General features: G+C 64.1%; 105 protein-coding genes, 1 tRNA gene and 1 riboswitch (1 of these 107 cut by a window edge). Of the genes, 56 read left to right on the top strand and 50 right to left on the bottom strand.

The features are described from left to right. Positions 1-105, bottom strand: partial view of a cold-shock protein gene (locus EJ069_RS06160; protein WP_126064639.1) — the 5' end (the start) only. Its footprint begins 489 nt before the window's first position; the window shows 105 of its 594 coding nt (coding positions 1-105); it begins with the start codon at positions 103-105; the stop codon falls past the left edge of the window. A 261-nt stretch (positions 106-366) separates the two neighbouring features. Between EJ069_RS06160 and gloA the strand changes: the two genes are divergently transcribed. Further along, complete coding sequence (gene gloA, locus EJ069_RS06155) at positions 367-807, top strand: lactoylglutathione lyase (RefSeq protein ID WP_095818488.1); 441 nt, start codon at positions 367-369, stop codon at positions 805-807. A gap of 124 nt (positions 808-931) precedes the next feature. Further along, complete coding sequence (locus EJ069_RS06150; protein ID WP_126060548.1) at positions 932-1,219, top strand: DUF2218 domain-containing protein; 288 nt, start codon at positions 932-934, stop codon at positions 1,217-1,219. A 10-nt stretch (positions 1,220-1,229) separates the two neighbouring features. Here the strand turns inward: EJ069_RS06150 and EJ069_RS06145 are convergent, their stop codons facing one another. Both EJ069_RS06145 and ilvA read right to left on the bottom strand, forming a co-directional pair. After that, a complete protein-coding gene (locus EJ069_RS06145; protein WP_126060547.1) occupies positions 1,230-1,790 on the bottom strand; it encodes a DUF1697 domain-containing protein in 561 nt (186 codons plus the stop codon). Further along, positions 1,787-3,043 (bottom strand): threonine ammonia-lyase IlvA, encoded by a 1,257-nt coding sequence (gene ilvA, locus EJ069_RS06140; protein ID WP_126064638.1) that lies wholly within the window; start codon positions 3,041-3,043, stop codon positions 1,787-1,789. Before ilvA ends, EJ069_RS06145 begins: the two co-directional genes overlap by 4 nt. A gap of 231 nt (positions 3,044-3,274) precedes the next feature. Between ilvA and EJ069_RS06135 the strand changes: the two genes are divergently transcribed. After that, positions 3,275-4,351 (top strand): alpha/beta hydrolase, encoded by a 1,077-nt coding sequence (locus EJ069_RS06135; protein WP_042644419.1) that lies wholly within the window; start codon positions 3,275-3,277, stop codon positions 4,349-4,351. Between the two features lie 105 nt (positions 4,352-4,456). Beyond that, a complete protein-coding gene (locus EJ069_RS06130) occupies positions 4,457-5,620 on the top strand; it encodes an alpha/beta hydrolase (RefSeq protein ID WP_126060546.1) in 1,164 nt (387 codons plus the stop codon). A 6-nt stretch (positions 5,621-5,626) separates the two neighbouring features. Here EJ069_RS06130 and ade read toward each other — a convergent pair whose 3' ends face one another. Next, a complete protein-coding gene (ade, locus tag EJ069_RS06125) occupies positions 5,627-7,441 on the bottom strand; it encodes an adenine deaminase (RefSeq protein ID WP_126064637.1) in 1,815 nt (604 codons plus the stop codon). A gap of 162 nt (positions 7,442-7,603) precedes the next feature. On the opposite strand from ade, the gene EJ069_RS06120 reads away from it, so the two are divergent. Beyond that, positions 7,604-8,260: an outer membrane protein gene (locus EJ069_RS06120; RefSeq protein WP_126060545.1), complete on the top strand. Its 657-nt coding sequence runs from the start codon at positions 7,604-7,606 to the stop codon at positions 8,258-8,260. A 263-nt stretch (positions 8,261-8,523) separates the two neighbouring features. Here EJ069_RS06120 and EJ069_RS06115 read toward each other — a convergent pair whose 3' ends face one another. Continuing rightward, positions 8,524-8,751 carry a hypothetical protein gene (locus tag EJ069_RS06115; protein WP_126060544.1) on the bottom strand — a complete coding sequence of 76 codons (228 nt, stop codon included), beginning with the start codon at positions 8,749-8,751 and terminating at the stop codon, positions 8,524-8,526. A gap of 189 nt (positions 8,752-8,940) precedes the next feature. Between EJ069_RS06115 and EJ069_RS06110 the strand changes: the two genes are divergently transcribed. Together EJ069_RS06110 and EJ069_RS06105 are read left to right on the top strand one after the other, a co-directional pair. Beyond that, positions 8,941-9,026 (top strand) — tRNA-Leu (locus EJ069_RS06110). Between the two features lie 54 nt (positions 9,027-9,080). Further along, positions 9,081-10,814, top strand: a complete 1,734-nt coding sequence (locus EJ069_RS06105; RefSeq protein ID WP_126060543.1) for a hypothetical protein — start codon at positions 9,081-9,083, stop codon at positions 10,812-10,814. A gap of 192 nt (positions 10,815-11,006) precedes the next feature. Here the strand turns inward: EJ069_RS06105 and EJ069_RS06100 are convergent, their stop codons facing one another. Next, positions 11,007-11,585 carry an NUDIX domain-containing protein gene (locus tag EJ069_RS06100; RefSeq protein ID WP_126060542.1) on the bottom strand — a complete coding sequence of 193 codons (579 nt, stop codon included), beginning with the start codon at positions 11,583-11,585 and terminating at the stop codon, positions 11,007-11,009. Between the two features lie 152 nt (positions 11,586-11,737). Here EJ069_RS06100 and EJ069_RS06095 point away from each other — a divergent pair, with 152 nt between their 5' ends. The 3 genes from EJ069_RS06095 to EJ069_RS06085 all read left to right on the top strand — a co-directional run bounded on the left by EJ069_RS06095 (position 11,738) and on the right by EJ069_RS06085 (position 13,644). Continuing rightward, positions 11,738-12,841, top strand: a complete 1,104-nt coding sequence (locus EJ069_RS06095; protein ID WP_126060541.1) for an NADH:flavin oxidoreductase/NADH oxidase — start codon at positions 11,738-11,740, stop codon at positions 12,839-12,841. A 168-nt stretch (positions 12,842-13,009) separates the two neighbouring features. Next, the gene (locus tag EJ069_RS06090) at positions 13,010-13,288 is read left to right on the top strand and encodes a DUF982 domain-containing protein (protein ID WP_126060540.1); all 279 of its coding nucleotides are present in this window, start codon (positions 13,010-13,012) and stop codon (positions 13,286-13,288) included. A 116-nt stretch (positions 13,289-13,404) separates the two neighbouring features. After that, on the top strand, positions 13,405-13,644 hold the full coding sequence (locus tag EJ069_RS06085) for a DUF2188 domain-containing protein (protein WP_042644408.1): 240 nt from the start codon (positions 13,405-13,407) through the stop codon (positions 13,642-13,644). Between the two features lie 192 nt (positions 13,645-13,836). Here EJ069_RS06085 and EJ069_RS06080 read toward each other — a convergent pair whose 3' ends face one another. Both EJ069_RS06080 and EJ069_RS06075 read right to left on the bottom strand, forming a co-directional pair. Next, positions 13,837-14,112 carry a hypothetical protein gene (locus tag EJ069_RS06080; RefSeq protein ID WP_126060539.1) on the bottom strand — a complete coding sequence of 92 codons (276 nt, stop codon included), beginning with the start codon at positions 14,110-14,112 and terminating at the stop codon, positions 13,837-13,839. Positions 14,113-14,395: 283 nt separating this feature from the next. Beyond that, positions 14,396-15,370 (bottom strand): alpha/beta fold hydrolase, encoded by a 975-nt coding sequence (locus EJ069_RS06075; RefSeq protein ID WP_126060538.1) that lies wholly within the window; start codon positions 15,368-15,370, stop codon positions 14,396-14,398. A 128-nt stretch (positions 15,371-15,498) separates the two neighbouring features. Between EJ069_RS06075 and EJ069_RS06070 the strand changes: the two genes are divergently transcribed. The 4 genes from EJ069_RS06070 (at position 15,499) to EJ069_RS06055 (ending at position 18,547) form a co-directional block, all read left to right on the top strand. Next, positions 15,499-16,239, top strand: a complete 741-nt coding sequence (locus EJ069_RS06070; protein WP_126060537.1) for a competence/damage-inducible protein A — start codon at positions 15,499-15,501, stop codon at positions 16,237-16,239. An 84-nt stretch (positions 16,240-16,323) separates the two neighbouring features. Beyond that, complete coding sequence (locus tag EJ069_RS06065; protein WP_126060536.1) at positions 16,324-17,157, top strand: universal stress protein; 834 nt, start codon at positions 16,324-16,326, stop codon at positions 17,155-17,157. Between the two features lie 204 nt (positions 17,158-17,361). Beyond that, positions 17,362-17,862, top strand: coding sequence for a xanthine phosphoribosyltransferase (gene gpt, locus EJ069_RS06060; protein ID WP_126060535.1), 501 nt, complete (start codon positions 17,362-17,364; stop codon positions 17,860-17,862). A gap of 196 nt (positions 17,863-18,058) precedes the next feature. Then, positions 18,059-18,547 (top strand): NUDIX hydrolase, encoded by a 489-nt coding sequence (locus EJ069_RS06055; RefSeq protein WP_126060534.1) that lies wholly within the window; start codon positions 18,059-18,061, stop codon positions 18,545-18,547. A 3-nt stretch (positions 18,548-18,550) separates the two neighbouring features. On the opposite strand, the gene EJ069_RS06050 is transcribed toward EJ069_RS06055, so the two are convergent. From EJ069_RS06050 to EJ069_RS06030, 5 genes are all read right to left on the bottom strand, one after another. After that, a complete protein-coding gene (locus tag EJ069_RS06050; RefSeq protein ID WP_245456446.1) occupies positions 18,551-19,534 on the bottom strand; it encodes a hypothetical protein in 984 nt (327 codons plus the stop codon). Between the two features lie 520 nt (positions 19,535-20,054). Beyond that, positions 20,055-21,860: an ABC transporter ATP-binding protein gene (locus EJ069_RS06045; RefSeq protein ID WP_126060532.1), complete on the bottom strand. Its 1,806-nt coding sequence runs from the start codon at positions 21,858-21,860 to the stop codon at positions 20,055-20,057. Positions 21,861-22,263: 403 nt separating this feature from the next. After that, positions 22,264-22,701, bottom strand: coding sequence for a GNAT family N-acetyltransferase (locus tag EJ069_RS06040; protein ID WP_126060531.1), 438 nt, complete (start codon positions 22,699-22,701; stop codon positions 22,264-22,266). A gap of 29 nt (positions 22,702-22,730) precedes the next feature. Continuing rightward, positions 22,731-24,443, bottom strand: a complete 1,713-nt coding sequence (locus tag EJ069_RS06035) for an NAD+ synthase (protein ID WP_126060530.1) — start codon at positions 24,441-24,443, stop codon at positions 22,731-22,733. A 122-nt stretch (positions 24,444-24,565) separates the two neighbouring features. After that, the gene (locus EJ069_RS06030) at positions 24,566-25,279 is read right to left on the bottom strand and encodes a DNA-3-methyladenine glycosylase I (protein WP_126060529.1); all 714 of its coding nucleotides are present in this window, start codon (positions 25,277-25,279) and stop codon (positions 24,566-24,568) included. Positions 25,280-25,370: 91 nt separating this feature from the next. Here EJ069_RS06030 and EJ069_RS06025 point away from each other — a divergent pair, with 91 nt between their 5' ends. Together EJ069_RS06025 and EJ069_RS06020 are read left to right on the top strand one after the other, a co-directional pair. Continuing rightward, positions 25,371-25,934: a DUF1003 domain-containing protein gene (locus tag EJ069_RS06025; protein ID WP_126060528.1), complete on the top strand. Its 564-nt coding sequence runs from the start codon at positions 25,371-25,373 to the stop codon at positions 25,932-25,934. Beyond that, positions 25,931-26,530, top strand: coding sequence for a DedA family protein (locus EJ069_RS06020; RefSeq protein ID WP_126060527.1), 600 nt, complete (start codon positions 25,931-25,933; stop codon positions 26,528-26,530). The genes EJ069_RS06025 and EJ069_RS06020 overlap by 4 nt, the downstream gene beginning before the upstream one ends. A 10-nt stretch (positions 26,531-26,540) precedes the next feature. Here the strand turns inward: EJ069_RS06020 and EJ069_RS06015 are convergent, their stop codons facing one another. Both EJ069_RS06015 and EJ069_RS06010 read right to left on the bottom strand, forming a co-directional pair. Further along, positions 26,541-26,900, bottom strand: coding sequence for a diacylglycerol kinase (locus EJ069_RS06015; RefSeq protein WP_126060526.1), 360 nt, complete (start codon positions 26,898-26,900; stop codon positions 26,541-26,543). A gap of 77 nt (positions 26,901-26,977) precedes the next feature. After that, entirely contained in the window at positions 26,978-27,397 is a 420-nt protein-coding gene (locus EJ069_RS06010; protein ID WP_126060525.1) for a GFA family protein, read from the bottom strand. A 320-nt stretch (positions 27,398-27,717) separates the two neighbouring features. On the opposite strand from EJ069_RS06010, the gene EJ069_RS06005 reads away from it, so the two are divergent. The 3 genes from EJ069_RS06005 to EJ069_RS05995 all read left to right on the top strand — a co-directional run bounded on the left by EJ069_RS06005 (position 27,718) and on the right by EJ069_RS05995 (position 29,956). After that, a complete protein-coding gene (locus EJ069_RS06005) occupies positions 27,718-28,788 on the top strand; it encodes a GGDEF domain-containing protein (protein WP_126064636.1) in 1,071 nt (356 codons plus the stop codon). Between the two features lie 63 nt (positions 28,789-28,851). Beyond that, positions 28,852-29,229, top strand: a complete 378-nt coding sequence (locus tag EJ069_RS06000; protein WP_126060524.1) for an antitoxin Xre/MbcA/ParS toxin-binding domain-containing protein — start codon at positions 28,852-28,854, stop codon at positions 29,227-29,229. Continuing rightward, a complete protein-coding gene (locus tag EJ069_RS05995) occupies positions 29,189-29,956 on the top strand; it encodes an RES family NAD+ phosphorylase (protein ID WP_126060523.1) in 768 nt (255 codons plus the stop codon). The genes EJ069_RS06000 and EJ069_RS05995 overlap by 41 nt, the downstream gene beginning before the upstream one ends. 43 nt (positions 29,957-29,999) lie before the next feature. On the opposite strand, the gene EJ069_RS05990 is transcribed toward EJ069_RS05995, so the two are convergent. Further along, positions 30,000-30,704, bottom strand: a complete 705-nt coding sequence (locus tag EJ069_RS05990; RefSeq protein ID WP_126060522.1) for a hypothetical protein — start codon at positions 30,702-30,704, stop codon at positions 30,000-30,002. Positions 30,705-31,052: 348 nt separating this feature from the next. On the opposite strand from EJ069_RS05990, the gene EJ069_RS05985 reads away from it, so the two are divergent. Beyond that, a complete protein-coding gene (locus EJ069_RS05985) occupies positions 31,053-32,486 on the top strand; it encodes a glycosyltransferase family 39 protein (protein ID WP_245456445.1) in 1,434 nt (477 codons plus the stop codon). Positions 32,487-32,568: 82 nt separating this feature from the next. On the opposite strand, the gene EJ069_RS05980 is transcribed toward EJ069_RS05985, so the two are convergent. The 3 genes from EJ069_RS05980 to EJ069_RS05970 form a co-directional block, all read right to left on the bottom strand. Then, the gene (locus EJ069_RS05980) at positions 32,569-33,942 is read right to left on the bottom strand and encodes a 3-deoxy-7-phosphoheptulonate synthase class II (RefSeq protein WP_126060520.1); all 1,374 of its coding nucleotides are present in this window, start codon (positions 33,940-33,942) and stop codon (positions 32,569-32,571) included. Between the two features lie 135 nt (positions 33,943-34,077). After that, positions 34,078-37,575, bottom strand: coding sequence for a transcription-repair coupling factor (gene mfd, locus EJ069_RS05975; RefSeq protein ID WP_126060519.1), 3,498 nt, complete (start codon positions 37,573-37,575; stop codon positions 34,078-34,080). Positions 37,576-37,582: 7 nt separating this feature from the next. Then, on the bottom strand, positions 37,583-37,870 hold the full coding sequence (locus EJ069_RS05970; protein ID WP_126060518.1) for a succinate dehydrogenase assembly factor 2: 288 nt from the start codon (positions 37,868-37,870) through the stop codon (positions 37,583-37,585). 92 nt (positions 37,871-37,962) lie between these two features. Between EJ069_RS05970 and recG the strand changes: the two genes are divergently transcribed. Continuing rightward, complete coding sequence (gene recG / locus EJ069_RS05965) at positions 37,963-40,071, top strand: ATP-dependent DNA helicase RecG (RefSeq protein WP_126060517.1); 2,109 nt, start codon at positions 37,963-37,965, stop codon at positions 40,069-40,071. Here the strand turns inward: recG and EJ069_RS05960 are convergent. The 3 genes from EJ069_RS05960 to glmU form a co-directional block, all read right to left on the bottom strand. Continuing rightward, positions 40,023-40,775, bottom strand: a complete 753-nt coding sequence (locus EJ069_RS05960; protein WP_126060516.1) for a DUF502 domain-containing protein — start codon at positions 40,773-40,775, stop codon at positions 40,023-40,025. The two genes, recG and EJ069_RS05960, sit on opposite strands and share 49 nt — an antisense overlap. A gap of 108 nt (positions 40,776-40,883) precedes the next feature. After that, positions 40,884-42,707 (bottom strand): glutamine--fructose-6-phosphate transaminase (isomerizing), encoded by a 1,824-nt coding sequence (gene glmS, locus EJ069_RS05955; protein WP_126060515.1) that lies wholly within the window; start codon positions 42,705-42,707, stop codon positions 40,884-40,886. A 236-nt stretch (positions 42,708-42,943) separates the two neighbouring features. Beyond that, on the bottom strand, positions 42,944-44,314 hold the full coding sequence (glmU, locus tag EJ069_RS05950; RefSeq protein ID WP_126060514.1) for a bifunctional UDP-N-acetylglucosamine diphosphorylase/glucosamine-1-phosphate N-acetyltransferase GlmU: 1,371 nt from the start codon (positions 44,312-44,314) through the stop codon (positions 42,944-42,946). 358 nt (positions 44,315-44,672) lie between these two features. Here glmU and EJ069_RS05945 point away from each other — a divergent pair, with 358 nt between their 5' ends. Beyond that, a complete protein-coding gene (locus EJ069_RS05945; RefSeq protein WP_245456444.1) occupies positions 44,673-46,484 on the top strand; it encodes an adenylate/guanylate cyclase domain-containing protein in 1,812 nt (603 codons plus the stop codon). A 24-nt stretch (positions 46,485-46,508) separates the two neighbouring features. Here EJ069_RS05945 and EJ069_RS05940 read toward each other — a convergent pair whose 3' ends face one another. After that, positions 46,509-47,255, bottom strand: coding sequence for a cytochrome c biogenesis CcdA family protein (locus EJ069_RS05940; protein WP_126060513.1), 747 nt, complete (start codon positions 47,253-47,255; stop codon positions 46,509-46,511). 165 nt (positions 47,256-47,420) lie between these two features. Between EJ069_RS05940 and EJ069_RS05935 the strand changes: the two genes are divergently transcribed. The 8 genes from EJ069_RS05935 to rpmG all read left to right on the top strand — a co-directional run bounded on the left by EJ069_RS05935 (position 47,421) and on the right by rpmG (position 56,406). Beyond that, complete coding sequence (locus tag EJ069_RS05935) at positions 47,421-47,798, top strand: hypothetical protein (RefSeq protein WP_126060512.1); 378 nt, start codon at positions 47,421-47,423, stop codon at positions 47,796-47,798. Between the two features lie 278 nt (positions 47,799-48,076). Further along, positions 48,077-50,644 (top strand): type I DNA topoisomerase, encoded by a 2,568-nt coding sequence (gene topA, locus EJ069_RS05930; RefSeq protein ID WP_126060511.1) that lies wholly within the window; start codon positions 48,077-48,079, stop codon positions 50,642-50,644. 6 nt (positions 50,645-50,650) lie between these two features. Continuing rightward, on the top strand, positions 50,651-52,957 hold the full coding sequence (rnr, locus tag EJ069_RS05925; protein WP_126060510.1) for a ribonuclease R: 2,307 nt from the start codon (positions 50,651-50,653) through the stop codon (positions 52,955-52,957). Next, positions 52,957-53,403: a DUF983 domain-containing protein gene (locus EJ069_RS05920; RefSeq protein ID WP_126060509.1), complete on the top strand. Its 447-nt coding sequence runs from the start codon at positions 52,957-52,959 to the stop codon at positions 53,401-53,403. Before rnr ends, EJ069_RS05920 begins: the two co-directional genes overlap by 1 nt. Positions 53,404-53,491: 88 nt before the next feature. Beyond that, positions 53,492-54,232: an NUDIX hydrolase gene (locus EJ069_RS05915; protein ID WP_126060508.1), complete on the top strand. Its 741-nt coding sequence runs from the start codon at positions 53,492-53,494 to the stop codon at positions 54,230-54,232. 20 nt (positions 54,233-54,252) lie between these two features. After that, positions 54,253-55,428, top strand: a complete 1,176-nt coding sequence (locus tag EJ069_RS05910; protein ID WP_126060507.1) for an MFS transporter — start codon at positions 54,253-54,255, stop codon at positions 55,426-55,428. 195 nt (positions 55,429-55,623) lie between these two features. Continuing rightward, on the top strand, positions 55,624-56,082 hold the full coding sequence (locus EJ069_RS05905; protein WP_126060506.1) for a hypothetical protein: 459 nt from the start codon (positions 55,624-55,626) through the stop codon (positions 56,080-56,082). A gap of 156 nt (positions 56,083-56,238) precedes the next feature. Then, positions 56,239-56,406: a 50S ribosomal protein L33 gene (gene rpmG, locus EJ069_RS05900; RefSeq protein WP_006201775.1), complete on the top strand. Its 168-nt coding sequence runs from the start codon at positions 56,239-56,241 to the stop codon at positions 56,404-56,406. A 602-nt stretch (positions 56,407-57,008) separates the two neighbouring features. Here rpmG and EJ069_RS05890 read toward each other — a convergent pair. Then, positions 57,009-58,382: a PleD family two-component system response regulator gene (locus tag EJ069_RS05890; protein ID WP_126060505.1), complete on the bottom strand. Its 1,374-nt coding sequence runs from the start codon at positions 58,380-58,382 to the stop codon at positions 57,009-57,011. A gap of 33 nt (positions 58,383-58,415) precedes the next feature. Continuing rightward, positions 58,416-58,787: a response regulator gene (locus EJ069_RS05885; RefSeq protein WP_027166515.1), complete on the bottom strand. Its 372-nt coding sequence runs from the start codon at positions 58,785-58,787 to the stop codon at positions 58,416-58,418. A gap of 236 nt (positions 58,788-59,023) precedes the next feature. On the opposite strand from EJ069_RS05885, the gene EJ069_RS05880 reads away from it, so the two are divergent. Both EJ069_RS05880 and EJ069_RS05875 read left to right on the top strand, forming a co-directional pair. Next, positions 59,024-59,323: a DUF3572 domain-containing protein gene (locus EJ069_RS05880; RefSeq protein WP_112127631.1), complete on the top strand. Its 300-nt coding sequence runs from the start codon at positions 59,024-59,026 to the stop codon at positions 59,321-59,323. Next, complete coding sequence (locus EJ069_RS05875; protein WP_126060504.1) at positions 59,320-59,973, top strand: hypothetical protein; 654 nt, start codon at positions 59,320-59,322, stop codon at positions 59,971-59,973. The genes EJ069_RS05880 and EJ069_RS05875 overlap by 4 nt, the downstream gene beginning before the upstream one ends. 112 nt (positions 59,974-60,085) lie before the next feature. Here the strand turns inward: EJ069_RS05875 and EJ069_RS05870 are convergent, their stop codons facing one another. Both EJ069_RS05870 and EJ069_RS05865 read right to left on the bottom strand, forming a co-directional pair. Beyond that, positions 60,086-61,666: a hypothetical protein gene (locus tag EJ069_RS05870; protein ID WP_126060503.1), complete on the bottom strand. Its 1,581-nt coding sequence runs from the start codon at positions 61,664-61,666 to the stop codon at positions 60,086-60,088. 101 nt (positions 61,667-61,767) lie between these two features. Next, complete coding sequence (locus EJ069_RS05865) at positions 61,768-62,343, bottom strand: GNAT family N-acetyltransferase (RefSeq protein WP_126060502.1); 576 nt, start codon at positions 62,341-62,343, stop codon at positions 61,768-61,770. Between the two features lie 65 nt (positions 62,344-62,408). Between EJ069_RS05865 and EJ069_RS05860 the strand changes: the two genes are divergently transcribed. Beyond that, positions 62,409-63,737, top strand: a complete 1,329-nt coding sequence (locus EJ069_RS05860) for a DNA polymerase IV (protein WP_126060501.1) — start codon at positions 62,409-62,411, stop codon at positions 63,735-63,737. Positions 63,738-63,827: 90 nt separating this feature from the next. Here the strand turns inward: EJ069_RS05860 and EJ069_RS05855 are convergent, their stop codons facing one another. Next, positions 63,828-64,331 carry a hypothetical protein gene (locus EJ069_RS05855; RefSeq protein WP_126060500.1) on the bottom strand — a complete coding sequence of 168 codons (504 nt, stop codon included), beginning with the start codon at positions 64,329-64,331 and terminating at the stop codon, positions 63,828-63,830. A gap of 215 nt (positions 64,332-64,546) precedes the next feature. Between EJ069_RS05855 and EJ069_RS05850 the strand changes: the two genes are divergently transcribed. Then, entirely contained in the window at positions 64,547-65,434 is an 888-nt protein-coding gene (locus EJ069_RS05850; RefSeq protein WP_126060499.1) for a DMT family transporter, read from the top strand. Between the two features lies 1 nt (position 65,435). Here EJ069_RS05850 and dnaE read toward each other — a convergent pair whose 3' ends face one another. Continuing rightward, the gene (dnaE, locus tag EJ069_RS05845; protein ID WP_126060498.1) at positions 65,436-68,963 is read right to left on the bottom strand and encodes a DNA polymerase III subunit alpha; all 3,528 of its coding nucleotides are present in this window, start codon (positions 68,961-68,963) and stop codon (positions 65,436-65,438) included. A gap of 119 nt (positions 68,964-69,082) precedes the next feature. Further along, positions 69,083-71,095, bottom strand: coding sequence for an acetyl/propionyl/methylcrotonyl-CoA carboxylase subunit alpha (locus EJ069_RS05840; RefSeq protein WP_126060497.1), 2,013 nt, complete (start codon positions 71,093-71,095; stop codon positions 69,083-69,085). 249 nt (positions 71,096-71,344) lie between these two features. Between EJ069_RS05840 and EJ069_RS05835 the strand changes: the two genes are divergently transcribed. From EJ069_RS05835 to EJ069_RS05805, 7 genes are all read left to right on the top strand, one after another. Beyond that, complete coding sequence (locus EJ069_RS05835; RefSeq protein WP_126060496.1) at positions 71,345-72,472, top strand: S-(hydroxymethyl)glutathione dehydrogenase/class III alcohol dehydrogenase; 1,128 nt, start codon at positions 71,345-71,347, stop codon at positions 72,470-72,472. 66 nt (positions 72,473-72,538) lie between these two features. Further along, positions 72,539-73,108, top strand: a complete 570-nt coding sequence (gene gfa / locus EJ069_RS05830) for an S-(hydroxymethyl)glutathione synthase (protein ID WP_126060495.1) — start codon at positions 72,539-72,541, stop codon at positions 73,106-73,108. Between the two features lie 64 nt (positions 73,109-73,172). Next, entirely contained in the window at positions 73,173-73,640 is a 468-nt protein-coding gene (locus EJ069_RS05825) for a YaiI/YqxD family protein (RefSeq protein ID WP_126060494.1), read from the top strand. 25 nt (positions 73,641-73,665) lie between these two features. Beyond that, on the top strand, positions 73,666-74,337 hold the full coding sequence (locus EJ069_RS05820; protein WP_126060493.1) for a DUF1345 domain-containing protein: 672 nt from the start codon (positions 73,666-73,668) through the stop codon (positions 74,335-74,337). A gap of 98 nt (positions 74,338-74,435) precedes the next feature. Beyond that, on the top strand, positions 74,436-75,308 hold the full coding sequence (locus tag EJ069_RS05815; RefSeq protein WP_126060492.1) for a cytochrome b/b6 domain-containing protein: 873 nt from the start codon (positions 74,436-74,438) through the stop codon (positions 75,306-75,308). Position 75,309: 1 nt separating this feature from the next. Next, positions 75,310-76,101: a molybdopterin-binding protein gene (locus tag EJ069_RS05810; RefSeq protein ID WP_126060491.1), complete on the top strand. Its 792-nt coding sequence runs from the start codon at positions 75,310-75,312 to the stop codon at positions 76,099-76,101. After that, on the top strand, positions 76,101-76,589 hold the full coding sequence (locus EJ069_RS05805) for a GNAT family N-acetyltransferase (RefSeq protein WP_126060490.1): 489 nt from the start codon (positions 76,101-76,103) through the stop codon (positions 76,587-76,589). Before EJ069_RS05810 ends, EJ069_RS05805 begins: the two co-directional genes overlap by 1 nt. On the opposite strand, the gene EJ069_RS05800 is transcribed toward EJ069_RS05805, so the two are convergent. Beyond that, on the bottom strand, positions 76,528-77,532 hold the full coding sequence (locus EJ069_RS05800; RefSeq protein WP_126060489.1) for a hypothetical protein: 1,005 nt from the start codon (positions 77,530-77,532) through the stop codon (positions 76,528-76,530). The genes EJ069_RS05805 and EJ069_RS05800 overlap by 62 nt on opposite strands. A gap of 232 nt (positions 77,533-77,764) precedes the next feature. Continuing rightward, positions 77,765-77,851, top strand: a riboswitch (glycine riboswitch). Positions 77,852-78,001: 150 nt separating this feature from the next. On the opposite strand from EJ069_RS05800, the gene gcvT reads away from it, so the two are divergent. Genes gcvT through gcvP form a run of 3 tightly spaced genes read left to right on the top strand, consistent with a single transcriptional unit; the run spans position 78,002 to position 82,299 of the window. Then, on the top strand, positions 78,002-79,099 hold the full coding sequence (gene gcvT / locus EJ069_RS05795) for a glycine cleavage system aminomethyltransferase GcvT (protein ID WP_126060488.1): 1,098 nt from the start codon (positions 78,002-78,004) through the stop codon (positions 79,097-79,099). Between the two features lie 7 nt (positions 79,100-79,106). Next, complete coding sequence (gene gcvH, locus EJ069_RS05790) at positions 79,107-79,475, top strand: glycine cleavage system protein GcvH (RefSeq protein ID WP_126060487.1); 369 nt, start codon at positions 79,107-79,109, stop codon at positions 79,473-79,475. A gap of 16 nt (positions 79,476-79,491) precedes the next feature. Beyond that, a complete protein-coding gene (gene gcvP / locus EJ069_RS05785; protein WP_126060486.1) occupies positions 79,492-82,299 on the top strand; it encodes an aminomethyl-transferring glycine dehydrogenase in 2,808 nt (935 codons plus the stop codon). A 104-nt stretch (positions 82,300-82,403) separates the two neighbouring features. Here the strand turns inward: gcvP and EJ069_RS05780 are convergent, their stop codons facing one another. The 8 genes from EJ069_RS05780 to cpaB all read right to left on the bottom strand — a co-directional run bounded on the left by EJ069_RS05780 (position 82,404) and on the right by cpaB (position 90,263). Then, complete coding sequence (locus tag EJ069_RS05780) at positions 82,404-82,877, bottom strand: hypothetical protein (RefSeq protein WP_042644230.1); 474 nt, start codon at positions 82,875-82,877, stop codon at positions 82,404-82,406. A 139-nt stretch (positions 82,878-83,016) separates the two neighbouring features. After that, complete coding sequence (locus EJ069_RS05775; RefSeq protein WP_126060485.1) at positions 83,017-83,982, bottom strand: type II secretion system F family protein; 966 nt, start codon at positions 83,980-83,982, stop codon at positions 83,017-83,019. A 1-nt stretch (position 83,983) separates the two neighbouring features. Continuing rightward, positions 83,984-84,949 carry a type II secretion system F family protein gene (locus tag EJ069_RS05770; RefSeq protein WP_126060484.1) on the bottom strand — a complete coding sequence of 322 codons (966 nt, stop codon included), beginning with the start codon at positions 84,947-84,949 and terminating at the stop codon, positions 83,984-83,986. Between the two features lie 4 nt (positions 84,950-84,953). Then, positions 84,954-86,375 (bottom strand): CpaF family protein, encoded by a 1,422-nt coding sequence (locus tag EJ069_RS05765; RefSeq protein WP_126060483.1) that lies wholly within the window; start codon positions 86,373-86,375, stop codon positions 84,954-84,956. Further along, a complete protein-coding gene (locus EJ069_RS05760; protein ID WP_126060482.1) occupies positions 86,372-87,586 on the bottom strand; it encodes a response regulator/pilus assembly protein in 1,215 nt (404 codons plus the stop codon). The genes EJ069_RS05765 and EJ069_RS05760 overlap by 4 nt, the downstream gene beginning before the upstream one ends. Before the next feature lie 13 nt (positions 87,587-87,599). Continuing rightward, positions 87,600-87,872: a hypothetical protein gene (locus EJ069_RS05755; RefSeq protein WP_126060481.1), complete on the bottom strand. Its 273-nt coding sequence runs from the start codon at positions 87,870-87,872 to the stop codon at positions 87,600-87,602. 4 nt (positions 87,873-87,876) lie between these two features. Next, a complete protein-coding gene (locus tag EJ069_RS05750; protein ID WP_245456624.1) occupies positions 87,877-89,241 on the bottom strand; it encodes a type II and III secretion system protein family protein in 1,365 nt (454 codons plus the stop codon). A 101-nt stretch (positions 89,242-89,342) separates the two neighbouring features. Further along, positions 89,343-90,263 (bottom strand): Flp pilus assembly protein CpaB, encoded by a 921-nt coding sequence (gene cpaB, locus EJ069_RS05745; protein WP_126060479.1) that lies wholly within the window; start codon positions 90,261-90,263, stop codon positions 89,343-89,345. A gap of 255 nt (positions 90,264-90,518) precedes the next feature. Between cpaB and parE the strand changes: the two genes are divergently transcribed. The 3 genes from parE to EJ069_RS05730 all read left to right on the top strand — a co-directional run bounded on the left by parE (position 90,519) and on the right by EJ069_RS05730 (position 95,214). Continuing rightward, entirely contained in the window at positions 90,519-92,573 is a 2,055-nt protein-coding gene (gene parE / locus EJ069_RS05740; protein ID WP_126060478.1) for a DNA topoisomerase IV subunit B, read from the top strand. A 40-nt stretch (positions 92,574-92,613) separates the two neighbouring features. Continuing rightward, positions 92,614-94,695, top strand: a complete 2,082-nt coding sequence (locus tag EJ069_RS05735) for an FUSC family protein (RefSeq protein ID WP_126060477.1) — start codon at positions 92,614-92,616, stop codon at positions 94,693-94,695. Between the two features lie 81 nt (positions 94,696-94,776). Further along, the gene (locus EJ069_RS05730) at positions 94,777-95,214 is read left to right on the top strand and encodes a VOC family protein (RefSeq protein ID WP_126060476.1); all 438 of its coding nucleotides are present in this window, start codon (positions 94,777-94,779) and stop codon (positions 95,212-95,214) included. 13 nt (positions 95,215-95,227) lie between these two features. Here EJ069_RS05730 and EJ069_RS05725 read toward each other — a convergent pair whose 3' ends face one another. Continuing rightward, positions 95,228-96,349 carry a DUF2336 domain-containing protein gene (locus EJ069_RS05725; protein ID WP_126060475.1) on the bottom strand — a complete coding sequence of 374 codons (1,122 nt, stop codon included), beginning with the start codon at positions 96,347-96,349 and terminating at the stop codon, positions 95,228-95,230. A gap of 151 nt (positions 96,350-96,500) precedes the next feature. Here EJ069_RS05725 and EJ069_RS05720 point away from each other — a divergent pair, with 151 nt between their 5' ends. Beyond that, positions 96,501-96,953 carry a MaoC family dehydratase gene (locus tag EJ069_RS05720; protein ID WP_126060474.1) on the top strand — a complete coding sequence of 151 codons (453 nt, stop codon included), beginning with the start codon at positions 96,501-96,503 and terminating at the stop codon, positions 96,951-96,953. Next, positions 96,953-97,828, top strand: coding sequence for a CoA ester lyase (locus EJ069_RS05715; RefSeq protein ID WP_126060473.1), 876 nt, complete (start codon positions 96,953-96,955; stop codon positions 97,826-97,828). Before EJ069_RS05720 ends, EJ069_RS05715 begins: the two co-directional genes overlap by 1 nt. Before the next feature lie 2 nt (positions 97,829-97,830). Here the strand turns inward: EJ069_RS05715 and EJ069_RS05710 are convergent, their stop codons facing one another. After that, positions 97,831-98,505 carry an isoprenylcysteine carboxylmethyltransferase family protein gene (locus EJ069_RS05710; RefSeq protein ID WP_126060472.1) on the bottom strand — a complete coding sequence of 225 codons (675 nt, stop codon included), beginning with the start codon at positions 98,503-98,505 and terminating at the stop codon, positions 97,831-97,833. A 137-nt stretch (positions 98,506-98,642) separates the two neighbouring features. Here EJ069_RS05710 and EJ069_RS05705 point away from each other — a divergent pair, with 137 nt between their 5' ends. Next, complete coding sequence (locus EJ069_RS05705) at positions 98,643-99,371, top strand: TetR/AcrR family transcriptional regulator (RefSeq protein ID WP_126060471.1); 729 nt, start codon at positions 98,643-98,645, stop codon at positions 99,369-99,371. 139 nt (positions 99,372-99,510) lie between these two features. Here EJ069_RS05705 and EJ069_RS05700 read toward each other — a convergent pair whose 3' ends face one another. Next, positions 99,511-100,095, bottom strand: coding sequence for a nitroreductase (locus EJ069_RS05700; protein ID WP_126060470.1), 585 nt, complete (start codon positions 100,093-100,095; stop codon positions 99,511-99,513). 171 nt (positions 100,096-100,266) lie between these two features. Between EJ069_RS05700 and EJ069_RS05695 the strand changes: the two genes are divergently transcribed. Beyond that, positions 100,267-101,232 (top strand): hypothetical protein, encoded by a 966-nt coding sequence (locus EJ069_RS05695; RefSeq protein WP_126060469.1) that lies wholly within the window; start codon positions 100,267-100,269, stop codon positions 101,230-101,232. A 13-nt stretch (positions 101,233-101,245) separates the two neighbouring features. Here the strand turns inward: EJ069_RS05695 and EJ069_RS05690 are convergent, their stop codons facing one another. Both EJ069_RS05690 and thrS read right to left on the bottom strand, forming a co-directional pair. Next, the gene (locus EJ069_RS05690) at positions 101,246-102,187 is read right to left on the bottom strand and encodes a lysophospholipid acyltransferase family protein (protein WP_126060468.1); all 942 of its coding nucleotides are present in this window, start codon (positions 102,185-102,187) and stop codon (positions 101,246-101,248) included. 83 nt (positions 102,188-102,270) lie between these two features. Then, positions 102,271-104,247 (bottom strand): threonine--tRNA ligase, encoded by a 1,977-nt coding sequence (gene thrS / locus EJ069_RS05685; protein ID WP_126060467.1) that lies wholly within the window; start codon positions 104,245-104,247, stop codon positions 102,271-102,273. A 226-nt stretch (positions 104,248-104,473) separates the two neighbouring features. On the opposite strand from thrS, the gene EJ069_RS05680 reads away from it, so the two are divergent. After that, a complete protein-coding gene (locus EJ069_RS05680; protein WP_126060466.1) occupies positions 104,474-105,307 on the top strand; it encodes an SAM-dependent methyltransferase in 834 nt (277 codons plus the stop codon). Positions 105,308-105,313: 6 nt separating this feature from the next. Here the strand turns inward: EJ069_RS05680 and blaOXA are convergent, their stop codons facing one another. The 3 genes from blaOXA to EJ069_RS32645 form a co-directional block, all read right to left on the bottom strand. Next, the gene (blaOXA, locus tag EJ069_RS05675) at positions 105,314-106,126 is read right to left on the bottom strand and encodes a class D beta-lactamase (RefSeq protein ID WP_126060465.1); all 813 of its coding nucleotides are present in this window, start codon (positions 106,124-106,126) and stop codon (positions 105,314-105,316) included. Positions 106,127-106,271: 145 nt separating this feature from the next. Continuing rightward, on the bottom strand, positions 106,272-106,640 hold the full coding sequence (gene yidD, locus EJ069_RS05670) for a membrane protein insertion efficiency factor YidD (protein WP_126060464.1): 369 nt from the start codon (positions 106,638-106,640) through the stop codon (positions 106,272-106,274). A gap of 61 nt (positions 106,641-106,701) precedes the next feature. Beyond that, entirely contained in the window at positions 106,702-106,860 is a 159-nt protein-coding gene (locus EJ069_RS32645; protein WP_189476188.1) for a hypothetical protein, read from the bottom strand. Positions 106,861-106,951: 91 nt separating this feature from the next. Here EJ069_RS32645 and EJ069_RS05665 point away from each other — a divergent pair, with 91 nt between their 5' ends. Then, the gene (locus EJ069_RS05665) at positions 106,952-107,857 is read left to right on the top strand and encodes a LysR substrate-binding domain-containing protein (RefSeq protein ID WP_126060463.1); all 906 of its coding nucleotides are present in this window, start codon (positions 106,952-106,954) and stop codon (positions 107,855-107,857) included. An 8-nt stretch (positions 107,858-107,865) separates the two neighbouring features. On the opposite strand, the gene EJ069_RS05660 is transcribed toward EJ069_RS05665, so the two are convergent. Then, a complete protein-coding gene (locus tag EJ069_RS05660; protein ID WP_126060462.1) occupies positions 107,866-108,312 on the bottom strand; it encodes an iron-sulfur cluster assembly scaffold protein in 447 nt (148 codons plus the stop codon). A 236-nt stretch (positions 108,313-108,548) separates the two neighbouring features. Here EJ069_RS05660 and folE point away from each other — a divergent pair, with 236 nt between their 5' ends. From folE to EJ069_RS05645, 3 genes are all read left to right on the top strand, one after another. Then, positions 108,549-109,181, top strand: a complete 633-nt coding sequence (gene folE / locus EJ069_RS05655; RefSeq protein WP_040981569.1) for a GTP cyclohydrolase I FolE — start codon at positions 108,549-108,551, stop codon at positions 109,179-109,181. Between the two features lie 40 nt (positions 109,182-109,221). After that, a complete protein-coding gene (gene hisI / locus EJ069_RS05650; protein ID WP_126060461.1) occupies positions 109,222-109,680 on the top strand; it encodes a phosphoribosyl-AMP cyclohydrolase in 459 nt (152 codons plus the stop codon). An 84-nt stretch (positions 109,681-109,764) separates the two neighbouring features. After that, a complete protein-coding gene (locus EJ069_RS05645) occupies positions 109,765-110,730 on the top strand; it encodes a patatin family protein (RefSeq protein ID WP_126064634.1) in 966 nt (321 codons plus the stop codon). 12 nt (positions 110,731-110,742) lie between these two features. On the opposite strand, the gene recJ is transcribed toward EJ069_RS05645, so the two are convergent. Together recJ and glpX are read right to left on the bottom strand one after the other, a co-directional pair. Next, positions 110,743-112,527, bottom strand: coding sequence for a single-stranded-DNA-specific exonuclease RecJ (recJ, locus tag EJ069_RS05640; protein WP_126060460.1), 1,785 nt, complete (start codon positions 112,525-112,527; stop codon positions 110,743-110,745). Between the two features lie 139 nt (positions 112,528-112,666). Beyond that, positions 112,667-113,650, bottom strand: a complete 984-nt coding sequence (gene glpX / locus EJ069_RS05635; protein WP_126060459.1) for a class II fructose-bisphosphatase — start codon at positions 113,648-113,650, stop codon at positions 112,667-112,669. Positions 113,651-113,668 lie beyond the last annotated feature (18 nt).

The following is a 113,668-nucleotide window of genomic DNA, read 5'->3' as shown; positions in this document are numbered from 1 at the left end:
AGCCCCGGCGATTTCGACAAGCTCGGCGGAGTCGCCGCCATTGTCCCGCTTCAAGGCGTCGTCAAGGCTGCCGTCCCGCCTCGTGAAAGAGGCTTTTTCCCCCATAAGAATGCCCCCTTTTTCAAATCGAACTGCAACTGATTCTTGCCGAGAGATTAACACTGCGGCTTCCGGGGTGTGCAAGGGCTGACGTGCCTTTTTTCACCGTTCACCACCGGAAAGGCTGAATTGTTGTTTGCCGGCGCTTCCCGGAGACGAATGGCGAGGCCCTAAAATCGATCCCGCCGCCGCTATTGTCGGACGATTGCCCTTTCGCCGGGTGGCCCCTATGGTGCCTCACAACCCCAACAAGCCTAGGAAGCCGCCATGCGCTATCTGCACACAATGGTCCGCGTCGCCGATATCGACCAGTCGCTCGATTTCTACTGCAACAAGCTCGGCCTGAAGGAGGTCCGCCGCTACGAAAACGAGCAGGGCCGCTACACGCTGATCTTCCTTGCCGCGCCGGAAGATGAGCAGAGCGGCATCAACGAGAAGGCGCCGCTGGTCGAGCTGACCTACAATTGGGACCCGGAGGACTACAAGGGCGGCCGCAATTTCGGCCACCTCGCCTATGAGGTCGACGACATCTACGCCACCTGCCAGAAGCTGATGGACAGCGGCGTGACCATCAACCGTCCGCCGCGCGACGGCAACATGGCCTTCATCCGCTCGCCTGACGGCATCTCGATCGAGCTCCTGCAGAAAGGCCCGGCCAAGGCAAAGGCCGAACCTTGGGCGTCGATGGCGAACACGGGCGTCTGGTAAAACCCGGCGAACCCGCGCCGATTTGCCTGGACGCCGCTGGCGTTTGGCCAGATACCGCCTATCTACCGGGAATTGGCGCCAGCCTCATCCAGGCCGGCGTTTCTTCATCCGCCAGGAGAATTTCATGCTGACCAGCCGCGCCGATGTCGCCACCGAACATGCCAGCCGCTATCTGCAGCAGCTCTGCAAGCACTGGTCGCACAAATTCCCGGTTGAGTTCGACCCGCGGCATGGCGCTATCCAGCTCTCGATCGGCCGCACCGTCATGGACGCCGACGATCAGGCGCTGCACATCGCGCTCGCTGCCGACGACGAAGCTTCGCTGGAGCGACTGGAGAGCGTGGTCGCCGACCATATCAAGCGCTTCGCCTTCCGCGAGGAATTGAGCGTCGACTGGCAAAAGGCTGCCTGACAATCGGCGATCAGCCGTCGGCCTTGCCGGCCATTTCGAGCAACGCCAGCACGCTGCGCCAGTTTCGCGCCGTGCCCGGCACCTTCAAGGTGCGCGGGATCAGATTGGCGAACACCGATTTGCCGAGCCCGTCCGGCGCGTGAAGGTAAAGCACGTCGCCCTTGATCTCGAACCGTTCGGGGCCGGTGCATTTGTCCGCGAGGCGCTGCGTCTCCTCGGCCGTCGGCTCGCGCTCCAGCGCATAGGCATGCAGCTTGGTCGGTTCCCCCGATATCTCGGGATAGGGATTGTCCTTCACCAGCCGCTCGAACCAGCCGGCATCGCGCACCATGATGCGCGAATTGAAATCCCATTTCTTCTCGAAGGCCGCCTCGATCTCCTTGGTGAGCGCCGCCGCATCGCCTTTCTTCGCCCGGAACACGACGTTGCCGCTCTGCACATAGGTCGCGACATCGGTGAAGCCGAGGCCCTCGAAGAAGGCTTTGAGCTCCGCCATCTTGACGATGCGGTTGCCACCGACATTGATGCCGGAAAACAACGCGAAGAAGACCGTGCCTCGCTTTGCGCTCATATGATGAAGCCCGCCAGCGTCTCGTTGTCTGTGATATCCTGATACTGCACGCCCTCGGCGTCGAAGTTAGCCTTCAGCAGGTCGAAATTGCGCCGGTCCTTGGTCTCGATGCCGATCAGCACCGAGCCGAAATTGCGCGCCGACTTCTTCAGATATTCGAAGCGGGCGATGTCGTCGTCGGGACCGAGCATTTCGAGGAAATCGCGCAATGCACCCGGCCGCTGCGGAAAGCGGATGATGAAATACTTCTTCAGCCCCTCGAAGCGCAACGCCCGTTCCTTCACGTCGGGCAGCCGCTCGAAGTCGAAATTGCCGCCGGATACGACCGCGACGATGGTCTTGCCCCTGATCTCCTTGCGTGAAAAATCCTTGAGCGCGTCGATAGCCAGCGCGCCGGCCGGCTCCAGCACCACGCCCTCGACGTTGAGCATCTCGATCATGGTGGCGCAGAGCCGGTTCTCCGGAACCAGCCGCACGGCGTCGGCGGTGAAGTCCTTGAGGTGGCGCAGCGGCTCGCGGCCGATCTCGGCCACCGCGGCGCCGTCAACGAAATTGTCGACCTTGGCGAGCTTCACCCGCTTGCCGCTGGCAAGGCTTTCACGCAGGCTCGGCGCGCCGGCAGGTTCGCAGAACACGAAACGCGGGTCGCGATGCTGGTCGGCGAAATAGTGGGTCACGCCGGCGGCAAGGCCGCCGCCGCCCACCGGCAGCATGACGATGTCGGGCACGCGCCCGCCCGGCGTCTGCGCCGCGATTTCGTAGGCCACGGTGGCCTGGCCCTCGATGATGTCCTTGTGGTCGAAGGGCGGCACCATATGCGCGGCGGCGCTTTCGGTGAATTCGAAGGCGGCGCGGTAGCAATCGTCGAAGAAGTCGCCGATCAGCCTGATCTCGACGAAATCGCCGCCGAACAGCCGCGTCTTGTCGATCTTCTGCTGCGGCGTCGTCACCGGCATGAACACGACGCCCTTCTTGCCGAAATGGCGGCAGACAAAGGCAAAGCCCTGCGCATGGTTGCCGGCCGAGGCGCAGACGAACAGCTCCGCATTGTTGCCGGCGGCAAGCGCCTTGCGGAAGAAGTTGAAGGCGCCCCTGATCTTGTAGGAACGCACCGGCGTCAGATCCTCGCGCTTCAAAAGGACGCGAGCGCCGGTCTTCTTCGACAGATAGTCGTTCTCCTGGAGCGGCGTTTCCGGAAAGATTTCGCGGATCGCCTCGGCGGCCACGGCGACGCGGGCGGAAAAGCTGTTCACTACAAGTCCCTCATTTTCGATCTCGCCGGCACGCGCCAGCACCCTGCCGGTGCCCGCAACCTTCCTGCCGCCCTTTTGGCTTTCGCGCAACACCACGATGGTGCTCGCCCGTCGCTGAGCCAAATTCCGCTGGACACGACTTACTTTAGCCGCACTTCGGCTGTCCGGGAGATTTCCGCGGAGGTGGACGGCCAATCGCGGCCAAAGTGGAATTGCAGCGGAAGTGTCGACGTGCGGTTGAAGACGATTTTCATCATTGCCCTTGCGCTGCTGACGGCAGGCTGCGCGGGTCCCCAGACGCAGGAAATCCTGGGCAGCGTGGTCGTGCCGACCCAGGCGACCGAGATCGCGGGCAACCATTCGATCTTCATTGCCACCACGCGCAAGCGGTCCGACGATCCCAACAAGGTCTTCGACGGCGAACGCTCCGCGACGCTCAACTACGCCCGCGTCAACGTCACCGTTCCGCCGGTTCACCAGACCGGCCAGATCGAGCGCCGCTCGCGCGGCAAGTCGGACGATCCGACCAAGTATTTCATGGCCTCGGAAGTCGTCGGCTACGACACGCAGCCCAAATTCACCAGCGCCCTCAACGCCGACATCGACGCCCGCGGCGGACGTGTGATGGTCTTTGTCCATGGCTACAACACCGGCTTCGACGACGCCGTCTACAGGCTGACCCAGATCGTCCATGATTCTGGTTATCCCGGCACGCCGGTGCTGTTCTCCTGGGCGTCAGGGGCCAAGACCACCGATTATGTCTATGACAAGGAAAGTGCCGCCGCCGCCCGGGACCAGTTGGAAGTGACGCTCAGGATGCTGGCGCAGACCGGCGCCCGGCGTATCGACATCGTCGCCCATTCGATGGGAACCTGGGTGACGATGGAGACACTGCGCCAGCTCGCCATCACCGGCGACCGCGATCTGAGTGGCAAGCTGGGCGACGTGGTGCTCGCCTCGCCCGATATCGATGTGGACGTGTTCAAGAGCCAGATGCGGCGCTACGGCAAGCCGGACAAGCCCTTCATCCTGCTCCTGTCGGATGACGACCGGGCGCTCAGGCTCTCCAGCCTGATTGCCGGCTCGCGGCCGCGCGTCGGTGACTATCGGGACGCCGCCGACCTCGCCTCCTATGGCGTCACGGTGGTCGACCTTTCCAAGATGAAGGGCAGCGACAGTTTCAATCACACCAAATTCGCCGACAATCCGATGATGGTGCAAATGATCGGCCAGCGGCTGCGCGAGGACGACGGCTTTGCCAGCGACCGGGACGTGACGGACCGCATCCGCCAGCTCGCCAGCCAGTAACGCGATTGCGCGGCATCGCCTTGCATTCACTTTAGAACTGGACCCGGCCGGCTTCTGGCTTTATCGGAATAGTCGGAGAGGTTTGCCGCCCTTGGGGGATCCCGGGTGATCTTGCGTGTTAGGATCGTGCTTGGCCTTGCGTTTGCGCTCGCCGTCAGCGGCTGCGCCGGCCAGAGCGCGCATGACCTTCTCAACCGCAAGCCCGTCACCGCGCCAGCGTCCGACATTGCCGCCACGCATGAGATCTTCGTCGCCACCACCCGCCAGCAGGCGACCAAGGATCCGCGGCAGGTCTTCGACGGCGACAGGTCGCTGACCACCAGCTACGCCCGTGTCGATGTCACGGTTCCAAAGATCCATGAGGTCGGCGCGATCGAGCGCGCCAAAGGATCGGCCGACAGCAACCCGGCCAAGCAGTTCACCGCCACCGACGTCGTCCACTATGCAGACGCCGCGCAATTCGCCAAGGCGGTCGGCGCCAACATCGCCACAAGTGGCGACCGCGCCCTGGTTTTCGTGCACGGCTTCAACAACGGCTTCGACGACGGTGTCTATCGCCTGACGCAGATCGCGCATGACACGAACTATCCCGGCACACCAGTGCTGTTTTCCTGGGCGTCGAGCGGCAAGACGACCGGCTATATCTATGACAAGGACAGCTCCACCGCCGCGCGCGACGATCTCGAGGCTACGCTGAGGATGCTTGCCAAGACACATGTGAAGAGCATCGACATCATCGCCCATTCGATGGGAACCTGGCTGACGATGGAGGCGCTGCGCCAGCTCGCCATCACCGGAGATCGCGATCTCAACGGCAAGCTCGGCTATGTCGTTCTGGCGTCGCCTGACATCGACGTCGACGTCTTCAAGAAGCAGATGATCCGCTACGGCAAGCCCGACAAGCCCTTCGCCATCCTGCTTTCAGGCGACGACCGAGCGCTGAAGCTGTCGAGCTTCATCTCCGGCGACAAGCCGCGCGTCGGCGACTACGGCAATGCGGCCGATCTCGCGAGTTACGGCGTGGTTGTTGCGGATCTGACCAATACCAAAGGCGGCGACCGTTTGAACCATGCCAAATTCGCCGATAACCCGATCCTGGTGCAATTGCTTGGCGACCGGCTGCGCACGCCGGCGGCCCTGCGCGCGGGCGAACCTCAGGGCGCCGGGTTGGACAATATCGGCCAAGGCCTCGGCAAAGCCGTGGGATCGGTGGCCGAAGTGGTCATAACCACACCATTCAAGGTGCTGACCATCGCCACAGGCGGATGACCTGCTTTAGATAAAAAGATCGACCTTCTGGAAGGTCGTCACGTCGACAAGACCGACATCCGATATCCTGAGCTCCGGGATAACCACCAGCGCCAGCAGCGAGTGCTGCATATAGGCGTTGTTGAGCGAGCAGCCGACCTTGCGCATGGCCTCTGTCAATTGCTCGGCTTTCGCCGCGACGATCTCGGCGCGTTCGTCGGACATCAGGCCGGCGATCGGCATCTCGACCAGCGCCAGTTCCTTGCCCTTGGAATAGAGCACCACGCCTCCCCCAACCTCGCCCAGCCGGTTGACGGCCAAAGCCATGTCTTGCTTGTTGGTGCCGACGACGATGATGTGGTGCGCGTCATGCGCCACGCTCGACGCCATCGCGCAGTCTTCCACATAGCCGAAGCCGAAGACGAAGGCATTGGTGATGCCGCCCGTGCCGCGATGGCGCTCGACGAGGGCGATCTGGCAAATGTCGTTGCGCCGATCCATGGCGACCAACCCGTCCTCGACGGGCAGGTCGGCCTCCAGCGCCCGCGTCGGCGCCTGGTTCTCGATCACCCCGATCACCCGCGCCCGCACCTCGTTGGCGCCCTGCGGCGCAGAAATGTCGAAATCCTTCGCCGCGAGCTTCCTGCCGAGCTTGACCGTGTTCTTCGCCGATTGCGGATAGTCATAGGCGGGGATGTCGATCTCGAGCTTGCCGGCCTTCGCCAGCCTGACGCCGCGGCCATAGACCTCGTCGATGGTCATCCGGGCAAGGTCCGAAACAATCAGAAGATCGGCCAGTCGCCCCGGCGCGATCGAGCCGATCTCGCGCTCCAGCCTGAAATGCTGCGCGGTGTTGAGCGTCGCCATCTGGAGCGCCGTCACCGGCTTCAGGCCCTGTTGGATGGCATGCCGTACCACCCGGTCCATATGGCCTTCGTGCACCAGCGTGCCGGAATGGCTGTCATCGGTGCACAAGATGAAGTTGCGCGGGTCGATGCCGCCTTCGGTCACCGCCTTGATCTGCGCCGCGACGTCGTACCAGGCCGATCCCAGCCGCAGCATCGCCTTCATGCCCTGGCGCACGCGCGCGATCGCGTCCTCGGCGCGCGTGCCTTCATGGTCGTCCTCCGCCCCGCCCGCGACATAGCCATGGAACGGCAGGCCGAGATCGGGCGATGCATAATGGCCGCCGACCGTCTTGCCGGCCTTGACTGTCTCGGCAATCTCGCCCGACATCACCGGATTGTTGGCGGCGACACCGGGGAAATTCATCACCTCGCCGAGCCCGATGATGTTGTCCCATGTCATGGCCTCGGCCACGTCGGCGACCGTCAATTCGGCGCCGGCGTGCTCCAGTCCCGGCGCCGACGGCACGCACGAGGGCATCTGCACATGCACATTGATCGGCATCGCCACCGCCTCGTCATGCATCAGCCTGACTCCCGGTAGTCCGAGCACATTGGCGATCTCGTGCGGATCGATGAACATCGAGGTGGTGCCATGCGGGATCACCGCGCGGCAGAACTCCGTCACCGTCACCATGCCGCTTTCGACATGCATATGCGCGTCGCAAAGGCCGGGCACCAGATAGCGCCCGCCGGCATCGACGACCCTGGTGCCCGGCCCGATGGCATGGCCGGCATTCGGCCCACAATAGGCGAAGCGGCCGGCGGCGATCGCGATATCGGTGCCGGGGATGATCTCGCCCGAATGGACATTCACCCAGCGCCCGTTGCGGATGACCAGATCCGCGGGCTTTCGGCCCATCGCGACATCGACCAGATGTGTCGCCACCTCCGTCCACGGCTTGGATTTTACGGTGCTTGTCGGCTTGGCGTTCATCATTGGCGAGTTCCTCTGCATGAGGCACTTTGGCAAATGTCGGTGCCTGGAGCCAGAGCATCAGGTCGTAAACCACTGTTGCAGAGATGCAATTCCGTTCAGCGGCGAAAGGGGCTAGTCTTTCCCAAGGAGTCTTTCGGAACCGCCATTTCGGAGTGCCCGATGCGTCGACTGACGCTCGCCAGTGCCGGCTTTCTTGCCCTGCTGCCCGGGTCTGCCTGGGCGGCGGATCTGGGCGCTGATCTGCCGATGACCGCGCCCGGCTTCGACTGGACCGGCTATTATGCCGGCATGCAGGCCGGCTATGGCTGGGGCCGGTCCGACATCACCGTCGACGGCGGTTCGGTCAAGCCCGACATCGACGGCGGTTTCGTCGGCGGCCATGTCGCGGGCCTTTGGCAGTTCGACCAGGCCGTGATCGGCGCCGAGGCCGACCTCAACTACGCCTCGATCGACGGCACCGCCGATGCCGCCCCGGCAAACACCTTCGGCACCGACGTCAAATGGTTCGGATCGGTTGATGCCAAGGCCGGCTACGCCATGGATCGCCTGCTGATCTATGGCATTGGCGGCGTCGCTTTCGCCGGCATCGAAACCTCGCAGACGGCAGGCACAAGCTTTGCCCTGACCCGTACCAGCACCGGCTGGACGCTCGGCGCCGGCGTCGACTATGCCTTGACCAACAATGTCGTCGTCGGCGCGCAATACCGCTACTACGATTTCGGCAAGGAGCATTTCGACGCCTCAGACACCTTCACCGAGCGCGATCAGGACGTGAAGCTGCAGACGCTGGGCGTGAATTTCAGCTATAAATTCTGAGGCTTGCCGCAGCAGCGCCAGTGCTGAGGCGCCATCCTGTGTTGTCTTTTGAAAATCAGGTGGCCGGCGCCCGCAGGGGGCGGGGGAATGGGTAGGGGCCTGGTAGACGCCGGCCTCGGCGGATCGATCCGCCTTGTGGGCTAACCTAACGGCATCCCCGCAAACCGTAATTCCGCGATCGCGCCACTTCCCAATGTGCCCCTGCTCGGCAAGCGCAGGACCAATAATGGTTAAGCCTCGACGCAAGGTTGCAATCGGACCGATCAGGATCCGTCCGAAGCGATCTTTCCGGCCGGCATGGCGGCGAGGCATTCTTCCAATCGCTGGAGCCGGGCCTTCTGCCAGCGCAGCATATGCGCGACGTCGTGCAGGTTGCATTTGGCTTTCGAATTGGCGGCTTTGATCAGATCGCGCTCGAGCCGATCGATCTCGCAGCGCAGCTGCCGCGCCTCCGCCTCCCGCAGCCCCCGGATCCAGCCTGGCCCACGCATGGTTCCACCATCAAAGCCAGCTCGATGCTGGCACAGAAAGGCTAACGAAACCGGTTTGGCGGACTTTGCATTTTACATATCGCTAATATTAAATTCGGACCTCCATCGCATGCTGGCTGGCTGTGTAAAATCAGTCGGTCCGAAACATCGCTTGACGGCTCAAATCAGGCATCTGAAAAGGGCACGCCTGCGGACGTGGCGGAATTGGTAGACGCAAGGGACTTAAAATCCCTCGATCTCTGATCGTACGGGTTCGATTCCCGTCGTCCGCACCACCCTTTGCTCTTCGAGCTTGGGGTGGCGGACCACACTCTTCGCTCGAACTTCGGGTGGCGGCCCGCGAGCCGGGCAAAGGTTACGCGATCGAAAGCTTTTCCGTGCATCAAATGGTCGAGGCGCGTGGGGAAGAGCTTGGGATGTCGACGATCAAGGCGATTTTTCGCCACACCCCTGCCCCGGTCGTATTCGTCTGGCTGACGCTCAGTGCGGTTCTGAGCCTGCTCCTGTTGCTCGGCAACATGCCCAACGGCGACGTCGACGATCTCATGAAGCTGCATGAAATCAGGCATCTTCTGCACACAGGCAATCCGTTCGACAGAACGCTGACCGGTATCGCCCAGCCCGAGCCCATGATCTCGCACTGGCCCTGGATCGTCGATGCGCCCTATGCGTTGCTGGCCATCGCGCTGGCGCCTTTTGTCGGGATGGGAACTGCTTTATCCGCCGCCGCGTTCACCGTGCCGCTCCTGCTCCTCCTGGCCGCTTTAACCCTGCTTTTCCTCGTGATCAGGGAATTCGAGTTCGATCATCCAGGCGCGGTGCTGATCGTCGCCGCCTTCGCCGGGCTGCCCGCGCTTTCGGAATTCCAGCCCTGGCGCATCGACTACCACAACCTGCAGATGCTCATCCTCCTGGGGGCGGTGCTGCTGACGATCCGTGGCGCGCCGGTTGCCGCCGGATTGAACGGCGCCCTAATGGCTCTGTCCACCGCGATCAGCGCCGAAATGGCGCCGTTCCTTGCTCTTCCGGCCGGCTTCTACGCATTGGTATTCATCGCCGGAACGAAGGATGCAGCCAAGGACCTAGGGGCGTACGGTCTGGCGCTGGCGGCCGCCGGCATTGCCGCATTCTTTGTGGTCGTGGGACCCGACGCCTACAAAAGCGCCGCTTGCGACCGCTATTCGCTTTTGCACCTCACCGCGCTTGCGACTGCCGGCGCCGTGCTTGCAGGTGTCTCGCTGACCAGAGGAATTGGACGCTGGTACATACGCGCCCTGTGCCTTTTGGCCGGTGCTGGCGCGACCGCCGCGATACTTGTCTTCCTCTTCCCCCAATGCGCGGGCGGCCCGCTCGTCGGTCTCAGCGACTATGTTCGCGACAATTGGCTCTCCCGCATCGAGCAGGAACGCAGCATCTTCTTCAGCGCGGACTTTCTGGGCTCCGATCGTTTCGCACGATTTTTCGTCGCCATTCTGGGCACGGCGGCGACATGCATTTTGGCCATTTCCGCCTCGACAAGGAAGCGAGCCTGGTGGGTCTTGGCGGTCTTTTCGGCTGTCGGCCTCCTGTTGGGACTGCTTTATCTAAGATACCTGCGGTTTTTTCCGCTCTTCGTCGGCCCCGGGGTTGCCTTGCTCGTCCATCAGGGCATTCCAGCCAGCCTGCCGCTGAGGCGCTATTTCGCAGCCAGGTCGAGGGACGAGTTGCCGCGCGCCTGGCTTCTGGCCGCCCCGGGCGTGGCGGTCATTGCTGCTCTTCTTCTAACCTATCTGGTCTGGCCTCCCCGGGCTGCAAAGCTGCTTGGCGTCGACATCGCCAATGCCTGCGCGCAAGCCAGCAGCGGCCCGCATTTTATTTGGCCGAAAGGCGCGAGACTGTTCGCGCCTCCCGATATCGGGATCGCCGCTTTGGGGTCTCCTGAGGAACTCGACGTCGTGGCCGTCCCTTTTCACACATCGGCCAAGGGCATCGAGCGCGTCCTTAGATTTTTGACCCGGCTACGTCCGACCCGACGCAGCTTCTCGATCAAACCAAGGCCACCCATGTCGCGGTCTGCCGTGTAGAGGAAACGGCCCTCCAGCCGGTCGAAGCCCGGTTTCCATTGGCCAGCCGGTTGGCCACGGGAAAGCCTCCGGAGTGGTTGACGGAATGCCCCTTTGCGGGGCCGCTGCGCATCTATCGATATCCAGCGTCGGGCGGCCCCGCCGGCCAGTGTCCTGCCATGGGCCAATGAGCCGTTGACGCGGTGATGCCCGTCAAGGCGCGATCGGGTTCAACTTCAAGTGCTGGATCAGGATGATCGTCTTGGCATCGACAATACGTCCATCGGCAATGGCGGCCAGCGCTTCGTCCAGTGGTATTTCCAGGACCTCGATGTCCTCGCCCTCCTCCGGCGCGCCGCCGCCGTCGGAAATACGGTCGGCCGGCGAATAGCGCGCGGTGAAGAACCAGAGCCGTTCCGTCACGCTGCCAGGGCTCATGAATGACGCGAACAGTCGCTCGATGTCCTTCAACCGGTAACCCAGTTCCTCCTCCGCTTCCTTGCGGATGGCGGTTTCGGGATCGTTTTCGTCGAGCAGCCCGGCGCAGGCCTCGATCAGCGGCTCGCGGTGACCCACGGCGTAAGCCGGGAAGCGGAATTGCCGCACCAGGAGCACGGTCGAGCGCTGCGGATCGAACGGCAGGATCACCGCGCCGTCGCCGCGATCATAGGTCTGGCGGATCTGCGTCTCCCACCGCCCGTCGCGGCGGCGGTAGTCGAGCACTGTCTTCTTCAGCACCGCCCAGTCGTCCGAAAGGACCTCTTCGGAACGGATGCGAATGCGATCTTCCATGACGATCTCCTTGGTGGCGGCAAAGGGGTAGCGACGAAAGCGCCTCTACGCAATCCGGGAAACCGACTGGTCCAGCGGCGGTTTCACCGGCTCGTGTCTGGCGTGACGCGCCACGACTGCCTAGATAGCGGTATCTCTCCAGGAGCCCGTTCATGACGTCATCGCTTTTCCAGCCGATCACCCTCGGCGACCTCACCTTCCCCAATCGCATCGCGGTCGCCCCCATGTGCCAGTATTCGGCCGAGGACGGCTCGGCCAGCGACTGGCATCTCCATCACTGGATGAACCTGGCAATGTCGGGCGCCGGCATGGTCACCGTCGAGATGACCGACGTCGAGCGGCGCGGGCGCATCTCGCATGGCTGTCTCGGCCTCTATTCGGACGACAACGAGGCGGCCGCCAAGCGAACGCTCGACGCCGCCAGGCGCGTCGCCGCGCCCGGCACGAAGTTCGGCGTCCAGCTTGCCCATGCCGGCCGCAAGGCCTCCAACCGCAGACCCTGGGAAGGCGGCGGTCCGCTGCAGCCCGGCGAAGACCCGTGGCAGACGGTTTCCGCCTCCGCCATTGCCTATGACACGGGCTGGAATGTGCCGCACGCGTTGGAGGATGAGGAGATTCTTGAGCTCATCGCGCGTTTTGCGCAATCGGCCGTGCGCGCCGAGCGCGCCGGCTTCGACTTTGCCGAACTTCACGCCGCGCATGGCTATCTGATCTTCCAGTTCCTCTCGCCGCTCTCCAACCAGAGGACGGACCGTTGGGGCGGGTCGTTGGAGAACCGCATGCGCTTCGCGGTCGAAATCGCCAGGGCGGTGAGGAAGGCCGCCCCGTCCATGATGCTGGGCGCGCGCCTTTCGGTGAAGGAATGGGTCGACGGCGGTTTCGACGTCGAGGACGCGATCGAGGTGGCCAAGGCGCTGAAGGCCGAGGGCATCGCCTATATCTGCTGCTCCAGCGGCGGCAATTCGCCCCTGCAGCAGGTGCCGCCCGGCCCCGGCTACCAGGTGCATCTGGCGGAGGCCGTGCGCAAGGGCGCCGGCATTCCGACGCGCGCCGTGGGGCTGATCGACGATCCGAGCCAGGCCGAGGCGATCGTCGCCGGTGGTCGTGCCGACATGGTGGCGCTGGCCCGCGCCTTCCTCGCCGACCCGCGCTGGGGCTGGCGCGCGGCGGCTGCCTTCGGCGAGGAAATCCATCCGGCGCCCCAGCTGGCGCGTTCGGTGACGACGATGCGGCATTGGATGAAGGCCGCCGGCTAGGGCAATTCCAGGAAAAGTGCGACGCGGTTAGGCTCGGCGACTTCGCCGTAGCCTTCCGTCCGGAATTGCGTCAAAACGAAACCGGAAATCACAGCGGGGTCCTGAGACGTTTGGGCGCAGGATCCTCGCCACAACTGCAACCAATTTGGCCGCTTTACGTTGGCGGCCATGATAGACAGCAAACCTTTCGAGAAGCCGGTGGTGGTCGAGCTCGGCCATGTAGGCAAATACCGCCAGATCAGCAGCACCCGCGAGGCCGCCGAGTGCCTGATGACCGTTTGGCCGCTCAATCGCGGCGAGCGCCATCGTGATGCTCTCGACACTTGCCTCAAAGCGCTGGAAGGGTATCGTTCGCCAGCGGACGCACGTCGCGCCCTTATCGAGGCGGCCAGGGAATCGGAAGTGCTGGTCACCGAAGACAGGCTGCCCGACGGAAAGCTGCACTGAGCAGTTCCAGGAAAACTGATCGGTTTTCCGTCTGGAATTGCGTAGAAACAAAGAGCGCTTCGCCGTTTCCGTGAAACGGTGAAACGTGCTAGCACGATTCTTAACCGGAGGATTTCATGGCGAAGCTGACTTACAAGATCGTCGAGCATGATGGCGGCTGGGCCTACAAGGTCGGCTCGACGTTTTCCGAGACTTTCCGTACCCATCAGGAGGCGCTGCGCGCCGCCGAAATCGCCTCGTCCGAGCAGCAGGTCGCCGGAACCACGGACGGCATCCAGTATGAGGATGCCGAAGGAAAGTGGCACGATGAGCTTGCCGACGGCCGCGACCGGCCGCAGACCGAAGTATCGGACTAGACACTCCAGGAAAAGTGTGTGGTCAGGCTCGGCACCTTTCGGCGCAGCCTTCGTTCGGGATCGCGTAAAAAGCGCAGTATGGGCGCCTCGCCGTTTCCGTGAAACGGTGAAACGCCCGGACTAAGAACTGAGGGGGCCTCCGCGACCACCAAAGCCCGAGGCTTCATACCGGCCGCCGGCGACTATGCGACTCTATTTGCCGCAGTAATTGTCGTTGACGTTCTGTTGTGAGTTGGCGTCCGGCCCCGGCGTGATGTCCGCGCACGGCCCTATGGCTCCAGTGCTGTTGCCGGAGGTGCTCAGCCCTGAGCCTCCATCGATGCTGCCGGTCCTATAGGGGTCTACTTGCTCGCTCGCGGCGGGACGATGGTCGCGGTGCCACCACCACCAGTCATCTGATGACTGCGCCATGGCCGCGCCACCCATGGCCAGCACCAGCGCCGAAGCTGCGATAAGTCTTGTAAGCATCGGATTTCTCCATTCTGTCGATCGCAAAAAATGTGGGGCCGAAGCCCCACAGCGATACGACCGAAACCCTGCGACGGGGCCTAAAGTTCCACTAGAAATTGCGGGTAGGACGGAATGTCCGACACTTTTATGTGACGTTTCGTGAACGCCCGTGGGCTGCAGCGCGGGGCGTTAGGGCGTTTCACCGTTTCACGGAAACGGCGAAGCGTCCTATCTCTTTGTTTTTGACGCAATTCCGGACGGAAAACCGCTCACACTTTTCCTGGAATTGTTCTGGCCGAAATCATCTCGCGTTGGCGAAACCACGCGCGGCGACACGTTGGATGAAGGCCACGACCCGTTCGGGTTCCACGAATTGCGGCATGTGGCCGAGGCCTTCGATCCGTTCAAAGTCGAGGCCGCTGATCTTGTCCAGCATCGGTTCGCCATGAACGGCCTCGCCGATCACACGATCGCCGGTACCGAACAGAATGCCAGCCGGCATCGCTATGTCGCTGTAACGCCGTTCGATTTGGCCAAGGTCCCGTTCCACGGCCACGATATCGGTGGATGTGGCGAAATAGTGGGACGGGCGCAACCCGAGCCATCCGCCGCCGGCGATCATGTAGTCCGCGGGAACCGCTTGCGGCGCAAAGATGAATCTCAGCGTCGGCTGCGCGTAACGCAGGCTAAGCGGGATCGCCGCCGTATAGGCCAGGACCCGGCGCAGCAGCGGCGATGGAACATAGAGCAGGTCGAACCGCCGACCTATCCTCGCTTCGAGATGCGTTAGCGGCGACAGCAGCGCGATGCCGGAAATCGCCGTCGGATGCTCGGTGGCGAGCGCAAGCGCGACGGCGCCGCCCAGCGAATGGCCGACGATCAAAGGTCGTTCCAGCCGCAGTTGCTCGATGAAGCGCCGCACGATGTCCGCCTGTTCGGGCAACCGGCCGGTCGCGCTCCTTGCCCGAACCGAATAACCCGAGCCCGGCCGGTCGAGCGCGATCAGGCGGTAGCCGGTGCCGAAGCGTCCGAACAGCGTATGGCGGAAATGGTGAAGTTGGGCGCCCAACCCATGGAGGAAAACGATCGGCCTGCCCTCGCCTTCTTCCACATAATGAATGCGGTTGCCGTCGATCTCGATGAACTTTCCGCACGCCGGCACCAGCCTTTCAGCCTTCGCCCCGATCCGCCATGTCGCGAGCATCAGGGCAAGCGAGACAAGGGCGGCCGCGGCGAGCAAGCCCGCGAGCAGCCACAGGACAATCGATATCAGCATGGTTTCATCCGCTCTCGACCGACCGCACCATATCCGCAACGGCCGCCGCCACAAGCGCATCAGGCTTTCGCATTGCGGCCGGCCTCAGGGCACGTTATCTCAGGCGAGCTTTTGCGCCGGAGTCCGCCATGCCTGAAATCGTCACCGCCGCCATGCTCGTCATCGGCGACGAAATCCTCTCCGGCCGCACCAAGGACAAGAATATCGGCCATCTCGCCGACATCATGACGGCGATCGGCATCGACCTGAAGGAGGTGCGCATCGTCCCCGACGAGGAGGACGAGATTGTCGCGGCGGTGAATGCCGTGCGCGCCCGTTATACCTACGTCTTCACCACCGGCGGCATCGGCCCCACGCATGACGACATCACCGCCGACTCGATCGCCAAGGCTTTCGGCGTGCCCTGCGAGTATGACGCCAAGGCTTACGCCTTGCTCGAGGCGAGCTATGCCGGGCGCGGTATCGAATTCACCGAAGCGCGCAAGCGCATGGCCCGCATGCCGCGCGGCGCCGACCATATCGACAATCCCGTCTCCGTCGCGCCGGGCTTCCGCATCGGCAACGTCCATGTCATGGCGGGCGTGCCGTCGATCTTCCAGGCCATGCTCGACAATGTCGTGCCGACGCTCAGGGCCGGCACCAAAATGCTGTCGGCCACGGTGCACTGCCCCTTCGGCGAGGGCCTGATCGGCGGGCCGCTGGCCGATATCCAGAAGGCGCATCCCGACACCATCATCGGCTCCTATCCCAAATATGGCGACGGCAAGTTCTGGACCGAGCTCGTCGTGCGAGCCCGCAGCGAGGAAGCGCTCGAGGCCGCGCGCAAGGATGTCGAGGCGATGGTGGCGGGCTTCGCCAAGGCGGGCTGACCGGCCTTCGGCTGGAACCAGTCAACGCGCTGGGGCGTTCCCTTGCTGCGCCCACGCGTAGCGCAAACAATTGAGGGACCGGCCATGCGCTTCAAGACAATCGTCGCCATTTTGCAGAACGAGCAGGACGCCGAGCGCGTTCTCGATTACGCCCTTCCGCTTGCCGAAAGGTTCGAGAGCCATCTCGTCGGCATCCATGCCGAGGCATTGCCCGTTCCCTACACGTCGGCCACAGGCTTTCCGGACACCGAATTCCTGCAGGTCTCGGCCGAGATGAACAAGGAGCGCGCCGGCAAGCTGCGGGCCTATTTCCTGAAGCGGATCGAGGAATCCGGCCTGTCCTTCGAATGGCGAAGCCTGGAAAGCTTCTCCGGCGACAGCGCGCTGACTGGCATAACGAGCGTGCGCGCCGCCGATCTGATCATCGCAGCGCAGCGCGATACCGGCGGCGACCCGAGCGCCGATGTCGACACGCTGGTTTACGACGCCGGCCGGCCGGTGCTGGTCGTGCCCCATGCCGGGCCGCTGGTCACCACCTTCAGGCGCGTGCTGCTTGCCTGGAACGGCAGCAAGGAAGCGGCCCGCGCCGCTTTCGATGCCCTGCCCTTCATCGCCGAGGCCGACAAGACGGACATTCTCGTCATCGACCCGCCGGAGACGCTCGATGAATCTCCAGAAGCCGCCGGCGCCGAGATCGCCGCTGCGCTGTCGCGTCACGGCGCCAATGTCAGCGTCTGCGTGCAGAAATCCGGCGGCACTTCGGTCGATGACATGATTCAGGCCAGGATCGCCGAATCCGGCGCCGATCTTCTGGTGCTCGGCGCCTACAGTCACTCCTGGTTGCGCCAGCTTCTGTTCGGCGGTGTCACCCGCACGGTGCTGCGCACGACGAATGTCGCGGCTTTCCTGTCGCGTTGAGCATCCCTCGGAAGCGGGGGCATGGTTCAGGGCGACGCTGCGCAAGTCAGACCAGCGCCGCTTGAACCCGTTTGAGCGCGGCGCGCCTTAAGTCCACAGCCGTTGCCGGCCCCTGCTCTTGCCAAGCCTGGCGCTTTCCGGCTAATTCCGCCTGCATTCCAGTGTTTCTGCGCGCCACGGCGCGCCTTGCGGAGTGCGTGAGCCATGTCCCTTCCCGAAAAAGCCTTTCCCGTCTCCTGGGACCAGTTCCACCGCGACGCCCGCGCGCTTTCCTGGCGGCTTTCCGGCGCCAGCAAGGGCCAATGGAAAGCGATCGTCTGCATCACGCGCGGCGGCCTGGTGCCCGCGGCGATCATCGCGCGCGAGCTCGGCATCCGCATCATCGAGACGGTGTGCGTCGCCTCCTACCATGACTACACCAGCCAGGGTCAGCTTCAGGTTCTCAAGGAGATTTCGCCGCCGCTGCTTGCCGACGACGGCGCCGGCGTGCTGATCATCGACGACCTGACCGATACCGGCAAGACGGCCGGCATCGTGCGCGCCATGATGCCGAAGGCGCATTTCGCGACCGTCTATGCCAAGCCGAAGGGCCGCCCGCTGGTCGATACATTCGTCACCGAGGTCAGCCAGGACACCTGGATCTACTTTCCCTGGGACATGGGCTTCACATACCAGAAGCCGATCGCGGACGATCATGTCGGCTGAACGGCCGTCATATTTTCCAGAGAATCTGCCTCAAAGGAGCGGCGTGTAGTCGAACCATGAGCATGTCTACTTTGTAAGATTGACCTTTTCTGGTGGCATTTTCCCACGGAGTGAAGTTTTTTACTTTTAAAGCTCATAATCCGCCGTAAGATTCGTGAGGTGGCAAACGATTCTGGAGGCGGGGCAGCTTCTTCCGATGTTGACGAGGCCGACGACGCACAACCAGATGGCCGAAAGAGTCCGGCGGCTCTTCGGCAAGGCGCCTTGTCGCCTCCAGGTTGCCGCTCTGCCCTGGCGTGAAGGCGAAGACGGCGTCGAGATCATGCTGATCACCAGCCGCGACACCGGGCGCTGGGTGCTCCCCAAGGGCTGGCCGGAAGCCAGGGAACCGCTTTGCAAGGCGGCCGCCCGTGAAGCAGGCGAGGAAGCCGGCTTGCGCGGCACGATCTCGCATCTTGAAGCCGGCCGTTATTTCTATGCCAAGGTCCTCGCCTCCGGCGAGGAAGTGCCCTGCGAAGTCCTGGTCTTTCCGCTGCATGTCGACCGCATCGCGGACCGCTGGAAAGAGAAGCGAGCCCGGACGCGCAAATGGGTTGGCGCCATCGAAGCAGTCCAAATGGTCCATGAACCGGACCTTTGCCAGATCATTGCCGGTTTTTGCGCCGCGCCGCACAGCTTCATCTGATCGTCAGACGCGACCGAAATCATCGGAACTCAGCCGGGTCCAGCGATCGCCCATCAATCCGCCGACAAAGATGTCGCCGGCGCGGACCGCTTCCGCGACCTCGGCGATGCGTGAGCGCACCATAGTGCCGCCGGCATAGCGGAAGAAGAGACGGTTGTAGCCGAAGAGGTGCGGCAGGAACCTGCTTTGTGTCTGCCCGGTTATGCCCACGCAGCCCATCTCCCGCGCAGCCGCGACAAGGCCGTCCAGCGTCGCGCCCCAGTGGGGTCCGGGCGCTTGGATCTGCAACAGGTTCGCGATGCCGCCAGCCTGCCCGTAGAAGGCATGGCAACCGACCATCTTGCCTGCTTCGTCGTAAGTCCCGCCGAAATGAAGTGGCCCGTCCGCCCGCTTTTCGGCCGCCAGCGCGAGCAGCCGCGGCAGTTCGCCGTCCTTCCAGCTCGGTCGAAGAGCATAATCGGACATCAGCCCCGGCAGCCGCTCCGCAAACCGCGCGGCATCGATCCGCTCATGGTGGATCCGTCGCGATGACGAAGGCTGGACCGGTGGCTCGAGCCGTCTTCCTGCGAGAGCATCGAACGCCCGCCCGCAGGGGCCGACCGCCAGCCGAGCCAGCCCGGGCCATTTACGCTGCAGCAAGGCGGCGGCCATGGCGCCCGGCTGAAAAACACAGGTCCATTCCAGACAATGCACCGGCAAGAGCTGATACTTCATCGGACGCGCGAAGGCCAAGGATGTCCGGTTGGCCGAATCGGTCAGATACAGATCGAACTCGCCCTGATGCAGGGCACGCAGCAATTGCGGCCCGGCCCAACCATGATCGATGCTGGAGTCTGTCATGAACGGACCGATGATTGCGGCGTTCAATGCCGTTCCATTGAGCTCATAGCGGGCTTTCAGAACGCCCATGAACCCGCCGACGCCGCCCTGCGGGTTTATCTGGACAAGTGCCTTGTTCTCACCGCCGTCAAGATAGAGCTTTCTCATATAGTCCGCCGTCTGCGCGATCGCGTGATCGCGAAGGCGGCGACGGCGGAACTTCGTCAGGAAGAGTGCGGCGACGCGATCGAGATCCTCGGCGGCGAGCGGCCGTACCGAGCCATGGTCGGGCACCGACGGCGCCGGCGTCTTTCTCGACCCCCCATTTGCGGAGACCAAATTCATCATAAATGCCTATGCAAGGTCCTCTGTCGGCGGGTGAGACCCTACAATTTCCAAAGAAATCTCCTTCCGACCGGCATGCCTGTAGAATCTCCAGGAGACCTGCGCATGCCACATCCGACTTGCCTTTCTGAAGGTATACGCCGACAACTGTTTAAAACAATGTATATCGCATAGCGTTGCTGATGAAATGACTCAAACTTTAAGTATATGGAGACGAATTTAGACACCGCATTACCTCACTCAAGCCGCATGACGAGAGCGCGGTTGCAGACCTTGGATTGATCTGCGCTGCCGTGGGGAGCCGGACAACCGACGGCCCGGCCGGAGCCGGGCCGTCCCTTCCTCAGGCGACGAGGCCTTTGGTCAGTTCGAGCGCCTGCCGCTCGAACAGCCGCCGGTAGATGCCGCCATTGAGGCGGATCAGGTCGTCATGCGAACCCTCTTCGGCGATACGGCCTCGATCGAACACCAGCAGGCGGTCGAGCGCCCGCACCGTCGAGAGCCGGTGCGCGATGACAAGGGTCGTGCGCCCCACCATCAGCCGCTCCATCGCCCTCTGGATCAGCACTTCGGATTCCGAATCCAGGCTCGATGTCGCCTCGTCCAGGATCAGGATGCGCGCATCCGCCAGGAAGGCTCGCGCGATCGCCACGCGCTGCCGCTCACCGCCGGAAAGCTTCACACCGCGCTCGCCGACCAGGGTTCCGTAGCCCTTGGGCAGGTTGGTGATGAAATCATGCGCGCTGGCGAGTTTCGCCGCATGCTCGATCTCGGCCTGGCTGGCGCCGGGCCTGGCATAGGCGATGTTCTCGGCAAGCGAGCGGTGGAACAGGATCGGCTCCTGCTGGACGATGGCGATCTGGCTGCGCAGCGACGCCTGCTCGACCTGCGAGATGTCCTGCCCGTCAACCAGGATCCGCCCGGCATCCACGTCATAGAGCCGTTGGATCAGCTTGACGAAGGTCGTCTTGCCCGAGCCTGAATGCCCGACCAGTCCAATGCGCTCGCCAGCGGCGATGTCGACCGAGAAATCGCGGTAGAGCGGCAGAAGATGGTTGCCGTAGTGGAACGTCACCTTGTCGAAGGCGACGCGCCCATCGGTGATCCGGATAGGCCGAGCTCCGGGCCGGTCCTCGATGCCGAGCGGCTCGGACTGGAAGTCGACCAGTTCCTCCATGTCGTTGACCGAGCGTTGCAGGTTGCGGATATGCGTGCCGATGTCGCGCAGATAACCCTGCAGCACGAAGAACGAGGTCAGCACGAAGGCGACGTCGCCGGCGCTCGCCTGGCCCCACGCCCACAAGATGAGGGCAAGGCCGATGACTGCCGCCCGCATGACCAGCAGCAGCGCTCCTTGCGTGGTGCCGTTGGCGGTGCCGCGCATCCAGGTGCGGCCGGTGCGCAGCCGCCATTTGGCGACCACGCGCGCCAGCCGCGCTTCCTCGCGAGCCTCCGCGCCAAAGCCTTTGACGACCGTATTGCAGCTCACCGCGTCCGCCAGCGCGCCGCCCAGCCGCGTGTCCCAGCTGTTGGCGAGCCGCGCGGCTGGCGCGACATAGCCGAGCGACAGCATCGCCGTGACGGCGATGAACAGCACCGAGCCGGCCGCCACGACAGCTCCCATCAGAGGCCAGAACCAGCCGAGCAGCAGCGTCGATCCGACGAGCATGACGACCGATGGCAGCAGCGCGATCAGGATCGTGTCGTTGAGCAGGTCCAGCGCCCACATGCCGCGCGTGATCTTGCGCACCGTCGATCCGGCAAAGCTGTTGGCGTGCCAGTCCGTCGAGAACCGCTGCACCCGATGGAAGGCGTCGGCGGCAATGTCCGACATCATCTTCAGCGTCAGCTCGACGATCCACAGGAAGGCGACATTGCGCAACACGACGCCTGCCAGCGCCAGCGCCATCAGGATCGAGAACGCCGTCATCGCCGCGTTCCAGGCGACTTCATCGGTCCCGGCGCCGCTTGCGACCGCGTCGACCAGGCGGCCGGAATAAAAGGGCGTCAGCACATCGGCCAGCGTCGAGAGCAGGAATGCGCCCATGATGAGCGAAAGCCGCCACGGCTGGCGCCGCCAGTGGCTGAACGTGAAGCCGAGCACGCTGCGAAAGGCGCCGGCGCGCAGATCGATCTTGAAACGAGCCATGATGTCATCCGGGCGCAAACGAGCCCGGTCCTGGTAAAAATCAAATTGGAAAACCCGCATCCGCGCCCTGCGGCGCCCAAAAGAGCGGGAGGTTCAGTATGGTAGGCCGCCTGCCCTGAGGCGGCGACCGGCAGTGGCCAATGCCAGTCCTGCGTCCGGCTCTCCGAAAAACCTTCGGAAAGCCCGAGCAGACCTAGGCTTCGCGGCCTCGCATAACGATGTCAAATCCTGCCATACGGTCCTCCCGGAAGGGAATCGCGGAGAGGTTCTTATAGGGAGGCATCGGCCGATCGCCAAGTCGGCTTGCCGCCAAAACGACATCTGGTCCAAGCACTGAGACGAATTTGCAACAACGGCAGGTTGCGCGGGCTGGTGCATGCCGCGCAGAAACGGCTGAACGGTTTCAGCCCGACGCGCTTGAAGCCGTCGGCTTGCCCACTTTGCGATCCAGCCGCATGTAGCGTCCGTCCGTCGACGCCTTGAATCCGAACTTCTCGTAGAGGCTGTGAGCGTCGTCGGTCGAGAGGCTCCAATGCGTCACCGTGCTGACTTCGGGATGATCGATCAGCGCCTGGACGAGCCGCTTGCCGATCCCCCGCCCGCGATGCTGCGGCCAGATGATGACGTCGGCGACATAGGCAAAGACAGTGTAGTCGGTGATCGCGCGGGCGAAGCCGACCTGCTCGCCATCGAGATAGGCGCCGGCGCAGAGCGAGTTGTCGAAGGCGCGGCGGTGGGCTTCGTCGGTCCGCGACGCGCCCCAATAGCTTTGCATGAGCTGATCGGACGTTGCCCGGAAATCGATCCGCGACAGGTCGAAGCTGATTTCTATGTCTTGCATGCGCTGTGCTGCCGCGATCTCGCCGGGGATCAACCGCGATCCCGGAACCGGTTGGTGATTGGATAGCGGCGGTCGCGGCCGAAATTCTTCCGCGTGATCTTCACGCCGGGCGCCGCCTGCCGGCGCTTGTATTCGGCGATGTAGAGCAGGTGCTCGACACGGGTCACCGTTGCCCGGTCATGGCCGCGCGCGACGATGTCGTCGACGCTCATCTCGTTCTCGACCAGGCATTCGAGGATGTCGTCCAGCACTGGATAGGGCGGCAGCGAATCCTGGTCGGTCTGGTTCTCGCGCAGCTCCGCCGACGGCGCCTTGTCGATGATATTCTTCGGAATGACCTCGCCGGAAGGACCGAGCGCGCCCGGCGGCACATGGGAATTGCGCCAGCGCGACAGCGCGTAGACCTGCATCTTGTAGAGATCCTTGATCGGATTGAAGCCGCCATTCATGTCGCCGTAAAGCGTGGCGTAGCCGACCGACATCTCGCTCTTGTTGCCGGTGGTGACCACCATCGAGCCGAACTTGTTCGAGATCGCCATCAGGATGGTGCCGCGCGCGCGGCTCTGCAAATTCTCCTCGGTGATGCCTTCCTGGGTGCCCTCGAAGAGCTGCGTCAGCGCATGCTTGAAGCCTTCGACCGGCTCGGAGATCGGCACGATGTCATAACGACAACCGAGCGCGCGCGCGCAGTCTTCCGCGTCCTTCAGCGAATCTTTCGAAGTATAGCGGTAGGGCATCATCACGGTGCGCAGCCGCTCCTCGCCCAGCGCATCGACGGCCAAGGCCGCGCAGATCGCCGAGTCGATGCCGCCGGAGAGGCCGAGCACGACGTTCTTGAAGCCATTCTTGTTGACGTAGTCGCGCAGGCCGAGCATGCAGGCCCGGTAGTCGGCCTCTTCCCGCTCGGGGACCTTCGACATCGGGCCTTCCGAACAGACCCAGCTATCGGAATTATTTCCATTTTGCGCGCCTGCGGCGACGCGGCTTCTTTTCCAGGTGGTGACGTCGAGCGCCTCCTCGAACTGGCTCATCTGGAAGGCAAGCGTGTTGTCGGCCCCGATCGCGAAGGAAGCCCCGTCGAAGATCAGCTCGTCCTGGCCGCCAAGCTGGTTGGCGTAGATGATCGGCAAGCCGGTTTCGATGACCTGGCGGATGACGACCTGGTGGCGCACATCGATCTTGGCGCGGTAATAGGGCGAGCCGTTCGGCACCAGCAGGATCTCGGCGCCGCTTTCGGCCAGCGTCTCACAGACCGCTATGTCGCCCCAGATGTCCTCGCAGATCGGGATGCCGATGCGCACGCCGCGGAAGTTCACCGGCCCCTGCAGTTCCGGTCCGGCCTGGAAGACGCGCTTCTCGTCGAACTCGCCGTAGTTGGGCAGATCGAGCTTGTAGCGCTCGGCGATGATCTTGCCACCGTCGGCGACGACGATGGAGTTATGCGTGCCGGTCTTGCGCTTCAGCGGCGTGCCGATAATGACGCCGGGTCCGCCATCGGCGGTGTCCTGCGCGAAATCCTCGGCCGCCTTCTCGCAGGCCTTGAGGAAGGAAGGCTTCAGCACCAGGTCTTCCGGCGGATAACCGGCGAGGAAGAGCTCGGTGTAGAGCACCAGGTCGGCGCCCTGTCGCGCCGCGTCCGCCCTCGCCTCACGCGCTTTTGCCAGATTGCCGGCGACGTCGCCGACAGTCGGGTTCAGCTGGGCGACGGCGATGCGCAGGATATCGGGAGCGGTCTTGGTCATGGAATGGATGTAGCGTGGCAGAAATCGCCCGGCAATGGCGATCGCTTGTGCCAATTAGAACTGATCGACGGATGTCGATCGTATCCGGATCGATCGACGCCGGCCGGTCGTATCCTGATCGCCTAATCGCCCATATATTCGCGCAGCGCCTCCGCCGAGCGGTTCTCGCCGATCGACATCGCCAGGATGCGCGAGATGTGGCGACGCGGCAGGCCGGTCTCGGCCGACCATTGGTTGATCTGCGCCTGGATTTTTTCGAGGTCCCGCTTCGAGGTTGGGTTCTCGGCTATGTCGAGACCGGCATCGCGCAACGCCGCCGCCATGTCGGCGGAAACGACGAACGTGTCCCATTCCAGCCAGCGCAGGAAATACTGACCCGTGTTGCCGCCGAGCCGGCTGCCATGCTTGGCCAGATAGGCGGTCAGGCCGATCTGATCGTCGGCTGGCCAAGAAGCAATGAACTTGCCGAAGCTGCCATGCTCCTTCGAGACGCGGCCAACGAAGGCGGCGTTGTCGCGCACCGACCTGATCTTCTGCGGGTTGCGCACGATGCGGCTGTCGGATGCCAACTCGTGCCAGAAATCGTCCGGCTGGAACAGAAGCCGCTTCGGCTCGAAGCCGAGAAACGCTTCCTCGAAACCCGGCCATTTCTGCTCGATGACCCGCCATACGAAGCCGGCGGCGAAGATCCGCTCGGCCATGGTGGAGAGAATGCGATCGTCGGGGACTTTCGCCACCGCCTTGTTGTCGGGCGCAGGGCCAAGCAGCGGCGCCAGCACCGCCTCTCCGCCCTTGCGCTTTGCCGCCCGTACATGGATTTTCTGGAAATCGAGCATCTTTGCCCTCGCCTGTTCGCCGCAATCTAGCACTTCACGTGCGGCCCGGCAGCCTCTACGTCTATCGATGCCCGGGCGAAGGAGAAGGCAGATGAACAAGATCGTCGAGGACATGGCGAACCGCTTGCTCAAGCGCAAACCGGACGGCTTTGGTCCGCTCGAGAGTCGCGTGCTTCAATCGACGCTCGAGCGCACCACCATCACACGCGACACCAACAAGGCCGTTGCCTTCCACGAGACCTATGGCGACCGCGTCGCCGACACGATCGCCAGGATCGGCGGCTCATGGTCCTTCATCCTGACCTTCCTGGCCTTTCTTGCGCTTTGGACCCTCGGCAACGCCTGGCTGCTGACCCGCGACGCCTTCGATCCCTACCCCTTCATCTTCCTCAACCTTGTGCTGTCGATGCTGGCGGCGATCCAGGCGCCGGTGATCATGATGTCGCAGAACCGCCAGACCGAGCGCGACCGCATCGACGCGGCGCATGACTACGAGGTCAATCTGAAGGCCGAGATCGAGATCATGGCCCTGCATGAAAAGCTCGACGAGCTGCGCCACAGCGAGATCATCGGCTTGCGGGACGAGATCCTGCGCATGGCTGAACAGATCAGGCGCATCGACGAGAAACTGTCGGCGCGGCCCATCACAGAATGAACGGGACCATCCATCATCTCATCGAGCAATACGGGCTGATCGCGGTCTTCCTGGGCTGCGTCGCCGAAGGCGAAAGTGCCGCGATCCTTGGCGGTTTCTTCGCTCATCAGCACGTCTTCGTGCTGTGGCAGACTTTTGTGGCCGCCTTCCTCGGCGCCTTCGCCGGCGACACGTTCTTCTTCACCCTCGGCCGCAGCTTCGCCGAGCATCGCTATGTGAGGAGGTTGCGCAGGCGGCCGGGCTTCAGCCGCGCCTACCGGCTGCTCAACACCCATCCCAACATCTTCGTGCTGACCAACCGCTACATCTACGGCATGCGGCTGGTCGGCGGTATCGCCGCAGGTCTGTCGACCGTGCCCATGGCGCGATTCGTCATCCTGAATGCCATCTCTTCCGCCGTCTGGGCGGCCCTGTTCAGCGCTATCGGCTATGTCTTCGGCCTAGGCGCGGAGCGCATGGTGGGCCAGGCGTTCGAGCGGCATGAGCGCCTGCTCATTGCCCTTGGCGTCGGCGTCGGCGTCGCGATCATTGCCTGGCTGGTCGGCCATCATTTTGCCGGACGCGAACGCGCCAAGGAAGATCGGGCAGGATCCTGATCCGCCAGGATCAGATCGGCGCGCCGGTGAGGCGCTCGATCAAGGCGATTCCCCAGACGCCGCCGGCGATCACGATCGAAATCAGCACCGCCAGTGACCCGCAATCCTTGGCGAGCTGGATTTCGATGTGGAATTCGCGCGAGATCGCGTCGCAGGCCGCCTCGATGCCGGTGTTGAGCACTTCGACCATGATCAACAGCAGAACCGCGCCGATCAAAAGGGCATAACCGCGCCAGGAGACCGAAATGAACCAGCCGGCCGGCAGCGCCAGCGCGAGCAACAGCAGCTCCTGCTGGAATGCCTTTTCGTGAGCGGCCAACTTGCGGAAGGCCCGAACCGAATTGATGAAAGCGTCAATCAGCCGCTGCATGCCCAGCCCCGTTTCGAGTCACGGTGAGGGGATATCGCAACGGCGGGATCAAGGGAATAAGGCAGCCGCCCCAAAATTCATCCGTCGGCGACCTTTATCGACGGCGTCGATTTCTCGAACTGCGGCAGCCCATCCTCGATCGAATAGTAATCGCCTTTGTCGCCGACGAAGATGTGGCTTTCCGCCGTGAGGCCGCTCGGCCTCTCGAAGGACCCGGCCATGATGGAAATCGTATCCAGTTCATTGTGCTTCCAGAAGAGCAGCGAGCCGCAGGTCCGGCAGAAGCCGCGTTTCGCCACATCGGAAGCACCGTACCAGTTGAGCGCTTCGGACCCTTCTATGACGATATCGGCATCCCTGGAGGCGGTAGCCGCGACGAAATGGCCGGTCTGCCGGCGACATTGCGAGCAGTGGCAATAGACGACGCCGCGCAACGGGCCACTCGTCCTGAAACGCACCGCCCCGCACAGGCATGATCCGCTGTGGTTGTCGTCCATTTCCGGCCTCCTTCGACCATCCTCTGATCCATTGCCGGCCAGAATTTCAGGTTTGAAATGGCTGGGCGCAGGCAAATGCGACACCGAAGCGACGCGTTTCAAAAGCTGCGCCTCACACGACCCTACATCCTGAGGTAGCAGAGACATCGAGGAAATGCAGGCCATTAAGGAAACTTTAGCGCAACTGCATCTATGTTTCCTGCAAGCGAAGGTCGTGTTGGGGACGCGCCGTCGCACGCAATTCCGATTCAAATCCCCAAGTTAGCGACTCCCGGCGGTGGCAGGTCTCCGGTCGCACTGAAGGGGCAGTGAAACTGAACATGCAGCCGGCAGCCGTTCCGACCGACAGGAATACCGACATCGCCAGCACCGTCGTGGCGACGATGCGGCAGCTCGGCGTGCTTGGCCTGCCCCGCAACTATGAAATCTTCTACGAGGCGCTCAGCGGCAGCAATCACGAACTCAGCCTTGCCGTCGTCTCGTTGAGCAACCGACCGACCCAGGAGGACCTCGACGGCATCGGGCGCACCTTCTTCCCCCAGCATCACGGACCGGCCATCGTCGAGCATGCCCGCGAGATGGTCGCCAAGGAGCTCGAGGACATCGCCGCGCTGTTGCGCAGCGAGCGCTCGCATATCGAGAAATACGGCCGTCTCCTCGACGAAACCTCGAGCGGCCTGAGCAATCGCAGCTTGCTTTCGCAGGAACTCCTGCAGAAGATCGCCAGCGCAATGTCGGCCGCCACCAGCTCGACGATCGATCATGGCCGCCAGATCGCCAGCACGCTCAGCGAAAAGACGGCCGAGCTTGAAAGCGTCAAGTCGAAGCTCGAGGAATATAAGCGGCTTGCCGACACCGATCCGCTGACGCAGCTGTGGAACCGACGCGCCTTCGACAAGGAGATCACCCGGATCTACAACAGCAATCGCGGCATCCTGTTCAACGCCTTGATCCTTGCCGATATCGATCATTTCAAGGACATAAACGATCGTTACGGCCATCCGGTCGGCGACAGGATCCTGCAGATCATCGCCGAGATCTTCCAGTCCAGCGTGCGTTCTGACATGTTCGTCGCGCGCACCGGCGGCGAGGAATTCGCCTTTATTGTCGAAGGCGCCAGCGAGGATGCCACCTACGAGATCGCCGAGCGCATCCGCGCGCTGATCGAGCAGACCCCATTCACCAGCAGCCAGACCGGCATGAATTACGGCACCGTCACCGTATCGCTGGGCATCTGCATGGCCTCGGAGGCGGAAAATCCCGAGGATCTCTACACCAAGGCGGACCGGGCGCTTTACCGCTCCAAGGTCGGCGGCCGCAACCGCGTGACAAGGCACTCGGCCACGGCCGGCCGGGCCGGCAAAGGCTGGCTGCTTTACAAGAAAGACTGACATCACCCTTTCCAGAAGAATTTTTGTGGACTATATTTTCCACAGAAATGAAGGGGTGCGCTTATGCAACGTCCAGTCGCGGCCGCGACGGCGGCCGAAAACGCCGTCATCACCAAGGCCACGCTGCGCGCGGCCGACCTGCTCGACATCACCGCCAGGACGCTCGCTTTGGTGATCGGCGTGTCGGAGGCAACGGTCTCGCGCATGCGCAAACAGGAGTTCCTGCTCGAACGCGGCACCAAGCCCTTCGAGCTGGCGGTGCTGTTCGTGCGCCTGTTCCGCTCGCTCGACGCCATCGTCGGCGGCGACGAGACTGTGGCGCGGGCATGGCTGAGGAACCCCAACATCACGCTCGACGGCACGCCGCTCGAGAAAATCCTGACCATTGCCGGACTTGTCGATGTCATTGCCTATCTGGACTCCCGGCGCGCTCTCGTCTGAGGCCGTCAGGCTCGAAGGCAAATACTGGCGCATGGTGGAGGCGCAGCACCGCGTGTCGACCCTCAAGCTGGTCGACACGCTCGACGAGCAGTCGCTGCTCGAGGACCTCGTCGAGGACACCAAGCCACATATCCCGCTGGAATGCCGCCACCTCCACTATCTGCTGGCGACGCCTTTCCGCTACGGCTCCGTCTATCCATACGGCTCGCGCTTCCGTCGCGCGGGCAAGACGAAAGGCGTCTACTACGCGGCCGAGACAGTGCTGACGGCGGTGGCAGAGATGGCCTTCTACCGCTTGCTGTTCTTTGCGGAGTCGCCGGCGACGCCATGGCCGAACGATGCGGCGGAATACACTGCCTTCGCCGCCGCGATCAAATGCGGGCGCGCGATCGACCTGACGCGGCCGCCGCTCGATCGGGATGAGAAGGCCTGGACGCTGCCCACCGATTACACCGCCTGTCAGGCGATCGCCGATGTCGCGCGCGAAGCCGAGATGCAGGCGATCCGCTATCGCTCGGTGCGCGATCCCAAGGGCGCCAACATCGCTTTGTTGACGTGCAAGGGCTTTGCCAAGGCCAGGCCGCTGGAGCCGCAGACCTGGCGTATCCGGATCGGCTCTTTCGGCCTGCAGGCGATCTGCGAGTTCCCCGACAAGCGGCTGGAATTCTCACGCACCGCTTTTGCCGATCCGCGACTCGCCGGCATGCGGTGGGAACGCGGCCATTGAGTTCGGAAAACTCTCTCGAGATTCAGGACGGGCCGGCAGTTAGCTATGCCAGTATATTGACCGCCCGCGCCGCCACCAGCGCGATCGTCAAGAGCGAGATCATCGCTTCGGCCATCATCAGGAGCTTTGCACGCTGCGTGAGCGGCAAGGTGTCGGTCGGCGAGAAGGCGGTGGCGTTGGTGAAAGCCAGGAAGAAATAGTCCACAAAGCCCGGCAGCCAGCCTTGTATCTCGCGATCTGGCAGCGTCATCTGCGGGAACAGGAAGTCGGCCTGCGCGCGCTCGACCAGGCCACAGGTCGGCGGCCCGCCCCTATCCGTGCTCCAGAACCATAGAGCAAAGACGATCACATTGGTGACCCAGATGTTGAGGGCATCGACAAGCAGCGTGGTGCCGGCGCCGGCGCGCCCTTCAAGCAGCGCACGCACCAGGAAGACCAGCGATCCGCAATTCATGATGCTGATGACGCCGGTCATCACCAATGCCGTGCGGCGGATGTAGAGGCGCAATTGGCCGATCGCGTACCAATGCTCGTGGTCGACCGCCTTCTGGGTCCGCATCTGCGTCCAGGCTGTCGCCACCGACAAGGGCACCAGCAGCGCCGCCTCGACGGTCGGGGCCAGCCAGCGCGGACCGAAGGACAGGTTGTTGATGACCAAAAGCTGAAGGCAGATGACGACGAGAACCGCCGCGCGCGCCGACCAGAAGTCGAGCCCGCGATGATGGATGACGGCGTGCTGGTGACGCATGGAGACACCCCGTATGGCTAGGACCGCGGCGCCTTGGGAGGCGACCGGCTCAACCAACATTCAGCCGGCCACGGTTCCGCCCGAAGCGCCGGCGACGGGTTCCATCGCGATCTTGGTTTTACAATGTTGCGGCAGCATACATTTTCGTAAGCTTTTGCTATCGGACTGTTCAGAAATCCGCCGGTGTGATTTTAGGCCCGCATGTCGAGAACCAGCGAATCCGTTGATCTTTGGCCGCTGGCAGCCGCCGCGGAAGGCAATGCGCCTTCGATCTGGAACGGACTGATCCGGCATCCATGGCGATTGCTGGCGCTTTTGTGCCTCACGCAGATCGCTTGCTGGACCGTCATGCCGGCGCTCGTCAACGTTGGGCCGCCATACGACGTCGTCGAGGGATTCATGTGGGGCCGCGAGTGGGTTCTGCTGACCTATAAACACCCGCAGCTGCCCTGCTGGCTGCTTGAGATCAGCCATCTCCTGACCGGCTCGTTCCGCTGGCCGCAATATATGCTTTCGCAACTGCTGGTCTCGACCACGTTCGTCCTGGTCTACCTTCTCGCGCGCGACATCATGGGGTCGACCCGCGCTCTCGCCGCGGTATTGCTGATGCCCTCGATCTACTTCTTTGGCTGGCCGACCCCGCAATTCAACCACGACTATGCACAGATGCCTTTCTGGGCCGGTATCTCATGGCTGTTGTGGCGCGCGGCGCGCGACGGACGGCCCGGCTTGTGGCTCGCCCTCGGCGTCGTCTCCGGCATGGGACTTGACGCCAAGTTCTCGACGGCTTTGCTGCTGGTTTTCGGCGGCATCTGGCTCTTATACGATAGCCGTGCCCGAAGCCGGCTCGCCACCCCATGGCCGTGGCTTGGCCTTGCGGTTTTCCTTGGCATCGCCGCGCCCCTGGCGGTCGAGCTTCTCCGACTCGATTTCCTGCCGTTGACCTATGCCGCGCATCGCAACGAATGGGTGCTCGCCCACCGCGCCCGGCTTTACTATATCGGCGTTCAGCTTGCCGCGCTTTCCGCCGTTCCCGTCGTTCTTGCCCTTTCCGGCCTGCTGCGGCGGCGAGCAACCCCCGGGCAAGAACCCCTGCAGCCCCACCCGGCTCCCGAGCGGCGCGCTATTATCTACCTGGCATGGATGGGCCTGGGGCCGGCACTCCTCATCATGATCGCCTCGCTGCTCACAGGCACCGGCGAGTCCTGGGGCGCGACGATGTACAATCTCGTGGGCGCCCTAGTGATCGCGCTCCTGGGTCACCGGCTGGGAGCAAAGGAATTGCGCCGGTTGACGGTGCTGGCCCTGCTATGCGTGGTCGCCGTGTCGAGCGCCTACGCTGTCACCCGCTGGACCGGCTGCAACGTCCGCGGTCGCCTGCAGCCGATGTGCTGGCCGGCGCAATCGATCTCGCGGACGGCCGAGACGATATGGCATGAGGCGGTGCCCGGGCCGTTGGGCATTGTCGGCGGCGAAGACGGCGTGGCCAGGCTTGCCGGGCTGGAAGCCGCGGACCAGCCTTCCATCTTCACGGCTCTCGACAGGCGCCTCGCACCATGGATCACGGACCAGCGCCTGCGGGATCAGGGAATGCTGCTGGTGTGGCCGAAAGGCTGGCCACTCACCCCGCGACAATTGGCCTGGACCGAGGGCCTGCCGGTCAAGACCGTGTCTTTCGACTGGTCGCTCAGGGCGCCGCCCCTGGAGATCAACTTTGCCGTCATTCCACCCGGCAGATCGAGTTTCCCGGCAGACCCGCCCGGGCCGCCCGACCCGGAATGACCGGCCAGGCTTGATCCGCCCGCCTGAATTGAAAAGGCGCCGGTTTCGCCGGCGCCTCCAATAATCCAGCGCCAGGCGCAGCTCAGGCGTTGGCGACCTGCTTGTGCTGGATCGGATGGCTCTTCTTGAGCAGGTCCGAGACCAGGAAGGCGAGCTCGATCGCCTGATCGGCGTTAAGGCGCGGATCGCAATGGGTATGATAGCGGTCGTGCAGATCCTCGGCCGTGATGGCGCGGGCGCCGCCCGTGCATTCGGTGACGTTCTTGCCGGTCATCTCGACATGGATGCCACCCGGATGCGTGCCTTCGGCGCGGTGCACCTCGAAGAAGGTCTGTACTTCCTTGAGGATGCGGTCGAACGGCCGCGTCTTGTAACCCGCCGCCTCGATCGTGTTGCCATGCATCGGATCGGACGACCATACGACGTTGCGGCCTTCCTTCTTCACCGCCCGCACCAGCTTCGGCAGGTGCTCGGCCACCTTGTCGGAGCCGAAGCGCGCAATCAGCGTCAATCGTCCAGGCTCATTCTCTGGATTGAGCAGGTCGATCAATTCCAGCAAACCATCCGGCGTCAGCGAAGGTCCGCATTTCAGGCCAAGCGGGTTCTTGATACCGCGGCAATATTCGACATGGGCATGGTCGGGCTGGCGGGTGCGATCGCCGATCCAGATCATGTGGCCCGAGGTCGCGTACCAGTCGCCGGAGGTGGAATCGACGCGGGTCAGCGCTTCCTCGTAACCGAGCAGAAGTGCCTCGTGACTGGTGTAGAAATCCGTCTCGCGCAGCGCGAAATTGGTTTCCGACGTGATGCCGACCGCGCGCATGAATTCCATCGTCTCGGTGATGCGGTTGGCAAGCGATTCGTATTTCTCGCCCTGGGGGCTGTCGGCGACGAAGCCCAGCATCCAGCGATGCACGTTCTCCAGGCTGGCATAGCCGCCCTGCGCGAAGGCGCGCAGAAGGTTGAGCGTCGCGGCCGACTGGCGGTAGGCCATCTCCTGCCGGGCGGGATCCGGGATGCGCGACCTCGCGTCGAACTCAATGCCGTTGATGATGTCGCCGCGATAGCTCGGCAATGTCACCCCGCCCTTGGTCTCGTTGTCGGAGGAGCGCGGCTTGGCGAACTGGCCGGCAACGCGGCCGACCTTCACCACCGGCTGTGCGCCGGCGAAGGTGAGCACCACCGACATCTGCAGGAAGACGCGGAAGAAGTCGCGGATGTTGTCGGCGCCATGCTCGGCAAAGCTCTCGGCGCAGTCGCCGCCCTGGAGCAGGAAGGCTTCGCCGGCGGCCACCGCCGCCAGTTGCTTCTTCAGCTTGCGCGCCTCACCGGCAAAAACCAGCGGCGGGAACGTGGCGAGCTGGGCTTCCGTCGCCTTAAGCGCGGCAAGATCCGGATAGGCCGGAACCTGCTTGATCGGCTTTTCTCTCCACGAATTCGGCGACCATTTCGTCATCGCTGCACCCAATACTCTTCTCGGCGAGCGCCCTTGCCCGCTATTTTCGCCCCAACAGAGGTCGCGGCTCCTTACACGAAGCCGACTGCCTATTCTAGCCGGGTTTTTCAGCGGTGGCGAATGGGCGGGGTGCTGCTACGCAGCCTTGTCGACCAGCCGCGCCAGCTGCGTCATCACCACGGCGGAGCCCGCCAGCCTCTTCTCCGCGTTCGGCCAGTCGCGAATAAAGACGACACTGTGGTCGGCCCTGATTTTGGCCAGCGAGCCCTGCTCGCCGATGAACTTGACCAGTCCGACCGGATTGGGGAACTCGCGCTTACGGAAATGGATGACGACGCCCTTGGGGCCGGCATCGAGCTTCTCGACATTGGCCTTGCGGCAGAGCGCCTTGATGAAGACGATCTTCAACAGATGCGTCACCTCTTCCGGCAGCGGCCCGAACCGGTCGATCAGTTCCGCGCCAAAGCCGTCGATCTCCTCGGTGGTCTCGAGGTCGCCCAGCCGACGGTAAAGCGCCATGCGGAGCTGCAGGTCCGGCACATAGCTTTCCGGGATCATCACCGCGGTGCCGACCGCGATCTGCGGCGACCAGCCGCCGTCCTGCGCCTCGCCGGTATCCTTCACCTCGGCGACCGCCTCCTCCAGCATCTGCTGGTAAAGCTCGAAACCGACCTCCTTGATATGCCCCGACTGCTCTTCGCCGAGAAGATTGCCGGCGCCACGAATATCGAGATCGTGGCTGGCGAGCTGGAAGCCGGCGCCGAGCGTGTCGAGCGACTGCAGCACCTTCAGGCGGCGCTCGGCCGTATCGGTCAGCTTGCGGTTGGCCGGCAGCGTGAACAGCGCATAGGCGCGCACCTTCGAACGGCCGACACGGCCGCGCAACTGGTAGAGCTGCGCCAGGCCGAACATGTCGGCGCGATGGATGATCAGCGTGTTGGCGGTCGGGATGTCGAGGCCGGATTCGACAATGGTGGTCGACAGGAGCACATCGTACTGCCCGTCATAAAAGGCGTTCATGATGTCGTCGAGCTCGCCCGGCGGCATCTGGCCGTGCGCCACAGCCACCTTCAGCTCCGGCACGGATTCCTTCAGGAAATCATGGATTTCGGCCAGGTCGCTGATGCGCGGCACGACATAGAAGGAATGGCCGCCGCGATAGCGCTCGCGCAGCAGCGTCTCGCGGATGACCAGCGGATCGAAGGGCGAGATGAAGGTGCGCACCGCCATGCGGTCGACCGGCGGCGTGGCGATCAGCGACAGCTCGCGCACGCCGGTCAGCGCCAGCTGCAGCGTGCGCGGGATCGGTGTCGCCGACAGCGTCAGCACATGCACGTCGTTCTTGAGCTCCTTCAGCCGCTCCTTGTGCTTGACGCCGAAATGCTGCTCCTCGTCGATGATCAGAAGCCCGAGGTTCTTGAACGAGATCGAGCTGCCGAGCAGCGCATGCGTGCCGACGACGATGTCGATCGTGCCCTCGGCAATGCCTTTCTTGGTTTCCGCCAGCTCCTTCGAACCGACAAGGCGCGAGGCCTGCGCGATGCGGATCGGCAGGCCGGAAAAACGCTGCGAGAAGGTCTTGAAATGCTGGCGTGACAAAAGCGTCGTCGGCACCACCACCGCGACCTGGAACCCTTCCATCGCCGCGATGAAGGCGGCGCGCAGCGCCACCTCCGTCTTGCCGAAGCCGACATCGCCGCAGACCAGCCGGTCCATCGGCTTGCCGGCGCCGAGATCGTCCATGACGGCATCGATCGCCGTCTGCTGGTCGTCGGTCTCCTCATAGGGGAAGCGCGCGGCGAACTCGCCATAGAGCCCTTCCGCCGGGATCATGGCGGGGGCGGCGCGCATCTGCCGCTCGGCGGCGATGCGGATCAGTTGCCCGGCCATGTCGAGCAGGCGCCGCTTCAGCCGCGCCTTGCGCGCCTGCCAGGCGCCGCCGCCCAGCTTGTCGAGCGTCGCTTCGGCCGAATCCGAACCGTAGCGCGACAGAAGTTCGATGTTTTCGACCGGCAGGAACAGGCGATCGTCGCCGGCATAGTGGATTTCGAGACAGTCATGCGGCGCGCCGACCGCTTCGATGGTGCGCAGGCCGACGAAGCGGCCGATGCCGTGGTCGGCATGGACGACGATGTCGCCGGCGGACAGCGACGAGGCTTCGGCGATGAAATCGGAAGCCTTCTTCTTGCGCTTCGAACGCCGGATCAGCCTGTCGCCGAGGATGTCCTGCTCGGCGACGACGACCAGACCGTCGGTCTCGAAACCGGATTCGAGCGGCAGCACGGCAAGACCCGCCTGCCCCGGCTCGAGCTTTTCGACCTCGGCAAGCGTCGCGACGGTCTTCAGATTGCCGAGATGATGTTCGGCCAGGATCTGGCCGAGCCGGTCGAGCGAACCCTCCGTCCAGCCGGCGACGATGACCCGGCGACGCGCGGCGCGCTCAATGGCAATGTGCTTCACCACCACGTCGAAGACGTTGATGTTCGGGTCGGCGCGCTCCTCGGCGAAGCTGCGGCCGTGCCGAGAGCCGGCATGGAAGACCTTTTTGCCTCCGACATCCGGGGCATCGAACACGGTGAAGTCGATGTCTTCGCGCGGACCGAGCGAAGCCTTGAGATTGTCCGGCGACAGGTAAAGCAGGTCCGGCGCCACCGGCTTGTAGGGCACGGCGTCCTTGAGCGCGCTGTCGGCCTGTTTCCGGCGCGCCTCGTAATGGTCGAGGATCAGCGTGTGCCGCTCGGCCAGCGCCTCATGCGCCAGATGGTCGAACACGATAGGTGCGTCCGGCAGATAGTCGAATACCGTCTCCAGCCGCTCATAAAAGAAGGGCAGCCAGTGCTCCATGCCGGCGAAGCGCCGGCCTTCGCTGACCGCCGCATAAAGCGCGTCGTCGCGCGAGGGCGCGCCGAAAGCCTCGATATAGGAGCGGCGGAAGCGGCTGATCGTCTCGGGCGTCAGCGCCACCTCGCTCATCGCCTGCAGCGACATCGACTTGCGCTGCCCGGTGGTGCGCTGTGTTGCCACGTCGAACACGCGGATCGACTCCAGCGTGTCGCCGAAGAAGTCGAGCCTGAGCGCCTCGCTCCAGCCGGGCGCGAAAAGATCGAGAATGCCGCCGCGCACCGCGAATTCGCCGAGCCCGCGTACCGTCGGCACGCGCTCGAAGCCGGAAATCTCCAGCCGCGCGATCAGCGCGTTCATGTCGATCTGGTTGCCGGGCCTGGCGTGGAAGGTCTGCGCCTCGATCAATTCGGCCGGCGGAATACGCTGCAGCAGCGCATTCGCGGTGGTCAGGATCACGGCGCGATGCGGCTTCTTCGCCAGCGCGATCATGGCGGAAAGCGCGTCGAGCCGCCGCGCCGCGGCATCGGCGCCCGGCGATACGCGATCGTAAGGCAGGCAGTCCCAGGCCGGCAGTTCCAGCACCGGCAGGCCCGGCGCGGCAAAGGCGAGCGCCTCGATGATCGCCGGCAGCCGCTGGCCGTCGCGCGCGACGAACAGCACCGGCTTGTCGGGCGCGATCTCCTGCGCCGTCTGCACCAGGGCGAAGGCTTCGTAGCCGTCGGCGACGCCGTCGACGATGAACTGGCCGGCGCGGCCCTTGGGCAGGCCGATGGAAGGAATGAGGCTCATTCGTTTTTCAAAATGTCATGGTCCGGCGCGACGCCATGATTTTCCGCAGCACCGCGCAATCGATATCGGCGGGAACCGGGTGCTCGCCGGTGACCATCGGCAGGAAATCGGTGTCGGAAATTTCGAGAAGCCTCTCATATTGGTCGATTTCATCGCCGGTCAAGGCGCCGATCTCGGCGTCGGCGAAGGAACCGAGGATCAGGTCCATCTCGCGCATGCCGCGATGCCAGGAGCGGAACAGCAGCTTGCGGCGGCGGGCGTCCAACCCCTCGCTTGATCGCTGTGTTCCGGTCATGGCACGCTATCCTTGTTCGAAGCGGCGCATATAGCGTGGATAGAGACCTGTGTCAGCCTTGCGCTGCCGCTGTCGCGACATAAGCTGACACGATGCGTCCCAGCATCCTCGATCCGTTGTTCGTCCCGATCACTTCGCTCGCCGGCGTCGGCCCGAAGGTCGGCTTGCTGATCGAACGTGTCGTGCCGGCCGATCTCGGCGATCGCGCCGCGCGCGCTGCCGATCTTCTGTTCTTGCTGCCCAACAGCGTGATCGACCGCCGAAATCGGCCCGGCATCGCCCTGTCGGCCGAGGGCCAGATCGTCACGCTCGAAGTGCGGGTCGACCGCCACCAGCCGCCGCCGCGCGGCAACAGGTCGGTGCCGTACCGCGTCTATGCCCATGACGACACCGGCGAGGTCGCGCTGACCTTCTTCCATGCCCACGCCGCCTATCTGCAGAAGATGCTTCCCGAAGGCGAGCGAGTGGTGATCTCCGGCCGCATGGAGTGGTTCAATGGCCGCCCGACCATGGTCCATCCGGACCATATCGCGCCAATCGACGAGGCCGAGGGCCTGCCGCTGGTCGAGCCGGTCTACCCACTCACCGCCGGCCTGTCGGCCAAGGTGCTGCGCCGCGCCATCGGACAGGCGCTGGGCCGCCTGCCGGAACTGCCGGAATGGCAGGACGACGCCTTCATGCGCCGCCATACCCTTCCGTCCTTCGGCGATGCGCTCGCCCGCATCCATTATCCCAAGGACCCGATCGACGTTGCCATCGAGGGATCGGCCTGGCGCCGGCTTGCCTATGACGAGCTGCTGGCCGGCCAGGTGTCGCTGGCGCTGGTGCGGGCCAGAATCCGCCGCCTCTCGGGCCGGCCACTCGTCGGCGACGACTGCATCGTCGAGAAGCTGCGCGCCGCGCTGCCCTACAGGCTCACCCCCAGCCAGGAATTCGCGCTCGGCGAGATCAACGCCGATCTCGCCGATCCCGAACGCATGCTGCGCCTGCTGCAAGGCGATGTCGGCTCCGGCAAGACGGTAGTGGCGCTGCTCGCCATGGCGCGCGCCGTCGAGGCCGGCGGCCAGGCGGCGCTGATGGCGCCGACCGAAATCCTGGCGCGCCAGCATCTGGCGACCATCGCGCCACTGGCCGAGAAAGTCGGCTTGCGCCTCGCAATACTCACCGGGCGCGAGAAGGGCCGCGAGCGCACTGAGACGCTTGCAGGCCTTGCCAGCGGCGCGATCGACATCGTCGTCGGCACGCATGCGCTGTTCCAGGAAACGGTGACATTCCACGACCTTGTGCTGGCAGTCATCGACGAGCAGCATCGGTTCGGCGTCCACCAGCGCCTGGCCATCACCGCCAAGGGCGATGCGTCGGATATGCTGGTGATGACGGCAACGCCGATCCCGCGCACGCTGGTGCTCACCGCCTTCGGCGACATGGATGTCTCGAAGCTCACCGAGAAACCCGCCGGGCGCCAGCCGATCCGCACCGTGACCCTGCCGATGGAGCGGCTGGATGAACTGGTGGGCCGCATGCTTGATGCCGTCGCCGATGGCCAGAAAATCTATTGGATCTGCCCGCTGGTCGAGGAATCCGAGGAAATGAAACTAATGTCGGCGGAGGATCGCTTTGCTTCGCTGAAACCGCTGTTCGGCGGCCGGATAGGCCTTGTGCATGGCCGCATGAAAGGCGCGGAGAAGGACGAGGCGATGCGCGCCTTCAAGGACGGTGAGACACGCATCCTGATCGCCACCACCGTCATCGAAGTCGGCGTCGACGTGCCTGATGCGACCATCATGGTGATCGAGCATGCGGAGCGCTTCGGCCTTGCGCAGTTGCACCAGTTGCGCGGCCGCGTCGGACGCGGCGACAAGCCCTCCTCCTGCGTGCTGCTCTACAAGGACCCGCTCGGCGAGACTGCAAAGCGCCGGTTGTCGGTGATGCGCGAGACGGAGGACGGCTTCAAGATCGCCGAGGAAGATCTGAAACTGCGCGGCGAAGGCGAATTGCTGGGCACGCGCCAATCCGGCACGCCTGGCTTCCAGGTGGCGCGCCTCGAATTCCATGCCGACCTGCTGGAAGCGGCTCGCGACGACGCGCGGCTGATCCTGTCGCGCGACCCGGAACTGCAGTCCGAACGCGGCGAGGCGCTGCGCCTGTTGCTTTACCTGTTCGGTCGCGACGAGGCGGTACGGCTGCTGCGCGCCGGCTGAGCGCCAAGCGGCGGGTTGGCGAGACCACCTTCGACGGGTTCGCCATTCAGCGTCACCAGCTTTGCCTTGACTTCAGGAGCCACCATGCCTGCCGAGACGATCAGCTTGGCGCCGTCCTCGATCGACATGTCGAGCAGCACGATCTCGGATTTGTGCACATACATCAGGAAACCGGTGGTCGGGTTGGGCGTGCAGGGCATGAACACCGCGATCAGCGGATCGCCATCCTGGTCGAGCTTCTGGTTGATCTCGGTTTCCTTCTCGCTGGCGACGAAAACCAGCGACCAGACACCCTTGCGCGGATACTCGACCAGCCCGACCTGGCGGAACATGTCGCCCTTGTTCGACAGCACGGTCTCGAAAATCTGCTTCAGAGAGCCATAGATGCCGCGCACCAGCGGCATGCGGCCGAGCAGCCGCTCGCCGAAATTGACGATGGCGCGGCCGACGATGTTGGCGGTCAGGAAACCGATCAGCGTGATCAGCACGAGCGCCACGATCAGCCCGAAGCCCGGAACCGGGAACGGCAGGTAGGTGTCGGGATTGTAGCGGCCCGGAATGTAGGGCTTCACCCAGGAATCGACCCAGCCGATGAGCGACCAGGCGATATAGGCCGTGATCGCCAGCGGCGCGCAGACGACGAACCCCGTCAGGAAGTAATTCCTCAGCCGGGTCATGCCAGAGGTCTTCAGGGCGTCGGACATGGGGCTCACCGCGGCGCATGTTGCAGCGCAGAGATTAGTGAACCGCGAGCCGGTTTGGAACTATGAAGTTTTTAGAATCTACGCCGGAGCGAACGCCGCATAACCCCGCTATTCCACCGTCACCGATTTCGCCAGATTGCGCGGCTGGTCGACGTCGGTGCCCATGAACACGGCGGTGAAATAGGCGAGCATCTGGATCGGCAGCGCGTAGATGATCGGCGAAATGATCTCCGGCACCTCGGGCAGGATGATCGTCTCCATCGTCTTGATGCCGGCCTGCGCCGCGCCCTTGGCGTCGGTGATCAGGATGATCTTGCCGCCGCGTGCCGCCACTTCCTGCATGTTCGACACGGTCTTTTCGAAGATGCGGTCATGCGGCGCGATGACGATCACCGGCATGTTCTCGTCGATCAGCGCGATCGGCCCGTGCTTGAGCTCGCCGCCGGCATAGCCCTCGGCGTGGATGTATGAGATTTCCTTGAGCTTTAGCGCGCCTTCCATGGCCAGCGGGAAATTGGTGTCGCGGCCGAGATAGAGCACATCCTTGTAGCGCGACAGCTCGCGCGAGATGCGCTCGATCTGTTCGTCGAGCTTCAGCACCTGGGTGGCGAAACGCGGCGCTTCGGAAAGCTCACGCACCAGCTGCTTTTCCTGATCGGGCGAGATCGTGCCGCGCGCCACGCCCGCGCGCACCGCCAGCGCCGCCAGAACCGACAGCTGGCAGGTGAACGCCTTGGTCGAGGCGACGCCGATCTCCGGACCGGCAAGCGTCGGCAGCACGACGTCGGATTCGCGCGCCATGGTCGATTCCCGCACATTGACGACGGCGCCGATCTTCATGCCGGCCTGGCGGCAATAGCGCAGCGAGGCAAGCGTGTCGGCGGTCTCGCCCGACTGCGAGATGAAGAAGGCCGCGTCATTGGCCGAAAGCGGCATCTCGCGGTAGCGGAACTCGGAAGCGACATCGATATCGACGGGCAATCGCGCGTAGCGCTCGAACCAGTATTTCGAGATCAGCCCGGCGAGATAGGCGGTGCCGCAGGCTGAGAGCGCCAGCCGGCCGATCCTGGCGAAGTCGAACGGCAGGTCGAGCGGCTTCGACTGGCCGGAAACGAAATCGACGTAATGCGCCAGCGTGTGCGAGATCACCTCCGGCTGCTCATGGATTTCCTTTTCCATGAAATGCCGGCGGTTGCCCTTGTCGACCATGAAGCTGGTCGACAGCGACTGCTGGCGCTTGCGGTCGACCTTGTTGCCGTCGATGTCGTAGATGGTCACGCCTTCGCGGCGCACGACTGCCCAGTCGCCGTCCTCGAGATAGGTGATCGAGTTGGTGAAGGGCGCCAGTGCGATCGCGTCGGAGCCCAGAAACATCTCGCCATCGCCATGGCCAACAGCCAGAGGCGGACCGTTGCGGGCGCCGACGATCAGGTCCTCGTCCCCCTGGAACATGATCGCCAGGGCGAAGGCGCCGGACAGCCGCTTAAGCGCCGCATGCGCGGCTTCCACCGGCTTCAGTCCCTTGGCTAGCTCGCGCGCCACCAGATGCGCCACGACCTCGGTGTCGGTCTGCGAGGCGACTTTGTAGCCGTCGCGGGTGAGTTCGTCGCGCAGCTCGGCGAAATTCTCGATGATGCCATTGTGGACGATGGCAACGCCGTTGGAAAAATGCGGATGCGCGTTGGTCTCGTTGGGCACGCCGTGCGTTGCCCAGCGCGTGTGGCCGATGCCGATCGTGCCGTCGAGCGGCTCGTCCTTCAGCCGGCGTTCGAGGTTGATGAGCTTGCCTTCGGCGCGGCGGCGTCCGAGCTCGCCCTTCTCGATGGTGGCGACACCGGCCGAGTCATAGCCGCGGTATTCAAGCCGCTTCAGCGCGTCGACGATGAGCGGCGCGACCTGCGAATGGCCGACGATTCCAACGATACCGCACATGCGATAACCCCCGATTCCCAGCGGAAAACCCGGCGTTGTCTAGGGGTTGCCGGCCTGCCGCGAAAGTCACTTTGCGTTTCGTTCCGTGTCAGCGGAACGGTCTTTTGCTCCATGCACCATGCCAGACGGCGCTTGCAATCCAGTTACCTGAACCGCTCGGGTTTTCCGGACCCTGGTTTCCGCTCGTTCATATCTGATCGAGCCGCGGCTGCGTCCCTTCAGGAAGCGTTGAAACGCTATTCCGCCGCTGCCTTCTTCCTTGCCGCTGCGGCCGAGGCGAAGCGCTCGCGCAATTCCTTGCCCTTGCCGGGGATCGTCTTCTGGCGGGCACGGCCGAAAGCCAGCGCATCGTCGGGCACGCTTTCGGTGATCACGCTGCCCGAGGCGATATAGCCGCCCTTGCCGATCGAGACCGGTGCCACCAGCGAGGAATTCGAACCGACAAAGGCGCCTTCGCCGATATCGGTGAAGAATTTCGAGTAGCCGTCGTAATTGCAGGTGATGGTGCCGGCGCCGATATTGGCCCCGGCCCCCACGCGCGCGTCGCCGATATAGGTCAGGTGGTTGACCTTGGCGCCTTCTTCCACTGTCGACTGCTTGACTTCGCAGAAATTGCCCACCTTGGCCTTTTTCCTGAGGTCGGCACCGGGCCGCAGCCGCGCGAACGGCCCGACCTCGCAATTCTCCGCGATGGTGGCGCCCGTCATATGGCTAAAAGCATGGATCGTGGCGCCGGTGGAAATCTTGACGCCCAGGCCAAACCACACATTCGGCTCGACGATCGTGTCGGCGCCGATCTCGGTGTCGTGCGAGAAATAAACGGTTTCGGGCGCGATCAGCGTAACGCCGGACAGCATTGCCTCGCGTCGCCGGCGCGCCTGCCAGATCGCTTCCGCCTCGGCAAGCTCGGCGCGATTGTTGATGCCGAGCGCATTTTCGAAGCTTGCCTCGGTGGCAACCACGTCGAGCCCTTCCGCGCCGGCGATCTCGACGATGTCGGTCAGGTAGAATTCGCCCTTGGCGTTGTCGTTGCCGACTTTGTCGAGCAAGCGAAGCGCATGCTTGCCCGCCACCGCCATCATGCCGGCATTGCAGAAGCCGATCTTCTTCTCCTCCTCCGAGCAGTCCTTTTCCTCGCGGATGGCGACCAAGTGGCCATCTTTCTCGATCAGCCGGCCATAGCCGGTCGGGCTGGGCGGCCGAAAGCCGATCACAGCTACTGCAGCGCCCTCCGCGAGCTTCTGCCGCGCCGCGGCCAGAGCTTGCGCATCAATCAAAGGCGTATCGCCGAACATGACGAGGATGTCGTCGTAACCCTTTGATATCGCTTCGCGGGCGGCAAGAACGGCATGCGCTGTGCCGAGCCGCTTCTCCTGCACGAAAGTCTCCGCCTTCGGCGCGAATTTCTGTGCCGCCTTGCGCATCTCGTCGGCGCCGTGGCCGATCACCAGCGCCAGACCGGTAGTCCCAGCCGCCTCGGCGGCCTTCACGACATGCGCGACCATCGGCAGGCCGGCAATGGCATGCAGCACCTTCGGCATGGCGCTTTTCATGCGCGTGCCCTCGCCGGCGGCGAGGATGACGGACAGGCAGGTTCTCTGGTTCATGGATGGCAACCGTATGAAAGGGCTTGAATCAATGCATGTTAGCAGCCGGGTGATGCTGCACCAATGCGGTTAAATTCCGGTGAGACGGCGGAGCGAAGTCTCCAGGCGCGGATGTCCGGTGAAGTTCCAGATACAAAAGCACCGCCGCGGTGGCGTCAGCCGGTTACATAGGCCAGGAAATATCCCCGGCCTGCTGGGAGTGCTGTGTCAGCATCGGCGGAGGCTGCGCGAGCGTGTCGTCGGCTCTCTGTTGGCGGAGGCGACTCGAACGCTCAACGCCTCGAAAGCGGGATAGCGAATTCTCGTGAAGGCAAGGTCAAGCTGCGTTTCCGTTCCATATCGGCGGAGACTGGGAGAGATGGATACCATGCGCGTGGCGCGTCTGGAAGTTGGCAGGACATGGACGCGGGGCGGCCCGCGTGCAGGCGTATGGCCGAGCACGCAGCGCCACCTCGCAGCGATCCTGGCTTGCGACGTGGTCGGCTACTCGCGCCTGATGGAGCGCGACGAGCGTGGCACGCTCGAGCGGCTCAAGACCTACCGCAAGGATCTCCTCGAACCGCTGGTCTCCGAGCACCACGGTCGGATCGTCAAGCTCACCGGCGACGGTATGCTGTGCGAGTTCGCGAGCGTCGTTAACGCCGTGACCTCGGCGATGGCGATCCAGCAGGCCTTGGCGGAGCACGAGTCCGAGACGCCCGAGGAAGAGCGGATTCGCTTCCGCGTGGGCGTCAATCTCGGGGACGTGGTCTGCGAGGAGGACGGTGACATCTACGGCGACGGAGTCAATATCGCCGCCCGCCTCGAAAGCGTCGCCGATCCAGGCACCGTGGTCGTCTCGGGTACCGCCTACGACCACCTTCAGGGCAAGCTCGACTGCGGCTTCACGCCGCTTGGCGACCTGCGCCTCAAGAACATCGAGCGGCCCGTGCGCGCTTACCGCGTCGAGGCCGACGCCAGCGCTGCACCGCCTCCCCTGCCCGAGAAACCCTCGATCGCGGTTCTGCCCTTCACCAACATGAGCGGCGACCCCGACCAGGAATACTTCGCCGACGGGCTGGTGGAAGACATCATCACGGGATTGAGCCGGGTGGACTCCTTCTTCGTGATCGCCCGAAACTCGTCCTTCACCTACAAGGGCCGGGCGGTGGACCTGCGCCAGGTCGGGCGCGAGCTGGGCGTCCGCTACGTGCTTGAAGGCAGCATCCGCCGTGCAGGTTCGCGGGTTCGCATCAGTGGGCAGTTGGTGGACGCGATCAGCGGGCACCATGTCTGGGCCGACCGCTTCGAGGGCGATATGTGCGACATCTTCGACCTGCAGGACCAGGTGACCGAGAGCGTCGTCGGCGCTGTCGAGCCGAGCATCCGGCTGGAGGAAATCAAGCAGGCGCGCATGAAGCCGACCGACTACATGAGCGCCTACGACCTCTACCTTCGCGCGCTGCCGCGCTTCTACAGCATGACCCGCGAAGGCTTTGCCGACGTGCGTCGGCTCACCAACGAGGCGCTCAGCATTGACCCTGGCTTCAACTTGGCGAAGGCACTCGGCGCCTATATCCGCAGCATCTCCGTGAGCCAGTGCTGGCACGAGCCCGACGATACCAGAGTCGCCACGCGCATGGCGCGCGAGGTACTGGCGGAAGCGCGCGACGACCCCACGAGCCTGCGCTTCGCCGCGCAGGTGATTGCCTACAGCGCGAAGGACTACGAGATGGCGCTGGCCACTATCGAACGATCCCTGCGGCTCAATCCCAATTCGGCGCAGGGCCATACGAGCTGCGGCTGGGTCAACGCACATTCCGGCCGCCCGCTCGTCGCGATCGATCATTTTCATAGGGCAATGCGGCTGAGCCCGGTCGATCCCGAGAAGGGCATCGCGCTCTCGGGCATCGGCATGAGCTACCTGATGCTCGAGCGCTACGAGGAAGCGCTGGCATGGGGTGAACGCGCGCTGCACGAGATGCCGAACTACGGCTCCTCGCACCGGGTGGTGATCATGGCGCTGGTCAAACTCAATCGGTTGGATGAGGCGCGGGCGGCGGCGCAGCGGCTGATGGAGGCGTTCCCGACCTACACGCTCACCCTGCAAAGACAGATCAACCCATGGCAGGACAAGGTGTTCGGCGAGCGTTACGTCGAGGCCTTGGGCGCCGCCGGCGTGCCGGAGTGATCGTCGCGCATAAAATGGCAGCGGCTACCCCAGCCGTCCCAGCACCGGGAAATTCTCCAGCAGCCAGTAGGACGCGCTCTGCACGCCGCCCGTGAGGAAAAACACGCCGGCAACGACCAGCAGCGCGCCGATGCCCTTCTCGACGCGGCCGAGATGGACGCGGAATTTGCCGAGGAAGCGCATGAAGGCGCCGGAAAACAGCGCCGCGATCAGAAACGGAATGCCGAGCCCGAGCGAATAGGCGGCGAGCAGCAGCGCGCCCTCGCCCACCGTCTCGCGCCCGCCGGCGAGCGTCAGGATCGGCCCCAGCACCGGGCCGATGCAGGGCGTCCAGCCGAAGGCGAAGGCGAGCCCCATGACATAGGCGGCGACCATGTTTGCGGGCTTGCCCTGCGACTGGAAGCGCGCCTCGCGCGACAACAGCGGAATGCGCAATATGCCCAGAAAATTCAGTCCCATGATGATGATGAGCGCGCCAGCCGCCATCGCCAGCGGCTCCTGCCAGACCCGCAGCAGCCTGCCGATGGTCGAGGCGCCGGCGCCGAGCGCGACGAACACCGTGGAGAAGCCGAGCACGAAAGCGAGCGAGGCATAGAGCAGCGCGCCGCGCGTGCCTTCCCGCGCCGTCACGCCATGATTGCCGCGGAAATCGTCGACCGACACGCCGGCCATGTAACAGAGATAGGGCGGCACCAGCGGCAGCACGCAAGGCGACAGGAACGAAATCGCCCCCGCCCCGACCGCGCTGACATAGCCGATATCCAATGCCATCCAATGAGTCCCGATTGTGCTGGCGTCGATATAGCGATGCGGGCGTGCGCCTGCCAATCCCCATTGTGTGGCACGTCGCCGCTTCGCCAAAGGAAGAAACGGACTCCACAACGCGTTGACCGAACGAGCGCGCGACTGCCGCGCGCTCGTTCAGGGAGATTTATCATGAAAATGATCGCACTCGGGTTTGCCGCCCTTCTGCTCGGCACCGCCGCGTCCCAGGCCGCCGAGGCCTGGAAGGAAGCCGAAGTGGGCGGCACCAAGATCTACACCGACGCCAAGGGCATGACGCTCTACACTTTCGACAAGGACGAGAAGGGCAAGTCCAACTGCTATGACAAATGCGCCGCCAACTGGCCGCCGCTGAAAGCCAAGGCGACCGCAAAGACCGAAGGCGAATGGTCTGTCGTCAAGCGCACCGACGGCACCCATATGTGGGCCTATGACGGCAAGCCGGTCTACACCTTCGTCAAGGACAAGAAGGCTGGCGACATGACCGGCGAAGGCGTCGCCGGAGCCTGGCACGTCGTCAAGGCTGATTGAGCTCGCCTCGGTGAGCGATCCGGCTGCCGGGTTCCTTGATCCGGCAGCCAGTCATCTTTCCGCCGGTCGTCGCCGGTTCGGGGCGCGCACGCCTCCATCGCCAAAAAAGTGATCTTTGCCATACACTCTAAGAGTGTATCGTCGGCAGCCGCTTCCCAAATTGGCCGCTTCCCCTTGACCGATTGCAAAAGCACGGCCATGTGAGCGACGAAAAGAGTGGGATTTCGTCGTGCGTCGCGGAGTTCTTCCGCCACCTCACAGCTGATTAAAGAGACCTCATGGACGTCGTCGTCGTCGAATCGCCGGCCAAGGCGAAGACAATCAACAAATATCTGGGCAAGAACTATAAGGTTCTGGCCTCGTTCGGCCATGTCCGCGATCTGCCGGCCAAGGACGGCTCGGTGCGCCCGGACGAGGACTTTGCCATGTCCTGGTCGGTCGACACCGCGTCCGGCAAGCGCCTCGCCGACATCGCCAAGGCGGTCAAGGACGCTGACGGCCTGATCCTCGCCACTGACCCGGATCGCGAGGGCGAGGCGATTTCATGGCATGTGCTGGAAGTCCTGAAGCAGAAACGCGCGCTGAAGGACAAGCCGGTCAGCCGCGTCGTCTTCAACGCCATCACCAAGGCCTCGGTGCTCGATGCGATGGCCAATCCGCGCCAGATCGACGCGCCGCTGGTCGACGCCTACCTCGCCCGCAGGGCGCTCGACTATCTCGTCGGCTTCACGCTGTCGCCGGTGCTATGGCGCAAGCTGCCGGGCGCCCGTTCCGCCGGCCGCGTGCAGTCGGTGGCGCTTCGCCTGGTCTGCGACCGGGAATCCGAGATCGAGCGCTTCATCCGCGAGGAATACTGGCAGATCGCCGCCATCCTCAAAACGCCGCGCAACGATAGCTTCGAGGCGCGGCTCACTGCCTTTGCCGGCAAGAAGCTGCAAAAACTCGACATCGCCAACAAGGCGCAGGCCGATGACATCAAGGCGATGCTGGAAGGCGCGACCTTCAAGGCATTGTCGGTCGAGGCCAAGCCGACAAAACGCAATCCCGGCCCGCCCTTCACCACCTCGACGCTGCAGCAGGCCGCCTCCTCCGGGCTGGGCTTCTCGGCGACGCGCACCATGCAGGTGGCGCAAAAGCTCTACGAAGGCATGGATATCGGCGGCGAGACCGCCGGCCTCATCACCTATATGCGAACCGACGGCGTGCAGATGGCGCCCGAAGCGATCGAGGCCGCCCGCAACGCCATCGTCAGCGAATTCGGCGCGAAATACCTGCCGGAGAAGCCGCGTTTCTACACCACCAAGGCCAAGAACGCCCAAGAAGCCCACGAGGCGATCCGCCCGACCGATTTCCGCCGCACGCCGGCTTCCGTTCGGCAATATCTCGACGCCGACCAGGCCCGCCTCTACGAGCTGATCTGGAAGCGCGCCATCGCCAGCCAGATGCAGCCGGCCGAGATCGAGCGCACCACGGTCGAGATCGAGGCGGTCAACGGCGCCCGCACCGCCGAGCTGCGCGCGGTCGGCTCGGTCGTCCGCTTCGACGGCTTCATCGCCGCCTATACCGACCAGAAGGACGAGGACGCGGAAGACGAGGAGAGCCGCCGCCTGCCCGAGATCCGCTCCGGCGAGCAGCTTGCCCGTCAGGCGATCAACGCCACCCAGCACACGACCGAACCGCCGCCGCGCTATTCCGAGGCGTCGCTGATCAAGAAGCTGGAGGAGCTCGGCATCGGCCGGCCATCGACCTACACGGCGATCCTGAAGACGCTCGAGGACCGCGACTACGTCACCATCGACCGCCGCAAGCTGGTGCCGCAGGCCAAGGGCCGGCTGCTCTCGGCCTTCCTCGAGAGCTTCTTCGAGCGTTACGTCGAATATGACTTCACCGCATCGCTCGAGGAGAAGCTCGATGAGATTTCCGACGGCAAGCTCGCCTGGAAGGACGTTCTGCGCGACTTCTGGAAGGATTTCTCCGGCGCCGTCGACGACATCAAGGAATTGCGCGTCACCGACGTGCTCGATGCGCTCAACGAAGAGCTCGCGCCGCTGGTTTTCCCGGAGCGCGAAGACGGCTCCAACCCGCGCATCTGCCCGAAATGCGGCACCGGGAACCTGTCGCTGAAGCTCGGCAAGTTCGGCGCCTTCGTCGGCTGCTCGAACTACCCGGAGTGTTCCTACACCCGCCAGCTCGGCGACGCCGCCAATCCCAATGGCGAGAACGGCAATGGCGAGGACGGCGTCAAGCTGCTCGGCAAGGATCCTTACACGGCCGAGGAAATCACGCTGAGGAGCGGCCGTTTCGGTCCCTATATCCAGCGCGGCGAAGGCAAGGAGGCCAAGCGCTCCAGCCTGCCCAAGGGCTGGACGCCGGAGTCGATCGACCACGAGAAGGCGCTGGCGCTTCTGGCCCTGCCCCGCGATGTGGGAAAACATCCCGAGACCGGCAAGATGATCTCGGCCGGTCTCGGGCGCTACGGTCCGTTCGTGCTGCATGACGGCACCTACGCCAATCTGGAGAGCATCGAGGACGTGTTCTCGATCGGCCTGAACCGCGCCGTCTCGGTGATCGCCGAGAAGCAGCAGAAGGGCAAGGGCGGCCGCAATGGCGCCACGCCCGCGGCGCTGAAAGAGCTTGGCGACCATCCCGACGGCGGCGGCAAGATCACGGTACGCGACGGTCGCTACGGGCCCTATGTCAATTACGGCAAGGTCAATGCGACGCTGCCCAAGGGCAAGGACCCGCAATCGGTGACGATGGAAGAGGCGCTCGCCCTGATCGCCGAAAAGGAAGCCAAGGGCGGAGGCGGCAAGAAGCCCTTCCGCAGGGCGGCGAAGAAGGGGTAGCAGGACGTGGCGCGCAGGATCTCCGGAAGAAGCCACGGCGATCCGCGCCACGCCGACACGAGGGCCAAGGTCAAGGACGACTATCGGCCCTCGCGCGACGAGATCCTGCGCTACATCGCCGAAAATCCCGACCGCTCCGGCAAGCGCGAGATCGCTAAGGCGTTTGCGCTGCGCGGCGAGGATCGCGTCTGGCTGAAAGACATGCTGCGCGACCTCCAGGATGAGGGTCTGCTCAACAAGGAGCGCAAGCGCCTGACCCGCGCCGGCGCGGTGCCTCATGTCGCCGTGCTCGATATTTTCGGCCGCGACGAAGACGGCGTGCTCCTGGCCAATCCGAGCGAATTTACCGGCGCCGGTTCTCCGCCCGTCATCGCCATCCGCATATCGCGCGGCGCCAGCGGCCCGGCGCCCGGCATCGGCGACCGCGTGCTTGCCAAAACCTTCCCGACCGACGATCCGTCGGGCCCTGCCTATACCGGCCGGGTGATGAAGATCTTCGAGAAGCGCAGCGACGCGGTGCTTGGCGTCTTCCGCGTGCTGAAGGACGGCACGTTCCGCATCGAGCCCGTCGAACGCCGTCAGCCGGAACTGATCGTCGACAAGGAATTCCAGAATGGCGCGAAAAACGGCGATCTCGTCGAGGTCGAGCCGGCGCGGGCATCCCGTTACGGGCTGCCCAGGGCAAAAGTGCTGGCGGTGCTGGGGTCCCTGACCAGCGAAAAGGCGGTCTCGATGATCGCCATCCATGCCCACGACATTCCCCATGTCTTTCCGGCGGACGTGATTGCGGAGGCCGAAGCGGTGAAACCGGCGACGCTCGATCACCGCGAGGATTGGCGCGACCTGCCGTTGGTGACCATCGATCCGGCCGATGCCAAGGACCATGACGACGCCGTCTTCGCCACGCCCGACACGGACGAGAAGAATCCCGGCGGCGTCGTCGTCACCGTGGCGATCGCCGATGTCGCGGCCTATGTGCGCTATGGAAAGCCGCTCGACCGCGAAGCCCTGAAGCGCGGCAATTCGGTCTATTTCCCGGACCGGGTCGTGCCGATGCTGCCCGAACGCATCTCCAACGACCTCTGCTCGCTGCGCGAAGGCGAGGACCGGCCGGCCATCGCCGTGCGCATCACCTTCTCCTCGGAAGGCCGCAAGCTGCGCCATTCCTTCCACCGTGTGATGATGAAGTCGGCGGCCAAGCTCGCCTACCCGCAGGCGCAAGCCGCGATCGACGGCGTGCCCGACGACAAGACCCGGCCGCTCCTCGACAGCATCCTGAAGCCGCTCTGGGATGCCTATGCCGTGCTGAAGCGCGGCCGCGACGCCCGCCAGCCGCTGGAGCTCGACCTGCCGGAACGCAAGATCCTGCTGAAGCCGGACGGCACCGTCGACCGGGTCGTGGTGCCGGAGCGTCTCGACGCGCATAAGCTCATCGAGGAGTTCATGATCCAGGCCAATGTCGCGGCCGCCGAGACCCTGGAGGGCAAGAAAGAGCCCCTTGTCTACCGCATCCACGACGCGCCGTCGCTCGCCAAGCAGGAATCGCTGCGTGAGTTCCTGCAAACGCTCAGCCTGTCCCTGGCGCGCGGCGCGCAGATGCGGCCCAGCCAGTTCAACGGCATTCTGGAGCGGGTGCGCGGCGCCGACAACGAGGCCTTGGTCAACGAAGTGGTGCTGCGCTCGCAGAGCCAGGCCGAGTACTCGCCGAAGAACATCGGCCATTTCGGCCTCAACCTCCGTCGCTACGCGCATTTCACCTCGCCGATCCGCCGCTATGCCGATCTGATCGTCCACCGGGGGCTGATCTCGGCGCTTGGACTTGGGCCTGGCGGGCTGACGCAGCAGGAGGCGGATCGGCTGGAAGAGGTCGCCGCGCTGATCTCGGCCACGGAACGCCGCGCCATGGCCGCCGAGCGCGATACGGTCGACCGGCTGATCGCCGCCTATCTCGCCGAGCGCGTCAACGACACGTTCGACGCGCGCATCTCCGGCGTCACCAAGGCGGGGCTGTTTGTCCAATTGCCGCAGTATGGCGCCGACGGCTTTATCCCGGTGTCAACTCTGGGCGGCGACTACTATATCTATGACGAGACCGCCCGATCGCTGTTCGGCGAACGCAACGGCAAAGGCTATCAGCTTGCCGACCGCGTCGAAGTTCGGCTGGTCGAAGTCGCGCCGATGGCCGGCGCGATGCGTTTCGAGATGCTGACCGACCCGAAGCCCCTGCCCGGCTCGAGGCGGTCGTTCCACAAGGCCAAGGGCCGCGCCCGCGCGTCGCAACCGCGCGTCGGTCCGCGCGGCAGGAGAAGATGATGCCAGGCGATTCGCATGTGGAAGAACAGGTTTTCGGTGGCGAGCATCGCTCTGGCCGTGTCGCCCGTCCGCTGTGGACGGCGATCAAGCGCGGCCTGCTCGGCCGTTGCCCGCGTTGCGGCGAAGGCAAGCTGTTTTACGCCTTCACCAAGACCGTCGACACGTGCAGCGTCTGTGGCGAGGAGATCCATCACCATCGCGCGGACGACCTGCCTGCCTATCTGGTCATTGTTATTGTCGGCCACATCGTGGTTGGCTCGTTCATGGCAGTGGAGGCGACCACCACGCTGTCAAACTTACAGCACGCGCTGATCTGGGTGCCGCTGACCATCATTCTCGCGCTCGCACTTTTGCAACCGGTCAAGGGCGCCGTCATCGGCCTGCAATGGGCGCTTTATATGCACGGCTTCGGCGACGAGAAGGATGAATTCGAGAGCCATTCGTAAGCCAGGCCGCACCGCTGTCCGCCCTGGTTCAAAAGCCGCGACGCGCAAGCCACTTTCACATCAGGGAAGTTTTCGCTAGGTCGGGCGCATGGAAGGAATGACCAAGGCGGATGTCGACAAGCTCGATAAGGGCCTGGCCGTGCGCAGCGGCCGCGCGTTGCGTCCGCGTGATGCCGCGACCCTCATTCTGCTCGATCGCCAGGGCAAGGATGTCCTGGTGCTGATGGGCAGGCGCCACGCCAGGCATGCCTTCATGCCCGGAAAATACGTCTTTCCCGGCGGCCGCACCGATCCCGCGGACAGCCGCATTGCCGTCGGCGCGCCTCTGCGCGGCGAGGAAGAGAAAAAGCTGGTCGCCGGCCCCGGTCGCGCCAGCGCGGCGCGGGCGCGAGCAATCGCCCTGTCGGCGATTCGCGAGACCTATGAGGAAGCCGGCCTGCTGATCGGCCGCAAGGGCGCCTTCTCGACCGCGAAGCGCGACTGGCAGGGTTTCGCCGAACATGGCGTCATCCCGTCGCTGGACGTGCTACGCTTCGTCGCCCGCGCCATCACCCCGCCCAATCGCGTGCGCCGTTTCGACACGCGTTTCTTCAGCGCCTGGCGCCACGACGTTGCGGTGGAATTGCCCGGCGGCGGCCCGACCAACGAGCTGGAGGAACTCGTCTGGCTGCCGCTTGCCGATGCCCGCAAGGCCGACATCCCGGACATCACCCGCATGATACTGGAAGAACTGGAAGGTCGGCTTGCAGACGATCCCTTGCTGCGGCCGGGCGGCGCCGTGCCGTTCTTCCGGCTTGTCCGCAACCGCTTCGTCCGCGAAGTCCTTTAGAAGCAGAGCATTTTGGTCCCATGACGGTCGATACCCAACAACAGGGCGACGAACGCGTACACTGGCTGCCGATGGTCGCGGCTATCTCCTCGATCAGCGTCGTCGGCATCGCCATCGGCCTCGGCATGCCGCTGCTCAGCGTCATTCTGGAAAGCCGCGGCCACTCGGCTTCAATGATCGGCCTCAACACGGCCGTTGCCGGCCTCGCCTCGATCGCCGGCGCGCCTCTGGCCACGCCGCTTGCCATGCGGCTCGGCGTCGCCTGGACCATGCTGTTGATGATCGCCATCGGCGCGCTCGCCTTCGTCGGCTTTCACTTCGCGCCGGATTTCTGGATGTGGTTCCCGCTCCGCGTCGCCCTGCATATCTCGCTGACGGTGCTGTTCATCCTGTCGGAATTCTGGATCAGCACCTCCGCCCCGCCGAACCGCCGCGGCCTCGTGCTTGGCATCTACGCCACCGTGCTGTCGCTCGGCTTTGCCGCCGGCCCCTGGCTGTTCGCCCATCTCGGCAGCTCGGGCTTCCTGCCATTCGGCGTCACCATAGCGCTGGTGACGCTTGCCGCCATTCCGGTGTTGGCGGCCCGCAACGAGAGCCCGACAATCGTCGCCGAGAGCGAGACCAGCCATTTCCTGCGCTACATCTGGCTGGTGCCGACCGCGACCTTCGCCGTGCTTGTCTTCGGCGCGGTCGAGACCGGCGGTTTCTCGCTCTTCCCCGTCTATGGCAGCCGGATCGGCTATTCCGAGGCCGACGCTGCACTTCTGCTGACGATGATCGGGCTCGGCAACGTGCTTCTGCAGATCCCGATCGGCATGATCAGCGACCGTGTCTCGGACCGGCGCCATCTGCTTCTGGGCTGCGCCACCGTCGGCCTGATCGGCACCGTCTTCATGCCCTTCTTCGCGCAGAACTGGCATCTTATGGCCGCCCTTTTGTTTGTCTGGGGCGGCGTCGTCGCGGCCATGTACACGATCGGCCTTGCCCATCTCGGCTCGCAGCTTTCCGGCCATGAGCTGGCATCCGCCAACGCCGCCTTCGTGCTGTGCTATGGCGTCGGCATGGTGATCGGTCCGCAGGCGATCGGCATCGGCATGGACGCCTTCGGCCCCTCCGGCTTCGGTTGGTCGCTGGCGATCTTTTTCGCCGCCTACATGCTTCTGGTCCTGGTCCGGCTGGTGCGCAAGATTCTCTAATGCATGTAGCCCAGAAGTGTTCAGCGGTTCTGGGACAACGACATGCATCAAAATAAGGACCTAAAGCGCGTCGCCTGAATCTGTTTCAGCGCGACGCGCTTTAGGCGGACGCCGCCGGCATCGGACATCCTGACATCACCGTGTCAGCAGCACCCCTGCTATACCCTGCCTCTAACGCAAGGCAGGAGAATTGCGATGATCGACAGCGGCTTTGAAACCAGATCCCTCAGGATGGAACTGCTTCTGCTCGTCACATTCCAGGCGCCAGCCGCCGATGTCGAGCGCATCATGGAGGCGGTGGTGGCGATCACGCCGCGGCGCATGGGCAAATATGACAGCAACGCCTATCAGTCGGCGCAAGGCATCGAGCGCTACCGGCCGCTCGAGGGCGCCGCTGCCGGCGCTGAGAACGAACTGCGCCGGCGCCCCGGGACCGTCGAAGTGTCGTTCGAGATCGCCGACGACCAGGCGCTCGCCGCTCGTGTCGTCGAGGCGATATTCCAGGCCCATTCCTACCAGGAGCCCGTCATCCGCATCCAGCCGCTGCTCGCCAGCCGCTCCAAGGGCCTTGACGACCGCGCCAATCCCAACCGCTGGTGGAACACCACGGGCGACTGGAAAAAGAAGGGACAGCTGGTCGAGCACAACGCCTGAAGCGTGACCTCCGACGATGCCGAAATGAGGCAAGGACAGCGCCCGGGCTTGACTTTCCGGGCGCGTTCTTTATGTGTCGCGCCAAGTTTCCCGCGTCCGGGTGTTTTCCCCGTGCTCCAGCGGCCAAAACTCCACGAACATTAACGGACGAACATCATGGCCAAAGCCGCAAACATCAAGATCAAGCTTCTGTCGACCGCCGACACCGGGTTCTTCTACGTGACCAGCAAGAACAGCCGTACCAAGACCGACAAGCTCTCGTTCCGCAAGTACGATCCGGTCGCCAAGAAGCACGTCGAGTTCAAGGAAACCAAGATCAAGTAATCCGGTTTCCCGCCGTGTAAGCCAAAAGCGCCGCCCTTGAGGCGGCGTTTTTGTTTTCAGGAGGGACTGGCGGCAAGGGAACCGTCCCGCTGTTCAGCGCTGATTCCCGGTCGGTTCAAAGCATGTCTCCCGAAAGTGGGAACCGGTTTCGGGATAAAGACATGCGTAAATCAAAAACCTAAAGCGCATGGAGCGAACCTGAAAGATCGCGACGCGCTTTAGTCTTTTGAAAAAATGGGGGCCGGTCGGCGGTTGGCAGCGGTACGAGGAGGCCACTATGTGCCAGCGCCGGCCGGCCGACCCCACGGACCCAGGAGATGCGGCGGACCTGAGCATCATGGGGTATTTTTCGGATCGAGCCGGCTAGTCTACCCTCGTGCCGGCTTTGCCTTCTGTCTATGCGCCGCAGATTTGCGCAAGACCCTATAAAAATCAACCATTTCTTAACCACCGCTCGCGAATCGCTTGGGTTAAGGTAAATTCCTAACCTTGTGGGGACGGCCGCGAATCGGCGCCTTTTGCAGGCATCCCGCTGAAGCGCGAACATGCGCGAAATCTAAATCTAAAGCATAAACAGCGGGTCGGGAAGATAGCGAGGCGCTTCAAGCCGCCTTGGCGACCACCCGGTTGCGGCCGCCGCTTTTGGCTTCATAGAGCGCAAGGTCGGCGCGCTTCATCAGTGCCGCGACGCTGTCGGTTCCCTTCAGAAGCGAGGATACGCCGACGCTGACCGTCACCTCGATCGTCTTGCCGTCGTTCCCGATGGCAAAAGGCGCCTGGGCGATCTCGGCGCGGATGCGCTCGGCCACCTTCTCGGCGACCGCGCCGTCGGTGTCGGGCATAACAACGACGAACTCCTCCCCGCCGAAGCGGCAGGCGAGATCGATGCCGCGCACATTCTTGCGCAGCCGCCTGGCGAATTCCCGCAGCACGTCGTCGCCGCCGTCATGGCCATAGGTGTCGTTGATCGACTTGAAGCGGTCGAGATCGGTGATCATCACCGACAGCGGCCGCCGCCGCGCTGCGGCGCGATCGAACAGCGTCTGCAGGTGGCTGTCGAGGTAGCGCCGGTTGTGCAGCCCGGTCAGCCCGTCGATCACCGCCATCTCGATCGTCTGGGCGACGCTGGCGCGCAATTGGTCGTTGTAGCGCTTGCGCCGCACCTGTGTGCGCAGCCGCGCCATCAATTCGTGCTGGTCGATCGGCCGGATCAGGTAGTCGTTGATGCCGAGCTCCAGTCCGCGCAGGATGCGGCCCTCCTCACCCTCGTCGGCGAGCAGCATGATCGGCAGGAAGCGGGTGCGGTCGAGCGAACGCAGTTGCGAGCACAGCCTCAGCGCATCGAAGCCGGAGAAGGCGGTCGAGATCAGCACGCATTCATACGGCGTCTCCGCCGCCTGGAAGAACCCTGCATTCGGATCGGTCGCGACATCGAGCTCGGCGCTGTGGCGCAGCATCTTCTGGATGCGTTCGACCGAGGATCTGCGCTCGTCGATGAGAAGCACCTTCGGCTTGACGTCTTCGGTCGCGAAATCACGGCTCAGAAGTTCCTCGATCCCGATATTGCGCGTGGTCGATGCGCGCAGCCTGAGCTCGTCGGTCAGCGACTTCAGCCTGACGAGGCTCTTCACGCGCGTCATCAGCTGCAGGTCGTTGACCGGCTTGGTCAGGAAATCGTCCGCGCCGGCCTCGAGGCCGCGCACCCGGTCCGAGACCTGGTCGAGCGCGGTGATCATGACCACCGGTATATGCGAGGTCGCCGGATCACCCTTCAGGCGTTTGCAGACCTCGAACCCGTCCATGCCCGGCATCATCACGTCGAGCAGCACGACGTCGACCTTGCCGTTCTCGCAGGTCTCGATCGCATCAGGGCCGTTATTGGCCGTCAGCACCTCGAAATACTCGGCAAGCAGCCGAACCTCCAGCAGCCGCACATTGGCGGGGATATCGTCGACGACGAGGATCCGCGCGGTCATCTCAAAAGGCTCCGGTTCTGCTGGTCACGGGCATCAGGCATCGCCCAGATAGGATTTGATCGTCTCGATGAAGCGCGGCACCGAGATCGGCTTGGAGATATAGGCCTCGCAGCCGCCCTGGCGGATGCGCTCCTCATCGCCTTTCATCGCGAAGGCGGTGACGGCGATGACGGGGATCGAATGCAATTCGTCGTCTTCCTTCAGCCATTTGGTCACTTCCAGGCCGGAGACCTCGGGCAGCTGGATGTCCATCAAAATGAGGTCCGGCCGGTGCTGGCGCGCCAGATCCAACGCCTCCAACCCGTTGCGCGTGCGGACCGTCTCGTAACCGCTGGCTTCGATGAGGTCCCGAAAGAGCTTCATGTTGAGCTCGTTGTCCTCGACGATCATGACCTTCTTAGCCATCAATTTCCCGTCCCGACCGCCCTCGAAGTCGAAGACCGTCGTAATGCGTCTCCTCGGACCGCACCCAACCCTTTCCACCCTAGCCCAATATAATTGACGAAACGGAAACCGGAGGTTGGAAAGCTGCACCAATTCCACCTTCGGGCGTTTTGTGGGAGAGAGCGGAGGCTTGCCGCAAGCGACGCTTGCCGTTACTGCGTTAGCAGACTCAAAAATCCACCATTCCAAAGGTAATGATGGCGAACGCAGCGTCAATGCGCGAGGAAGCGGAAACCATTGCCGTCAAGGCGCTGGGCTTCGTCGCCGCCGATCCGGAACTTCTGCCCCGCTTCCTGGCGATCACCGGCATCGAGGCCAACTCGATCCGCAAGGCCGCCGCGGAGCCTGGCTTCCTTGCCGGCGTTCTGCAATTCATCCTCGCTCATGAGCCGACGCTGCTGCGCTTCGCCGAGGAGACCGGCACGCCGCCAGCCGCCGTCGGCAAGGCATTGCGCGCGCTCCCGCTCGGCAACGACGATCACGAGCGCTCGACATGAGCGACGATCCCGAGACGGCGCGGCAGATCGAGGAACTTGCCGCCGACGACCGGCCGCTGCTGGTGCTCGACGTCGACGATGTCGTGCTCGAATTCGTCCGGCCCTTTCCGCATTTCCTCAAAACACGCGGTTTCGGGCTGACGCTGAATTCCTTCCGCCTCACCGGCAACATCGCCGAAACGGCGACCGGCCGGCTGATCGAACAGCCGGAAGTGACGGCGCTGCTGGGCGAATTCTTCGACAGCCAGGCGGATTGGCAAAGCATCACCGAGGGCGCGGCGGATGCCCTGGCGATGCTTGGACGAAGCGCCGAGATCGTCCTGCTGACCGCGATGCCGCACAAGCATCGCGCCGTGCGCCGCGCCCATCTCGATGCGCTGGGACTCGACTACCCGCTGCTGACCACGGAGATGGCCAAGGGGCCGGCCATCGCGAAACTGCGGGGCTTCAAGGGTCGGCCGGTCGCCTTCGTCGACGACCAGCCCTCCAACCTCGTCTCGGCGCGCAATTCCGTGGCCGACGCCCACCTCTTCCATCTGATGGCCGACAACTCGCTGCGCGCCTTCCTGCCGCCGACGCCGGAAGACATCATCTCGGTCGAGGACTGGCGCGAAGCCGCGCCCAAGATCGCTGCCGCGCTCCGTATTTAGAGCGTTTCACCGTTTCACGGAAACGGGCGAACCACTCTATCTCCTTGTTTTTACGCAATTCCGGACGGAAAACCGCTCACACTTTTCCTGGAATTGCTCTAGCGCGAATGCTTCAGGGCTGCAGCTTAGCGCCCGCCCCGCCATTGTTGGCGCCGTCCGAATCGTCGCCTCCAGTGGAATCGTCCGTTCCGTTCGCGCCGTCATCGCCGCTCGAATTGTCGTCCTGTCCAGCGCTGTCGTCCTGGACCTCGTCCGGGCCCTTCAGCATCGCACCATTGACTGCGACAGACCCATCGGCCTTGGTTTTGATCACCCACTCCAGGCGACCGTCCGGCAACGTCTTGCCGAAGCCCTTGACGGCCAGGGCAAAGGGAAAGGCCTGCGCCATCTGCTCATCGCTCTTGGCGCCTTCTTTCAGGGCATCGACGATCTTGTCATAACCGGCGACGTCGACGGTCAAGGTCGCATCCGGTTTCTCGCCTGGAAATGTCATCTCGCCTTCCAGCGCGACCTCGATGTCGCCGTTCTTCACCGTGCTGTGCCCGATGACCACTTTGGGATTCTTGGCCTTGAAATCGGCGACCAGAGCTTTGCCGAATTCATCCGAGAGCGGTGGTTCCTTGTTGAGATCAAAGGCTTCGATCGCCTTCTTCGCCATCGTATCGAGATCGATATTGGCGCCGCCGAAGTTGAGGTCGATGTCGGTTGGCAGCAAGGGGGTGGTCCATTCGGGCAGGGTCTGATGCGGTATCGTCAGCCCCGAGGCCTTGATCGTGTAATCGACCTTGCCGTTCTGGGAGACGCCGTCCATGCCGAATGCGGTGCTGAATTGCTTCGCCCCGAACTTGCCGACAGGGCTCTCCACCTCGAAATCCTTGAACCCGTAATTTCCGTCGATCCTTTGCCAGATCGGCAGCGCGGCCAGCATCAGCGATTTGAGCTCTGCCTGGTTCGCCTTGAGTTTGGCTTCGTCCTCATTCGCCACGGCAAAGGCAAGCAGGTCGAGCAGCGGCTTGGTCCGCACGCCCTTGCCGGTTGCGTCAACGGAAAGTTCCGGCGTTTTCAAGGTGAGCGGAAAATTCATCCCGTTGTCGGGATCGTTGACCTTGATGGTCTCGACGAAGTCCGAGACCTTTTGAGTCGCCGTGAAGTCTACGCCGCCACTGGCGGATTTGGTCGCGACAACGGTGGCGGTGCCGGCGCCCGTCGAGGCCTCGGCCTGCTGCTTGGTGTCCCGGGAGGTCATGGTCATCCCGGCCAAGGAGCTGGTTGCATTGGTGAAGGCCGCAAGGGCCGGATCGTAGACGCTGGTCAGCTTGCCTTCCTTGATCGTGAATTCCATGCTCTGGCGGCCTTCCGGCCCATCGAACTCGAATGACGCGCCCTGCGAGAAATCCGAGGAGACGTCCCACGACCCGTCGCTGCGCGGCTTCACCATCAGCGCGTACGGGGCCATGTCGAACTTCAGGAGCTTCTGTTCCGGCACCGCATTGACGAGTGCTTTGATGTCGAGCGCGATCTTGTAGGCGTCGTCCTCCACCGAAACCTTGAGCACGCCCTTGTCGAACGCCTGCTTGCCGAAATAGCGCGCCAGATCGTCGGAAAGCTGCTTTGCGCCCTGGCTGTCCACGGTCTGGGCAAAAGCGGGCGCGCTGAGCGCGAGGGCAAAGGCAAGTGGCAAAATACGCTTCACGTCGGTTCTCCGTGCTGTCGGAAGACGAAACAATGGTGCTTCTGGTAGGCAAGAAGCGTTACAGCCGCAAGACGCCGACTGTAGGCCAAAAGCGCATCCGGCTAAAGCACCAGCCGCATCAGCGGCCGGCCGGGCTTGCGCTCCACGAGCCTTTCGAAGCCGGCCTTCTCGAACACCCGCGACGAGCCGACGAAAAGCCCGATCGAGCGCGAATCGCGCGACAGGTCGATCGGGCAGGCTTCCAGCAGCCTCGCCCCATTCTCGCGCGCAAAGGCGATGCCGCCCGCAACGAGCCTATGCGAGACGCCGCGGCCCCTCGCTTTGACGCGGATGAAGAAGCAGGAGATCGCCCAGACGGCCGGATCGCCGGCATCGGCCGGATCGATCGGGGCCGAGCCCCTGCCCTGATTGTTCCACTCGGGCACGTCGGCGCGCGGGCCGACCTGCATCCAGCCGACGGCCTTGCCGTCTTCGAACGCCAGGAGCCCCGGCGGCGGACCCGCCTCGATGCGCGCCTTGATGAGATCCTTGTTGCGCTCCTTGTCGCTGGCGCGGCGCTCCGCCGGCGCCAGCCGGAAATGCGTGCACCAGCAGCCGTAACAGGCGCCCTGCTTGCCGAAGAGGTCCTCGAAATCGGCCCAGCGCTCGGGGGTCAGCGGTGCTATGGTCATGCTCATGCGTTCTCCCCAGGCCAAGCTTGTTGCCAGCCCTGCGCTGTCGTACCATTGCGTTTGTTCTCTTTATGTTCGCAGCGATGGCGACTCCTGTCAACAATCCCGAACGCGGTTTTTGCCGTGACTGCCTGGCGCTCCAGCGCTCGGAGACGCGTCGCTGCGATCGCTGCGGCAGTCCGCGCCTTGTCCGGCACACGGAGCTCTACCGGCTCAAGATCGCCCATATCGATTGCGACGCCTTCTACGCGGCGATCGAAAAGCGCGACAATCCGGCGCTGAAGGACAAGCCGGTCATCGTCGGCGGCGGCCGTCGCGGCGTCGTCTCCACCGCCTGCTACATCGCACGCATCCAGGGCGTTCGCTCGGCCATGCCAATGTTCAAGGCGCTGGAACTCTGCCCGGAAGCGGTGGTGATTCCGCCCAACATGGAGAAATATGTCGGCGTCGGCCGTCAGGTCCGCGCGTTGATGCTGGCGTTGACGCCGCAGGTCGAGCCGCTATCGATCGACGAGGCGTTTCTCGACCTCGCCGGCACCGAGCGTCTGCACGGCATGCCGCCGGCGCTGGTGCTGGCGCGCTTCGCGCAAACGGTGGAAAAGGAACTCGGCATCACCGTCTCGGCGGGCCTTTCCTACTGCAAGTTCCTGGCCAAGATCGCCTCGGATTTCCGCAAGCCGCGCGGCTTTTCGGTGATCGGCGAAGCGGAGGCGCCGAGCTTCCTCGCCGCGCAGCCGGTGACGCTGATCTGGGGCGTCGGCAAGGCTTTGGCCGCGACGCTGGAGCGCGACGGCATCCGCATGATCGCGCAATTGCAGCGCATGGAGCGCGGCGACCTGATGCGCCGCTATGGCGTCATGGGCGACCGGCTCTACCGGCTCTCGCGCGGCGAGGACGACCGCCTGGTCGACCCCGGCGGCGACGCCAAGAGCGTGTCGGCCGAAACCACTTTCGACAATGACATCGGCGCCCTGTCGGAACTGGTGCCGGTGCTGCGCGGCCTGTCGGAAAAGGTCTCGGCGCGGCTGAAGAAATCCGGCATTGCGGGGCGCACCGTGGTGCTGAAGCTGAAGACACAGGATTTCAAGACCCGCACCCGCAACCGCCAGCTCGGCGATCCGACGCGCCTTGCCGACCGCATCTTCCAGACCGGCCTCGACCTGTTGCGACGCGAAGCCGACGGCACGAAGTTCCGCCTGCTCGGCATCGGCGTCAGCGATCTTTCCAATGACGACAAGGCCGACCCGCCCGACCTGGTCGACCTGCAATCGCGCAAGCGCGCGCTGGCCGAAGGCGCGATGGACACGTTGCGCGACAAGTTCGGCAGGAAGGCCGTCGAAACTGGCTATACATTCGGCAAGGGCCGTGCCGCCAACCCGCCCGAGCCGTTGGAGGATTGAGGTTTAAAGAGCAATTCCGGGAAAAGTGTGAGCGGTTAGGCTCGGCGACTTCGCCGTAGCCATCCGTCCGAGATTGCGTCAAAGCAAATGTCAGTTGCGCTTCAGGTCGATCCGGCTGGTCACCACCATCTTGCCGGTGGCGGGATCCATGTCGGTCACCGTCATGCGCATATTGTCCGGCCCGGTCTTCTCGACCGTCAGCTCCGCGTCGCGGTCGCCATTGACGACTTTCGCCCAATGGATGTCGAGGTCGATCGCATCGCCCTTGCGGCTTCCGTTGAGCCCGGCGGGTCCGCTGCGCGAGCCGATATAGGTGCCAGTGTAGCTCGCTCCGCTGACCTTCAGGTCGGCGCGGATTTCGCGCGACATGATCAGCAGTGCGCGGCAGGTGCCATCAAGCGACAGCGAGTCCGCCGTCGCGTCCGAGGTGAAGGTGCAGTTAATGTTCATCACCGGCGTGTTCGTCCTGATCCTGACCGTTCCCTTGCCGGAAAACTCACCCTGCAGCGAACGCAGGAAGGCCGCCTCGTCGGCATGCGCGCCGGTCGCGCAGAAAAGACAGGCGGCGGCCAGCCAAGCAGCGGTCGATTTCATCAAGGTGTTCCCCTCTCGCGATCACTAGTAGAATTCCAGGAAAAGTACGAAACGGTTCGGCCGGCGCCTGCCGACGGAAGGCGTGGGCTTAACGGATGCCCAGGCGTCAGGTTCCGCCGCGGCGATGACTGTTTTTTGACACGAATCCCTGGCCCAGTGGAATGACGCCGCTAACGGTTGCAGGCCAGGCCCGGGCTTGCGAGATAGAGGCCCAAATGGCACCCGCTCCCTCGATCCCCAAAGCCGCATTCTGGATGGCGCTGTCAATCGCCTCCTTCCTGGCGATGACCGTCGCTGGCCGCGCCACGACCAGCGATCTCAACGTCTTCCAGGTGCTGGAGCTGCGCTCGGTGATCGGTTTCTTCATCCTGCTGCCGCTGGTGATAACAAGCGGCGGCTTCCCGGCGATGCTCACGAAACGCCCGTTCACGCATATCGCCCGCAATGTCATCCACTATACCGGCCAGGCGGCGTGGCTCTATGCGCTGACGCTGATACCGCTCGCCGTGCTGATTTCCATTGAATTCACCACACCGATCTGGACCGCGGTTTTCGCAGTCGGTTTTCTTGGCGAACGGCTCTCCAGGCCTAGGCTGACGGCTATCGTGCTCGGCCTGATCGGGGTGATCATCATCGCGCGTCCAGGCGTCAGCTCGGTCAACCCGGGGCAGCTCATCGTGCTGGGCGCCGCGGTCTGCTTCGGTTGTTCGGTGGTCATGGTGAAATCGCTGACGAGGACAGACAGCGTCGTGCGCATTATCTTCTGGATGCTGATCATCCAGTCGGTGCTCGGCCTGCTGCCCGCGCTCTACGAGTGGCGCAACCCGCCGCTTGCGCTTTGGCCATGGATCGTGGTGATTGCTTTCACAGGCATGTCGTCCCACTTCTGCATGGCGCGCGCGCTGGCCTATGCGGACGCCACCCTCATCTCGCCGATGGATTTCCTGCGCGTACCGCTGTCGGCGTTTGTCGGCTGGCTACTCTATCACGAACAGATCGACATCTTCACCGCCGGCGGCGCGGCGCTGATTCTGGCCGGCAACCTGCTCAATTTGCAGAAGAAGACGCCGCAAGTGGCGGAGGCTGAGGCGGCAACGCCCTGAGCTAAACCAGCTCTACTTCCACCACACCCGGCACCGCCCGCATTGCCGACGCCACTTGCGGTGAAATGCGGTAACGATTGGGCAGCTCGATCTCGACCTCGCCCTGGCCGGCTTCCTTGATCAGCACGAAGCTCACCTGCCCTTCGCCCTTGACCGAAAGCTGGTTGGCCAGCGTGCCGAGTGGTGCCGCGTCGCGCACGAAGATGCGCAGCGCCTTCTGGATGCGGCTCGCCTCATCCTCCAGCGACTGCACGGTCTGGATGCGCAGATTGATGCCTTCCGGCCGGTCCTCCGCCGAAACGGTGATCACCACCGAGCGGCCGGGCTCCAGCATGTCGCGATACTGCGCCAGCCCTTCGGAAAACAGCACCGCCTCATATTGGCCGGTCGTGTCGGAGAACTGCACGACGCCCATCTTGTTGCCGGTGCGGGTCTTGCGCTCCTGTTTGGTGGTGACGGTGCCGGCAAGCCGCCCGGCGGCCGCGCCCCGTTTGACCGCGGCCGAGAATTCCGCCCAGTTCTGCACCCGCATCTTCTGAAGCGCGGCCTTGTACTCGTCGAGCGGATGCGCGGAGAGGTAGAAGCCGACCACCTGGAACTCGCGGTGCAGCCGGTCGGCCGCCAGCCAAGGATCGGTCGCCGGCAGGTTGAGCGCCTGCGACTGGCTGCCAAGCGACGCGCCAAAGATGTCGGCTTGGCCGGAGATGGCGTTCTGCTGCGCCAGCGAAGCCAAGCCCATCATCCGCTCGACTCCGGCCATCATCTGGGCGCGGTCATGGCCGAAGCAATCCAGCGCGCCGGCCATGATCAGGCTTTCGAAGACGCGCTTGCCGACGATCTTCGGATCGACTCGCTCGCAGAAATCGGCAAGGTTCTTGAACGGCTTCTCGCCGCGCACAGCGACGATATGCTCGACCGCCGCGTCGCCGACGCCCTTCAGCGCCGCCAGTGAATAGAAGATCTTGTTTTCACCCACTTCGAACGGGCGGAAGCTGGTCATCACCGACGGCGCCACCACCTCGATGCCAAGCCGCATGGCGTCCTGGCGGAAGTCGGCCAGCTTGTCTGTATTGCTCATGTCGAGCGTCATCGACGCCGCCAGGAACTCGACCGGGTAATGCGCCTTGAGATAGGCGGTCTGATAGGAAACCACGGCATAAGCCGCCGCGTGCGACTTGTTGAACCCGTAGTCGGCGAACTTCGCCAGCAGATCGAAGATGAAGTCGGCCTGCGGCTTGGAGACGCCGCGCTCGACCGCGCCGGACACGAAGCGCTCGCGCTGCTTGTCCATCTCGGCGCGGATCTTCTTGCCCATGGCGCGGCGCAAGAGGTCGGCTTCGCCGAGAGAATAGCCGGACAGCTCCTGCGCGATCTGCATCACCTGTTCCTGGTAGACGATGACGCCTTGCGTCTCCTTCACCAGATGGTCGATCTTGGGATGGATCGAGGCCATCTCCTCTTCGCCATGCTTTCTGGCGTTGTAGGTCGGGATGTTCTCCATCGGACCGGGGCGGTAGAGCGCCACCAGCGCGATGATGTCCTCGATGCAGTCCGGCCGCATGCCGATCAGCGCCTTGCGCATGCCGGCACTTTCAACCTGGAACACGCCGACCACCTCGCCGCGCGACAGCATCGAATAAGTCTCTTTGTCGTCGAGCGGAATGCGCGCAAGGTCGATATCGACGCCGCGCCGGCGGATGAGCTTCACCGCCGTTTCCAGCACGGTCAGCGTCTTCAGACCGAGGAAGTCGAACTTCACCAGCCCGGCCTGCTCGACATATTTCATGTTGAACTGGGTGACCGGCATGTCCGAGCGCGGATCGCGGTACATCGGCACCAGCTCGGACAACGGCCGGTCGCCGATGACGATGCCGGCGGCATGCGTCGAGGCATGGCGATAAAGGCCTTCGAGCTTCTGCGCCGTGTCGAGCAGCGTCTGTACGATCGGCTCCTTTTCCGCCTCCTCGGCGAAGCGCGGCTCGTTGGCGATGGCGTCCGCCAGCTTGACCGGATTGGCCGGGTTCTGCGGCACCATCTTAGAAAGCTTGTCGACCTGGCCGTATGGCATCTGCAGCACGCGGCCGACGTCGCGCAGCACGGCGCGCGCCTGCAACGTTCCGAAGGTGATGATCTGGCCGACCTGGTCGCGGCCATATTTCTGCTGGACGTAGCGGATGACCTCCTCGCGCCGGTCCTGGCAGAAATCGATGTCGAAGTCCGGCATCGAGACGCGGTCCGGGTTGAGGAAGCGCTCGAACAGCAGCGAGAAGCGCAGCGGGTCGATGTCGGTGATGGTGGTCGAGTAAGCGACCAGCGAACCGGCGCCCGAACCGCGCCCCGGGCCGACGGGAATGCCTTGCGACTTGGCCCATTTGATGAAGTCGGCGACGATCAGGAAATAGCCCGGAAACTTCATCTTCTCGATGATGCCGAGCTCGAATTCGAGCCGTTCGCGATATTGCTCGACCGTGTAGCCCGGCGTCGGCCCGTGCGCGGCAAGCCGTGCCTCCAGCCCCTCGCGCGCCTGGCGCGCAAGCTCGGCGGCCTCGGCTTTCTCGGCGGCGTCCTTGTCGGCTGCATCGGCGCCGGTGAAGCGCGGCAGGATCGGGCTGCGGTTCTTCGGATAGTAGGAGCAGCGCATGGCGATCTCGACGGTGTTGTCGATTGCCTCCGGCAGGTCCGAGAACAGCCGCGCCATATCGGCCTGGCTGCGCAGGAAATTGTCCGGCGAAAGCCGCCGGCGATTGTCCGCCGCGACCACCGATCCCTCGGCGATGGCGATCAGCGCGTCATGCGCCTCGTAGTCCTCGCGCTTGGAGAAGAACGCCTCGTTGGTGGCGACCAGCGGCAGGTCGTGCGTGTAGGCCAGGTCGACCGTCGATTTTTCGACCATGCGGTCGTAGCCGGCGACCCGCTCCAGCTCGACATAGAGCCTGTCGCCGAACAGGCCCTTGAGGAACAGCAGCCGCTGCTCGGCAAGGTCGCGCCGGTCCGCTTTGAGCGCGCTGCCGATCGGCCCGCGCGGGCCGCCGGTCAGGCAGATCAGCCCATCGGACCGGCCTTCCAGCATGGCGCTGGTCAGGTGCACCGGCTCGCCGGGCGGCGTCTCCAGATAAACCTTGCTGATCAGCCGCACGAGATTGGCATAGCCAGCCTCGCTGGCGGCGATCAGCACGACAGGCGACATCTCCGGCCCATGCCGGCGGCGGTCGCGCTGGCCGTCGCTCGCCTCTCCGGAAAAGGCGAGATCGACCTGGCAGCCGATGATCGGCTGCACGCCGTCCTTGACCGCCTTCTGCGCGAATTCCAGCGCGCCGAACAAATTGTTGGTGTCGGTGACCGCGATCGCCGGCGCCTCGTCCTTGACCGCATGGCCGACGATCGCGCCAAGCTGAAGCGCGCCTTCGAGCAGCGAATAGGCCGAGTGCACCCGCAAATGGATGAAGGTCCGCACAGGCGCTTCCGGCCGCGCGGCCTTCACGGCTGCTTCGCGCTGCAACGGGTCGCGTGGAAGTCGTCCATCCGCCATGTTTTTTCGCGTTGTCCCAAAGACTCAATCTGTTGAGATGTATTGTCCCGGACGCGGCCATACCAGTCCAGCACAAATGACCTACAGGGCACAGGCTTACGGCCGGCTACCGCCTCTTCTCAGGCGAACTCCATGATCACCGCATCGACCGCCAGGCTGTCGCCTGGCTTGGCGTTGAGCTTGGCTATTGTGAGGTCGCGTTCGGCGCGCAGCACATTTTCCATCTTCATGGCCTCGACCACGGCCAGCGTCTCGCCGGCCTTGACCTCTTGGCCCTCGGCCACCGCGATCGAGACGACGAGGCCAGGCATCGGGCAGAGCAGCATCTTCGAGGTGTCCGGCGGCAGTTTCTCCGGCATCAGCCTTTCCAGCTCAGCAGTGCGTGGCAGCATGGCGCGCGCCGTCACCGACATGCCTTTCCAGGCGATGCGCAAACCGTTCAGCACGGGCCGGACCTGCGCCGCGATCCGGCTGCCGCCGACCGTGCCATGCCAGATCGCATCACCTGGACGACAGTCGGAGGCTACGGTCAGCGGCTTGCCGCCGTCGATCGACAGATCGACCTCCATCGGGATCGAGACCATGCCGTCGACGATCTCCACCGGAAGATAGTCCGCGCCGATCTTCACCACCCAGTCGCGCTTGAGATGGCCGGAATGCGGCGCCAGGCGGCCGCTCAGCCGATCGAGCCGGTCGCGGCGCAAAAGTTCGATGGCTGTTGCGACGGCGGCGAAAACCGCCCTCTGCTCGCCATCCGGTGCGACCGGCGAAAAACCGTCCGGATATTCCTCGGCGATGAAGCCAGTCGACAGCCGTCCCTCGCGCCAGCGCGGATGCTGCATCAGCGCCGAAAGGAACGGAATGTTGTGTTCGATGCCGTCGACGACGAAGCTGTCGAGCGCCTCCGACATGGCGTCGATCGCCTCCACCCTTGTCGGCGCCCAGGTGCAGAGCTTCGCCACCATCGGGTCATAGAACATCGAGATTTCCGAGCCTTCCGTCACGCCGGTGTCGTTGCGGATGACGATGTCGCCTAATATGCCCTCCTCCGGCGGCCTGTAGCGGGTCAGCCGGCCGATCGACGGCAGGAAGTTGCGGAAAGGATCCTCGGCATAGAGGCGGCTTTCCACCGCCCAGCCGTTGAGCTTCACGTCGCTCTGCTTGATGCCGAGCTTCTCCCCGGCGGCGACGCGGATCATCTGCTCGACCAGATCGATGCCGGTGACCAGTTCGGTCACTGGGTGCTCGACCTGCAATCGCGTGTTCATTTCAAGGAAATAGAAGTTCTTGTCCTTGTCGACGATGAACTCGACGGTGCCGGCGCTCTGATAGTCGACGGCTTTCGCCAGCGCCACCGCCTGCTCGCCCATCGCCTTTCGGGTCTTGGCGTCGAGGAATGGCGAAGGCGCCTCTTCGACCACCTTCTGGTTGCGGCGCTGGATCGAGCACTCGCGCTCGCCGAGATAGAGCGCCGTGCCATGCGCGTCGGCCAGCACCTGGATCTCGATATGGCGCGGATCGACGACGAATTTCTCGATGAAGACGCGGTCGTCGCCGAAGGAGCTTTTCGCCTCCGAACGCGCCCGGTCGAAGCCGTCGCGCACCTCCGCCTCGCTCCAGGCGATGCGCATGCCCTTGCCGCCGCCGCCGGCCGAAGCCTTGATCATGACCGGATAACCGATCTCTCCGGCGATCCGCTCGGCATGGTCGGCATCTTCGATGACGCCCAGCCAACCCGGCACGGTCGAGACCTTGGCTTCGCTGGCGAACTTCTTCGATTCGATCTTGTCGCCCATCGCCCTGATGGCCTTGGGCTTCGGTCCGATAAAGACGATGCCTTCCTTCTCCAGCGCCTCGCAAAATGAGGCGCGCTCCGACAGGAAGCCGTAGCCCGGATGGACGGCCTCGGCGCCGGTTTCCTTGCAGGCGGCGATGATCTTCTCCGGCAGGAGATAGCTCTGCGCGGCGGGCGGTGGGCCGATATGCACGGCCTCGTCGGCCATTTCGACATGCACGGCATCGCGATCGGCATCCGAATAGACCGCGACGGTGGCAATGCCCATCTTGCGCGCCGTCTTGATGACGCGACAGGCGATCTCGCCGCGATTGGCGATCAGGATCTTCTTGAACATTCGGATGTCGTTCCTCCGGCGAAGCGGATCAGTTCTATGGATAATTCCGGCGCGCCTCAAGTGCCCACGGGCAGGCTCCCAGGGCTGGCACCGATTGCAGAAACCGCGCCGAAAAACGTCGCAAGAGACGTTGGCCGTCCGCACGGAACTCGCTAATGTTACCCCAACACTAAATGATGGCAGGCTGGCATTCGCCACGGGCAGCCCGCCGTTAGCTAAAACTTACAGATCGCCTGGGAGGAGTGCCTCATGAAAACGCGTGCCGCCGTTGCCGTCGCTGCCGGAAAGCCGCTGGAGATCATGGAGGTGGACCTCGAAGGCCCGCGCGAGGGTGAGGTTCTGGTCGAGGTCAAGGCGACCGGCATCTGCCACACCGACGAGTTCACGCTGTCGGGCGCCGATCCGGAAGGCATCTTTCCGGCGATCCTGGGCCATGAGGGCGCCGGCATCGTCGTCGATGTCGGCAAGGGCGTGACCTCGGTCAAGAAGGGCGACCATGTCATCCCGCTCTACACGCCCGAATGCCGCCAGTGCCCGTCCTGTCTGTCGCGCAAGACCAATCTGTGCACCGCCATCCGCGCCACGCAGGGCCAGGGGTTGATGCCCGACGGCACCTCGCGCTTCTCGCTCGGCGGCGAAAAACTGTTCCATTACATGGGCTGCTCGACATTCTCCAACTTCACCGTGCTGCCGGAGATCGCGGTCGCCAAGGTCAATCCGGACGCTCCCTTCGACAAGATCTGCTATATCGGCTGCGGGGTCACCACCGGCATTGGCGCTGTCATCAACACGGCCAAGGTCGAGCAAGGGGCGACGGCCGTCGTCTTCGGCCTCGGCGGCATCGGCCTCAACGTTATCCAGGGGCTTCGCCTTGCCGGCGCCGACATGATCATCGGCGTCGATGTCAACAACGACAAGAAGGCCTGGGGCGAGAAGTTCGGCATGACGCATTTCGTCAATCCGAAGGAGATCGACGGCGACATCGTGCCTTACCTGGTCAACATGACCAAGCGCGGCGCCGACCAGATCGGCGGCGCCGACTACACATTCGACTGCACCGGCAACACCAAGGTGATGCGCCAGGCGCTGGAGGCCTCGCATCGCGGCTGGGGCAAGTCGGTCATCATCGGCGTCGCCGGCGCCGGCCAGGAGATCTCGACGCGCCCCTTCCAGCTGGTCACCGGCCGCACCTGGATGGGCACCGCTTTCGGCGGCGCGCGCGGCCGCACCGATGTGCCCAGGATCGTCGACTGGTACATGGAAAAGAAGATTGAGATCGATCCGATGATCACCCACACGCTGAAGCTCGAGGACATCAACAAGGGTTTCGACCTCATGCATGAGGGCAAGTCGATCCGGAGCGTCGTGGTTTACTGAAGCAATGCCACCAGGCCGCAGGCCGGAACGCCGGCGACCTCTGTGGTAAAACATGGGAGGAATGGAATGGCCGAGAAACTGCATCCGAAGATTGACAATGGCTTGCCGAAGGAAAGCGCATCCTTCTCCGGCGGCACGCTGGTCTGCCTTTGCACCAGCAACCCTGTGAAGGTGAAGGTCAAGGGCCAGATCGCCCACGACCACGCCTGCGGCTGCACCAAATGCTGGAAGCCGGAAGGCGCCATCTTCTCGGTCGTGGCCGTCGCCGGTACCGGCGACGTCACCGTCACCGAGAATGGAGACAAGCTGAAGGTGGTCGATCCTTCGGCACTCATCCAGCGCCATGCCTGCACGGGCTGCGGCGTCCACATGCATGGCCCGGTCGAGCGCGACCATCCCTTCAAGGGCCTGTCCTTCATCCATCCGGAACGCTTCGAAGAGGACGGCTGGTCGCCGCCGGGCTTCGCCGCCTTCGTCTCCTCGATCATCGAATCCGGCGTCGACCCGAGCCGTATGGACGGCATCCGCGCGCAGCTGAGGTCGATCGGGCTGGAGCCCTATGATTGCCTCAACCCCGGCCTGATGGACTATATGGCCACCTGGACGGCGAAGAAGTCCGGCGCGCTGCCGGCCTGAAAATTTGCGAAATCTGATGTAAAGGGCCGGCCAGCACCGGCCCTTTACACATTTGGAGAGACGATTGCCCGCACCCGTTATCTACGTCGACGCTGACGCCTGCCCGGTCAAGGCCGAGGTCGAGAAGGTCGCGGAGCGCCATGGCGTCGTCGTCACCTATGTCTCCAATGGCGGGCTGCGGCCGTCGCGCGATCCGATGATCCGCAACGTCGTCGTCTCCAAGGGAGCCGATGCCGCGGACGACTGGATTGTCGAGAACGCAAGAGCCAATGACATTGTGGTGACCGCCGACATTCCGCTTGCCGCGCGCACGGTGGCGCTCGGCGCGCATGTGCTGGGGCCGACCGGGCGCCCGTTCACGCCGGAAACCATCGGCATGGCGGTGGCGATGCGCGATCTGAAGCAGCATCTGCGCGAGACCGGCGAAAGCCGCGGCTTCAATGCCTCCTTCACTCAAAAGGACAGGTCGCAGTTTCTCGGCGAACTTGACCGCATCTTGCGGCGCGCGGTCAAATCCGTCACACCGGACTGATCCAACGTCTTCAGGGACCCGAGCCATGGGTGAAGACCTCAAGACGCCGATGCATCGGCACATGCAGTTCGCCCTGGCCTTTGCGATCGGCATCGTCGCCCTGCTGGTGGCTCTGCTGCTCAAGGCACCGCTCCCCTACTCCATCGGCGCCAATGTGTTCTTCGTGAGCTATATCGCCATGGTGCTGGCGCTGATGCCGAGCCTCACCGGCCGCTATCTCAGCAGGAACGCGCGCGCGACCGACATGCCCGTGCTGCTTATCTTCGCCGTCACGTTCTTCGTCGTCGTTGCGGCCATCGTCTCGCTGTTTCTTTTGATCAACCGGAAAGACGCGGCGCACCCTTGGCAGCTTGCCTTCGCCATGCTGTCGATCCCGCTCGGCTGGTTCACCATCCACGCCATGGCGTCGCTTCACTATGCGCATGTCTATTGGAAGGATGGAGGCGAGATCGATCAGAAAACCCAGAAGAAAATGCCGGTCGGCGGCCTCGATTTTCCTGGCGGCAAAAGACCGGAAGGCTGGGACTTCCTCTATTTCGCGACGGTCATCGGCATGACGGCGCAGACAGCCGACACGGCCATCACCACCTCGCAAATGCGTCTGGTCGTGCTCATCCACTCGGTCTTGAGCTTTTTCTTCAACACGGTGATCGTTGCCGCGGCGGTCAATCTCGCGGTCACCCTGGGCTCTCCGTAATAAATCCGTGATCGCATGAAACATTGCCTTGTGCGGCGACGTATTGAGGGGAAGACAAGGACCTGAGAAGCCGCCTGCCTGAGGCGGCCGGAGGCAAGATGGACGCTGTTGCCAACAACCGATCCGCCCCCAAGGCGGACGTCAAGGACACCACCCTCATCTACCGGCAGTCGCGCTGGACGCGGTTGACCCATTGGCTGTGGGCTTTCTCGCTGTTCTTCATGCTGCTTTCCGGCCTGCAGATCTTCAACGCGCGGCCGCAGCTTTATCTCGGCAAGCAGTCCGGTTTCGAGTTCAACAACACCATTCTCGAGATCGGCGCCGAAAACACCGCCAACGGTCCGCGCGGTTTCACCGCAATCCTCGGCCACCGCTTCGACACCACCGGCGTGCTCGGCTGGTCGGGTCTGCCCGGACAGGAAACGCCCCGCGCCTTTCCGGCCTGGGCGACGATCCCCTCTTACTACGATCTCGGCACTGCCCGCGTCGTGCATTTCTTTTTCGCCTGGGTGCTCAGCGCGACACTGCTCATCTGGCTGATCGCCGGCCTGGTCAACGGCCATATCCGCCGCGACCTCGCCCCTCGCCTCTCGGATCTGCGCAAGCTGCCGCGCGACATCGTCGACCACGCGAAGCTGAGATTCCACCACACCCGTGAGTACAACACGCTGCAGAAGATGGCTTATGGCGGTGTGCTGTTCGTGGCTCTGCCGTTGATGATCGTGACCGGGCTCGCCATGTCGCCGAGCATGGATTCGGTGCTGCCGTGGCTCAACGAAATCCTTGGCGGCCGACAGACGGCGCGCACCATCCATTTCACCGTCATGGTGCTGCTCGTCCTCTTCTTCATCGTCCACATCCTGATGATCCTCGCCGCCGGCCCGATCAACGAGCTGCGCTCGATCATCACCGGCTGGTACCGCACGGACCCGCCCGCGAAGCACGACCAGCCGACCGAGAGGAGCGCCTGACATGGCAAAATTCCAGATCACGCGCCGTAAATTCTTGACCGCCGGGAGCCTCGGCCTGTCAGGCATCGCATTGTCGGGCTGCGACGCCTTCGACAGCGGTCTCGGTATTGGCGGCGGCCTGCGCAGCTTCCTCGAAAACGCCAACGGCCTGACTTACCGCGCGCAGCGCTTTCTTGCAGGCCGCGACGCGCTGGCGCCGGAATTCACCGAGGCCGATATCCGCCAGCCGCAGCGGCCGAATGGCGTCACGGCGCCTGATGACGACACCTACAAGGGTCTGCTCGCCAACAATTTCGCCGACTGGCGCCTGGAGGTGACCGGCCTCGTCGAGAAGCCGCTGTCGCTGACCCGCGAGCAGCTCCAGAACATGCCGAGCCGCACGCAGATCACGCGCCACGACTGTGTCGAAGGCTGGAGCTGCATCGCCAAATGGACCGGCACGCCGCTGTCGCTGGTGCTTGACCAGGCGGTGGTCAAGCCGCAGGCGCGTTACGTCATGTTCCACTGCCTCGACACGATCGAGCAGAGCCTCTCCGGCGACATCAAATATTACGGCACCATCGACCTGATCGACGCCCGCCATCCGCAGACCATTTTGGCCTATGGCCTCAACGGCAAGCCGCTGCCGGTCGAGAACGGCGCGCCGCTGCGCGTACGCGTCGAGCGCCAGCTCGGCTACAAGATGCCGAAATACATTTCTAAGATCGAGCTGGTCGACAGTTTCGCCACTATCGGCGGCGGCCGCGGCGGCTACTGGGAGGACAATGGCTACGACTGGTATGGCGGGATTTGATGATCCCTCGCCTGCGGGCCGAGCACGATCTGCCGTCCGACGAGCTTGATGCCGTCGAGGAGCGTCTGCATGACGACAACCGACGGCTGACCGGTCGTGACGACGACCGTGCCCTCACCTTTGCCTTGCGGGATGAGCGAGGGCGCGTCGTCGGGATCGCCGCCGGCTATTCCTGGGCCGGCATCGCCGAACTCACGCTGATATGGGTCGACGAAACTTATCGCGGCCTTGGCCACGGCAGGAAGCTGCTTGAAGCCTTTGTCGCGGAGGCTGCTGCGCGGGGCTCCTTGCGGATATGGGTTTCGACCCACGATTTCCAGGCGCCAGGCTTGTACGAAAAGGCCGGCTTCGAGCGCATCGCCGAACTCACCGGATGGCCCGAAGGCCATTCCAACATCATCCTTTGCAAGACGATTCAGCGAGCGTCTAAGCGACTTTATCGAGCAGCGGCTTCAGCGCCGGATGGATTTCCGGCGAAGCGTGCCTGATCAGCGTCAGCAGCGCGCGCTCGTTGTCGCGCAGCGGCCGCTGGCCGCCGCCGATGCGCTCGACCAGCCATTTGGCTTCGTCGGCATCGATGGTCTCGGCACGGCGGGCAAGCGCCTCGGCGGCCCGGTTTCTGGCTTCCCATTCGGCCTCGATATCGCCGGGAGAATGATAGGCTTCGAGGACCGAGGCGAATCCGCCCGACACCATTCGGCTGAGGAACCCACCGAGTGCCGGGCCTGCCTCGTCGAGGAAGTTTTCGTGGCGCAGCGCCGCTTCGCGCGTTGGCGGCTCGTAGCCGGCCGAGCACATGACATAGTTGGCGATCGCCTTGACGAAGAGCTCGTTCCAGGACGGATCATTGTCTGCGGCCGCCGTTCGGTCATTGATCCTGAACAGCACCTCTGCCTCGGCTTTGGTAATGGCGATGTTGCCGTCGCCGCCAAAGGCATGGAGGATGCGGCGCAGGAGATCGACCTCGGCCCTGGCGATCAGGCCCGGAACCAGCTCGCCGCCGATCATCAACGGCCCCTTGCCGTCGATCACCGCATGCGCGACCTGCTCCAGCGCATAGGCCGAAAGCTGGCCGGGCGAGGATTTGGCTTCCTCCAGCACATGCACCAGCAGCTCGAGTTCCGTGCGGCTGTCGACCATGCCGTCACGCGAGACGGTGCGGACCAGCCAGTCGGCATTCTCCTCCGAGATATAGCCTTCCGGCTTTTCCTGGTGGACGATGTGGTCGGTCACCGCCTCGACGAAGAACGGTGCCCATTCGACACATTTGTCACGCGCCGTCTGGTCGAGCGCGAACAGTGCCTCCGCCTCGCCGCGACTCACCACGCCGTCGGCGAATACCTCGCGCCGCAGCATTGCCACGTCCTCGGCCGTGATCTTGTTCTTCGAGGTCAGCCCCGCCACCGGAGCGCTCATGATCAATTCGCCCATCTGCCGTCCCTGCCCGTGGCCTTTTGCCGGCGTTATCCCGTCAGGTTTATCAGCGGTGTCTTGAGAAACCGGCAAATGGTGTGGTTAGCGAAGCCTTGCCGGCCGCGCCTTGTTGAGATTCACGTCAGGCCGGCCTCACCTGTATATCGGCGCACCTTTGATGTCGCTGGGAGGTGACAAGGTGTCGCCAACGAGCTATGGATGGCGCGTCGGGGGCTCGGCTTGTGAGTCCCACCTGTTTGCGGGAGAGAGCAGCGCAAGCTGTCGCCGAAGGGGAAATCGCCCGAAATCTCTCAGGCAAAAGAACCGTTGACGGGAAAGACAACTCTGGAAAGTCGGGGCCTGGCCCCGCGCCGAAGGTGTAAGCGCTGCCGACAGAGTTACGGGGCGCGAGTCTCTCAGGCTTCAGACAGAGGGGCACGGACTAGGCCGCCAATGGCGGTCGATTGCGTGCGACTCTGGAGAAGACATGACAGGCGAAGACACCAAGCACCTACCCCTCGAGGATTTGCATCAGGCCGCGGGCGCGCGCTTCGGCGCTTTCGCCGGCTGGTCGATGCCGCTCACCTATCCGCCCGGCGTGATGAAGGAGCACCTGCACACGCGCGAGCATGCCGGGCTGTTCGACATCTCGCATATGAAGCTGTTCGAGGTCGGCGGTCCGGGCGCCGCGGCGCTGTTGAACCGGGCCTGCCCGCTTGATGCCGGCGCGCTGGACATCTCGCAGTCCAAATACACGTTCTTCCTCAACGAGGCGGCAGGCATTATCGACGACCTGATCGTCACGCGTCTAGGCCAAGACCGGTTCGTGGTCGTGGCCAATGCCGGCAACGCCATCGAGGACGAGAAGCATCTGCGCGCTCTGGCAACGGATTTCGACGCCAGGGTCTCGCCGCTCGACCGCGTCTTCCTGGCGATTCAGGGTCCGGATGCCTGGGCGGCTTTGGCACGGGCCGGCATCGAGACCGGCTCGCTGCTCTTCATGCATGGCATCGAGCCGCGCCAGAACTGGTTCATGAGCCGGTCAGGCTACACCGGCGAGGACGGTTTCGAGATTGGCCTGCCGGAGAAGGACGCGCGGGATCTTGTCGCCAGCCTGCTCAAGGACGAGCGCGTGCAATGGATCGGCCTTGCCGCCCGCGACAGCCTGCGCCTCGAGGCCGGGCTCTGCCTGCATGGCCAAGACCTGACGCCCGGGATCGACCCGGCAAGCGCCGGCCTGATGTGGGCGATCCCCAAGGAAGTCCGCCAGGGCCATTTCATCGGCGCCGACGCGCTGCGCTCGATCCTGGAGCGCGGGCCGGCGCAGAAGCGCGTCGGGCTGAAGCCCGATGGCCGCCAGCCAGTGCGCGCCGGCGCGGCGCTGGTCGATGCCGGCGGCAATCCGGCCGGCCATGTCACCTCCGGCGGCTTCGGGCCTTCGACCGGCCACCCCGTCGCCATGGGCTATGTCGACGCCGCGCTGGCCAGGCCCGGCACGAAACTCTTCGCCGATGTCCGCGGGACGAAGATCCCGGTCGACGTTACGTCCCTGCCCTTCACCCCACACCGCTACCGCAAAGGATGATCTCCAGATGGCAAAGACCTATTTCACTGAAGACCATGAATGGCTCCGCGTCGAAGGCGGCGTCGCCACTGTCGGCATCACCGACTATGCGCAGGAACAGCTCGGCGATCTCGTTTTCGTCGAGCTGCCGGAAATAGGCCGCAAGCTCGTCAAGGGCGATACCGCCGTCGTCGTCGAATCCGTGAAGGCGGCTTCGGACGTTTACGCGCCGGTCGACGGCGAGATCACCGAGGCCAACGGCTCTCTGTCGGCCGACCCTTCGCTGGTCAATTCGGCGGCGACCGGCGACGGTTGGCTCTGGAAGATGAAGCTCTCCAACGAAGGCCAACTCGACAGCCTCATGGATGAAGCCGCCTACAAAGCCCATATCGGCTGACAACAGGATCTTGGAAATGACCGCAGCACCTGCTCCTTTCTCGGCCCGCCATATCGGTCCCTCCGTCAACGACGTCAGGGCGATGCTCGCCGCCATCGGCGTTCCATCTGTCGAAACACTGATCAGCCAGGCCGTGCCGAAGTCGATCCGCCTCGATCGGCCTCTCGATCTGCCTGCCCCGGCGAGCGAAGCCGAAGCGCTGGCTGAACTGTCGGCGATGATGGCGAAGAACACGGTGCTGAAGAGCTTCATCGGCGCCGGTTATCACGGCGTTTTCGTGCCGCCGGTCATCCAGCGCAACCTGTTCGAGAATCCGGCCTGGTACACGGCCTACACGCCCTACCAGGCCGAGATCAGCCAGGGCCGGTTGGAAATGCTGTTCAACTTCCAGACCCTGGTCACCGAGCTCACCGGCCTGCCAGTGGCGTCGGCTTCTCTGCTCGATGAAGCGACCGCCGTTGCCGAGGCCGTCGGCATCGCGCTGCGCCATCATCGCGACAAGCGCACCAAGGTGGCGCTTGCCGGCACCCCGCACCCGCAGACGCTGGATGTCGTGCGCACCCGCGCCGAGCCGCTCGGCATCGAGGTCGATGGCGAGACGATCGACGACAACACCGCCGCCCTGCTCGTCTCCTGGCCGGACACGTTCGGCGTCTATGGCGACCACAAGGCGGCGATCGAGAAGGCCCGCGCTACCGGCGCGCTGGTCGTCTTCATCGCCGATCCGCTGGCGCTCACCCTGACGGATGCGCCGGCGAAGCTCGGCGCCGACATCGCCGTCGGCCCGATGCAGCGCTTCGGCGTGCCGATGGGTTTCGGCGGTCCGCATGCCGCCTATTGCGCCGTTTCCGACAAGCTGACCCGTCTGATGCCCGGCCGCCTCGTCGGCCAGTCGACCGACACCAAGGGCCGCCCCGGCTACCGGCTGGCGCTGCAGACGCGCGAGCAGCACATCCGCCGCGACAAGGCCACTTCCAACATCTGCACCGCGCAGGCGCTGCTGGCCAATATGGCCACGGCCTATGCGATCTGGCATGGCCCTGCCGGCCTGCAGGCGATTGCCGGTCGCATCCACGGCCTTGCCGACCGCCTCGCCTCCGGCCTCAAAGCCGCTGGCGTGTCGGTGATCGGCGCAAGCCGCTTCGACACGGTGACCGCCGAGGTGAAGGGCAAGGCCGGCGCGATCGCCGCCGCCGCGGAGAAGACAGGCCGGCTGCCGCGCGTCATCGATGCGGACAAGATCAGCATCGCCTTCGACGAGACCTCGACGGAAGCCGATCTCGAGGCGATCGCCGACCTTTTCGGCGCCAAGCCAGGCGCGCAAGGCGGCTCGATGCCCGGCACGCCGCGCGGCAAGGAGTTCCTGACGCAGCCGGTCTTCCACGAGAACCGCTCCGAGACCGACATGATGCGCTTTCTGCGCCGGCTGGCCGACAAGGACCTCGCGCTCGACCGCGCCATGATCCCGCTCGGCTCCTGCACCATGAAGCTCAATGCCGCCGCGGAAATGATGCCGGTGAGCTGGCCCAGCGTCGCCAATCTGCATCCCTTCGCACCCGCCGGCCATTCGGGCGGCTACCGCGCCATGATCGCCGATCTCGAAGCCTGGTTGTCGGAGATCACCGGCTTCGACGCCGTGACCTTGCAGCCCAATGCTGGCAGCCAGGGCGAATATGCCGGCCTGCTCGCCATTCGTGGCTATCACCGCGCGCGCGGCGAAGGTCATCGCACCGTCTGCCTGATCCCGTCCTCCGCGCATGGCACCAATCCGGCGAGCGCCGCGATGGCCGGCATGAGCGTCGTCGTCGTGCGCTGCACCGAGGACGGCAACATAGATGTCGAGGACCTCAAGGCCAAGGCGGCCGAGCATTCGAAGGATCTCGCGGCGCTGATGTTCACCTACCCCTCGACGCATGGCGTCTACGAGGAAGGCGCGCGCGACCTCTGCGCCATCGTCCATGAGCATGGCGGCCAGGTCTATTTCGACGGCGCCAACCTCAACGCGCTGGTCGGCCTCGCCCGTCCTGGCGATATCGGCGCCGACGTCTGCCACATGAACCTGCACAAGACCTTCTGCATCCCGCATGGCGGCGGCGGGCCGGGTGTCGGTCCGATCGGCGTCAAGGCGCATCTGAAGCCCTACCTGCCCGGCCACGTGACGGAAGGCACGACCCATGCCGTGGCGGCGGCGCCGTTCGGCAGCGCCTCCATCCTGCCGATCACCTGGATGTACATCCGCATGATGGGCGCTTCAGGACTGAAGCACGCGACGGAAACGGCGATCGTTTCCGCCAACTACATCGCCACCCGGCTCGCGCCGCACTTCCCGCTTCTCTACAAGGGCAGGCACGATCGCATCGCCCATGAATGCATCCTCGACACCCGCGTGCTCAAGGAGAGCGCCGGCATCAGCGTCGACGATATCGCCAAGCGCCTGATCGACTATGGCTTCCACGCGCCGACCATGTCGTTCCCGGTCGCCGGCACGCTGATGGTCGAGCCGACCGAGTCCGAGCCCAAGCGCGAGCTCGACCGCTTCTGCGAGGCGATGGTCGCCATCGCCGGCGAGGCGGCGAAAGTGGCGAAGGGCGAGTGGCCGCCCAACGACAACCCGCTGGTCAACGCCCCGCACACCGCGGCGGAAGCGCTTGCCGCTGAGTGGAAGCATCCCTACTCGCGGCTCGAAGCGGCCTACCCTGCGGGCGACGCCGATCTGGCGACGAAATACTGGCCGCCGGTGTCGCGCATCGACAATGTGGCCGGCGACCGCAACCTGGTCTGCTCGTGCCCGCCGCTGTCGGAATATCTCGGCGCCGCGGAGTAGCGGCCAGCGTTCATTCGGGCGATTTTCAAGCGCCGGCCCGGCATCGGGCTGGCGCCTTGCTCTCGAATGATGCGCCGCATGAAGCGCCGCCTCGCTTGCGCCAATCAGCCCTTGTCGAGCAGCGCCAGATTGGCGTTGACCAAAGTCTGGTCGGCCATGCCGGCCTTGGCTTCGAGCAGCAGCGCGCGCGCCTTCTTCTTATTGCCGCGCAGAAGCTGCGAATAACCCATATTGTTGACGATCTGCGGCTTGCGGCCGGCGACCTTCAACAATTGCGCATAGGCGCGGTCGGCGAAGTCGAAACGGCCGAGCTCGTCATAGGAAGCGGCAAGCCCCATCCAGGCTTCGGCATTGTCGGATTTGAGCTCGACCGCCTTGCGGAAATGCTGTTCGGCCAGGCCGAAATTCGCCTCGCGGAACTGCGCCTTGCCTTCGACGAGATCATCGGCGCTGACATCCTTGGTCACCGGCTGGATCGCCGTGGTCTTGGTCGTGTCGACGTTGTTGTTCGTCGTGCAGCCGGTGATCATCAAGACGGCCGCCAATGCCGCCGCTGCCTTGGGAAGTCTATGACGCATGCCCCTGCCCCATCGCCCGATTTGCCGGGTCGTTCTTCAGGAAAAGACGATACAGGAGAGCGATTAAGCTTCGGTGCCGAAATGCAGCTAAATTTTGGTTGCCCGCCAAGGATGCGTTAACCAACGCAGGACGCCTGGATTAATGGTGGGCGGTCAGCTTCACAATGATCGGAATAATGGCGATCATCAGCACCACCGGCAGGATGCAGACCGTCACCGGCACCGACATCTTGGCCGGCAAGGCATGCGCCTTCTCCTCTGCCAGCGACATGCGCTTGTGCCGCATTTCGTCGGAGAAGACGCGCAGCGAGCCCGACAGGCTGGTGCCGAGCTCCTTGGATTGCTGCAGCAGCGTCGCGAACGAGCGCACCTCGTCCAGGCTGAGACGGTCGGCGAGCGCCTTCAGCGCGTCGTCGAGACTGCGCCCGGCCCGCAGCTCCAGCGACACCAGGATCAGGTTCTGGCTGAGCGACGGATAGGTCCTGGCAAGCTCCTTGGAGACCCGCTCGATGCCGGCCTCCATGCTCATGCCGGCATCGGAGCAGACGATCATCAGATCCATGAAATCGGGAAAGCCGTTGCGGTATTCGCGCATCTTCTCCCGAACCTTCTGCGTCAGCACCAGGCCCGGCAGGAAATAGCCGCCGGCTCCCGACAGGATGATGAAGGTCCAGCGGCTGGTCATGGTCGACTCGGCGCTGGCCGCCCAGTGGTTGATCAGGAACGCGCCCAACGCCGCGCCGATCATGGTGGCGAAGCGGATCAGGAAGAACATGCCGACGGCGCGCGGCTCCATATAGCCGGCCTGGATGAGCTTCATGCGCAGCCGCGCGACATTTTCCGGGTCGCTCTTGGCATAGAACTCCTGCGCCCGTTTCACCGCCCTCTCGCGCACGGCGCTGGTGCTCTTCTTGGGCGCAGCGTCCACCTGCTCGGCCGGCTGCACCACCTCGACCTTCAGCCGGCGCTTGACCTCGCCACGATCGCCCTTGGCGAGCACAAGCGGCCAGGCAACGGCACCGCCGCCAAGCACCAGCAGCAGCACGGCAACCGGCATCAGCGACGTCGGCGCGAGCGAGGCGAGGAAGCGGATGACGCCTTCCATTTCAGAACCTGAAATTCGACATCTTGAACATGATGGCGTTGCCGAGCAGCAGCCAGAAGATCGCCCCGCTCAGCATGTACCAGGTCTTCGGCTCGCCCCAGACATCCTGGTAGAATTGCGGCATCAGCACCATGATGGCGGTGAACAGAAGCGCCGGCACCGCGGTCAGGATGTAGGCAGACATGCGGCCTTCGGTCGAAATGGCGCGCACCTTGCGGCGCAGCTTGCCGCGCTCGCGGATTGTCGCGGACAGGCCGTCGAGGATCTCGCGCAGATTGCCGCCCGAACTGCTCTGGATCGACACCGCAGTGACGAAGAGCGGCAGGTCCTCATGTCCCACCCGGTCGAACAGATTATTCAGCGCCGACACGAGGTCCGAGCCGTAGGTCACCTCGTCGGCGACGACGCCGAACTCGGTGCCGATCGGGTCGGCCATTTCGCGCGCCACCATGGCGATCGCCACCGGCACCGGATGTCCGGCCTTCAAGCCGCGCGTGATCAGTTCCAGCGCCTCGGGCAACTGTATCCCGAACCGCTTGTGCCGGCGCTTGCGCATGAAGCGCATCACCATCACCGGCAGCACCGGCAGCAATATGAGAAAAAGGATCAGGCCGAACAGAAGCGGCAGGCCCTTCCAGACCGTGAGAAGCCCCAATGCGAAGGCGACCCCCGATGTGATCATCAGGAACTTCGGCAACGGCGTGGTCATGCCGGACTGCGTGCGCAGGACGCGGAAACGGTCGAGGGAGAAGACGGAGCTGCGGCCGTCGATCCCGCGCTCCTTGCGCAGTTGGATCAGCACCTGCTCCTGGCTGATCTTGTTCTCGGCGAGCTTCATGCGGCGGTTGATCGCCGTGCGCTTGTCGCTGCGCCCGGCATAGAGCAGGTAAAGGCCCTCCGCGATCATGATGCCGGTGAGCGCCGCCGCTGCGTATACGACATAGATCGGGCTGAATCCCTCGAACACCGGCCTAGTCCTGCGGCCGGCCGGGTTCGAAATACTTGCCCGGGAATTCGATGCCCATGTTGCGCAGGTCCTCGAGGAAGCGCGGGCGGATGCCGGTCGCCTCGAAGTGGCCGAGGATCTTGCCGTCCGCCTCCATGCCGGTGCGCACGAAGCGGAATATCTCCTGCATCTGGATGACATCGCCTTCCATGCCGGTTACCTCGGCGACGCTGGTCACCTTGCGCTTGCCGTCGGAAAGGCGCGTCAGCTGCACGATGATGTCGAGCGCGCTGGCGATCTGGCTGCGGATCGACTGCACCGTCATCGGCATGCCGGTCATGCCGAGCATCTGTTCCAGACGCGAGATCGCGTCGCGCGGCGTGTTGGCATGGATGGTGGCCATCGAGCCTTCATGGCCGGTGTTCATCGCCTGCAGCATGTCGAAGGCTTCCTCGCCGCGGCACTCGCCGAGGATGACGCGGTCGGGACGCATGCGCAGCGCGTTCTTGACCAGGTCGCGCTGCTTCAGTTCGCCATGGCCCTCTATGTTGGCCGGGCGCGTCTCCATGCGCGCGACATGCGGCTGCTGCAATTGCAGCTCGGCCGCGTCCTCGATGGTGATCAGGCGCTCGTCTTCCGGGATGAAGGCCGACAGGGCATTGAGCATCGTCGTCTTGCCGGTGCCGGTGCCGCCGGAGATGATCGTGGTCTTGCGGGCGTGCACCGCCGCCGCCAGCACTTCGGCCATGTTCTGGGTAATGGCGCCGAACTCGACCAGCTTGTGCAGGCCGAGCTTGTTCTTGGAGAATTTGCGGATCGACACCAGCGGACCGTCGACGCCGACCGGGCGGATCGCCGCGTTGAAGCGCGAGCCATCGAGCATGCGGGCGTCGACCATCGGCTGAGATTCATCGACGCGGCGGCCGACAGCCGCGACGATTTTATTAATGATTCGAAGCAGATGCGCCTCATCCTTGAATGGGATGTGGACCTGCTGCAGCTTGCCGCGCTTTTCGACGAAGCAGTTCTGGTGGCCATTGATCAGGATATCGTTGATCTCAGGGTCTTTGAGCAACGGCTCCAGCGGGCCGAGGCCGACCATCTCGTCGACGATGTCGTCGACCAGCGCATCGAGCTCGGCGATGTTGATCGCCATCCGCTCCTCGCGTGTCTTTTCCGAGACGAATTCATGCACCTGCCGGCGCATCTCGTCCTTGGGCAGCCGCTCGAGCGCCACCAGGTTGATCTCCTCGAGCAGCATGCGATGGATGCGCACGCGCGCATCGAGCACCTTGTTGGCGCTTTTTGCCGGCGCCGCTTCCGGCTTCGGCGGCGCCGGCTTGCGGGTCGTCGGGATGATCACCGCATTGTGCACCACAGGCGCGGGCTCCGGCGCCCGCTGCGGACGAGTGTCGCGGTTCTGCAGGTTGGAAAAGCGAGTGTTCATCCGGCCTTCCTCTTCAGCAGGCCCTTGCTGAGGCCGAACAGCGATTTCGACTTGACCGTGGTCTGGACGGCCTCCTCCGGCAGGATGATCTTCTTCAGGTCGTTGACGACGTTGGCGTTGGGGTCGATGGCGTGCAGCGGCACGCCGCGGTCGACTGCCTCGCGCACCAGCCGGTAATTGTTGGAGATGCCGCCGACGAAATGCTCGCCGAGTATCTCCTGGACATCGGCCTGCTTGATGCCGCTGTCGAACATCTTCTGCTCGAAGCGGTTGACGATGACGTTGGGCTTCACTTCCTTGCCTGCGGTCTCATAGACGGCCTGGATGAGGCGCTGCGTGTGGCGCAGGCACGGCACCGTCATCTCGGCGACGATGTAGAGCTTGTTGGAACCCAAGAGCACCGTCTCGGTCCAGGGGAACCAGGTGCGCGGCATGTCGATGACGACATTGTCGAAGTAAGCCGCCACGAGATCGAGCATGCGAACCACCACATCGGTCTTGAAGGAGCGCATGTCCGAGGGACGTGTCGGCGCCGCGAGCACGCACAGGCCACTCGCATGCTTCGACAGCATCACATCGAGCAGTTGCCGGTCGAGGCGCTCCGGCTGGTTCTCGATTTCCGTGATGTCGAAGCGCGGCTCAAGGTCGAGATATTCGGCGCAGGCGCCCTGCTGGAAATTCAGATCGACCACGCAGGTCGAAGCGCCGCGCGTCACCGAATGATGCAGTTGGAAGGCCGTCTGCAGGGCGAGCGTGGTGGTGCCGACGCCGCCGGCGGCCGGCATGAAGGTATAGATGTGCGACTCGGTGTTCTCTTCCCGCCCCGGCCCCTGCAACGCCCGGATGACCGAGCGCACCAGGTCTGCCGTGGTGATCGGCTTGACCAGGAAGTCGGCGACCTTGAGCTGCACGAGGATGCGCACCGCCGCCGCGTTGAATTCCTGGGTGACGACGACCACGGGAACGCTGCCTTCCAGCCGGCGCATGACGCGCTGCAGCGACTCGATCTCCTCGAGCTTGGCCGCGTCCATGTCGACGATGACGGTGCCGAAATCGGTCTCGAGGGCCTCGCCGCGCAGCTCGTTGATGCTCTTTTCCACCGTCAGGAGCTCGATGACCTCGGAGGTCGCAAAAGCCGTCCGCGTGTCCTGCACGAACGCCCTGTCGGTGGAAACGAGCAGGATCTTCTTGGTCTTGGTAGCAGATGCCATCGTTGTCGGCCGATCAATTCGATGTCGTTGATGATGATGTCGGCGCGGACGCGGCGCCGGCTTTCGCGCCGACGGCGACAGTCTCGGAACCCGGACGTTGAGCCGGCACGAGAAGCCTTGTGTTCTGGACGCCGTACTTCCACGGATCGACCATCTGCATGGCGGTGTTGGATGCCTGCGCGTTGCCGACCCCCGGCGTCACCCCTTCGGTGCGCACATAGTCGTCGCTGGTACAGCCGGCGGCGAGCCCGGTCAGCAAGAGAACAGTCCAAAGGGCGATGCGCATGGCCTTAGTCCTTCGGCAGGTCGAGGAAGTGGCCGGACGTGGCCGATACGGAGCGGGCGGCGCCGCCGTCGGCGAATGCCAGCGGACGTTTCGGCGCCGAGGCGTCCACTTCCTCGGTGTTGTTGAGGAAATAGTCGGCGGTGCTTGCCGGCCGGGTGCCGTCGGTCGGTTCGACCATCTTCTTCGACGGATCGACCGGCTTGACCAGATAAGGCGTGACGATGATCACCAGATCGGTCTCCCGCCGCTGATAGGATTTCGAGGAGAACAGCGGACCGAGGACCGGCAGCTTGCCGAGCCCCGGAAGGCGCGAGGTGAAAATGTCGTTTTGAGACTGCAAAAGGCCCGCGATCATAAAGCTCTGGCCGTTCTTGAGATCGACCGATGTCCTGGCGCGGCGCACGATGAAGGCGGGAATGGAAATGCCGCTGCTGACCTGGATGGAAGCGGACGGGTCGATCGAGGACACTTCCGGCGCGATGTCGAGGCTCACCAGCCCGTCCTTCAGCACCGTCGGCGTGAAATCGAGGCCGACGCCATACTTCTTGTAGGTGACGCTGATCTTGCCATTGTCCTCGGAAACCGGGATCGGGAACTCGCCGCCGGCAAGGAAGCTCGCCGTTTGGCCAGAGCGGGCAATCAGGTTCGGCTCCGCGAGCCGCCGCGCCAGGCCGCGTTCCTCCAGCGCCTTGATGGCGATGTCGATCGACAAGCCGTTGGACAGCAGGCTGCCGATGATCTCGCCCGTTCCGGCAGCCGGCACATCTCCCCCGTCCGGGTTAAGCACGACTTTGCGGTTGCCGATGCCATAAGCGAAATTGGCCGCGTATTTGGCGCCGAGATCCTGTCCGGCCTGGCGGTTGATCTCGACGAAGCGGACGTTGAGCTGCACCTGCTGCGACGACGAGATATTCACCGAATTGATGACTTCCTCATTGCCGGAAAAGCGCGAGGCGATCTTGCTGGCCTTGTCGGCGGCGACCGCGTCCTCGGCCTCGCCCGACAGCACGACGCGGCCGTTTGCCGAGCCCACCTTGATCTTGGCGTCGGGCACGCTGGCGCGGATGGTGCTGGCCAACTGGTCAGTATCCAGCGTCACCTCGATGTCGATGGTGCCGACAAGCTGCTTGTTCTGGTCGAACAGGGCGATACCAGTGGTGCCGAGATTGTTGCCCAGCACATAGAAGGACTTGTCGGTCAGCGGGTTGACGTTGGCGATCTCCGGATCTCCGATGACGATCTGGTAGAAGGCGGCGCTCGTCATGATCGTCTTCGGCTTGCCCTTGGCGACCTTGATCGAGGCGTTCTTGTTCGCCGAGACATAGACGACGTCATTGCCCGCCCTTGCCGGCGCGGCGGCGCCAAGCATAGCTGCCGCGAGCGCGATCGCGCCGAGAAGACGCCATCCCCCGGTCGTCCGAAATGCATCAAACCCGAACATCTTGCCCCGTCCCCGCCGGTCCCCACCGGCTATTGCTGCAGTTCCTGCGGCGGTTCCCGTGAAGGAACCTTGTATTCTTCGACCTTCTCGCCGCGCGTCACGATCACCGTCCTGAATTTCGGCTCGTCCTGGTCCTTCGTCACCGCATTGACGAGCGAGGCCGCACTTGCCTCGGCGTTTGCGGCAACCGAACCGCCGAAGGAAGAGATCGTCGTAAGGCCGCCTTTGCCGGCACTGGCGTCGGCCGCGGACCGCAACGACAGCGACAAGGTGCCGACGGTGCGGGCGAGCGCCACTTTCTGCGCCCCTTCGTTGGTCACCTCGATGGTCACTGAATTGGCGACCTGCGGCTCGGTCTTGCGCTCGTCGGCGCCCTGCCCGACCGAAAGCACCTTGGCGTCGGAGACCACAATCTCGGAGGTCACCGTCGAGCCGGCCGCCCCTTGCGCGTTCTTGGATACTTCCTGGATGTCTCCCGCATCGCGCGTCAGGACGACGTCGACCCGGTCTCCCGGCGTGACGAAGCCACCGACACCGGCAATTTCGTCGGTGCGGATGGTGACGGCCCGCATGCCCGGCGACAGCATGTTGGAAAGCGTGGCGCGACCGTTCGGTCCCGACAGTTTGGTGAGCAGCACCGGTTCGTTGACCTCGATCGGCGACAGCACCACGCGGCTGCCGTCGGCAAACAACTTGTCGATCGTCGGGAAAGCGCCTTGCGGCAGCGAATCCTGCGGCCACGGGATCTCGGCGAGCTGCGGCCGTCCGAGCTCCATTCCATAGCGCAGCGGCGCTTGAGCCACCACGATGGTCTTGAATTCGACCTTGGGCTGCTGCGGAGCTTCGACCGTGACCACCTTGATCTCGGACTGAGCCTTTGCCTGGCTCTTGACCCAAAAATCCGCCGCAAAGATCGAGATCGCGCCGAAGACGGCTGCGATACCGATCATGGTTATGGCCCTGCCCCGCACAACGAAACCCCTGACGCCCGTGGTCTTTTGTTGGTTTGGGCCCCACGCTAGGCGTTAATGTTAAAGAATCAGGAATCCCGTGACCCGCCGATCGCCCTATTTCGGCCGGCTTGGTTATCGAATGGTTTTGGAATAAGAGACAGTTTGATCCCTGAACGGAACAGGAACTCGTTCGCCCGCCAAAAGCGTGGCAGTATCGAGCCGTGATTCGCATTATCGGACGCTAGGCCCAGCATGGACGACAGCAACGATCTCTTCGGCAAGATGGAAAAGCAGGCACAGCCGGTGCGCGCCCCCTCGCGCCCCGCCGATCCGCTGGTGCAGGCCGCGAAGCGCTCGACCGCCGCCCGCGACGGCAGCGAAAGCTACAGCGCCGCCGATATCGAGGTGCTGGAGGGTCTCGAGCCGGTGCGGCGCCGTCCGGGCATGTACATCGGCGGCACCGACGACAAGGCGATGCACCATCTGTTCGCCGAGGTCATCGACAATTCGATGGACGAAGCCGTGGCCGGCCACGCCACCTTCATCGATGTCGAGCTTTCCGCCGACGGCTTCCTGACCGTCACCGACAATGGCCGCGGCATCCCGGTCGATCCGCATCCAAAATTCAAGAAGCCGGCGCTCGAAGTCATCATGACGACGCTGCATTCGGGCGGCAAGTTCGACTCCAAGGTCTATGAGACCTCCGGCGGCCTGCACGGCGTCGGTGTTTCGGTCGTCAACGCGCTGTCCGACCACCTCGAGGTCGAGGTCGCGCGCGGCCGCCAGCTCTACCGTCAGCGTTTTTCCCGCGGCGTCCCGATCAGCGGCCTCGAGCATCTGGGCGAGGTTCATAACCGCCGCGGCACGAGGACCCGCTTTCACCCCGACGAGCAGATCTTCGGCAAGGGCGCGGCCTTCGAGCCGGCGCGGCTTTATCGCATGGCGCGCTCGAAAGCCTATCTGTTCGGCGGTGTCGAGATCCGCTGGACATGCGATCCGTCGCTGATCAAGGAGAAAGACCAGACGCCGGCCAAGGCCGAGTTTCATTTCCCCGGCGGCCTGAAGGACTATCTCAAGGCGACGCTGGGCGACGAGTTCCAGGTCACGCGCGAGGTTTTTGCCGGCAAGAGCGACAAGCAGGGTGGCCACGGTTCGCTGGAATGGGCGGTGACCTGGTTCGGCGGCGACGGGTTCCTCAACTCCTACTGCAATACGATTCCAACTCCCGAAGGCGGCACGCATGAGGCCGGCTTCCGCAACGTGCTGGCGCGCGGATTGCGCGCCTATGCCGACCTGATCGGCAACAAGCGCGCCTCGATCATCACCACCGAGGACGTGATGATCTCGGCCGCCGGCATGCTGTCGGTGTTCATCCGCGAGCCGGAATTCGTCGGCCAGACCAAGGACAGGCTGGCGACCATCGAGGCGATGCGCATCGTCGAAAACGCCATCCGCGACCCGTTCGACCATTGGCTTGCCGACAATCCGCAGGAAGCCTCGAAGCTTCTCGAATGGGTCATCGCGCGCGCAGACGAGCGCGTGCGCCGCCGCCAGGAAAAGGAAGTCTCGCGCAAAAGCGCCGTGCGCAAGCTGCGCCTTCCGGGCAAGCTCGCCGACTGCACGCAGAACGCGGCCGCCGGCGCCGAGATCTTCATCGTCGAGGGCGACTCGGCCGGCGGCTCGGCCAAGCAGGCGCGCGACCGCGCCAGCCAGGCGGTGCTGCCGTTGCGCGGCAAGATCCTCAACGTCGCCAGCGCCGGCAACGACAAGCTTGCCGCCAACCAGCAGATCTCCGACCTCATCCAGGCGCTCGGCTGCGGCACGCGCTCGAAGTACCGCGACGAGGACCTGCGCTACGACCGCGTGATCATCATGACCGACGCCGACGTCGACGGCGCGCATATTGCTTCCCTGTTGATCACCTTCTTCTACCAGGAGATGCCGAACCTGATCCGCGGCGGCCATCTCTACATGGCCGTGCCGCCGCTCTATTCGATCCGGCAGGGCGGCAAGGTCGGCTACGCCCGCGACGACGCGCATAAGGACGAATTGCTGCGCACCGAATTCACCGGACGCGGCAAGGTCGAGATCGGCCGCTTCAAGGGCCTGGGCGAGATGATGGCCTCGCAGCTCAAGGAGACCACGATGGATCCGAAGAAGCGCACGCTTCTGCGGGTAGACGTGATCGACGCCGAGCAGGCCACCAAGGATGCCGTCGACGCGCTGATGGGCACCAAGCCCGAAGCGCGTTTCCGCTTCATCCAGGAGCGCGCCGAATTCGCCGAGACGGACGTGCTGGATATCTGATCGCGGAAGGGTCCATAAAGGCTCCTGTACGGAGACGAATGTGACCTGGACGCGTCTGAAAGAGCTTGTCGAGACATCGTTAAGCGGTCTGACGCAGCCGACCCGTTCGGACTGGATCTTTGCCTTGCGCACGGTTTCGGCCGGGCTGATCGCGCTGCTTGCCGCCTACGCGCTGAAGCTCGACCATCCGCAATGGGCGATGATGACGGTGTTCATCGTTGCCCAGCCGGTGGCCGGAATGGTGCTGGCGAAGGGCTTCTACCGGCTGCTCGGCACACTGGCCGGCGGCCTGGCCGCGATCGGCATAACATCCCTGTCCGGCGCCAATCCCTGGCTGCTGATCACAGTCCTGGCGCTCTGGGTCGGCATCTGCACGCTCGTATCCTCGCTGTTGCGCAACCCGGAGGCCTATGGCGCGGCGCTTGCCGGCTACACGGCGATGATCATCAGCCTGCCGGCGCTCGGCCAACCGATCGTCGTTGTCGATCTCGCCATTGCGCGCTGCGCCGAGATCGTGCTCGGCATCCTATGCGCCGGCGTCACCAGCCGGCTGATCCTGCCGAAGCTCGCGGCCGACGCCATCATCTCCCGGCTGAAGCGCAGCATCCTCGACCTCGCCGAATATGCCGGCGGCGCCTTTTCCGGCGGCGATCCGGCAAGCCTTGCCGCGCTCCAGCGAAAGCTGATCACGGACGCCCAGACGCTCGCTGAAATGCGCACCTATGCGCGCCTGGAAGCGCCGAGCTTCGCCCCCCGCGCCCACCCGGTGCGGCGCACCATCGGTCAGCTTCTGTGGGCGCTGTCGGCGGCGCGCACGCTGCACAGCCACCGCGCGCCAAAGAATGCGGCGCTCATCCCGATGCGACGCGACTTGAAAGCCTTTGTCGGCGAGCTGGCGGCGACACCCGGCGCGCTCGACGACACGGGCCCTTGGGTGGCGCGGCTCGACGCGATCGCGGGCAAGGCCAGAGAGGTGCCGGCCCTTCCCGACGATGCCGGTGCAAACGATGCCGCCGAGGACAAGGTGGGCACCATCACTCGCCTCACCATTGCCGGTGATTTTGCCGAAGCGCTGAAACAGGTGTTGGACGGCCTCGATGCGCTTCGCTCGCCAGTCTCCCGGAAATCGAATGAGCGAAGCCAGCCGGCGCTGGTCGTCCACCGCGACTATCAGGCCGCGTGGCGCAACGCCGTGCGCGCCGCGCTCGCGACGCTGCTCGTCGCCGTCTTCTGGTTGACGACCAAATGGTCGGAAGCGGCCGGCACCGTCATCCTCGTCGCGGTGGTCTCCAGCCTGTTCGCGACGCGTCCCGATCCCGTGCAGTCGGCCTGGGGTTTCTTCACCGGCACGCTGATCGCGCTGCCTTTTGCCTTTCTGGTCGGCCAGGTCGCGCTGCCGGCGCTGCCGGGCTTCGGCTGGTTCATGCTCTTCGTCGTGCCGATCCTGGTGCCTGCGGCGCTCGGCATGGCCAATCCACGCCATGTCGGCGTCGCCACCGCTTTCGCCATCAACTTCCTCGCCTTCCTCAGCCCGCATCAGCAGATGATCTATGATCCCGGGCCGTTCTTCGCGGGCTCGGCCTCGATCCTGGTCGGCATTCTGATCGCCATCGGCGTCTTCATCGTCGTGCTGCCCGCCGACCCTTGGGTCACCGTGGAGCGTATCTCGCAGGCGATGCGCGAGGATCTGGCGCGGCTTTGCCTGCATGAGCGGATACCTCGGCGTTCGGCTTTCGAAAGCCTCGCCTATGACCGGATCAACCAGTTGATGCCGCAGGTGCAGCGAACGGGCCGCAGGGGCGACCCCATTCTTGGCGGCAGCATCGCCGCCGTCACCGTTGGATTGGAGGTGCTGCGGCTGCGCCATGCGCAACTGGACTCCGCCGTGCCGCGCGAGACAGTCGAATCCATCGGCAATTTCCTGCGCGGCCTGGCGCGTGAATTGTTGTTCCGGCGGCCGGGCGAGCCGCAGACCGCGACCATCGCGGTGGCAAGGCAATATGCGGCCAGCATTGGCGAACGCAGCGATCGGCTCGAAATGCTGCGGATCGCCGCCTCGCTGCGCATCATTGCCGCGGCGATGGAGGACTATCCGGATTTCTTTGCAAAGGGTCGTGCCTGAACAAATAGGGACATGTCGCGTTTCAGGTCGGACCGGATCCGAAAGGTCCCTTATCAGACTGGTCGATACTTAGGTGGACAGATGGCGCTCAAACGAATGGACAACATCGGTATCGTCGTCGAGGACCTCGACGCGACGGTTGATTTCTTTCACGAGCTCGGCCTTGTACTCGAAGGGCGTGCCACGATCGAAGGGGAATGGGCCGGACGTGTCACCGGACTGGGCGACCAGCATGTCGGGATCGCCATGATGCGAACGCCGGACGGCCACAGCCGGCTGGAACTGTCCCGCTTCCTCAGGCCATCGGTCGTGGCGGATCACCGCAATGCCCCGGTGAACGCCCTAGGCTATCTCCGCGTCATGTTCGCCGTGGACGACATCGACGACACGCTGGAGAGGCTTCGCAAGCACGGTGCCGAGCTCGTTGGCGAGGTGGTCCGCTACAAGGACGTGTATCGGCTCTGCTACATCCGTGGGCCTGAAGGGCTTCTTGTCGGACTTGCCCAGGAGCTCAGTTGAGACCCGATAAGCGCTAGGCCGCGGCAATCGCCAGCGCGTGCCCGCGCGCGTTTTCGCGCAGCGCGTCGAGATGGATCGACTTCACCAGTCCGGCAAGATCGCCCTCGGCCGATTGGCCGCCGAGTTCCTTCAGCATCAGCCAGCTCACTTCCTGCACGCCGGCGACACGCCGGCCGTTGGCGACCTCGCGCCAGACTTTCAGCGCGCGCAGGATGATGCCATGCGTCGCCGGAGCAAGTCCGGCGCTGCGGAACAGCGCCTGCAGCGCCACGTCGTGCCCGCCGGCCAGAAGCGCCGTCACCCGCTGCTCGGACTGTCGGGCCAAAGCCACCAAAGCCGAACCGAAGAAGTCGACCTTGCCATGCGCGATGGTGCGGATGATGAAGCTGGCGGTGAGGTCGCCGCGCAGCCTCAGATGCTCGATCAGCGCGGCATGCTCTTCCATGCGGGTTCCCTCGATCAGCGTCACCGAGGCCTTCACGCAGGCATCGCGCATGACGCGATCGGCGCGCGCCGCGCCCATCATCGCCAGCACCAGCGGCGATCCTTTCAGGGTCTCGCCGAGCTTGACCAGCAGCATATGCCGACAGTCGGCCGGCAGGCGGCGATCCGCGATCAGCGCTTCGCGCATCAGCGGCAGGTGGCCATGCCGCTCGGCCATGCGGCGGAAGCTGAGCGAAGCGATCTCCGCGCCGCTATTGCCGACCAGAGCCGCGCAGGCTTCCGGCTCGCCGATCTCGGCGATTGCCGCCGCCAGCGACATCGAGACGACCGGACGGTTGGCGATCAGCGTCTGCGTCGCTTTCTGGCCGCAGGCGATACGCTCGACCAGATCGGCATCGGTAAGCAGCGGCGAACGCGCCAGCACCAGCGCCGCCACTTCCGGCTGGTCGGCGGCCAGGGCGCTGATCACCTGCGGCGGCGCGTGATGGCTCATCGACAGCGCCTCGGCGAGCGCCTGGCGTACCTTTGACGAAGCGTCGTCCAGAAGCAGCGTCAGCGCCGCCTCGGCGGCGCAGCGATCCTCGAACGGCAGATCGGAATTGATATAGGCTCGCGCCAGCGCGCTCGCGGCGGCGGCACGCTCGGAAACCCTTGCCGTATCAATCCATTTTAGAAAGTGCGAAACAACCATGCCGACCAGCTACGCCCTTGCCGGAATGTCCCCGGCCCCGTTGTGAACGGTAGGCTGGAAATGGTTTACGAACGGTTCACCATATTTCTTAACCGGCTTGATGGAGACGCAGCCAACGCCTATCAAGCGGTGAAATTGCAGGAGATGGATCATGGCCGGGCTTTATCTGGAAGAGTTTGTCGTCGGCCATGTCTTCCATCATACGCTGCGCAAGACCGTGACCGAGAGCGACAACATGCTGTTTTCAGTCATGACGCTCAACCCGCAGCCTTTGCACATCGATTTCGACTTCGCCGCGAAAACCGAATGGGGCAAGCCGCTGGTAAACTCGCTGTTCACGCTCGGCCTCATGATCGGCATTTCGGTGAACGACATCACCGTCGGCACAACGGTCGCCAATCTCGGCATGAAGGAAACGGTGTTCCCGCACCCCGTCTTCCATGGCGACACCATCCGGGTCGAGACGACGGTCGTCTCCGTGCGCGAGTCCAAGTCGAAGCCCGATCGCGGCATCGTCGAGTTCGAGCACCGCGCCTATAATCAGAACGACGTTCTTGTCGCCAAATGCACTAGGCAGGCGATGATGCTGAAGAAGGCGGCCTGATGCGCTCGTTGCTGTTCGTGCCCGGCGATTCCGAGCGCAAGCTGGAAAAGGGATTCGAGGCCGGCGCCGACGTGGTCATCGTCGATCTCGAGGACTCCGTCGCCGCCGCGAACAAGGGCGCGGCGCGCGCGGTCGCGGCTGGCTTCATCTCGAACCAAAGGCGCCGGACGGGTCCCGCCGTCTATGTCCGGGTCAACGACCTGTCCACCGGACTCACCGACGACGACCTCGCAGCCCTCGTGCCGGCAAAGCCCGACGGCATCATGCTGCCCAAGTCGAACAGCGGGCAGGATGTCCAGCAGCTCGCGGCGAAGCTTCGGGTGCATGAGGCCGAAAACGGACTGCCGGATGGCGCCATGAGAATCCTGCCGATCATCACCGAGACCGCGTCCGGCGTGCTTGCTGCGGCGAGCTATGCCGGGGCAAGCGCGCGGCTCGCCGGCCTGACCTGGGGCGCGGAGGACTTGTCTGCCGCGATCGGCGCGCGGACGGCCCGCGACGAGGACGGCCGCTATACCGACGTGTTCCGCTTGGCGCGCAGCATGACCATTCTGGCGGCCGGAGCGGCGGAAGTCGCTGCTATCGACACCGTCTTTCCCGATTTCCGCGACATGGCCGCCTTCGAGACTGAATGCCGCGAGGCCGAGCGCGACGGCTTCACCGGCAAGATGGCGATCCATCCGGCGCAGGTGCCGGTCATCAACACCGCCTTCACGCCCTCCGCCGAAGCGGTCGAGCGGTCGCAGGCGATCGTCAACGCCTTCGCCGCGGCGGGAAACCCGGGCGTCGTCGGCATCGACGGCAAGATGTATGACCGGCCGCATCTGCGCCTGGCGGAGCGTTTGCTGGCCCGCGCCAAGGCGTCGGGCACCTGAGATTACCAGACCATCGGGATCAGCTTGTAGCGAACGCGCGCGGCGTAATCGTCGTATCCCCGCAGGCCGGTCCGCAAAGTCTTTTCCTCGATGAAGGTGCGGATGGCGAGCAGGACGATGAAGACGAGCACCGATGCCAGCCCCCACCAGGAGCCAAGCACCAGCGCCGTTCCGGCGAAATAGACTATAGCGCCCGCATACATGGGGTGGCGGACATAGCCGTATGGACCGGTGGTGATCACCTTCTGTCCACGCTCGTCCTGGATCTTCACGACAGGCGCCGCGAAACTGTTTTCCAGCATCGTGAGATAGCAGATCCAGATGCCGACGAGCAGGACCAGCATCCCGATCGCCTGCACCCAGACAGGAGCTGCCGACCAGCCGAAACGGAAGTCGAGCCCCATCAGGGCCAGCCATGCGAAAATGCCGATGAGCAATATGCTCAGCACTATCTTGTCCGCGGCTGTCTGGGTCTTCTGGATCGGAGGGCGGAGGCGTTCGTTCATCAGGCCTGGATCGCGCCGGGCGAGCGCCACGCCCATGGTAAGGCTCAGTCCGACCATCACGACTATGTACACCCAGGCTCCCCACCAGTGCAGCGTTCCTGCGGACAGGAACATCAGCGCGCCCATCACACCGAACCACACGAATGTCTGGAGAACCAATCTCGAGATCATGACCAACCTTCCATGACATGCCGCCCGCGATTTGGCGGAATCCGACCAGTGGTCTATTATACCGACCGACGGTCTATAACTCAAGGCACACCCGGCACTCTGGACGAGAACGGCCGCCGCATGCACAAGGTTTCGCCATGCCTCGCATCATCAAGCATCCGGAAATCAGGCGCGAAGAACTGTTGGACCATGCCCAGGCCCTGTTCCTGACGCATGGCTACGACAAAGCGAGCCTCAACGACGTCATCGCGGCCGCCGGCGTCTCGAAGGGTGCCTTCTATCACTACTTCGCTTCCAAGGAGGCGCTGCTGGAGGCATTGGCCGAGCGTTTCGCCAGGCAGGCGCTGGCCGGTGTCCAGAAGATCCTCGACGATCCGGACCTCGATCCGCTCGGGCGCCTGAACGCGCTCCTCGCGCAGTCGCGCCAGGCCAAGGTCGAGACCGCGGCGGAAGCATGGGCGCTGTTCGAGACAATGTTCCGGCCGGAAAACCTGGTGCTGTTCCACCGCATCAATCTGGCGGCGAGCAAGTCCTTCTCGCCGATCCTGGTGGAGATCATCCGCCAGGGCGTCGACGACGGAACATTCCGGACTTTCGATCCCGAAGGCGTTGCCGACATCGTCATGCAGTTCGGCCTGGCCACGCACGACGTGATCGCCAAGGCGTTCGCCGGCGGCAGCGATGCCGACATGGACATCGCGATCGAGGCCCTGGAAAGGCGTGTCAGGCTCTACGAGATCGCGCTTGACCGCATCCTGGGCCTGTCGGACGGCAGCATCCGGATCGGTGAGCCCGGCTACGTGCGCGCTGTCATGACAGCGCGCCGTGCCAATCCTGCCCTCGGCGGGCGCATCGAAGGAGCGTGAACTGTCCCACACTCCTTCGCGGCGTCCCTAAAGCATGTCTCCCGAAAGTGGGAACCGGTTTCGGGATAAAGACATGCGTAAAATCAAAACCTAAAGCGCACGGAGCGAATCTGAAAGATCGCGACGCGCTTTAGGCCGCTCACCCCGCCCAGGGACCGGCGTAATCGGCATAGAGCTTGGCTGGATCGGGCCGCGGCCGCTCCGGCGCCGGCCCCTGATAGGAACCGATATGGACGAAGCCGATAACGCGCTCCTGCGGCGAGAGCCCGAGGATCGCCCTGCCCTCCGGCACATCGGAGTACCAGTTGCTGATCATGTTGGTGCCGTAGCCCAGCGCGTTCGCCGCGATCATCAGGTTCATGGCTGCCATGCCGCCGGACAGGAACATCTCCCATTGCGGGATCTTCGGGTTCTCCCTCGGCACCGACACGACGCCGATCACCAGCGGCGCACGAGAGAAGCGCGCCAGTTCCTGGTTGCGCCTGCCCTCCGGCAACGGCCCCTCGCGCTGCTCGGCAAGTGCTGCCAGCTTCTTGCCGATCTCGACGCGCGCCTCGCCGCGGTAGAGGATGAAGCGCCAGGGCTCGAGCCTGCCATGGTCGGGAACGCGCGAGGCAGCCGCGATCATCGTCGCGATCTCGGCATCGCTCGGCGCCGGCTCCTTGAGGTCCGGGATCGGCGCGGAATTGCGGGTGAGCAGGAAGTCGATGATCGGCGACGCCATGGGGGCCAAATCTCCTAAGCATTCCATAGTATTCAATTTTGAGCTGAAGCGCGCCATCGGGAGGTCGGGCGGCTCGGGCGGTGGCGTTTTGCGCCGGATAAGAAGCCGCCGCGCAGCGCGACGCACTTCTAGGCCTTGAAATTGCCACCGCCTTGGGCTTCAACGCAAGGCATGTTTGAGGGGACCCTGCGCCTTTTCGTGATCGCACTCGTCGCTGCGTTGTTCGCGGTGCCGGTTTCCTTCGCGCTGGCCCAGAACGCCAACGATGTCGGCGACCTCAAGCTTCCGGGCATTTCGAGCTACGCGACGCCGAAGACAGGAGCACCGCTGGCGTTCGGCAATGGCGGCGCCATCACCCTGTCGGCGCAACTGACCGACAAGGGGGCCGACATCACCCGCGGCATCGTCTGGCGGGTGTTCAAGCCGCAGCCGTCCAGCGACGGCAAGCTTCCGATGGTGGCGTCCGCCCATGGCGGCACGGCCGTGTTCCAGCTCGACCCCGGCAGCTATCTCGTCCACGCCTCCTATGGGCGCGCCGGCGCCACCAAGCGCATCACTGTCGGCAAGGACGCCAGGCACGAGAGCCTGGTGCTCGACGCCGGCGGCCTCAAGCTCGACGCGGTGACATCGGGCGGCGCCCCAATCCAGTCGAAGAAACTGCGCTTCTCGATCTATGAAGACCATCCCGCCGCCAATGGCGACCGCGCGCTGATCGCCCCCGACGTGGCGCCGAACACCGTGGTGCGGCTGAACGCCGGCACCTATCACGTCGTCTCCACCTATGGCGCGGTCAACGCCGTGATCCGCTCCGATATCCGCGTCGAGGCCGGCAAGCTGACCGAGGCAACCGTCGAGCACCGGGCGGCTGAGATGACGATGAAGCTGGTGCGCGAGCCCGGCGGCGAAGCCATCGCCGACACGTCCTGGTCGTTGCTCAACGAGAGCGGCGACCCGATCAAGGAAGCGGTCGGCGCCTTCGCCTCAATGGTGCTGGCCGAGGGCCAGTACACCATCATCGCCAAGAATCGCGACCGCATCTACCAGAAGGATTTCACGGTGGTCGCCGGCCAAAACCAGGAAATCGAGGTCGTTGCCAACGAGTCCTCGGCCATCGATCCCGAAGAAGGCGCGGACTGATACATCTGAGCTGTCAGGCCGCCTTGCGCATCCGCTTCGGCAGGAACGGCACGCGGGTGCGCTGCGCGGAAGGCGCCGACAGGTCGAACACCGCCCGATAGAGCCGATCGAGCAGCGCCTTGCGGTCGCGCAGCGGCTCGAGGTCGCTCCATCTCAGCACATCGCCGATGCGCACCTCGATCGCCTTGCCCGACAGCCGCGCGAACTCGCGGATGAGCAAGGAGGTGCGCAGCGTCAGCGACGCCTTGCCGATGAACTTCGCCACGCGGTTGTCACGCTCGGCCATGTTCATCGGGCCGCTGACGAGATGGAACAGGCGGCCGTTCTGGCCGGAGAAATGCATCGGGATGACGGAGGCCTTGGCGTCCTGGACGAGCTTGGCCGGGAACATCTTCCACGGCAGGTCGATGGCGCGGCCGAAACCCTTCGGCGCCGTGGCGACACCGCCGGCCGGAAACACGACGATGGTGACGCCTTCCTTCAGCAGACGCACGGCCTCATGGCGCACAGCCATGTTGTTCTTCAGCGCTTCCTTCGTTTCGGAAAAATCGATGGGCAGCGAATAGGGCTCCATCTCGCGGATCCTGAGCAGATCCTTGTGGATCATGACCCGGAAAGGCCGGCCGAGCTGCTCGGCCAGCGACAGCACGGCAATGCCGTCGCCGATGCCGAAGGGATGGTTGGCGACGATGACCAGCGGTGTGTCCGGCAGCGCCGCCGGCGGCCATTGCACGGCGTTGCGGACCTTGACGTCGATCAGTTCCAGCATACGGCTGAACACGCGGTCGCCGGTCGGCACCACCTGCCTGCGCCAGAAGTCATAAAGCACGGCAAAACGGTCGCGGCCGGACAAACCCTCGACCGAATGGATGAACCAGCGCGTCAGCACCGGCTGATGCGGGTTGGCATAGGAGAGCTCGGGAAAACGTCTTTCCCGCGGTTTCAATTTGAGCATGGCGGCTCGTTACAGGGCTGGCGTGACAGGCATATGAAAATGGCGGTGGACCGGCCACCGCCATTTTAGAAAGTGTCGGTATGTCAGGCCGCCGCGCGACGCTTGCGATCCGGCGAGACCGCCTCGTCGGCGAGAGCCTTCACCGCGTCCTCGAGCTTCAGCGATTCCTGGTCGCGGGAGCCCAGCCGGCGGACATTGACGGTTTCTTCTTCCGCCTCGCGCTTGCCGCAGACGAGGATGACCGGCACCTTGGCGAGAGAATGCTCGCGCACCTTGTAGTTGATCTTCTCGTTGCGAAGGTCGGCTTCGGCGAGCAGCCCTGCGGCCTTCAACCGGTCGACGACTTTCAAGGCATATTCGTCCGCATCCGAGGTGATCGTCGCCACCATCACCTGCAGCGGTGCGAACCACAGCGGGAAATGGCCGGAATAGTTCTCGATCAGGATGCCGAGGAACCGCTCCATCGAGCCGCAGACGGCGCGATGCACCATCACTGGCTGCTTCTTCTCCGAATCCGAGCCGATATAGAAAGCGCCGAAGCGTTCCGGCAGGTTGAAGTCGACCTGCGTGGTGCCGCACTGCCATTCGCGACCGATGGCGTCCTTCAGCACATATTCGAATTTCGGCCCGTAGAAGGCGCCCTCGCCCGGATTGATCGAGGTCTTGATGCGGTTGCCGGAGCGCGTGCGGATCGTCTCCAGCACATTGCTCATGATCGCCTCGGCATGGTCCCAGGCCTCGTCGGTGCCGACGCGCTTGTCCGGCCGCGTCGACAGCTTCACGCTGACCTCGTCGAAGCCGAAATCGGCATAGGTCGACAGGATCAGGTCGTTGATGCGCAGGCACTCGGCGGCCAGCTGCTCCTCCGTGCAGAAGATATGCGCGTCGTCCTGCGTGAAGCCGCGCACGCGCATCAGCCCGTGCAGCGCGCCGGACGGCTCGTAGCGATGCACATTGCCGAACTCCGCAAGTTTCACGGGCAGTTCCCGGTAGGACTTCAACCCATGCTTGAAGATCTGCACATGTCCCGGACAGTTCATCGGCTTCAGCGCGAAGACGCGGTCGTCATCGGTATCGTCGCCGGCGACGGTCACCTTGAACATCGCGTCGCGATACCAGCCCCAATGTCCCGACGTCTCCCACAGGCTCTTGTCCAAAACCTGCGGCGCGTTGACTTCCTGATAGCCGTGCTCGTCGAGGCGCCGGCGCATGTAGTTGATGAGGTTCTGCACCATCTTCCAGCCCTTGGCGTGCCAGAAGACGACGCCAGGCCCCTCTTCCTGGAAATGGAACAGGTCCATCTCGCGCCCGAGCTTGCGGTGATCGCGCTTCTCGGCCTCTTCCAACAGCGTCTGGTAGGCGTCGAGCTGCGCCTGGTCGGCCCAGGCGGTGCCGTAGATGCGCGTCAGCATCGGATTGTTGGAATCGCCGCGCCAATAGGCGCCAGCCACCTTCATCAGCTTGAAGGCGTTGCCGATCTGCCCGGTCGAAGCCATGTGCGGACCGCGGCAGAGGTCGAACCAGTCGCCCTGAGCGTAGATCTTGAGGTCCTGGTCCTCAGGGATGGCGTCGATCAGCTCGAGCTTGTAGCGCTCGCCCTTCTCGGCGAAGACCTTCTTCGCCTTTTCGCGCGACCACACCTCCTTGGTGAACGGCTTGTTGCGCTGGATGATCTCGTGCATCTTCTTCTCGATCACCGGAAAATCGTCCGGCGTGAACGGCTCGTTCCTCGCGAAGTCGTAGTAGAACCCGTTCTCGATCACCGGCCCGATCGTCACCTGCGTTCCCGGCCACAGCTCCTGCACGGCCTCGGCCAGCACATGCGCCGCATCATGACGGATGAGCTCCAGCGCGCGCGGATCCTCGCGGGTGATGATCTCGACCTTGCCGGACGAGCCGAGCGGATCGGAAAGATCGCGCACGGTGCCGTCGAGGCTGTAGGCGACAGCCTTCTTGGCCAGCGACTTTGAGATCGACTCGGCAAGGCCAGCGCCGGTCAGCGCCGCGTCGTAGTCGCGGACGGAACCATCGGGAAATGTCAGGGAAACGGAATTCGGCATCAGAATTCTCCTATCCAGTCCCGCAAACGAGCGCGGGTGGTGAAATGCATGTCGCAGGATGCGTTGCTGCATGCAGAGGGTTAGCCGGAGGCGTCCGGCAGCGGCGCGGTTTTAGAGGCAGTGCCGCGTCAGGTAAAGAGCGGCCCGTCAGGAAATGTCGCCAGTAGTGTCGCAGGCGCTTCGCGCGGGCTTGTGAACAGAGCGCGGCGCAGCTTGTATACGAACTATGGAAGACGCATCCCCAAGCCGAACCGCCCTGCGCGTCGCGCGCTTGCGGGCCCTTCATCAATTCTCACCGCAAGCGGCGCTGTTTCGCGATCCCTACGCGCTCCCGATTCTGGGCGAGGCCGCGCCGAACGCCGGGGAACTCTCTCAGGAAGACGAGCATGGGCGCCGCATGCGCCTGTTCGTTGCCTCACGCGCCCGCCTCGCCGAGGACTGGCTAGCGGCGGCGGTGCGACGCGGCGTCGCCCAAGTCGTGGTGCTTGGCGCCGGCCTCGACACTTTTGCGCTGCGCAATCCATATCCCGACCTCGCGGTCTTCGAGGTCGATCACCCGGCGACACAGGCTTGGAAGCGCCAACGCATCGCCGAAGCCGGTCTTGCCGAGCCGGCCGGCGCCGCCTTCGTGCCGGTCAATTTCGAACGCCAGAGTCTGGCAGGCGAATTGGCGGCGGCAGGTCTGAAAACGAACGAGCCGAGCTTCTTCATCTGGCTGGGCGTCGTGCCCTACCTGACGCGCGAAGCGATTTTTGCCACGCTTGGCTACATTGCCGGTCTCCCCGGCTCGGAGGTCGTCTTCGACTACAGCGAGCCGGCCGAGGATCGTGACGCGGCGGGCCGGGCGACGCTTGCCTTCTACGCGGCGCGCGTCGCGGCGGTCGGCGAGCCCTGGATCAGCTTCTTCGTTCCCGATGAATTGGCAAAGGCCCTCGCCGATCTTGGCTTCGACGACATCGAAGACCTCGACAACGGCGATATTGCCGCGCGCTTTGCCAGGTCCCCTAGCACCAAAAGCAATTCCGGCGGACACATCCTGCGCGCCCGCCGCAGCGTCTGAGAGAGGCTACTTCACCAGTTGCGGCAAATCCTTCAGGAACGCCGCGCGCGTCGCGAGACCTTTCGGCTCGTCGGTACGCTTGGTGTCGAGAACCAGCCTTGCAAAGACGATGCGGCGGCCGTCCTTCTCGGCCCAGCCGACGAACCACCCAAGCGAGCGCCTGCCGTCTTGGCCAAGCCTGGTGCTGCCGGTCTTGCCCTGCACCGTCCAGTCTCCTGCCGCGAAGGTCGGCAGGATTGCCTTGGTCATTTCATGCGCCTTCGCCGAAACCGGCATCTTGCCGGCGAGCAGTTGGCGCAGGAACGCCGTCTGCTCGACCGGCGATATTTCCAGCGAGGAATTGATCCAGGATTGCGTCAGTCCGTTGTCCTTGCCGGCATCGCCCGAGACGTCCTTGTTGCCATAGCCGAATTTCGACACGTAGCCGGCGAACTTCTCGGCGCCGAGCCGCCGCGTGATCTCGCGCGAATACCAGACGATGGAATCGCGTTCCCAGATCGTCGGATCGACGGCCTTCTGGTCCCGCTTCGCCGCCTTGAATTCCGGCCTGTAGTCCCAGCTCGGCGTGTGCGCGTCGCTTAAGATGCCTGCGTCATAGCCGATCAGCGCCAGGGGCACCTTGAACGTCGAGGCCGGGCTGACGCGCTGGTCGCAGACGCCGTCCTGGTAAAGCGTGGCGCCGCTTTGCGCATCCTGGATCAGCGTGCAGCGGATGTCGTCGAGCGGCGCCGATTGCGCCCGCACCGGCAAGCCGAGCATCCAGGCCAGAAGGAAAAGGACGATGGCAAAAATGAAGGGATAGCGGTCCATCTGGTGCATGGCGAAGTCACTCCGGTATGAGATTGCGGGAGCGGCTTAGCGACGCGACTTGTCTCGATTTTGTCTCAAATTGGCAATGTTTGCGCAGCTTCGCGTTAACCCTACCGGACCGTTAAAATCCGGGTCGCGCGTGACGGCGAAGCAATCAGATTTCGGTTTCGCTGCGCCTTTTGCCGATCCGCCAGTAGCGCCAGGGCATGAACCAGACATAGCGCGCCGCAAGCACCTCCGGCACACGGTCGATGCCGTGCGTTCCGAACGGCCCGCAGCGTGAGATTCTGAACAGCCCCATCCAGCCGCCGGCCCACAGGCCATGGCGGGCGATCGCCTCATGCGCGTATTCGGAGCAGGTCGGCAGGTGCCGGCAACTGTTGCCGACAAAGCCTGAAAGCGTCAGCTGATAAAGGCGCACGAGTGACGTGCCGAGGATGCGCCCGGGCGTCTTGCGCCATGGCCCCGGCCAATTGCGTCCCTGCTGGATCGGCCGGTGCATGTGTCCGTGATGGTCGCCCATCGCTCCGCAGCCTGTTTCACTGCGCGATAGATGTGGGCTTCGGCGCTGAAACGCAATGCCCTTAACCCCTGGAGCGCCGGACGGGATGGCTGCCGGTCCATGGGCGATGGTGGGAAGGAAGATCGCGGCGGTCATGGCGGCCGTCGCGCACGACTCCACCATGCCATTGGAAGGTCGCTATCCGTACCACGTCGCTGAAAATGGCCAGGAACTCGTTCATGGCAGGTCTCCTTTGACACGGATTAGACTGCCGCTGGCCTTCCTCCTCAAACGAGTATAATTTCCGTCTCGGATAACTTGAGGTTATGCGAATGAAGCGGGGCCGCCTGCCGCTGACGGCATTGAGAAGCTTCGAGACGGCCGGCCGGCATTTGAGCTTCAGCCGGGCGGCAGAGGAGCTTTATGTCTCACAGGCCGCGATCAGCCGGCAGATACGCGAGCTCGAGACCTTTCTGGGAAGACCGCTGTTCCTGCGCCTCCATCGCCGCGTCGAACTGACGGATGCGGGACATCGGCTGCTCGGCCGATTGGTGAGAAGCTTCGACGATATCGACCGCGTGCTTTCCGAGCTCACGGCCTCGCCAGCGCAAGCCGTCGTGCGCGTCAGCGTCGAACCGTCGCTCGCCGCGGTGTGGCTGGTGCCACGGCTCAATCGCTTTCGCCAACTTCGACCCGATATCGACGTTTCCCTCGAAGTTGATCCACGGCCGATCGAGTTCCGCAGCGATCAGCCCGAGCTCGCCTTGCGTTTCAGCGCGCACGCCACGTCATGGCCGCGCAGCGAGGCCGAGCGCCTGGCCTCGACCGTCGATTCACCGGTCCTGTCGCCGGCGCTGCTTGCCGCCGGCCCTCCCCTGGAAAAGCCGATCGACCTTCGCCACTACACGCTGCTGCATGAGGAAAACCGCCAGGGCTGGGCGCGCTGGTTCCAGGCGGCCGGCGTGCCCGCCGAGGCGATCCCCGCGCGCGGCCCGATGCTGACCGACGTCTCGCTTTCCAAACAGGCCGCGTTGCTCGGCCATGGCGTGGCGCTCGGCGATCTCCTGCAGGTCGGCGAGGAACTCGCTTCGGGGACTTTGATCAAGCCGTTCGATATCGATGTCGCTTCCGGCGCCTATTGGCTGGTGGCCAGAAGTTTGAAGAACCTGCCGGAGCCGGCCAGGGCGTTCGCCGACTGGATCCGAAGCGAATTCGCTGTGACCAGGAGAACGGCCTAGCCTTGTCCTTAGGCCGCCTGTCCGGCGCGTTTCTTCTCGATCTGGCCGATCGCGTCGACCACCGCGTCGAAGGTCAGCATGGTGGAGGCGTGACGCGCCTTGTAGTCGCGCACCGGTTCCAGATATTTGAGGTCCGCGAACCGTCCTTCCGGCGGCGCGCCGTTTTCCTTCAGCATCCTCAGCATGGTTTCGCGGACCGCGCGCAATTCGCCGGCCTTGGCGCCGACCACATGCTGGGCCATGATCGAGGACGAGGCTTGGCCGAGCGCGCAGGCCTTCACGTCATGGGCGAAATCGGTGACCACATCGCCGTCCATCTTGAGGTCGACGGTCACGGTCGAGCCGCACAATTTGGAATGCGCCCTGGCGGTCGCGTCGGGATGATCGAGCCGGCCGATACGCCCGATATTTCCGGCGAAGCCGAGAATTTTCGCATTGTAGACGTCGTCGATCATATTTTTCCAATCCGTCGCCGCCCAGCGAACAGGGTTTGCCGCTCTCGCGTCTTCCTTTCGCTCCGCTCCAACCATATATAATGGTGGCAGTCGGGCATCGACAAGGCGGCTGGAAGCTGCCTTCGTTGCCCCGCTGTTCACGCCGCTTGCGGGATGGAAATGGGCGATTTTCACCCAAAAGGTCATGGTCCGTTCAACTCGTCCCACCTTTGAGTGGGACTACGGGAGACGCCTTTATGGATGCCGTCATCAAGAAAATCATGCCCCCTTCACAATATTTGGACAAGCCCGTCACCGACCGGCCGAGCGAAGCCGAGGTCGAAGCCGCCGTGCGCACATTGCTGCGCTGGACCGGCGACAATCCGGACCGCGAAGGCCTGGTCGATACGCCGAAGCGTGTCACCAAAGCCTTCCGCGAGATGTTCAACGGCTACGACATGTGCCCGGCCGACGAGCTTGGCCGCACTTTCGAGGAGGTTGCCGGCTATGACGACCTTGTCATCGTCAAGGACATAAAGTTCCATTCGCATTGCGAGCACCACATGGTGCCGATCATCGGCAAGGCGCATGTCGGCTATCTGCCGGACGGCAAGGTCGTCGGCCTGTCGAAGATCGCGCGCGTGGTCGACATCTTCGCCCATCGCCTGCAGACGCAGGAAGCGATGACCGCGCAGATCGCCGGCGTCATCCAGGACGTGCTCAACCCGCGCGGCGTCGCCGTCATGCTCGAGGCCGAGCATATGTGCATGGCCATGCGCGGCATCCGCAAGCAGGGCTCGACCACGCTGACCTCGACCTTCACCGGCGTCTTCAAGGATACGCCCGAGGAGCAGGTCCGCTTCGTAACCATGGTGCGCGCAGGCGGCTGATTTGCCGGCCGTCGCCGGCCAAAACACGTAAGGACCGGCGATGTCGGCAGTCGAATTTCCAAAAGCTCCCTCAAGCAAGAAAGCGCTGGAGGAAGGCTCCGTCTTTTCTCCGCGCTTCGACGCCGCGGGCCTCGTCACCGTCGTCGTCACCGATGCCGGTGACGGCATGCTGTTGATGGTCGCGCATATGAATGCCGAGGCGCTGGCGCTTACGCTGGAAACCGGCATTGCCCACTACTGGTCGCGCTCGCGCAATGCGCTGTGGAAGAAGGGCCAGACCTCGGGCAATTTCCAGCAGGTCGTGGAGATGCGCACGGATTGTGACCAGGACGCGATATGGTTGCGCGTGAAAGTGTTGGGCCACGACGCAACCTGCCACACCGGACGGCGTTCTTGTTTTTATCGGACGGTGGGGCTGGATGACGGCAAAGCGACGCTTGCCGGCGACGGCAGCAGGCCGCTGTTCGATGCGGAAGAAACGTATCGGAAGCCGGTGTGAACCATTCAATATTCACAAACCACTCAAATTCACTATTCTCAAATATCCTTGCGGTAGAAGGGATATGGGACAAGGGAGATCATGATGCTCGAATGGGCGTCATTGCGCAGCAAACCTGACGTTCGTGAGGCCAACGGCCCCGCATCGTCCGGCGGCGTGCCCGATCCGAAACCAGGCAGGAAAGCGGGCATCTCGCTGGCGCTTGGCGGCGGCTGCGCCCGTGGTTGGGCCCATATCGGCGTGCTGCGCGCGCTTGACGAGGCCGGCATCGAAGTCTCGATGATCGCCGGCACCTCGGTTGGCGCGCTGGTCGGTGGCTGTTACCTGGCCGGCAAGCTCGACGAGCTGGAAGAGTTCGCCAGGAGCCTGACCAAGCGGCGCATCTTCGGCCTGCTCGATCTCAATCTGCGCGGCAGTGGCCTGTTCGGCGGCATGAAGCTCGACCAGCGCCTGCGCGAGCACCTCGACGGCGCCCGTTTCGAGGATCTGTCGAAACCCCTCGTCGCTGTCGCTTCCGAAATCCGCACCGGCCATGAGATCTGGCTGTCGAGCGGCTCGCTTGTCACCGCCATGCGCGCTTCCTACGCGCTGCCTGGGGTGTTCGAGCCGGTGGCCTGCAACGGCCGCATGCTGGTCGACGGCGCGCTGGTCAATCCGGTGCCGGTCTCGGTCTGCCGCGCCTACGAGCAGCCGCTCGTCGTGGCGGTCAACCTGCATTATGACCTGTTTGGACGCGCCGCCGTCATCAAGCACAGCGCCGGCGAGCTGGTCGTCGAGAAAGACGCTCCGCGACCCGGCCAGGTCAATCCCCAGTCGCACCAGAGCCGCCTCGGCATCACCGGCGTCATGGTCGAAGCCTTCAACATCATCCAGGACCGGATTTCGCGCGCCAGGCTCGCCGGCGATCCGCCCGACATGTCGCTGCAGCCGAAGCTCAGCCATATCGGCCTCACCGAATTCCACCGCGCCGACGAGGCGATCAGCCTCGGCTACCAGGCGACGATGTCCCAGATCAGCGAGCTGACCCGGCTGCAGTCCGTTCTGGTCTGAATTTCCCGATTGCTACGCCAGCGCCGCGTCGCTGATGCGGAACTGCACCGTGCGGTTGCCGTTCCAGTAATTGCCCGACAGCGAACCGGCGACGTGCACGGTCCTGCCCCTGTTCTTGAACAGGAATTCGCCGAGCGCAGTGTCGACGGCGCGAAAGGCGATCGCCTGGATGTTGCCGCCGCTCTGCGACTGCAGGTCGACCCGGATGTGATTGGTTCCGATCGCGCGCGCGTCGGTCAGCCGGTGGCGCGGCAGCACGAAGACCGGCGCGATGTGCCCGGCGCCGAACGGGCCGGCTTTCTCCAGCGCGTCGAGCAGCGCGATCGTGGCGCCCTCGGCGGCCAGGGCGCCGTCGATCGCCAGGCTTTCCTCGTTCTGCAGCCGGAAGACATCGGCCGCGGCGCGCTCCTCGAAGAAGGCGCGCAACTCGCCGAGCTTGGCACGCTCGACGGTGATGCCGGCCGCCATCGCATGGCCGCCGCCCTTGACGATCAGCCCGGCCGCGGCCGCCTCGCGCACCAGCCGGCCAAGGTCGAAGCCGGTCATCGAACGGCCGGAGCCCGTGCCGATGCCGGTCGAATTGAAGGCGATGGCGAAGGCCGGCCTGCGCGCATAATCCTTGAGCCGCGAGGCGATCAGCCCGACGATGCCCGGATGCCAGCTGTTGCTGGCCGTGACGATGACCGCCGGACCGTTGCCGCCGGCAAGCTCGGCATCAGCCTCGGCGCGCGCCTGCGCCAGCATCTCCTGCTCCATCTGCTGCCGTTCTTGGTTCAGCCGGTCGAGCGTCTCGGCGATGCTTGCCGCTTCGACGGGATCGTCGGTGGCCAAAAGCCGGCTGCCGAGCGCCGCGTCGCCGATGCGGCCGCCGGCATTGATCCGGGGCCCGATCAGGAAGGACAGATGGAAGGTGTTGATCGGCTCGCCGATGCGCGAGACCCGCGCCAGCGCCGCCAGCCCCTCATTCTTCTGCTGGCGCAACACCTGCAGCCCCTTGACGACGAAGGCGCGGTTGACGCCGGTGAGCGGCACCACGTCGCACACCGTCGCCAGCGCCACCAGATCGAGCATTGAAAGCAGATCAACGGGCGCGGCCTCCGGCAGCCTTTCGCGCAGCAGCTTTGCCGTCTGTACAAGGCACAGGAAGACGACGCCGGCGGCGCACAGATGCCCCTGCCCCGACAAATCGTCCTCGCGATTGGGATTGACCACGGCCGCCGCCGGCGGCAGCGGCCCGCCGACCTGGTGGTGGTCGAGCACCACGACGTCGGCGCCGGCTTCCCTGGCCGCCTCGATCGAGGTCGCGCTGTTGGTGCCGCAATCGACGGTGACGATCAGCTTGGCGCCGCGCGAGATCAGTTCCCGCATCGCTTCGGGGTTGGGCCCGTAGCCTTCGAAGATGCGGTCCGGGATATAGATTTCCGACGGCACCGAAAAATGCGTGAGGAAGCGTTTCAGGAGCGCCGACGAGGCGGCGCCGTCCACGTCATAGTCGCCAAAGATTGCCACTTTCTCGCGCGCGACGATCGCATCGGCGAGCCGCGCCGCCGCTTTGTCCATGTCCGTCAGCGATGCCGGGTTCGGCAGAAGCTCGCGAATGGTCGGGTCGAGGAAGCGCTCGGCCTGCTCCGCGCTGACGCCGCGCCCGGCAAGCACCCGCGCGACGATATCGGGCACGCCGTGGCCCTGCGCGATCGCCAAGGCGGCCATGTCCTGCCGCTCGGTCAGCCGGTGTTGCCAGGAAACACCGGTCGCCGACTGCCTGACATCGAGGAAGAACCGTTTCTCGCCCGTCATGCGACGCGCCGTCTGCACATCATCTTTGGGCAGATATCAATATGCGACGGCGGGAGCAATTCGGCGCAGGCGAGCAATCCGGGGAAAAGTGTGGAAGGTTTTTCCCCGGAACGCCGCGGTAGCGCTCAAATGGGCGAAATCAGAACTTATCCAGATCCTGGTGGCGCGCCTTGATCTCGCGGACCGTGCGCGAGGACGAGCGCAGCACGATGGTATGCGTGGTGATGAAGGTGCGGCCGAACTTCACCCCGTCGAGCAGATTGCCGTCGGTGACGCCGGTCGCCGCGAACAGCACGTCGCCGCGCGCCATGTCCTGGGCGCGATAGACCCGCTTCGGGTCGGAAATGCCCATCTTCTCAGCCCGCGCCACCTTTTCCGGCGTGTCGAGGATCAGCCGGCCCAGCATCTGCCCGCCGGTGCAGCGAAGCGCCGCCGCCGCCAGCACGCCTTCCGGCGCGCCGCCCGTGCCGAGATAGAGGTCGATGCCGGTCTCGTCCGGATCGGTGGTGTGGATGACGCCCGCGACATCGCCGTCGCCGATCAGCCGGATCGCCGTGCCCGTGGCGCGCACGGCGTCGATCAGCTTGGCGTGACGCGGCCGGTCGAGGATGCAGGCCGTGATGTCGGAAACGGCCACGCCCTTGGCCTTGGCCAGATTGGCGAGGTTCTCGGCCGGCGAGGCGTCGATGTCGATCAAGCCTTCCGGATAGCCGGGGCCGATGGCGATCTTGTCCATATAAACGTCGGGCGCAAACAGCAGGCTGCCCTTTTCAGCGATGGCGATGACCGCAAGCGCATTGGGCAGGTTCTTGGCGCAGATCGTGGTGCCTTCCAGCGGATCGAGCGCGATGTCGACCGCCGGGCCTTTGCCGGTGCCGACCTCCTCGCCGATATAGAGCATCGGCGCCTCGTCGCGCTCGCCCTCGCCGATCACCACCGTGCCCTTGATGGCGAGGCGATTGAGCTCCTGTCGCATCGCGTCGACCGCCACCTGGTCGGCTGCCTTCTCATCGCCGCGCCCGCGCAGCCTGGCGGCCGCGACGGCGGCCCGCTCGGTGACGCGCACCACTTCCATGGTGAGGATCCGGTCGAGGCCGGCAGCGATGTTCTGGGCGATGTTCATGGATGGGCAATCCTCGTT

It is taken from the genome of Mesorhizobium sp. M2A.F.Ca.ET.043.05.1.1, from assembly GCF_003952445.1.
In the GTDB taxonomy this organism is placed as follows: domain Bacteria; phylum Pseudomonadota; class Alphaproteobacteria; order Rhizobiales; family Rhizobiaceae; genus Mesorhizobium.
This window is presented reverse-complemented; position numbering and strand designations above follow the sequence as displayed.

Coding starts and splice junctions, on each gene's coding strand:
- EJ069_RS05915 (WP_126060508.1), top strand. CDS start 53,492: ATGGAAGGAATGACCAAGGCGGATGTCGACAAGCTCGATAAGGGCCTG.
- EJ069_RS05715 (WP_126060473.1), top strand. CDS start 96,953: ATGCGCTCGTTGCTGTTCGTGCCCGGCGATTCCGAGCGCAAGCTGGAA.
- EJ069_RS05980 (WP_126060520.1), bottom strand. CDS start 33,942: ATGACGAAATGGTCGCCGAATTCGTGGAGAGAAAAGCCGATCAAGCAG.
- EJ069_RS05645 (WP_126064634.1), top strand. CDS start 109,765: ATGCTCGAATGGGCGTCATTGCGCAGCAAACCTGACGTTCGTGAGGCC.
- EJ069_RS05970 (WP_126060518.1), bottom strand. CDS start 37,870: ATGACCGGAACACAGCGATCAAGCGAGGGGTTGGACGCCCGCCGCCGC.
- EJ069_RS06100 (WP_126060542.1), bottom strand. CDS start 11,585: ATGGAAGATCGCATTCGCATCCGTTCCGAAGAGGTCCTTTCGGACGAC.
- EJ069_RS06005 (WP_126064636.1), top strand. CDS start 27,718: ATGCAGCCGGCAGCCGTTCCGACCGACAGGAATACCGACATCGCCAGC.
- glmS (WP_126060515.1), bottom strand. CDS start 42,707: ATGTGCGGTATCGTTGGAATCGTCGGCCATTCGCAGGTCGCGCCGCTC.
- glpX (WP_126060459.1), bottom strand. CDS start 113,650: ATGAACATCGCCCAGAACATCGCTGCCGGCCTCGACCGGATCCTCACC.
- EJ069_RS05890 (WP_126060505.1), bottom strand. CDS start 58,382: ATGACCGCGCGGATCCTCGTCGTCGACGATATCCCCGCCAATGTGCGG.
- yidD (WP_126060464.1), bottom strand. CDS start 106,640: ATGGGCGACCATCACGGACACATGCACCGGCCGATCCAGCAGGGACGC.
- EJ069_RS06035 (WP_126060530.1), bottom strand. CDS start 24,443: ATGACCAAGACCGCTCCCGATATCCTGCGCATCGCCGTCGCCCAGCTG.
- EJ069_RS05835 (WP_126060496.1), top strand. CDS start 71,345: ATGAAAACGCGTGCCGCCGTTGCCGTCGCTGCCGGAAAGCCGCTGGAG.
- EJ069_RS06040 (WP_126060531.1), bottom strand. CDS start 22,701: ATGCAAGACATAGAAATCAGCTTCGACCTGTCGCGGATCGATTTCCGG.
- EJ069_RS06075 (WP_126060538.1), bottom strand. CDS start 15,370: ATGCTGATATCGATTGTCCTGTGGCTGCTCGCGGGCTTGCTCGCCGCG.
- EJ069_RS05885 (WP_027166515.1), bottom strand. CDS start 58,787: ATGGCTAAGAAGGTCATGATCGTCGAGGACAACGAGCTCAACATGAAG.
- EJ069_RS05935 (WP_126060512.1), top strand. CDS start 47,421: ATGAAAATGATCGCACTCGGGTTTGCCGCCCTTCTGCTCGGCACCGCC.
- EJ069_RS06030 (WP_126060529.1), bottom strand. CDS start 25,279: ATGCTCGATTTCCAGAAAATCCATGTACGGGCGGCAAAGCGCAAGGGC.
- recG (WP_126060517.1), top strand. CDS start 37,963: ATGCGTCCCAGCATCCTCGATCCGTTGTTCGTCCCGATCACTTCGCTC.
- blaOXA (WP_126060465.1), bottom strand. CDS start 106,126: ATGCACCAGATGGACCGCTATCCCTTCATTTTTGCCATCGTCCTTTTC.
- EJ069_RS06090 (WP_126060540.1), top strand. CDS start 13,010: ATGATAGACAGCAAACCTTTCGAGAAGCCGGTGGTGGTCGAGCTCGGC.
- EJ069_RS05665 (WP_126060463.1), top strand. CDS start 106,952: ATGAAGCGGGGCCGCCTGCCGCTGACGGCATTGAGAAGCTTCGAGACG.
- EJ069_RS06115 (WP_126060544.1), bottom strand. CDS start 8,751: ATGCGTGGGCCAGGCTGGATCCGGGGGCTGCGGGAGGCGGAGGCGCGG.
- EJ069_RS05705 (WP_126060471.1), top strand. CDS start 98,643: ATGCCTCGCATCATCAAGCATCCGGAAATCAGGCGCGAAGAACTGTTG.
- EJ069_RS06055 (WP_126060534.1), top strand. CDS start 18,059: ATGTTGACGAGGCCGACGACGCACAACCAGATGGCCGAAAGAGTCCGG.
- recJ (WP_126060460.1), bottom strand. CDS start 112,527: ATGACGGGCGAGAAACGGTTCTTCCTCGATGTCAGGCAGTCGGCGACC.
- EJ069_RS05905 (WP_126060506.1), top strand. CDS start 55,624: ATGATCGACAGCGGCTTTGAAACCAGATCCCTCAGGATGGAACTGCTT.
- EJ069_RS06095 (WP_126060541.1), top strand. CDS start 11,738: ATGACGTCATCGCTTTTCCAGCCGATCACCCTCGGCGACCTCACCTTC.
- ade (WP_126064637.1), bottom strand. CDS start 7,441: ATGAACGCCAAGCCGACAAGCACCGTAAAATCCAAGCCGTGGACGGAG.
- EJ069_RS05850 (WP_126060499.1), top strand. CDS start 64,547: ATGGCACCCGCTCCCTCGATCCCCAAAGCCGCATTCTGGATGGCGCTG.
- gloA (WP_095818488.1), top strand. CDS start 367: ATGCGCTATCTGCACACAATGGTCCGCGTCGCCGATATCGACCAGTCG.
- EJ069_RS05780 (WP_042644230.1), bottom strand. CDS start 82,877: ATGCGTCATAGACTTCCCAAGGCAGCGGCGGCATTGGCGGCCGTCTTG.
- EJ069_RS06000 (WP_126060524.1), top strand. CDS start 28,852: ATGCAACGTCCAGTCGCGGCCGCGACGGCGGCCGAAAACGCCGTCATC.
- EJ069_RS05820 (WP_126060493.1), top strand. CDS start 73,666: ATGGGTGAAGACCTCAAGACGCCGATGCATCGGCACATGCAGTTCGCC.
- EJ069_RS05940 (WP_126060513.1), bottom strand. CDS start 47,255: ATGGCATTGGATATCGGCTATGTCAGCGCGGTCGGGGCGGGGGCGATT.
- EJ069_RS05855 (WP_126060500.1), bottom strand. CDS start 64,331: ATGAAATCGACCGCTGCTTGGCTGGCCGCCGCCTGTCTTTTCTGCGCG.
- gfa (WP_126060495.1), top strand. CDS start 72,539: ATGGCCGAGAAACTGCATCCGAAGATTGACAATGGCTTGCCGAAGGAA.
- mfd (WP_126060519.1), bottom strand. CDS start 37,575: ATGAGCCTCATTCCTTCCATCGGCCTGCCCAAGGGCCGCGCCGGCCAG.
- EJ069_RS05680 (WP_126060466.1), top strand. CDS start 104,474: ATGGAAGACGCATCCCCAAGCCGAACCGCCCTGCGCGTCGCGCGCTTG.
- glmU (WP_126060514.1), bottom strand. CDS start 44,314: ATGAACCAGAGAACCTGCCTGTCCGTCATCCTCGCCGCCGGCGAGGGC.
- EJ069_RS32645 (WP_189476188.1), bottom strand. CDS start 106,860: ATGAACGAGTTCCTGGCCATTTTCAGCGACGTGGTACGGATAGCGACC.
- EJ069_RS05880 (WP_112127631.1), top strand. CDS start 59,024: ATGGCGAACGCAGCGTCAATGCGCGAGGAAGCGGAAACCATTGCCGTC.
- EJ069_RS05760 (WP_126060482.1), bottom strand. CDS start 87,586: ATGGCATCTGCTACCAAGACCAAGAAGATCCTGCTCGTTTCCACCGAC.
- EJ069_RS06025 (WP_126060528.1), top strand. CDS start 25,371: ATGAACAAGATCGTCGAGGACATGGCGAACCGCTTGCTCAAGCGCAAA.
- gpt (WP_126060535.1), top strand. CDS start 17,362: ATGTCCCTTCCCGAAAAAGCCTTTCCCGTCTCCTGGGACCAGTTCCAC.
- EJ069_RS05720 (WP_126060474.1), top strand. CDS start 96,501: ATGGCCGGGCTTTATCTGGAAGAGTTTGTCGTCGGCCATGTCTTCCAT.
- EJ069_RS06045 (WP_126060532.1), bottom strand. CDS start 21,860: ATGGCTCGTTTCAAGATCGATCTGCGCGCCGGCGCCTTTCGCAGCGTG.
- EJ069_RS05710 (WP_126060472.1), bottom strand. CDS start 98,505: ATGATCTCGAGATTGGTTCTCCAGACATTCGTGTGGTTCGGTGTGATG.
- EJ069_RS05920 (WP_126060509.1), top strand. CDS start 52,957: ATGCCAGGCGATTCGCATGTGGAAGAACAGGTTTTCGGTGGCGAGCAT.
- EJ069_RS05800 (WP_126060489.1), bottom strand. CDS start 77,532: ATGGGCGAATTGATCATGAGCGCTCCGGTGGCGGGGCTGACCTCGAAG.
- EJ069_RS05985 (WP_245456445.1), top strand. CDS start 31,053: ATGCCGGCGCTCGTCAACGTTGGGCCGCCATACGACGTCGTCGAGGGA.
- EJ069_RS05960 (WP_126060516.1), bottom strand. CDS start 40,775: ATGTCCGACGCCCTGAAGACCTCTGGCATGACCCGGCTGAGGAATTAC.
- EJ069_RS05755 (WP_126060481.1), bottom strand. CDS start 87,872: ATGCGCATCGCCCTTTGGACTGTTCTCTTGCTGACCGGGCTCGCCGCC.
- gcvH (WP_126060487.1), top strand. CDS start 79,107: ATGGCAAAGACCTATTTCACTGAAGACCATGAATGGCTCCGCGTCGAA.
- EJ069_RS05865 (WP_126060502.1), bottom strand. CDS start 62,343: ATGAGCATGACCATAGCACCGCTGACCCCCGAGCGCTGGGCCGATTTC.
- EJ069_RS06070 (WP_126060537.1), top strand. CDS start 15,499: ATGCCTGAAATCGTCACCGCCGCCATGCTCGTCATCGGCGACGAAATC.
- hisI (WP_126060461.1), top strand. CDS start 109,222: ATGTCGGCAGTCGAATTTCCAAAAGCTCCCTCAAGCAAGAAAGCGCTG.
- thrS (WP_126060467.1), bottom strand. CDS start 104,247: ATGCCGAATTCCGTTTCCCTGACATTTCCCGATGGTTCCGTCCGCGAC.
- EJ069_RS05660 (WP_126060462.1), bottom strand. CDS start 108,312: ATGATCGACGACGTCTACAATGCGAAAATTCTCGGCTTCGCCGGAAAT.
- EJ069_RS06145 (WP_126060547.1), bottom strand. CDS start 1,790: ATGAGCGCAAAGCGAGGCACGGTCTTCTTCGCGTTGTTTTCCGGCATC.
- EJ069_RS06085 (WP_042644408.1), top strand. CDS start 13,405: ATGGCGAAGCTGACTTACAAGATCGTCGAGCATGATGGCGGCTGGGCC.
- parE (WP_126060478.1), top strand. CDS start 90,519: ATGGACGACAGCAACGATCTCTTCGGCAAGATGGAAAAGCAGGCACAG.
- EJ069_RS06080 (WP_126060539.1), bottom strand. CDS start 14,112: ATGCTTACAAGACTTATCGCAGCTTCGGCGCTGGTGCTGGCCATGGGT.
- EJ069_RS05860 (WP_126060501.1), top strand. CDS start 62,409: ATGTTCGCAGCGATGGCGACTCCTGTCAACAATCCCGAACGCGGTTTT.
- EJ069_RS06065 (WP_126060536.1), top strand. CDS start 16,324: ATGCGCTTCAAGACAATCGTCGCCATTTTGCAGAACGAGCAGGACGCC.
- rpmG (WP_006201775.1), top strand. CDS start 56,239: ATGGCCAAAGCCGCAAACATCAAGATCAAGCTTCTGTCGACCGCCGAC.
- EJ069_RS05730 (WP_126060476.1), top strand. CDS start 94,777: ATGGCGCTCAAACGAATGGACAACATCGGTATCGTCGTCGAGGACCTC.
- EJ069_RS05945 (WP_245456444.1), top strand. CDS start 44,673: ATGGATACCATGCGCGTGGCGCGTCTGGAAGTTGGCAGGACATGGACG.
- EJ069_RS05750 (WP_245456624.1), bottom strand. CDS start 89,241: ATGCTTGGCGCCGCCGCGCCGGCAAGGGCGGGCAATGACGTCGTCTAT.
- EJ069_RS06120 (WP_126060545.1), top strand. CDS start 7,604: ATGCGTCGACTGACGCTCGCCAGTGCCGGCTTTCTTGCCCTGCTGCCC.
- EJ069_RS05690 (WP_126060468.1), bottom strand. CDS start 102,187: ATGCTCAAATTGAAACCGCGGGAAAGACGTTTTCCCGAGCTCTCCTAT.
- EJ069_RS05815 (WP_126060492.1), top strand. CDS start 74,436: ATGGACGCTGTTGCCAACAACCGATCCGCCCCCAAGGCGGACGTCAAG.
- gcvT (WP_126060488.1), top strand. CDS start 78,002: ATGACAGGCGAAGACACCAAGCACCTACCCCTCGAGGATTTGCATCAG.
- EJ069_RS05875 (WP_126060504.1), top strand. CDS start 59,320: ATGAGCGACGATCCCGAGACGGCGCGGCAGATCGAGGAACTTGCCGCC.
- EJ069_RS05695 (WP_126060469.1), top strand. CDS start 100,267: ATGTTTGAGGGGACCCTGCGCCTTTTCGTGATCGCACTCGTCGCTGCG.
- cpaB (WP_126060479.1), bottom strand. CDS start 90,263: ATGATCGGTATCGCAGCCGTCTTCGGCGCGATCTCGATCTTTGCGGCG.
- folE (WP_040981569.1), top strand. CDS start 108,549: ATGGATGCCGTCATCAAGAAAATCATGCCCCCTTCACAATATTTGGAC.
- EJ069_RS06050 (WP_245456446.1), bottom strand. CDS start 19,534: ATGAGAAAGCTCTATCTTGACGGCGGTGAGAACAAGGCACTTGTCCAG.
- EJ069_RS05995 (WP_126060523.1), top strand. CDS start 29,189: ATGTCATTGCCTATCTGGACTCCCGGCGCGCTCTCGTCTGAGGCCGTC.
- EJ069_RS05700 (WP_126060470.1), bottom strand. CDS start 100,095: ATGGCGTCGCCGATCATCGACTTCCTGCTCACCCGCAATTCCGCGCCG.
- EJ069_RS05810 (WP_126060491.1), top strand. CDS start 75,310: ATGGCAAAATTCCAGATCACGCGCCGTAAATTCTTGACCGCCGGGAGC.
- EJ069_RS05840 (WP_126060497.1), bottom strand. CDS start 71,095: ATGTTCAAGAAGATCCTGATCGCCAATCGCGGCGAGATCGCCTGTCGC.
- gcvP (WP_126060486.1), top strand. CDS start 79,492: ATGACCGCAGCACCTGCTCCTTTCTCGGCCCGCCATATCGGTCCCTCC.
- EJ069_RS05775 (WP_126060485.1), bottom strand. CDS start 83,982: ATGGAAGGCGTCATCCGCTTCCTCGCCTCGCTCGCGCCGACGTCGCTG.
- topA (WP_126060511.1), top strand. CDS start 48,077: ATGGACGTCGTCGTCGTCGAATCGCCGGCCAAGGCGAAGACAATCAAC.
- EJ069_RS06020 (WP_126060527.1), top strand. CDS start 25,931: ATGAACGGGACCATCCATCATCTCATCGAGCAATACGGGCTGATCGCG.
- dnaE (WP_126060498.1), bottom strand. CDS start 68,963: ATGGCGGATGGACGACTTCCACGCGACCCGTTGCAGCGCGAAGCAGCC.
- EJ069_RS06015 (WP_126060526.1), bottom strand. CDS start 26,900: ATGCAGCGGCTGATTGACGCTTTCATCAATTCGGTTCGGGCCTTCCGC.
- EJ069_RS05990 (WP_126060522.1), bottom strand. CDS start 30,704: ATGCGTCACCAGCACGCCGTCATCCATCATCGCGGGCTCGACTTCTGG.
- EJ069_RS05805 (WP_126060490.1), top strand. CDS start 76,101: ATGATCCCTCGCCTGCGGGCCGAGCACGATCTGCCGTCCGACGAGCTT.
- EJ069_RS06010 (WP_126060525.1), bottom strand. CDS start 27,397: ATGGACGACAACCACAGCGGATCATGCCTGTGCGGGGCGGTGCGTTTC.
- EJ069_RS05765 (WP_126060483.1), bottom strand. CDS start 86,375: ATGAACACTCGCTTTTCCAACCTGCAGAACCGCGACACTCGTCCGCAG.
- EJ069_RS05725 (WP_126060475.1), bottom strand. CDS start 96,349: ATGGTTGTTTCGCACTTTCTAAAATGGATTGATACGGCAAGGGTTTCC.
- EJ069_RS05910 (WP_126060507.1), top strand. CDS start 54,253: ATGACGGTCGATACCCAACAACAGGGCGACGAACGCGTACACTGGCTG.
- EJ069_RS06150 (WP_126060548.1), top strand. CDS start 932: ATGCTGACCAGCCGCGCCGATGTCGCCACCGAACATGCCAGCCGCTAT.